The sequence below is a fragment of the Azospirillum brasilense genome, assembly GCF_022023855.1.
GTDB classification, from domain to species: domain Bacteria; phylum Pseudomonadota; class Alphaproteobacteria; order Azospirillales; family Azospirillaceae; genus Azospirillum; species Azospirillum brasilense_F.
Map to the genome: position 1 here is coordinate 937,672 of NZ_CP059450.1, position 115,343 is coordinate 1,053,014.

Below are 115,343 nucleotides of genomic sequence, written 5' to 3' on the forward strand. Positions count from 1 at the left end.
GGGTCTGATGGGACGGGTGGAGGAATCACTGCCGCTGCTCCAACGGGCTGTCCGGATCGACCCCGACGACCGCGACGCGCGCAGCCGATACCTGTGCGCCCTCCTCTACCGCAACGGTCAGGACGGTGCGGGCTTGCTGGAGGAATCACGGCGCTGGGCGGAGCGTTTCGCCGTGGCAGAGCCCCTGCCACGCCCAGCCAACGATGCCGACCCGGACCGCCGCCTGCGCGTCGGACTGGTGTCCGGCGACTTCCGCAACCACGCCTTCTCCTTCTACATGGAGCCGCTGTTCCGCGCCTTCGACCGGTCGGTGGTGGAGTTGTTCTTCTATTCGACCGCCACCGCCCCCGATGCCAAGACGGAGCGCTTCCGCGCCCTGGCCGACCGCTGGTGCGACGCGGCCGCCCTGACCGAGGAGGAGTTGGCCGTCCGGGTCCGGCAGGACGGGGTGGACGTTCTGGTGGATCTGGCCTCGCACACGGCGGGCAACCGGCTGGGCGTCTTCACCCGGCGCCCGGCGCCGGTGCAGGTGACCACGGCGGTGAATATCGTGACGACCGGCATGGACCGATTCGACGCCTGCATCACCGACGCCCTGCTCGCCCCGCCGGGGGAGGAGGCCCATTACGCCGAGCCGCTGCTGCGGCTGCCCCGCTTCTCCTGGGCCTATCAGGGACCGCCCGAAGCGCCGGAGGTCGGTCCGCTGCCGGCATCGCGCAACGGCTTCATCACCTTCGGCTCCTTCAACAACCTCAGCAAGATCACCGAGGAAACGGCAGCCCTGTGGGCGGGCGTGCTGAGGGCCGTCCCGAACTCCCGCCTGCTGCTGAAGTACAAGGCGATGCGCGATTCGGCCTCGCGCGCCCACCTGACGGCGCTGTTCGCCTGCCACGGCGTGGCCTCGGACCGGCTGGAGCTTCGCCGCCCGCCGGCTGGCATCCGCGCCAACCTCGCCGACTACAACGACGTGGACATCGGGCTGGACCCCTACCCCTACAACGGCCACACCACGACCTGCGAGGCGTTGTGGATGGGGGTGCCGGTGATCGTGCCGACGGGCCGCCGCCGGGATCTGGGAATCGCGCGGGTGGGGTCCGCCATCATGACCTCCGTCGGATTGCCGGACCTGATCGCTCCCGATGCCGATGCCTACGCCGCCCGCGCCGCGGTTTTGGCCGCCGACCTCGGCGCGCTGGCCACCTTGCGCGCGGGCTTGCGGAGCCGTGTCGCGTCATCCCCGCTCGGCGACGTTCCGGCGCTGGCCCGCGCCTACGAGGCCGCCTTCCGCACTCTCTGGCGGCGCTGGTGCGCGACGGCGGATTGACGCACGCCTATTCGGCGGCGAGCGCGTGGGCGAAGGTCTCCACACCCTGGACGCCGGCTTCGGTCAGTCCATAGGTGCCCTTGGCGATGCGCTCGAACCAGCCGTAGACGTTGCGTTGGAGGATGGCCGCGGCGTCCTTCGGCGCCCCGGCGGCGCGCAGCGCCTTCAGGGACAGCGGCCCGGCGGCCAGCAGCCGGGCGCAGCGCAGCGCGTCCTGGCGGTAGGCGGTGACGATGGGCACGCGGGTGGAGCCGCCGCGGTTGGGATCGCCGCGGCGCCGCGCGTGCTCCCCCAGCAGGCGGGCGGCGCGCGTCCTGTCCTTGCGCGGGCTGTAGGGAACGGGGTCGAGCAGAACCTCCACCTCATGCCCCGCGGCCCGGCCGAGGTCGACGATCAGCAAGCCGACGCCCAGGCGCCGGCACAGCTTGCGCACCCCGCTGTCGTGGGGCGAGGCGCCACTGGCCTTGCGCCCCGGCTGCGGCACAGCGAGATAGACGGTGTCGGTCAGGGCGAGCCGGTCAACCCCTTGAAGCAACAGGTCCAGCGTGAAGCGCTTCTTCAGCTCGACGATCAGCGGCGGCTCGGCCCCGCGCACCGCGACGAGGTCGCAGCCGTGGATCTCGGCCTTCACGTCGTAGCCCTGGGCTTCCAGGAAGGCTTTGACCGGGGCGTAGAGATCGGTTTCGGCGGTGATGGGCATGGGGGGGGTGACGTCCAACCGCTCACAAATCGCCGGTCAGCATGTCGATGGCGCGCCGGACATCATGGTGCCGACTGGACATGCTCATCACCACATCGCCGATGTCGGTCACTGGAATGCCCGCAATCTGCGACGTCATGGCAACCAGCCGTTCGCCCTGAATGTCGAACACCGGCATGATATCACGGATGGGCGTTCCCGCTTCCGACGCCCTAACGAGAGGGATGACGACGCGCGTGGAACGCACCACCACGTGATTTCCCTGAACGACAAGAAGAAATGGAACCGGGTGATCCGACCGGCCCGCGGCATTCGGATTCCGGCAGACATCCAGGAAACGCATCAGAACATCCGCTTCCCGGTGCTGAACACGCCGTGCTTTTCCACGTAGGAATCGTAGGAATCGAAGGCCGATCGGTTCTCTTCGATCCAGCGCTCCCGCTTCGCGTCCTTCACCGACTGCTCGACGGCGGCTTCGAAGACTTGCGACAGGTTGATGCCCAAGCTCTTCGCTTCGGCGATCAGATCGGGCCGGGCCGAGACGTTGGTGGGCTTCCTCTGGACTGATCCGCGCGCCATGGACACCCCTCAACGAAGAAACATGCGCAAACACTATGCGCATGTTTCCTCATGGCGTCCAGTCTCCGCTGGGAGAGAGCGAGGCCGGCTTCTCCGCTCCGCTTACGCCGCGGCCTTCTGCTTGCGCAGGATACCCAGGATGTCGGAGGCGGCCTTCGGGATGTTGGTGCCGGGGCCGTAGATGGCCGCGGCGCCCGCCTTGTAGAGGTAGTCGTAGTCCTGAGGCGGGATGACGCCGCCGCAGACGACCAGGATGTCCCCGGCGCCCTGGCGGCGCAGTTCCTCGACCAGCTGCGGGACCAACGTCTTGTGGCCGGCGGCCTGGGACGACACGCCGATGACGTGCACGTCGTTCTCCACCGCCTGACGGGCGGCCTCCTCCGGGGTCTGGAACAGCGGTCCGATGTCCACGTCGAAGCCGATGTCGGCGAAGCTGGTGGCGATCACCTTGGCGCCGCGGTCGTGACCGTCCTGGCCCATCTTCACGACGAGGATGCGCGGGCGGCGGCCCTCCTCGGCGGCGAAGGCGGATACCTCCTCCTGGATCCTCTTGAAGCCCTCGTCGCCCTCGTAGGCGGCGCCGTAGACGCCGGAAACCGAGCGGATGACCGCCACATGGCGGGTGAAGGCCTTCTCCAGCGCGTCGGAAATCTCGCCGACCGTCGCGCGGGCGCGGGTGGCCTCAACCGCCAGGGCCAGCAGGTTGCCGGACTTCTCCGTGGCGGCCTTGGTCAGCGCCTCCAGGGCGGCGCGGCACTTGGCGTCGTCGCGGTTGGCGCGGACCTGATTGAGGCGGGCGATCTGGGATTCGCGGACCGCCGTGTTGTCGATGTCGAGCACGTCGACCATTTCGGGATTTTCCGGACGGTACTTGTTGACACCGACGATCACCTCCTCGGCGCGGTCGACGCGGGCCTGCCGGCGGGCGGCGGCCTCCTCGATCAGCAGCTTGGGCATGCCGCTGTCCACCGCCTTGGTCATGCCGCCCAGATCCTCGACCTTGTTGATGAGGTCAAGCGCGGCGTTGGCGAGGCTGTGGGTCAGGTTCTCGATGTAGTAGGAACCGCCCAGCGGATCGACCACGTTGGTGACGCCCGACTCCTCGGCGATGATGAGCTGGGTGTTGCGGGCAATGCGGGCGGAGAATTTGGTCGGCAGGCCCAGCGCCTCGTCGAAGGCGTTGGTGTGCAGCGACTGGGTGCCGCCCAGCACCGCGGCCATCGCCTCGATGGTGGTGCGGATGACGTTGTTGTAGGGGTCCTGCTCGGTCAGCGAGACGCCGGAGGTCTGGCAGTGGGTGCGCAGCGCCAGCGAGCGGGCGTCCTTCGGGTCGAACTTCTGCTTCATCAGGGTCGACCACAGCAGGCGCGCGGCGCGCAGCTTGGCGATCTCCATGAAGAAGTTCATGCCGATGGAGAAGAAGAAGGACAGGCGCGGCGCGAACTTGTCGACCGGCAGCCCTTTGGACATGGCGGCGCGGACATATTCGAGGCCGTCGGCGATGGTGAAGGCCAGCTCCTGCACCGCCGTCGCCCCGGCTTCCTGCATGTGATAGCCGGAAATCGAGATCGAGTTGAACTTCGGCATGTTCAGCGCCGTGTACTCGATGATGTCCGCGATGATCCGCATCGAGGGTTCGGGCGGGTAGATATAGGTGTTGCGGACCATGAACTCCTTGAGGATGTCGTTCTGAATGGTCCCGCTCAGCTTGTCCTGGCTGACACCTTGCTCCTCCGCCGCGACGATGTAGCCGGCGAGGATCGGCAGCACCGCGCCGTTCATGGTCATCGACACCGACATCTTGTCGAGCGGGATGCCGTCGAAGAGGATCTTCATGTCCTCGACGCTGTCGATGGCGACGCCGGCCTTGCCCACGTCGCCGACCACGCGCGGGTGGTCGCTGTCATAGCCGCGGTGGGTGGCGAGGTCGAAGGCGACCGACAGGCCCATCTGCCCGGCCTTCAGGTTCGCCTTGTAGAAGGCATTGGAGTCCTCGGCGGTCGAGAAGCCGGCGTACTGGCGGATGGTCCAGGGCTTCACCGCGTACATCGTGGCGCGCGGGCCGCGGGTGAAGGGCGGGAAGCCGGGCAGGCTGTCCAGCTCCAGCCCTTCCAGATCGGCGGCGGTATAGAGCGCCTTGACGTCCAGACCCTCCGGAGTCTTCCAGACGAGGTCTTCGAGCGTCCCGTTGGCGCCCAGGTCCTTGGTGGCCAGGGTCTGCCAGTCGGCCTGGGTCTTCTTCGGGAACTCGCTCATGGGACGTCTCCTCGACACGGCTTCTTGGTTCGAATGATTTGAAACGATCAATGAAATGGGAGTGTCTTGCCCCCAACCCCGGCCCTCTCCCGCTTCGCAGGGGAGGGAGAACAGTCCCCTCCCCTGCGGAAGCGGGGGAGGGTTAGGGTGGGGGCAAGTACGAGCCCCTTACTCTCAGCCCTGCGACCGGCGGGCGACGATCTTCCAGGCGGCCTGCATGATCGCGGCACCCAGCGCGGTCTTCAGCACCGTGGCGGCGAGGAACGGCGTCAGGCCCAGCGCGACGGCCTTCTCGCCGCCGAACAGGACGGCCATCCAGGCCACGCCCGGAACGAACAGCAGGGCATGGCCGATCGCCAGGGCGCCGACGGCCTTGACCGGGCTGCGGTCCCAGCCGCGCTCGGCCAGCCAGCCGGTGACGCCGGCGGCCAGGACGAAGCCCAGCAGGTAGCCGGCGGTCGGGCCGGCCATGTAGGCCGGGCCGGCGCCCGGACCGGCGAAGACCGGCAGACCGGCGAGGCCTTCCAGCAGGTACAGCAGGACCGTCGCCGTGGCGAGGCGGCTGCCGTAGGCCATGCCGAGCAGGATGACGACCATGCTCTGCATCGTCATCGGAACCGGCCAGAAGGGCACCTGCACCTTGGCCGAGGCGGCCAGGAGCAGGCTGCCCAGAACCGCCGCGGTGGCGGCGGTGAGCAGGCCGCCCCGGGGGGCGACCGTCTCGAGAAGCGAAGCGGCACGCTGCGAAAGCGTGTTTGCGAAAGCCATCGTCCTTACCTTTCCCTATATGTCGGAGCCCGCTTGGCTCACGCGAACTCCAGGATCTTCTGATCGACCGCCAGGCTGGAGCCGGGCGTCGCGTGCACCTTGGACACCGTGCCATCCTGCGCCGCGCGCAGGATGTTTTCCATCTTCATCGCCTCGACCACGGCCAGCACCTCGCCGGCCTTGACCTCCTGCCCCTCGGTCACGGCGACCGAGACGAGCAGGCCGGGCATCGGAGACAACAGGAACTTCGACATGTCCGGCGGCGCCTTCACCGGCATCAGCGCGTCGAGCCGCGCGGCGTTCGGAGTCAGCACCTTGACCAGCGCTTGGCTGCCGGAGTGGGACAGGCGGTAGCCGACGCCGACGCGGTCCACCTGGACGCAGACATGCGCGCCATTCACCGTGCCGCGGAACAGGGGCTGGCCGAGCGTCCAGTCGCTCCACACCACATGGTGCTTGCCCTCGAAATCGACGGTGTAGCCGATGCGCTGCGGGCTGCCGTCCGTCGGGTGGACATGGACCGGATGCTGCGCACCGTCCATCACGACGACCCAGTCGTCGCGTACCCGGACCTTGTTGCCCGGCATCTTGCCGGAGATCTGGATGTCGCGGTCGTTCAGGCAGCGGTGGATCACCGCGGCGACGGCGATCAGGATCGCCGGGTCGTCCGGCGGCAGGTCGGAGGCGTGGAAGCCGGTCGGGTATTCCTCGGCGATGAAGTTGGTGGTCAGCCGACCTTCGACGAAGCGCTGGTTGGCCATCAGCGAGGCGAGGAACGGGATGTTGTGGCTGACGCCGCGGATGTAATACTGGTCCAGCGCCTCGCGCATGCGGGCGATGGCGGCGTCGCGCGTCGAACCCCAGCTGCACAGCTTGGCGATCATGGGGTCGTAGTACATGGAGATCTCGCCGCCCTCGTAGACGCCGGTGTCGACGCGGACATGCGGGTCCTCCGACGGCGGACGGTAGTGGGTCAGCCGGCCGGTGGAGGGCAGGAAGTTGCGGAAGGGGTCCTCGGCGTAGACGCGGGATTCGATGGCCCAGCCGTGCAGCTTGATGTCGTCCTGCTTCAGAGTGAGCTTCTCGCCCGCCGCGACGCGGATCATCAGCTCGACGAGGTCGAGGCCGGTGACCAGCTCGGTGACCGGATGCTCCACCTGGAGGCGGGTGTTCATCTCCAGGAAGTAGAAGTTGCGCTCTGCGTCGACGATGAACTCGACCGTGCCGGCGGACTTGTAGTCCACGGCGCGGGACAGGGCCACGGCCTGCTCGCCCATCGCCTTGCGGGTGGCGGCGTCGAGGAAGGGCGACGGCGCCTCTTCGATGACCTTCTGGTGGCGGCGCTGGATCGAGCATTCGCGCTCGCCCAGATAGAGCGCCGTGCCCTGCCCGTCCGCCAACACCTGGATCTCGATGTGGCGCGGCTGCTGGATGTACTTCTCGACGAAGACGCGGTCGTCGGCGAAGGAGGAGCGCGCCTCGTTCTGGGCCGAGCGGAAGCCTTCGCGGGCCTCCTCGTCGTTCCAGGCCACGCGCATGCCCTTGCCGCCGCCGCCGGCCGACGCCTTGATCATCACCGGGTAGCCGATGTCGCGGGCGATGGTCACCGCCTCGCTGTCGTCGGCGATGACGCCCAGATAGCCGGGCACCGTGCTGACGCCCGCGGCCTTGGCCAGCTTCTTGGACTCGATCTTGTCGCCCATGGCCTGGATGGCGTGGGCGTCCGGGCCGATGAAGGCGACACCGGCGGCGGCCAGCGCCTCCTGGAACTCGCGCTTCTCGGACAGGAAGCCGTAGCCGGGATGGACGGCCTGGGCGCCGGTCTTCTTGCAGGCGTCGACGATGCGGTCGATCAGCAGGTAGCTCTGCGCCGAGGGGGCGGCGCCGATGTGGACGGCCTCGTCGGCCATCTCGACGTGCAGGGCGTTCTTGTCGGCGTCCGAATAGACGGCGACCGTCTTGATGCCCAGGCGGCGCGCCGTGCGGATGACGCGGCAGGCGATCTCGCCGCGGTTCGCGATCAGGATCTTTGAGAACAGGGTCGTCATGGGGCGGCGCGCCTTCAGAGCGGGATGTTGTCGTGCTTGCGCCAGGGGTTCTGGAGCTGCTTGTTCTTCAGCATGGACAGCGCCTTGATGACGCGCCGGCGGGTGCCGTGCGGCATGATGACGTCATCGATGTAGCCGCGCGACGCCGCCACGAACGGGTTGGCGAACTTCTGCCGGTACTCCTCGGTGCGCGCCTCGATCTTGGCGGTGTCGCCGATGTCGCCGCGGAAGATGATCTCCACCGCGCCCTTCGGCCCCATCACCGCGATCTCCGCCGACGGCCACGCGTAGTTGATGTCGCCGCGCAGATGCTTGGACGCCATCACGTCATAGGCGCCGCCGTAGGCCTTGCGCGTGATGACGGTGATCTTCGGCACGGTGGCCTCGGCGTAGGCGAACAGCAGCTTGGCGCCGTGCTTGATGATGCCGCCGTACTCCTGCGAGGTGCCGGGCATGAAGCCGGGGACGTCCACCAGGGTCAGGATCGGAATCTCGAAGGCGTCGCAGAAGCGCACGAAGCGCGCGGCCTTCTTGGAGCTGTCGATGTCCAGGCAGCCGGCGAGCACCATCGGCTGGTTGGCGACGATGCCGACCGTGCTGCCGTTCATGCGGCCGAAGCCGATGATGATGTTCTTGGCATAGTCCGGCTGAAGCTCGAAGAAGTCGCCCTCGTCGACCGTCTTGAGGATCAGCTCCTTCATATCGTAGGGTTTGTTCGGGTTCTCCGGCACCAGCGTGTCGAGCGACAGGTCGTCGCGGTCGATCGGGTCGGTGCAGGGACGCTCCGGCGCCCGCTCGCGGTTGGAGGCCGGCAGGAAGTCGATGAAGCGGCGGAGCTGGAGCAGAGCCTCGACATCGTTCTCGAAGGCCATGTCGGCGACGCCGGACTTGCTGGAATGGGTGATCGCCCCGCCCAGCTCCTCCGCCGTCACCACCTCGTGCGTGACCGTCTTCACCACGTCGGGGCCGGTCACGAACATGTAGGAGCTGTCCTTCACCATGAAGATGAAGTCGGTCATGGCCGGCGAATAGACGGCACCGCCGGCGCACGGCCCCATGATCAGCGAGATCTGCGGGATGACGCCCGAGGCGTTGACGTTGCGCTGGAACACCTCGGCGTAGCCGCCGAGCGAGGCCACGCCCTCCTGGATGCGGGCGCCGCCGGAATCGTTCAGGCCGATGACCGGAGCCCCGACCTTCATCGCCTGATCCATGATCTTGCAGATCTTCTCGGCGTGGGCTTCCGACAGCGAGCCGCCGAAGACGGTGAAGTCCTGGCTGAAGACGAAGACGAGACGCCCGTTCACCGTGCCGTGACCGGTGACCACGCCGTCGCCGGGAACCTTCTGGCCTTCCATGCCGAAGTCGTTGCAGCGGTGCTGCACGAACATGTCGAACTCCTCGAACGAGCCTTCGTCGAGGAACAGTTCGATGCGCTCCCGCGCGGTCAGCTTGCCCTTGGCGTGCTGCGCGGCGACGCGCTTTTCGCCGCCGCCCAGCCGCGCACCGGAGCGCATGGCATCCAACTTGGCCAGAATTTCTTGCATCAGGCGTTTCCCACTTTGGCGAGCGGCGGAGGACCTTGCGAACCTTGTGGCAGCGGTCCCCTCACCGGAACGCCTGGATTATTCACAAGATTTGCAACAGGGCAATTGGCCGGGCGGGAAAAATGTGCGAAGTTGCGAACATCTTTGCAAACGCAGCGCGCGGTTTGCCAAGATTGCAAATATGCACTTCGGCATAATCTTCGGGTGATAGGCGGGTCCATGCAGAAGCTCTTCCTCGGCTACAAGCTCCGCCGCCTGCGCGAACAGCGCGGACTGACCCAGGCGGCGCTGGCCAAGACGCTGGACCTGTCGCCGAGCTACCTGAACCAGATCGAGAACAACCAGCGCCCGCTGACCCTGCCGGTGCTGCTGAAGATCTCCGCCGTGTTCGAGGTCGATCTGTCCAATTTCGTGGAGGACGAAGACAGCCGTCTCGTCGCCGACCTGCGCGAGGCCCTGGCCGACCCGCTGTTCGCCGGGGCACCGCTGACCAACGCCGAACTGCGCAGCGCCGTCGGCTCCAGCCCGGAGCTGGCCCGCCGCGTGCTGAGCCTGCATCAGGCCTATCAGAAGCTTCACGAGCGGGTGCAGTCGCTGGCCGACAGCCTGTCCAACCAGGAGCCGAGCGACGCCTTCGCCGGACCGCAGTTCCCCTACGAGGAGGTCCGCGACTACTTCCACTACTGCAACAACTACATCGGCCCGCTGGACGAGGCCGCGGAAAATCTTTGGAACACGGAGAAGATCCACTCCGGCGCCCTGCTGAACGAACTGGCCGCCTATCTGAAGCGGCGGCACGACGTGCGCGTGAAGATCGTCGCCGACGACGGCGAGACGGCCATGCGCAGCTACGACGGCAGCACCGGCACGCTGCGCCTGTCCGCCCTGCTGAACGGCCCCAGCCGCGCCTTCCACATGGCCCACCAGATCGCCCTTCTGGGCTTCGGCGACGTGATCGAGGAGCGGGTCGCCCAGGCGAAATTCTCCAGCGAGGACGCGCGGTCGATCTGCCGGGTCGGGCTCGCCAACTACTTCGCGGGGGCGCTGGTCCTGCCCTACCGCGCCTTCGCCGCCCAAGCCCGCGCGCTGCGCCACGACGTGGAGCAGTTGCAGAGCCGCTTCGGCGCCAGCTTCGAGCAGGTGTGCCACCGACTGTCCACCCTGCAGAGGCCGGGGGCGCGCGGCCTGCCCTTCTACTTCGTGCGGGTGGACATGGCCGGCAACATCACCAAGCGCCATTCGGCGACGCGCTTTCACTTCGCGCGCTTCGGCGGCGCCTGCCCGCTGTGGAACGTGCACGAGGCGTTCGCCCAGCCCGGCAAGATCCTGGTGCAGTTCGCCACCATGCCCGACCGCACCACCTACATCGGCATCGCCCGCACGGTGACCAAGCGCGGCGGCGCCTATCTGAAGCCGTCGCGCCAGTTCGCCGTCGGGCTCGGCTGCGAGGCGACCCACGCCAACGAGATCGTCTACGCCGCGGGTATCGACACCTCCAACGAGGCCGCCGCGGTGCCCATCGGGGTGAACTGCCGCATCTGCGAGCGCACCGACTGCCAGCAGCGCGCCTTCCCGCCCATCGGTAGCCAGCTGTCGGTGGACGAGCACCACCGCAGCTTCGTCCCCTACCTGTTCACCCAGGAGGGGCGGACCGTGGAAAAGGCTTGAACGGTTGGCGATCCGCGGCGGCCGCTCTATCATCCGCGGCCCAACCGATAGGATCACGACATGACGACGCCCACCGCCCGGCCCCTGCCCCAGAAGACCATCGGCGTCCTCGGCGGCATGAGCAACCAGGCCACCGCCGAGTACTACCGCCTGCTGAACGACGGGTTGAACGCCCGGCTCGGCGGCTGGGACAACGGCGAGATCGTCATCGTCAGCGTCAACTTCGGCAACATCGAGCATTTCGTCCGCCGGAACGAATGGGACGCCGCGCAGAGCTACCTGACCGGAAAGGTGGACGCGCTGGAACGTGCCGGGTCCGACGTGATCCTGTGCGTATCCAACACCTTGCACCGCGTGGTCGAGCCGATCATGGCGGAGCGCGCCACCCCTTTCATCCACATCGCCGACCCGACCGGTGCCGCGATGCGGGCCGCCGGCCTGTCGCGGGTCGCTCTGCTGGGCACCATGCCGACGATGCTCTCCGACGACCTGCGCCGCCGTTACGAGGAGCGCTTCGGCATCGAGATCATGGTGCCCTCCGACCCCGACAAGGCGACGGTCGACCGCATCATCTTCGACGAACTGGTGCGGCGCGATCTGCGCCCTGAATCCAAGGCCCAATACCTGGAAATCATCGACCGGCTGGCCGCCGACGGGGCGCAGGGGGTGATCCTCGGCTGCACGGAGATCTTCCTGCTGGTCGATCAGGCTGACCGGCCGGAATTCCCGATGTTCAACACGACGGCGCTCCACGCCACCGCCGCCGTGGCCTTCGCGCTGGGCGAATAAGGGCCACCGAGTGCTGGAAGCCCGGCGGCGACGCGCGCCCTGCGCACGGGCGATGAACAACGGCCCTGATCAGTCCTGCAACCTCGCGATGATCCTTGGAAGGATGGCGGTGAGGGCCAGGTGTTCGAAGGCCCAGTCCCGATGTGCCGAGCGCAGCCTTGCGCGGCGGTCGGCATCTCCGGCCAGTGCCGACAGGACCTGAAGCGCGTCCGCCTCGCCGGTGAAGGTCAGGTCATCCTCATGCGGGCCGAACAGCCGGTCCGTGTCCGTGTGCCGCCAGCTCACCAGCAACCCGTCCCGTTTGATGATTTCCAGCGTCCTTGGGAAGACCGCCGTATCATAGGCGAGGCTGCCGAAATCCAGGCAGGCTCCGGCGGCGTGATAGACGTTGCGTGGCGCGGATGATACCGGTTCGGAAGCGATCCCAAACCGTTCCCAGCCATTGCCCCAGAGCGAGAAAACCTCGCCGAAGCCGCGCCTGAGGGCGAGGGCGAAACGGCGGCGGTTCTCAACGGCGAAGGCGATGGTGAAGGCACGGTTGAAATCCAGCGTCCAGGCCGGGTCCGCCGACCATTCCGTCAGTCCGCACAGGTCCATGGCCTGCAGCCTGTGCAGCGTCGGCCGCTCCATCATCGCGGCGGACACGGCTTCCGCATGGCGGTGGATCGCCGGGGGAACCGGCTCGCGGCCGGATTCGATGTGGTCCGGCCAGCCTTGCCCCAGATAGAGGAAGCAGTCGCGCACCGAGGCCTCCGCCTCTCCCGTGTCGGACGGTCCCTTCATGGCGGCGTAGGGATGGCGTTGCAGGCCGGGTGTCCCGTGCGACATCCAACGCTTGTAGAGATCGACGGAACCGCCCTGCGCCGGGCTGGCGTAGATCCAGCGATGGACACCGAGCGGCTCGTGGAACACCCGCGTCAGGCCGAGCCGTGCGGACTGCTCCGCCGATCCCCGGCACATGCACCACATGGAAATGTTGTTTTCCGTCATCCACAGGTCGGTCTCGCGGATCTGTTCCGTCGAGCGTGCACCGATTTCCTCAAGCGGATGCTTCAGACAGATGTGGACGACGGCCGGCGGCACGCCGAGTCCGGCGATGTAGGCGCGCAGCATCTCTACCGTCGGGCGGGGAATGTCGAACAGGTTCAAAACGAACAGAACGTCGATCCGCCGGTCGATCAGGTCCTGCGAGATGTCGGGCAAGGCCAGTACGGACTCATGGCCGAGATCCACCAGAGCCGCGTGGATCGACCACAGGATTTCGGACGTGCCCTGGCCGCATAGAAGGAATCGCACGGCTTACTCCGGCTTCCTGAACAGTGCGACCGCCTCGGCCATATAGGCGGCGAGTTGCGGCAGATTGCTCCCCTCCTGCTCCACCACCGCGAAGCGGGCGCGGGCCTCGCCTCTCGCCGCGGCAAGCAGCGCCGGATCGGCCGCCAGAGCCGCGGCGCGGGCAACGAACGCCCCGTCATCCGCGACCAGGAAGGCGGGGCCGGCGACGCTGGCCACATCGCCGCCGGCATGCGACAGCACCGGCAATCCGGCGGCCAGCGCCTGTGCCGCCCCCGCTCCGCCGCCGGTGCGGCGCGGATTCAGGAAAAGGTCGCCGAGTTGGAGCAGAGCCTCCATGCGGTCGACATGGCCAAGGCAGCGCAGCCTCGCGGCGTGGCGGCGGCCGGACAGCCGGCCGGGCAAGGCCTCCGCTCCCCCGGCGAACAGCACCAGCGCCTGCGGCACCGCGTCCAAAATCCGCTCCAGCAATTCCAGGAAGTCGCCATCGACCTCCGCGTCCAGGCGGTTGCCGACGACGATGCAGGCAAACGCGGCATCCGGAATGGAAAACTCCGCGCGCGTGGCGGTGTCGCCGCTGCGGCGCAGCGACAGGCCGAAGCGGAAAGGCCGCCAGGAGCGGGCCAGCCGCCCCTCACCGGCGGGAGGCACTCGGCCTCCGAAGTCCAGCACGATGTCGGCGAGCGAGATGGTCTGGCCGGTCGTGGTGGGGATGCACAGCAGCGGGCGCACGCCCTCCAGAAGATCGGCGACGACGACCGAGCCGCCGAAGGCGATCACCAGATCCGGATCGAAGGCGTCCACGGCTGCCAGGAAGCCGTTCACCTTCTCCGCGGCGATGCCGGGTGCGGTGGAGGACAGCATGCGGACCGTCTCGTCCTCGAACCGGATCGTCTGCTCGCCGGACAGCCGTTCCTCGACGGCGGCGGCGAAGGGGGGAATGAACGGACTGTAATAGCGGTCCGGCATCATGTTGGTGTTGAGCACCAGAACCGTCCGGCCGAGGTCCCGTTGCAGCCGGACCGCAAGCAGCAGGAGGTCGCGCGATGGCTGGTGCTGGTCGGACAGGAACTGGTTGGTCACGATGACGACCTTACCCGTGTCCGGCCGTCCCGCCCGGCGCGGGGCCGCAGCCGTGCCCAGCCGCGAGGATAGCTGCCGCAGGAACCGCTCATAGAAGGGAAGCAGCCGGCCGGTCGTGAAGTCCGGAACCGACGCCATGTCCATCCGCATCAGGAAAAGTTGGCGCTGCATGGACCAGTAGATCTGGTTGATGCCGTCCAGCGGCGCCAGGTCCAGCACATGGTCCAGCATGTCCAGGATGTTCACGTATCGGCGAAGATCGCCCGAGACATGGGCCAGCGCCGATTCCCGAAGAATGGGGTCCAGACCGGCGGTCGCGGCGTCCAGCGTCTCCATCGCCGCGGCGTCGCTTCCCAAACCCGCCGCGCGTGCAGCGTCACAGCTTTCTGAAATTTCCCTCAGTGCCTCGCCGGTTCCAGCTGAGCCCTGCAGCCGAGCGATGAGGCTGGTCAGGACGGCGGCTCGGGAGCTGAGATCTTGCATGGGAAGACGGCCCCGGTTGAATCGAGAAGTGCTGGCCCAGCTCGACCCGAGAGATTTGGGCGAACGCGATTTTGCCACCTATAGGAGCGGTTTGAGTGGAAGTCAACGCGATCACCGTGCGCATCCTCAGCCGCAGCCGTCATCACCGCCACAGGGCGGTGATGACGGCGTCGATCTGTGGATAGGCGCCGGAGGAAATGCTCGTCGTGCCGGATGCCGGCGGGGTGAAGCCGGCCATGGCCTGAACCATCTGGTCCACCGACGACGCCTCCAGCACCGGACCGTCGGCGATCTCGATGCTGTCCAGGCGATGAGTGGTGCCGGAAAACCATCCGGCGACCGTCACCTTATCGGCGGTGCCCACGAGTTGCAGTTCCAGGTCCGTCCCGACCTTGCGGAACCACAGCTGGTGCGGATCGACGGCGCTGTCGAACACGAGACGGTCGGTGCCGGTGTCCGCGTCGTTTTCCACGATGCGGTCGTTGCCGCCGCCGGGCGCGAAGCGGTAGGTGTCGTTGCCCGGCCCGCCGGCCAGGGTGTCGTTGCCGGCCCCGCCGTAGAGGTCGTCGTCGCCGTCACCGCCCGAAAGCTGATCGTTTCCACCACCGCCGATCAGCGTGTCGTCGCCGGCCTCGCCGTACGCCACGTCGGAGGAACCCGCGTCGCCGCGGCAGTCCAGAAGGTCGCTGCCGCCGCCGCCGTGCAGTTCGTCCCAACCGGAGCCGCCGATCAGCGTGTCGTTCCCGCCCTCACCGAACAGCGTGTCGTTGCCCCCTCCGCCGTCGATCCAATCGTCCCCGGCATAGCCCCACAACGTCTCCGTCGTCTCGCCGCCGACCGTCAGCAGCGGCAGGTCCTGGGCCGACAGATCGACCTCGGTGCCGTCGGCGAAGCGGACGGTCTGGAGATAATTCGTCCCATTCCCCGTGCCGTTGAAGCGGTTGGCGATGACGATCTGCTCATCACGGTCGTGGAAGCGCAGCACGAGGAAGGTTCCGAACCGCGCGCAATGGAGTTGGTCCGCCGAGAAGCCTTCGCCCATCGACAGCACGTCGTTGCCGCCGCCGCCCAGGATCGTGTCCCGCCCGCCCTCATACAGGATCAGATCGTCCCCCAGGCCAGCGTCGATGCTGTCGTCGCCGGCACCGCCCGACAGCGTGTCGTCGCCGGCCTCGCCGAACAAGGCGTCGTTGCCGGCACCGCCATCGATGGCATCGTTTCCGCTGCCCCCGAAAAGCAGGTCGCTGCCGACGTCCCCGGACAGCGTGTCGGCTCCCGCCCCACCGTCCACGGAGTCGTTCCCGCCGCCGCCGTCGAGCCGATCGTCGCCGTCGCCGCCATACAGCGTGTCGTTGCCGCCACCGCCAAAGATGGTGTCCTGCCCGGCATCGCCGTAGAGCGTGTCGAAGCTCGCCCCATCGTCGCTGCTGTCGATGAGGTCGTCGCCGTCGCCGCCACGCACCAGATCCGCTCCCGCCCCGCCATGGAGGCTGTCGTCGCCGCCATAGCCATAGATCACGTCATCGCCGCCGTTGCCCCGGATCACGTCCGCAACCTTGTAGCCTTCCAAGGTGTGACGGGCGCTGTCGTCCCACGTGTCGATGACGAGGTCCTGACGGCTCAGGTCGTAGGTCGAGCCATCGGCGAAGCGCAGGGTCTTGAGATAGTTCGCCCCGTCGCCGGTCCCGTTGAAGCGGTTCACCACCACGATGCGGTCGGGTAGCCCGTCGAACAGAATGTGCAGGTCGGCGCCGAACCGCTCGAAACGCAGGCCGTCGGCGTCGAACCCCTCTCCAAAGGCCAGAGTGTCGTTCCCGCCTCCCCCGGTGATGGTGTCGCGGCCGCCCTGGTACAGGACGAGGTCGTCGCCGGCTCCGGTATTGATCGAGTCGTTGCCCAGCCCGCCGGCCAGCGTGTCGTCTCCATCCTCGCCGTAGAGGGTGTCGGCATCGTCGCCGCCATCGATCACGTCGTTTCCCGCACCGCCGTTGAGGATGTCGTTGCCCGTACCGCCGTTGAGGATATCGTTGCCCACACCGCCGTTGATGGTGTCGATGCCGGAACCGCCGTCCATACGGTCGTCACCGGCCCCGCCTTCCATGGAATCATTGCCGGCGCCACCGTCGATCCAATCGTCGCCATCACCGCCATAGAGAGCGTCGCCGCCCGTCCCGCCGAGCAACGTGTCGTTGCCGCCGTCACCGTAGGCGGCGTCGCCGACGGTGTCGTCACGGCCGTCGATCAGGTCGTCGCCGTCGCCGCCGTACAGCCTGTCGACACCGGCCCCGCCATACAGCGTGTCGTCGCCGCCATATCCGTAAATGGAGTCCGTGCCGCCGTTGCCCCGGATCACGTCACCGGCGTTGTAGCCTTCCAGCGTATGGCCGGCGTTGTCGTCGTTCGTCGTGACGACGATGTCCGAACGGGACAGGTCGATCTCCGTGCCGTCGACGAAGCGCAGGGTCTGCAGATAGTTGGCGCCGTCGCCAGCGCCGGTGGTGGTGAAGCGGTTGGCGATGACGATCCGCTGCGCCGTGGCGGCGAACACGAGATGGAGATCCTTGCCGTAACGCTCCAGACGCATGCCATCGGCGCCATAGCCTTCCCCGAAGACCAGCACGTCGTTGCCGCCGCCGCCGACGATGGTGTCGGTTCCGCCGCCATAAACCACGAGGTCGTCGCCGGCCCCTCCGTCGATGCCGTTGGCGCCCGTCCCGCCGTTCAGCGTGTCGTTTCCAAAACCACCGAACAGCGTGTCGCTCTCCGTGCCGCCGGAAAGGCTGTCGTTGCCGTCGCCGCCCTCCAGGTAATCGGCGCCGGCCCCGCCGTCCAGCACGTCGTCGCCGAGCCCACCATACAGCGCGTCGGCGCCGTCGCCACCCTTCAGCGTGTCGTCACCACCATAACCGAGGATCGAGTCGTTGCCGCCGCTGCCCTCGATGCGGTCGCCCATCCGGTAGCCGCGCAGCGTCTCCCCCGCCGCCAGACCGTAGGTTTCCAGCGCGACGTCCGGCGCGGTAAGGTCGACCACCGACCCGTCGGCGAAGCGCAGCGTCTGGACGTAGTTGACCCCATCCCCTTCCCCGGTGAAGCGGCCGACCACGGCAATGCGGTCGCCCGTGTCGCGGAAGGTGAGATACAGGTCGTCGCCGAAGCGCGAGAGATAAAGCTGCTCCGCCGCCAGCCCGGCACCGAGTTCCAGCACGTCGTTGCCACCGCCACCACGGACGGAATCTTGGCCCTGTCCGGAGCCGGCATAGAGGAACAGGTCATCCCCGGCGCCGCCATCAAGAGAGTCGTTGCCAGCCCCACCGTCGAGCGTGTCGTTGCCGTCCTGGCCGTAAAGCTGGTCGTTATCGGCGCCACCGCGGATGGAGTCGTTTCCGGCCTCCCCAAAAAGAGTGTCCTTTCCAGCTCCTCCGTCTATCAAGTCGTCGCCAGCGCCGCCATAAGACACGTCCGTCCCGCCGCCGCCGTAAATGGTGTCGCGCCCTGTGCCCCCATAGGACATGTCGTTGATGCCACCGGCGTTGGGGTCGTCACGGTTGTCGATCAGGTCGTCGCCTGCCCCACCATGCATTTCATCGGAACCGGCCCCTCCCCTGATGGTGTCGTTGCCGGCACCGCCCAGGATCGTATCGTTGCCGGTACCACCATCAAGCTCATCGTCACCGACACCGCCACCTATGCAATCATTGCCGTCACCGGCGCTGACGATGTCGTTTCCGGCCGCTTCGGTCGGGGATGGAGAAGGCAGTATGCTATCCAGCCCCCATGTGGATGTACCCCCTTCCCAGATGTACCAGCCACCAGAGAAAGGATAGCCTGCGACTTCGATACCAGCGATGTAGACGCCTGCCCGAGCCAGAGACGAGCCTTGATACTCGCTGACGACGTGGATCTGCAGCCGATCCGCTTCGCTGCGGTCGCGGACGGTGAACACGAAGTCCTGAGTGTTCCCTTTGTACGCGGTGCTGCTGCCGTCCTGTCCCAAATTCGAGTAATGGACGTCCACCCGCGCGTCCATCAGCACTGTCCCGTCAAGCGTAACAATCGTCCGCGGCCAGAACCATGTTATATGTCCGCCCATCCGGATTCGGATAACGATGACCTCATTGCCGGTCGTTGAGAAGCCGTCCCCCCACAGACGGTCCTCCCCGCTGCCGCCGACAATCGTATCGTCGCCGTCACCACCAAAGGCGATGTCGTTGCCAGCGCCCGCATCCAGGACATCGTCCCCCGTGCCACCCTGCAAACCGTCGCTGCCCGCGCTGCCATAGACGGTGTCGTCGCCCGCCTCGCCGTAGAGGCTCTCATTCTGGCCGGACCGGCCGTCGAGCAAATCGTTGCCGTCACCACCGTACAGTTGGTTGACGCCCCCCCCACCGATCAGCGTGTCGTCGCCGGAATAGCCGAGGATGGTGTCGTTGCCACCCTGGCCGTCGATGAAGTCCCCGACCCGGTAGCCTTCGAGCCTTTGCCCAGCGTTGCTATCGACGGTGCGGATCACCAGATCCTGCCGCGTCAGGTCCACCAGGGTCCCGTCGGCAAAGCGCAGCGTCTGGACGTAGCTCGCTCCGTCGCCACCACCGTTGAACCGGCTGGCGATGATGATCTGGTCGCTCACTCCCTGGAACCGCACGTAGAGATCGGCGCCATAGCGGACAAAGTAGTAGCTGCCTGATGCAAAAGCCGCGCCGAGGTCGACTACATCGTCGCCGCCGGTGTTGTGGATCGTGTCCTGGCCACTGTCGAACCGGATGAGATCGTTGCCGCCTCCGCTGTGGATCACATCGTTGCCGGCCCCACCGATCAGCGTGTCATCGCCGTCATCACCCAATAGCGTGTCGTTGCCGTTCCCTCCTTCGAGCGTGTCGATGCCGTCGCCGCCCTCCAGACTGTCGCTGCCATCCCCGCCAATCAGGCTGTCGTCGCCCGCTCCGCCGTAAAGCGTATCGGCGCCCAGCCCGCCGTCCAGCAGGTCGTCGCCGGCATACCCATAGATGGCGTCGTTTCCGCCCAGCCCCCGGATCGTGTCGTTGACGTTGTAACCCTGCAGCGTCTCCGTCGCGTCGGTCGCCACCGTCTCCAGCACCAGCGCCGGGTCGGTGATGTCCGCCAGCGCGCCGTCGGCGAAGCGCAGCGTCTGAACGTAGCTCGCCCCGTCCGCCGCGCCGCTGAAACGGCTCGTCAGCACGACCTCGTCCGCCGCGTTGCGGAAACGCAGATAGAGGTCGTTTCCGAAGCGCGCGTAGTAGAGGTCCGCCTTGGACAGGCCGGCGCGCATCTCCAGGACGTCCTGCCCCCCCTCGTTGGTGATGATGTCCCGCCCGCCGCTGTGGCGGATCAGGTCGTCGCCCAGGCCCGTCGAGATCGTGTTGGTTCCACTGCCGCCCAGCAGAGTGTCGTTGCCGTCACCGCCCTTGAGCGTGTCGTTGCCGGTCGCGCCCTCGACCCAGTCGTCGCCGGCGTTGCCTTCCAGCCAATCGTTCCCGGCGTTGCCCAGCAGGCTGTCGTCACCGTCGCCGCCGCCGAAGGTCTCGCCCCCGTCGCCGCCGATGATTGTGTCGTTGCCCGCCTCGCCATAGGCCACGTCGACCGAGGCCCCGGTTCCGCCATCGTCGCTGTTGTCGATCCAGTCGTTTCCGGCGCCGCCGTAATACTGGTCGGCGCCGAGTCCGCCGATCAGCGTGTCGTCGCCGTCACCGCCGTTCAGGCTGTCGTTGCCGTCACCGCCCAGCAGCAGGTCGTCGCCCGCGTCGCCGTACAGCTGGTCGGTCCCGGCGCCCCCGGTCAGCGTATCGTCGCCGGCTCCGCCATAGAGCAGGTCGTTGCCGGTCCCACCATCCAGAACATCGTCGCCGGCATAGCCGGAAATGGTGTCGTGACCGCCCAATCCCCGGATGGTGTCATTGACGTTGTAACCCTCCAGCCTTTCCGTCGCGTCGGTCGCCACCGTCTCCAGCACCAGCGCCGGGTCGGTGATGTCCGCCAGCGCGCCGTCGGCGAAGCGCAGCGTCTGGACGTAGCTCGCCCCGTCCGCCGCGCCGTTGAAACGGTTCCTCAGCACGATCTCGTCCGCCGCGTTGCGGAAACGCAGGTAAAGGTCGTTGCCGAAGCGCGCGTAGTAGAGGTCCGCCTTGGACAGGCCGGCGCGCATCTCCAGAACGTCCCGGCCGCCCTCGTTGGCGATGGTGTCCCGTCCGCCACTGTGGCGGATCAGATCGTCGCCCAGGCCGGTCGAAATCGTGTTCGTGCCGGCGCCGCCTTCCAGCGTGTCGTCGCCGGCCTCGCCATACAGGCTGTCGTTGCCGTCGTCGCCGCTCAGGCTGTCTTTGCCCGCCCCACCGAACACCGTATCCTCGCCCGCGCCGCCGCTGACCGTGTCATCCCCGGCGCCGCCCTCGACGTAATCGGTTCCGTTGCCCGCGGCGATGACGTCGTCGCCGGCCTCGCCGTAGTGCAGATCGTTGCCGTCGCCGCCTTCCAGCGTGTCGTTGCCGTCCCCGCCCTCCAGCCGGTCGTCGCCGATGTTGCCCAGCAACCGGTCGTCGCCCGCGCCGCCGTAGAGCAGGTCATTGCCGGCACCGCCGTCCAGCAGGTCGTCGCCGGCATAGCCATAGATGGTATCAACCCCACCCAGGCCCTGGATGGTGTCGTTGGCGTTGTAGCCCTCCAGCTTCTCGTACGCATCGGTCGCCACCGTGTCGAGCACCAGCATCGGGTTGGTGATGTCCACCAGCGTGCCGTCGGCGAAACGCAGCGTCTGGAGGTAGGACGCGCCGTCCCCCGCCCCGCTGAAGCGGTTGGCGAGGATCACCTCGTCGGACCGCCCGCGGAAGCGCAGATGGAGGTTGTCGGCGAAGCGCGCGAAATAGAGGTCCGACGCCGACAGGCCGACGCCGATCTCCAGAACGTCCTGCCCGCCGATGTTGCTGATCGTCTCGCGCCCGCCGTCGTAGCGGACGAGGTCGTCGCCAAGACCGGTGAACAGCGTGTCGGTGCCTTCCCCGCCGGTCAGGGTGTCGTTGCCGTCGCCTCCTTCCAGCGTGTCGTTTCCGGCATCGCCGTTCAGGATGTCGTCATCGGCGCCGCCATACAGGTAGTCGGCCCCGTCGCCGCCGGACAGCGTGTCGCGACCCGCCCCTCCGTAGAGGAAATCATTGCCGAGACCGCCGGACAGCGTGTCATCGCCCGTCTCGCCGTCGAGGGTGTCGCCGCCGTCGCCGCCCTCAAGGCTGTCGCCGCCGGTGCCACCGAGGATGGAATCGCTGCCGGCTCCGCCATCGAGGGTGTCGTTATCCGCGTAGCCATAGATGGTGTCGTTGCCGGCCATGCCGCGGATGACGTCGCGGACGTTGTAGCCCTCCAACACCTCGCTGGCGGGGTTCGCCACGGTCTCCAGCGCGATGTCCTTGCGGGTCACATCGAAGGTCGATCCATCGGCGAAGCGCAGGGTCTGCACGAAGCTGGTCCCGTCGCCCGCCCCGTTGAAACGCCCGGTCAGAACGATCTGCTCGCCCGAATTGCGGAACCGGACGTAAAGATCCTTCCCGAAGCGAGCGAAATACACCTCCTCCGGCGCGATGCCGGGGCCCAACTCCAGAACGTCGTTGCCGCCTTCGTTGGTGATGGTATCGCTGCCGCCGCCGTAGCGGATCAGGTCGTCCCCGGCGCCGGTGTAGAGGGTGTCGTTGCCGGCCCCGGCGGCCAGCGTGTCGTTGCCGGCCCGGCCATAGACGGTGTCGTGGCCGCTTCCGGCGATTAGCAGATCGTCGCCGTCCTCCCCGTCGATGGAGTTGTCGCCCTCCCCGCCGTCGATGCTGTCGCTCCCGGTGCCGCCGTACAGCAGATCGTTGCCGCCGCCGCCCAGGATGGTGTCATCGCCGTCGCGGCCATAGGCCACGTCGCGGGCGCCGTCCGTGCCCGGATCGTCGCGGCTGTCCAGCAGGTCGTTGCCGGCCCCGCCGTCGAGGGAGTCCGATCCCGTCCCGCCGATCAGCGTGTCGTCCCCGGCGTAGCCGAGGATGGAGTCGTTGCCCGCCTTGCCTTCGATCCGGTCCCCGACGTTGTAGCCGAAGAGCTGCTCGTTGGCGGCGGTCGCCACCGTCTCCAGCGCGATGTCGGTCCGCGTCAGGTCGAAACGGGTGCCGTCGGCGAAGTCGATCCACTCCACGTAGGACGCGCCGTCGCCCGCCAGATTGAACCGTCCGGTCACAATGATTTCGTCGGCCGGCCGGTCGCGGAAGCGGATGTGCAGGTCGTTGCCGAAGCGCGCGAAGTAGATCCCGCCGCGGGTGATCCCCGGCCCCATCTCGATGGCGTCGAACCCGCTGGTGTCCAGCAGCGTGTCGCGCCCGTCGCCGGGCCGGTACACGTAGGTGTCGTTGCCCGCACCGCCGTCCAGCGTGTCGTTGCCGATCCCGCCGACCAGCGTGTCGTTGCCGCCGCCGCCGCTCAGCCGGTCGTCGCCATCCTGGCCCAGCAGCACGTCGTCGGTCGCCGTGCCGGTCAGCAGGTCGCCCGTCGTCCCGCCCAGCATCGCCAGTTCGCCCAGCGGCAGGGTGGTGCCGTCGGCGAACTGGAGGCCGGCCAGCCCGGTGGTGCCGTCGCTGTAGGAGAAGTGGTTGACGATGCGGATCTGGCGGCCCGTCTCACGGATCACGACGACGAGGTCGCTGCCCGAGCGGGACAGCACCACGTCCTTCCAGTCCAGCCCCGGCGGCAGGCCGACCGTGTCGCCGCTGCCGGGGAAGACCGTCTGGTCCGACCCCAGATCGTCGAGCTGGAAGACCGAGGGCCCGTCGCCGCCGATCCACACATGCTCGACGCCGAGATTCCACGACGGTCCCGAGGGGAAGCTCACCTCGTCGAGACGGTTCTCGAAATGGTTGACCACCAGGATGTTGACCGTGCCGTCCGCCGAGATGATGCGCAGATCGTCGTGGATGCGCACCAGCCGCAGGTTGGCCGGCGGCACCCCGGCGGTGAAGCTGAGCCGGTTGAGGCCGCCGCCCGGATGGATCGTGGTCGGTCCGCTGTTGGCGCCGACGTTGAAGGTGCTGTTGCCCAGGCTGCCGATCAGGATGCCGTTGCCCCCGACCGTCCAGACCTGCCCGTTCCCGTAGGCCACGGTGCCCAGGCCGGAGCCGGACCCCGCGACCCCGTTCGGCCCGAAATGGTTGACGGCGATCAGGTCGATGCGCCCGTCGTCGGTGAAGATGCGGAGATCGACGCCGTCCCGCTCCATGCGGACGTCCGCCGGCGCGATGCCCGGCCCGAGGGTGAGGCGGTCGGTGCCGCCGCCGGGGAAGACGTAAAGCCGCCCCTGACCGGGCAGGATCGTGAAGTCGTCGGTGCCGGCGTCGCCGAACACGACATTCTCGCCCCACACGTTCACGGTCTTGCCGCCGGAGAAGGTCACCGCCTCCAGGCCCCGCGACATGCCCTCGGTCGGCGGAGCGAACTGGTTGACGACGCGCACCGTCCGTCCGCTTCCGATGAAGACCACCAGGAGATCGTTGCCGTCGCGGGCGAGCGTCACGTCGCCCGGACCGACGTCGGGGCCGAAGTTGATGGTGCCGCCGCCGCCGGAATGGATGACCTGCTGGGCGGGGCCGGTCTTGCCGATCTGGAAGACGTCTCCCCGGCCTCCCCCGATCAGCGTGTCGCGGGAGGAGAGGTCGAAGCTCCGCCCGTCAGGGAACGTCAGGTCCTTGATGGCGCCGTAGTAGTTCAGGACGGTGATGACCTGGCTGGTGCGATCGATGTGGATTTCGAGGTCCGAGCCGGTGCGGAACATCACGACCTCGGTGCTGTCGATGTCGCTGAACACCAGCGAATCGCCGCCTTCGGTGTAGATCGTCTGCGAACCGGTGTCCCGCCCGACCAGGAACTGGGTCGGCCCCTTCCCGCCGAACACCACCGTGTCGCCGGTCAGCGGCATCATGGTGCCGTCCGGTCGCTGGATCGCCTCCAGCGGCGCCCCCGCGAAGTGGTTGACGATGGTCAGGGAGTCCTTCGTGCCGTCCACGGTCACGCGCAAATCGTCGCCGAAGCGGGTCAGCCGGATCTTCGACCCGTCGACGCTGTCCACGATCCGCACCCGGTCGTCTCCGGAGGTGTCGGGGTAGAGGATGACGTCGCCCATGCCGGCCTGGATGACGAACTCGTCATGGCCGGAACCGCCGATCAGCACCTTGCCGCCCTGGATGTTCCAGGTGGTGCCGTTGTCGAAGACGAGGTCGCCGACGCCGTCCATCGCGAAATGGTTGACGACGACGATCTCGTCCTGCCGCCCCTCGATGGTGATGTGCAGATCCGCGCCGACGCGGACCACCCGCGTCTTGCCTGGGTCGGCGTCGATGCTCAGATGCTGGCCGGGGCCGCCGGGATAGATGATCGGGGCCGCCGGCAGGGTTTCCCGGCCACCTCCGCTGATGTGGACGGTGGATCCGGCAATCGGCCAGACCACGCCGTTGAGGAAGATGATCTCCGGGATCATCACCACCCCGCCCGACGCGAACTGATTGACGATGGTCATGCTGTCGGCGCCGAGCGTGACGCGCAGGTCGTTGCCGACGCGGGTCAGCCGCAGGTCCTTGGGATCGACGCCGGGGGCCGCGACGATCCGGTCGCCGTTGGCCTTGCCGCCGCCATACACGATGACGTTGCCCATGCCGGGCGTCAGCGTGAACACGTCGTCGCCGTCGGTGCCGACCTGGACGCCGTTCCCGCCGACCGTCCAGACCTTGCCGTCGCCGAAGGCGACGCTGCGGAGCGCGTTGCCGAGGAAATGATTCAGGATGGTGACGACATCGCCGCCGTCGCCCATGACGATCTCAAGGTCGCCACCGGAGCGGCGCAGCACCGTGCCGAGGCTGTCGATGCGCGGATCGAAGCGCAGGACATCGGTCCCGCCGCCGGGATAGATCGAGACGTGGCCGACGCCCGGCTTGGCCTCGAAGGTTTCGGTGCTGCTGCCGCCGAGCTGGATCTGGTGCCCCCAGATGTTCCAGATGTTGCCGTCCACGAACCGGATGGAATGGACGCCGCCGCTGGCCCCGCCCGCGAAGTGGTTGAGCACGGTCAGCGTGTCGCCGAGGCCGTAGACCGTCACCACCAGATCGTCGCCGACGCGCTGGAGCCGGACGTTGGCCGGGTCGATGCCCTGGCCGATGGTGATCTGGTCAGTACCGATGCCCGGCAGCACGATCCGCGAGCCGGTGCCGGGCGCCAGCGTGAAGCTGTCGTCCCCGGCGCTGCCGACCAGCACGTTGGGATCGGTCAGCCGCCATGTCCGCCCGCCGACGACCACATTCTCCAGCACCGACGCGCCCCATCCGGTCGCAAAGTGGTTCAGCACCGTGATCCGCTCGGCGCTGCCCTGCACGGCAATGACGAGGTTCTCGCCCTCCCGCACGAAGCTCAGCTTGTCGGTGGGGATGCCGGTGCCGAAGGTCAGCGTGTCGAAGCCCTTGCCGACGAACAGGGTCACCGCGCCGTCGCCGGGCTTCACCGTGAAGAGGTCCGCAGTGTCGCCGCCGATGCGGAAGCCTTCCGCCGCGCCGATGCTCCACACCGTGCCGTCGGCGAAGGTGATGGTGCGCAGCCCGCTGTTGCCGGCGGCCAGCCCGTCGAAATGGTTCAGCACGGTGACGCGGTCCGCGGTCCCGGCGATGCCGATGACCAGGGCGTTGCCGTCGCGGCTCAGCGCCACGTCCGTGGGACGGATCCCGACGCCGAGCACCAGCCCGTCCGTGCCGCCGCCGCCGGCCAGCACCCGCCCGCCCAGGCCCGCCGCGATGGTGAAGACCTCATCGCTGCCGGTGCCGACGATCAGGCGGGTGTTGTCGATGGCCCATGCCGTGCCGTCGCCGAAACGGATGGTCGAGACACCGTCCGGGTTGCCGTCGAAGTGGTTCTTGACGATCCAGGAGTCGGAGCTTCCGGTGTAGGCGATGCGCAGGTCGTCGCCCTCGCGCGTCAGCCGCATCCGGTCGGGGTCGATGGTCAGCGCGAAACTGATAGTGTCGGTGCCCTCGCTGCCGTAGAGCGTCACCTCCCCGCCGCCGAGGCCGAACACGGTGGTGTCGTTGCCGGTGGTGCTGATAACGATGTCGGCGCCGCTCACCCGCCAAACGGTGCCGTCGGCCAGTTCGATGGCCTGAATGCCGCCATTGCCGGCCCCGGCCAGAACGTCGGCGGAGAAGTGGTTGAAGGCGATCACCGAGCGGTCGGTCCCGGCGATGCGGATCTCCAGATCGTCGCCGCGGCGCGACAGGCGCAGGTCGGCGGCAGTCACGTCGCCGCCGAAGCGGATGACGTTCGTCCCGTCGTCGGCATGGACCGTGCGGCTCGTGAAGCCCGGCTCGATGGCGATGGTGTCGTCGCCCGTGCCGCCCATCAGCAGGATGTCGCCCCACACCGGCCAGACCACGCCGTCCGCGAAGACGAACTCCCGGATGCCGCCGATGCCCGCCCCCGCCGCGCCGTTGGCGGCGAAATGCTCCATGATGGTGACGCGGTCGCGGGCGTAGCCGTCCTCGCCCGCCGGGCCGCCGCCCGCGTCGAACAGGATGTGCAGGTCGTCGTCGATGCGCACCAGATGGGCGATCTCGTGCCGGAAGCCCGCCCCCAGCCGGACGATGTCGTTCCCGCCCTCGCCGAAGACGACGACATGGCCGGCGCCGGACGGGGCGGTGATCACGTCGTCGCCCGGCGTGCCGGTCAGCACGAGGTCGCCGAACATGCGGATGCCGTCCTGGACATTCACCACGCTGTCGCCGCGGCGGTAGCTGTTGTAGAGGACGCCATCCTCGATCAGCGTGCCAACCCGCCGCCAGCCCGACTCCTTGAAGGTCACGAAGTCATCGCGGTCGCCGGTGACGTAGAGCGGCGCGCCCGCCGCGTTGGCCCTGACGCCCTGCTCGTTGAAAATCAGCGTCTGATGCCCCTCGGCGGTCAGGTCGAACCGCTCGATCCTGTGAACGTTCACGGCGGTGCCCAGAAGCATCAGCCGGTTGCCCTCGAACCGCAGCGTGTCGTCGCCCGAACCGCCATCGACGGAGACAAAGCCCTCGTCCAGGACCCGCAGCGTGTCGTTGCCGGCCCCGCCCGCCAGCGCATCGGCCCCGCCGCGCCCGTCGAGGTAGTTGTCCTCGCCGTCGCCGGTCAGGCTGTCGGCCTGCCCGGTGGCGATCACCCTTTCCACCTCGGACAGGCGATCCCCTTCCGCGTCGCCACCGCTGCCGGTGCCCGCCGCGAGATCGACCGTCACCCCGGCGGCGGAGGCGGAATAGTCCGCGGTGTCGATGCCCGCCCCGCCGACCAGCGTGTCGGCTCCGGCCCCACCGATCAGCGTGTCGTCGCCCTCAGCACCGTCCAGCCGGTTGGCCCCGCCGTCGCCGATCAGAAGGTCGGCGTGGCCGGACCCCGACAAGTTCTCGATGCTGGTCAGGCGGTCGCCTTCGGCGTCGCCGCCCAGACCGGTCCCGGTGGTGAGATCGACCGTGACCCCCGCGTCCGATCCGGAATAGTCGGCGGTGTCGGCCCCGCCGCCGCCCTCCAGCGTGTCGGCGCCAGCCCCGCCCTTCAGGACGTTGTCCAGACCGTCGCCGGTCAACCGGTCGTCAAGGGCCGAGCCGATCAGGTTCTCGACCCCGTTCAACCGGTCGCCCTCGGCGGTGCCGCCGCTGCCGGTGCCGGCCGCGAGGTCCACGACCACCGCGTCGGCGGAGGCGGAATAATCGGCGGTGTCGGTGCCCGCCCCGCCGACCAGGGTGTCGGCACCCTCGCCGCCGATCAGCGTGTCGTCGCCCGCGGCGCCGTCGAGACGGTTGTCCCCGGCATCGCCGGTCAGGCGGTCGGCCTGGTTGGAGCCGGTCAGGTTCTCGATGTCGGTCAGACGGTCGCCTTCGGCGTCGCCGCCGGTCCCCAGGCCGGTCGACAGATCGACGGTGACCCCGTTGGCCGAGGCCAGATACTCCGCGGTGTCGGTGCCCTCGCCACCGATCAGCGTGTCCGCACCGCCCAGGCCGGCCAGCGTGTCGTTGCCGCCCTGCCCGTCCAGCCGGTTGCGGTTCGCGTCGCCGGTCAGCCGGTCGTTGCCGCCGGAGCCGAGCAGATTCTCGATCCCCGACAGCCGATCGCCCTGCGCATCGCCGCCGGTCCCCGTGCCGCTCGCCAGACTGACCGTCACGGCGGCGCCCGACGCCGTGTAGTCCGCCGTGTCGGTGCCCGCCCCGCCGACCAGGGTGTCGGCACCCGCGCCGCCGATCAGCGTGTCGTCGCCCGCAGCGCCGTCGAGCCGGTTGGCACCGCCGTCACCGGTCAGCCGGTCGTTGCGGCTGGAACCGGTGACGTTCTCAAGGCCGGCCAGAACATCCCCCTCCGCATCGCCGCCCAGACCCGTCCCGGTGGCGAGATCGACCGTCACCGCGGCGGTCGAGGCCGAGTAATCCGCGGTGTCGGTTCCGGCCCCGCCGATCAGCGTGTCGGCCCCGCCCAGGCCGGCCAGCGTGTCGTTGCCCGCCCGCCCGTCGATCCGGTTGCCTCCGGAGTCGCCCGTCAGCCGGTCGTTGCCGTCCGAGCCGAGCAGGTTTTCGATCCCGCTCAGCCGGTCGCCCTGCGCGTTGCCGCCGCTGCCGAGCCCGGTCGTCAGGTTGACGGTGACCGCCACCGCCGACGCCGAATAATCCGCGGTGTCGGTGCCCTCGCCGCCGACCAGCGTGTCCGGCCCGGCGCCACCGGCCAGCGTGTCGTCGCCGGCACCGCCGTCGAGCCGGTTGCCCCCGCCGTTGCCGGTCAGACGGTCGCCGAAGGCGGAGCCGATGACGTTCTCGATGCCGGTCAGGATGTCCCCCTCCGCATCGCCGCCATGGCCCGTTCCGGCGTCGAGATCGACGGTCACCGCCTCCGGAGAGGCCGAATAGTCCGCGGTGTCGGTGCCTTCGCCGCCGATCAGCGTGTCGGCCGCGGCCCCACCGATCAGCGTGTCGTCACCCGCCGCGCCGTCGATGCGGTTGGCGCCGCCGTCGCCCGTCAGGTGGTCGTCGTGGCTGGAGCCGGTGATGTCCTCGACTCCGCTGATCCGGTCGCCCTCGGCGTCGCCGCCGGCCCCGGTGCCCGCGACCAGATCGACCGTGACGCCGCCGGCCGATCCGCTGTAGGCGACGGTGTCGGTGCCCTCGCCGCCGATCAGCGTGTCGGCCCCGGCGCCGCCCTCCAGGCTGTCGTTCCCGGCGGCTCCGTCCAGACTGTCCTCACCGGCCCCGCCGGAGAACTGGTTGTCGCCCGCGTCGCCGATCAGCGTGTCGTTGCCGGCCCCACCCCGGACATTCTCGATCCCGGACAGGCTGTCGCTCATCCAGCCGCCGTGCTGCACGCCCCCGTTGGAGAGGTCCACGGCGATGGGGCCGGAGCCCGCCCCGAAATCGACGGTGTCGATGCCGTCGCCACCGATCAGGACGTTGTGCCCGCCGCCGCCGGACAGCACGTCGTCGCCGTCGCCGCCGATCAGCGTATCGTCGCCCATTCCGCCGACCAGCGTGTCGTCTCCGTCACCGCCGTCCAGAAGATCGCCGTTGTAGTCGTCGCCGACGCTGAGGCTGTCGTTGCCCGCCCCGCCGATCAGCGTGTCGCTGCCGAAGCCGCCCTCCAGCGTGTCGTCGCCGTCCCCGCCATCGTAGCGGTCGTTGCTCCAGTAGGAACCGCCCTCGCCCAGCCGGTCGTTCCCAGCGCCGCCCAGCAGCGTGTCGTCGCCCTCGCCGCCATACAGAACGTCGTTGCCGTCGCCGCCGTCCACATGGTCGGTGCCGCCGTCGCCATACACCGTGTCGTCGCCATCGCCCGCGGTGATGCGGTCCGCGCCACCGCCCGCAAGGACGACGTCGTTTCCGCTGCCCGCGTCGATGGTGTCGTCGTTCTCCCCGGCGTCGATCCAGTCGTTCCCGGCGCCGCCGCGGATGCTGTCGTTGCCGGTTCCCGCGACGATGCGGTCATCGCCGCTGCCGCCGTCCAGAAGGTCCTCGTTGCCGCCCCCCAGCAGCGTGTCGTCGCCCGCCCCGCCGTAGAGCGTGTTTGCGTTGGTGCCCCCGTCCAGGAGGTCGTCGCCCAACCCGCCGTACAGAACGTCTTCGTTGCTGCCGCCGATCAGCGTGTCGTTGCCGGACCCGCCATAGAGCGTGTCGTTCTCGCTGCCGCCGGACAGAACATCGTCTCCGGAGCCGCCGGACAGAACGTCGGCTTGGCTGCCGCCGGTCAGGGTATCGTTGCCGGACCCGCCGTCCAGGCTGTCGTCGCCCCAGTCGCCGGTCACCACGTCGTTGCCGGCGCCGCCATGCAGGGCGCCGCCCCCGCCGCCGCTGGACAGGGTGTCGTCCCCACCGCCGCCGGACACGGTCTCGGCCTGCCAGCTGCCGCCGATGGCGACGCCGCTGCCGTCCCGAACCTCCCCCGCCTCGGCGGCCAGTTCCACGGAGGCCGCGAGGCCGTTCTCGTCGGGCGCGCCGTCGTTGCGGCCGTCCGTCACGTCGATGTACAGCACCGTGTCCGTGCTGAGGCCGCCATCGTCGGTGACCCGCACCGTAACGGCGTGGGCGGGGGCCGCGCCGGCGTCGAGGCTGGCGCCCTCCGCCACGGCGATCCGCCCCGTGGCCGCGTCGATGGTGAAGCGGCCGCCGGCGTCGTCGAGCAGGCTGTAGGCGAGCGTCCCGCCCTCCGGATCGGCAGCCTGCACAGTGCCGACGACCGTGCCCGCGGGCGCATCCTCGTCCATGCGCCCGCCGGTCAGGGTCGCACTGGTCGGGGCATCGTTGACCTCGGCCAGGGTGATGGTGACGGTCTGGGTCGCCACGCCGCCTCGCCCGTCCGACACGGTGATGCGGAACAGGTCGGTGCCCGCGTAATTGGCGCCGGGCGTGTAGGTGAAGAGGCCCCCGGCGGTCAGGCTGAGGATGCCGTGGGCCGGCCCCTCGGTGACGGCGTAGCTCAGCGCGTCGTTGTCGGCGTCCACCGCGCCGACGCTGCCGGTCAGGACGGTGTCCTCCGTGCCGGCCAGGGTCTGGTCGCTCACCACCGGGGCGCTGTTGGCTCGGCTGGCTAGGCTGCCCACGTCGGCGGCCACGCCGTCCACCAGCACCTCCAGCGCGTTCCAGTTGCGGGCGGCGAGCTTGAGCGCGTCGCTGGTGAAGGTCTGGCCGTCGTCGCCATGCTGCCGGATGAAGTCGCGCAGGCGGACGAGTTCGCCCGCGACCGCTCCGGTGATCTGGGCCGAGGTCAGTTCGACCCGCAGCCGGTCGCTCCCCGCGCCGCCGTCCAGCGTGTCGGCGCGCGTCTGGGTGGACAGGCTCTGGATCGCCAGATCGTCGCCACCGCCGCCCTGGACAAGGTCGCCACCATCGCCGCCAATCAACGTGTCGGCGCCCATCCCACCGGTCAACGTATCGTCGCCCGCACCGCCGTCGAGCCGGTCACCGTTGTAATCGTTGCCGACGGTCAGGCTGTCGTTGCCGGCACCGCCCAGCAGCGTGTCGCTGCCGTAGCCGCCGTCCAGCGTGTCGTCGCCGTCACCGCCGTCGTAGAGATCGTTGTTCCAATAACCGCCGCCCTCGCCCATCCGGTCGTTTCCGGCTCCGCCCAGGATGCTGTCGTCGCCGTCGCCACCGTACAGAACGTCGTTGCCGTCACCGCCGTCCACCCGGTCGGCGCCGCCGTCGCCGTACACCGTGTCGTCGCCCTCGCCCGCGGTGATGCGGTCCATGCCGCCGCCGCCGTAGATGGTGTCGTCGCCGCTGCCCCCGTCGAGGGTGTCGTTGTTCTCCCCGCCGTCGATGCGGTCGTTTCCGGCTCCGCCCAGGATGCTGTCGTCCCCCCAGTTGCCCGTCAGAACGTCGTTCCCGGCCCCGCCGTCGATGAAGCCGCCACCGCCGCCGCTCGCTATCGTGTCGTGCCCGGCCCCGCCCAAAAGGGTTTCGGTCCGCCAGTCACCGTTGATGACTGCGTTGGCGACAGGGGTGGTCGTGTCGGTCATCAGCGTCCCCTTTCCGGGTGTTCGGCCCGGTTTGGTCGATTGGTTGGCAATGGGATCGGGCGGAGGGGCACGCCGTCATCGGCGGGCGCGAGCGAGGTTTGCCGACGGACGATGGGCCTGCGGCGGCGGGCTACCCGGATGGGGAAGCCGAGCGCCTCGCCTCACAAAAAGCCTACTTTTGCATGAAAAACTCAGGCAATACGTCATCATCCACCACGCTTATTAGATTTTTATGCGATAAATGCTTGCTTCAAGATATTTAAATTCTACTGATACGGGAATATCGTAACGCTTCCGTGAGCTGTTGTGTCGCATGACGGTGGTGGAGGCGGTCGGCACCGCCGGCGTGAAGTCGGCGACGCGGCTCTTCAGCGCTTTCTGCGCTCGACAATCCGCCGTATTCGCTGGAGCGAATTGGCTGAAACCTGATAAGTTGAGCGAGGCTTCAACCGGCGAAAGGGTGTCTTGGATGCCGCTGACGGAAAGGACCGCCCAGGGCGATCAGTATGTCCTTCCCGGTGCGGAGCGCCGGACCGAGCCCGGCCTTCCCTACGCCGCTGAACCCGACGGTCAGCTCGCCCTGCATTTCTACGAGCCTCCCCGCGCCGACGAGCGGGACCCCGGCAAGCCGCCTCCCTTGCCGCGTCCGCTCCCCCGTCCCATAACCATCAATGACGGTCCGCTTGCCGGCCGCGTTGCGTTCTTCCCGCAGGTCATGAATGATGTGACCGAGGCTTTCCGGGCTTTTTCCGGCCTGACGAAGGAACGCCAGGATTAGCATTCGGGAATGATCCTTCGCTTCCGATCGCGGTCCACCGACCACCCAAGGATCTACGTTCATGCCTTTCGACAATCCGGTGGGCGATCGAGCCCGTCGGCAGCCACGGTTCGGAAAAGCAGCCCAACGGCAAGCCACGCAGGGGGCCCCTGCGCGAGCACACCAGAAGGTCAACGGCTCCGCCGAGCAGAAGCACCAACAGTGGCTCGCCCGCGCCAGCGATGCCGAGCGATCCGGCGACTCCGTCGAAGCCGAAACCTGTCGCCAGCACGCGGAGCACTGGTTCCGTGTGGCCCACGGCCGCAACGATCCCTGAGGCTCCGCCGCCCCACCGATCACGATCGGTCCGTGGCGGCGTGGTTCAGGCCAAATGGCCTCCGGCAAGCCCGGAGCGGCTCGCTGCCCGCGCAACGGAACTCGGCACGCTCCGATCCCCGACCGCGGACAGCGGGGGAGCCCGCTACCTCAGCAGCGTCGCGGCCGGTCGAACGAAGCTCTTGCGGCCGCGCTTGAACCCCATGAGCGGCACGGCTATTCCGCCGAAGGCGTCGGCCTCGTCGTCGGCGTCGAGCACGACCATGTCCGCCTGTCCGCCGACCGCGACGCCATAGTCCGCGATCCGCATCAGCCGGGCGGCCCCGTTGGAGATCAAATCGAGGCAGCCGCCGAAGCTTTCAGGCCCCAGATGCATGAGGTTCGCATAGAGATTGCCCATCCGGATCAGCGAGCCATCGCCGAAGGGCGTGAAGGGGTTCAGGACATTGTTGGTCGCGACCGAGACGGCAACGCCGCCCTCCGCCAGCCGGTGAACCGGCGCCACCCCGCGCGGGGCGCGGTGGTTGGCATCCCGCCCGTTGAGGTAGAGATCCGTCGCGGGCAAGGCCGTCACCCCCACGCCGGCATCGGCCAGGAGCGCGATCATCCGCTCCAGCGCCGCATCATCGATGGCCGCGAGCTTGGTGGCATGACCAACGGCGACCCGCCCCTGCCAGCCCGCCGCCATCGTCCGCCGGCAGATTTCCTCGAGATGGGACCAACTGGGGTCGAGATCGAAATCCAGATGGAAATCGAGATCGACGTCGTGCGCCACCGCCAGGGCGAAGATCCGCTCCATGTGCAGGGAGGGATCGGCATCGGTGTAAGGACAGCCGCCCAGGAGATCGGCTCCCTCCGCCAGGGCCTGGGTCAGCAACCCTTCGACCGCCGGATCATGGGTCATCCCCTCCTGCGGAAAGACGCAGATCGACAGGTCGATGGCGAAGGCATAATCCCGCTTGAGCCGTTTCATGGCCTCGAAACTGCGCAGGCCGACCAGCGGATCGAGTTCCACGTGGGTCCGCATGAACATGGTGCCTTGCGTGATCGCGCGCTCCAGGGTGCGGGCACCGCGTTCGTAGACATCCTCGATCGTGAAATCCCTTTTCAGGCGGGACACCGCGGCGATTGCCCCCTTGAGTCCGCCGCCGGCATCGCGGCACCGGCAGAGCAGGCAGGACTTGTCGAGATGGATGTGCGTATCGACCAGCCCCGGCAGGACGAGACGCCCACCGGCATCCTCCTCGACGACGGCCTCGACGACGGCGGTACCGGCCAAGGCAGGGCCGATGGCGGCGATCCGTCCCTGCCTGACCGCGATATCCTGCAGTCCTTGCCCTCCCCTCAGGCGGGCGTTGCGCAAGAGAAGGTCGAAAATCTGGTTCTGCGTCATCTCAGATCCGGCGTGACATTTGCATGCATAAGCAGTATGCACTTTCGATGCCAGACCGAGCACACTTGTGGAGTTCCCAATGAGCGAGATGACCGAACGCGATCTGCAGGCCGTGAAGGATTATCTGGATGCCTCCATGGCCCCCGATCCCGTGCGCGCGGCGAAACATGTGGCCCCGGGTTTCATCTGCCGCTTCACCGGGCACCGCGTTTTCGATACGCCGAGCGGGCCGACCGGCTTCAACGCCGCCCGCTACAAATGGGTGAAGAAGCGGATCGAGCGCTACGACGTGGTGCCGGGCGAGACGGAAACCATCGTCTACAGCCTCGGTTGCCTGTACGGCGCCTGGCCGGACGGCACGCCCTTCGACAACAACCGCTATGTCGACCGCTTCGTGGTGCGGGACGGGCTGATCGTCGAAACCGATGTCTGGAACGATAGCGCCGAGTGGATTCTCGATCCCTCCTGCGCCCGCTGACCGGAATGCCCTGACCTGAATGCCTGGCGCCCTTATTCCGTGTAGGGCGCCAGGATATCCATGAGGTCGCGGCTCCTGGCGCCCGAGCTTTGCAGCAGCGCGCGGGCGGCCACGGCCTCCAAATGCTCGTCCATGAGGGCGCAGGCCTTGTCGGCGGGGCCGGTCCGGATCGCCTCGATCAGTTCCAGGTGCTCATTCACCGCGCATTCGGACGAATGGGGACGGCTGAAGACCGCCAGCGACAATCCCGCGCGGTAGCAGATCTCCGTCACGTAGCGGATCAGGACGGGCTTGCCGGTCATTTCCGCCAGCCGGACATGGAATTCCGTTGCCAGACGGATCGAAATCCCCTCGGCGCCATGCCGCGCCTGATGTTCGGCTTCGACGATGGCCTTCAATTGCTTCACTTGGGCCTCGGTCAACTTGCCGGCCAGATGCCGGACGACCTGACGCTCAAGATCGACCCGGATGTCGAAGATGTCTCGTGCATCCTCGAAGGACGGCACCGCGACCACGGCGATGCGGTTCCGGCGCAGATCGACAAGGCCTTCCGCCGCCAACTGCCCGAGCGCGCTGCGGGCGATGGTCCGGCTGACGCCGAAGCGTTCGCCCAGCGAATCCTCCGGCAGCCGGTCTCCCGGTGAGAGCGCCCGCTCGATGATCGCGCGCCGCAAGGCCGTGCAGATCACCGCGACACGGTCGCCTCCGGTTTTCCTCGAACGCTTTTCCTCGGCCATCACCGCCCTCTCCTGACCCACTCTGCATAAGGGAGCTCAGGCGGGAATTCAACTCGCCAAGTGCCGCATTTGAATGCAACAGCCTCCTCACCCTGCACAAATGAGTCGCATACAGTAATTGTACACACTTTCCTTCGCCAAAAGCTGGTCACTCCCGACATGGAGCGGGGGCCACCAGGGTGATTGGCGCACCTGTTGCATACAGATCATCAGTCCGTCACGAGGTGCGCCGCATGTCCCCATCCCAAGCCATCCAGCAAGGCCGTTCCGCCATTGCCGTCGAGCTTTCCCAGGCTGCCGTTTCGTTCGGCGCGCCGGGCAAGTCGTTCGCAGCCCTGCAGGAGACGAACCTTCGGATCGCCGATGGCGAATTTGTCGCCCTGGTCGGCCCGTCGGGCTGCGGGAAGTCGACGATCCTGCGGCTGACGGCCGGCCTGCTGCAGCCGACCCGGGGGGCCGTCCTCGTCGGCGGGCGCGAGGTGACGGCCAAGGCCCTGCGCATCGGCATGGCCTTCCAAAATCCGACCATGCTGCCCTGGCTGACCATCGAGCGGAACGTCATGCTGCCGCTGAAGATCGTGCGGCCCTTCCGCTCCGACTATCGCGCCAAGCGTAAGACGGAGTATCGCGACCGGGTGCACGCCCTGCTGGCCGATGTCGGGCTCGACAAGTTCGCCGGCCATTACCCCTGGCAGCTGTCGGGCGGGATGCTGCAGCGCGCGAACCTCTGCCGCGCCCTCATCCATGAACCGAGCCTGCTGCTGCTCGACGAACCGTTCGGCGCGCTCGACCAGTTCACGCGCGAGGAGCTGTGGGGGACGATGCAATCCCTATGGCTGAAGCGCAAACCCACCGTCCTGCTCATCACCCACGACCTGAAGGAAGCGGGGTTTCTCGCCTCGCGCGTCTGCGTGATGAGCGCCCGCCCCGGCCGCATCATCAATGACAGCGCCGTCGAATTCCCCCGCCCGCGCACGATCCAGATGACCTTCGACGCCGATTTCGTCGCCCTCAACCAGCGCCTGCGCGACCTCATCATCGACGCGCGCACCGACACCGCCATCCGCGGAGCCTGAGCCATGAGCTACGAACTGCGCCGCCGCCTCTGGGCCGCCATCCTCATCCTCGGCTTCTTCGCGACCTGGGAATTCCTCTGCCTCGCCCTTCAGGTTTCCGATCTGGTCCTCCCGCGCCCGACCCAGGTCTTCGCGACGCTGGTCTCCCGCCTCGGCATTCTCTGGCCCCATGTGCTGCAGACTCTCTGGACCACGATGATCGGCTTCATCCTGGGCGTCACCGTCGGGGTGATCATCGGGGCGGCCGTCGGCGTCTCCCGCACCGCCTACGACACGGTCTATCCCCTGCTGATCGGCTTTTCCTCGATCCCCAAGGTCGCGGTGGTGCCGATCTTCGTGCTGTGGTTCGGATCGGGCGCGACGCCGGCCATCCTCACCGCTCTGGCCATGTGCTTCTTCCCGATCGTCGTCAACATCGCGACCGGCCTCGCCACCACCGAGCCGGAACTGGAGGATGTCCTCAAGTCGCTCGGCGCCAGCAAGCTCGACATCCTGTGGAACGTCGGGCTGCCCCGCACCATGCCCTTTTTCTTCGCCTCGCTGAAGATCGCCGTCACCTTCGCCTTCGTCGGCAGCGTGCTGTCCGAAACCGTCGCCTCCAACAAGGGCATCGGCAACGTGATGATGACGGCCTCCTCGAACTTCGACGTACCGCTGGTCTTTGCCGGCCTCTTCCTGCTCGCCGCCCTCGGCATCCTGCTCTACATCGCCTTCTCGCTGGTCGAGGCGCGCGTCACCGGCTGGGCCACCCGTCGCCAGGGCTTTGCTTCCGCCTGAACCTTCATCCCGAAACGGAGCCTCCCATGTTGAAAAAGCTTCTCTCGACGCTTGCGCTCGGCCTTTGTCTGAGTGGGCCGGGCCTGAGCGCGCCGGCGTTGGCCGAAACCAACATCAAGTTCACGCTCGGCTGGAAGACCCAGGGCTCCGACGCTCCCTTCCTGCTGGCGCAGCAGAAGGGCTACTTCAAGGCCGAAGGGCTGAACGTCACCATCGACCAGGGCGAAGGGTCGGCGGCCACCGTGACCCGCATCATGTCGGGCGCCTATGACGCCGGCTTCGGCGACATCAACGCGATCATCCAGAACGCGGCGACCCGCCCCGGCGAGGTGCCGATCATGGTCTATCAGCTCTGGAACAAGCCGCCCTTCGCGATCGTGTCGAAGAAGACGACCAACATCACCAAGCCCGCCGATCTCGTCGGCAAGAAGCTGGGCGGCGCCCAGGGCACCCCGACCACCCGCCTCGTCACCGTGCTCGGCACGCTCAACAAGGTCGATATGACCAAGGTCGCCATCGAGAACATGGGGCCGAACCTGCAGGAGCCGATGCTGATCAAGGGCGACATCGACGGCGCCCTGGTCTTCAACATCACCAGCTGGTTCAACCTGATCAACAACCGCCAGGACCCCGCCAAGGACTACAACTGGCTGCTGTTCGGCGAGTTCGGCCTCGACCTCTATTCCAACGGCATGATGGTCTCCCAGAAGCTGATCAAGGAGAACCCGGACGCCGTGGCCGGCCTCGTCCGCGCGGTCAACAAGGCGGCGGTGGAGATCGGCGCGGACGCCGAGGCCGGGGTGAAGGCGGTCCTTGCCTACGACAATCTGGCCAAGGAAGAGCTTGAACGCGCCCGCATGAAGTTCTCCTACGAGCAACTCATCCTGTCGCCCGAAGTCGACCGGATCGGCCTTGGCGACGTGGACGACGCGCGCCTCGCCCGCTCGATCGGCATCATGGTCGAAGGCTACCAGCTGACCACCACGCCCAAGCCGGAGCAGGTCTTCACCCGCCAGTTCCTGCCGCCGGCGGCCGACCGCAAGCTCGCCTACAAGGCCGACTGATCGCAGGACGAAGCCCGGCCGGACCCGTGGCCGGGCTTCGCGCATGGGGAGCGAAGATGAACGTCGCCCGGCCGGGAATGGTCACCAGCCCGCACCCCCTGGCATCCGAGGCCGGGGCCGCCGTTTTGGCGAGGAGCGGCACCGCCATCGAAGCGGCGGTTGCCATCGCCGCCAGCCTGTCCGTCGTCATGCCGCATTTCTGCGGGATCGGCGGCGACGCCATCTGGCTAGTGGCGGACCGGCAGGGACGGCAACGCTGTTTCCTCGGCATCGGGCAGGCGGCGGGCCAGCTTCCAGCCTATGAGGCTGTGATCCCCCTGCGCGGCCCCGCCTCGACCGTCACCTCGGCCTGCGCGGTTGACAGCTGGGGGCGAGCGCTTGCCTACAGCGCCGAACAATGGGGCGGCACCCAACCCTTCGCCGACCTCCTCGCCCCCGCCGTTGCCCAGGCCCGGGACGGCTATGTCCCCAGCCGCTCGCAACATTTCTGGTTCGATTTCCGGCGCGACGAGATCCCGCACTGGGAAGGCTTCGCGGATCATTTCAGCGTCGTCCCCGGCGAGCTCTTCAAGCAGCCCGCTCTCGCCCGCAGCCTTTCCCTGCTGGCCGAGGATGGCTGCCGGTCCTTTTATGACGGGCGGCTCGGACGGCAACTGGCCGAGGGACTGGCCGCCGCGGGCTCCCCCCTCGGCGCCGCGGATCTGGCCACAACCCGGACGCGGGAGGAGGCCCCCGTCGCCCTGGACTATCGCGGGCTGACCCTGCTGGCCCCGCCGGCGCCGACGCAGGGGCTTTCCACGCTGGCGATCATGGGCGTTCTCTCCCACTTCGACCTGACGGCCCTGCCCCCCACCAGCCCGCTCCGCTACCACCTGCTGGTCGAGGCGGTGAAGCAGGCCTTTCTGGACCGGCCGCTCATCGCCGACCCCGACGGTTCCGAGCCACCGCCCTGGGACTTTCTCGACCCGCGGCGTCTGGCCGGCAAGGCCTCCGCCATCGAAACGGCGCGCGCCCTGCCCTGGCCGCAACCCTACCGCCATGGCGACACGGTCTTCTTCGCCGCAACCGACGAGCAGGGGCGCTGCGCAAGTGTTCTGCAGAGCACCTATTTCGACTGGGGCAGCGGCGTCCTGGTCGGTGATACCGGCGTCCTCTGGCAGAATCGCGGCGCGGCGTTCTCGACCGTTCCCGGCGACCGCAACGCGATCAAGCCCGGCAAACGGCCCTTCTACACCCTGAACCCCGGCATCGCCCTCAGGAACGGGGAGCCCCATCTTCTTTATGGCACCCAGGGTGCGGACGGCCAGCCGCAGACCCTTGCCGTGCTGCTCACCGGTTTGATCGACTACGGCATGACGCCTGAGGAGGCGCTTGCCCAGCCCCGCTTCCTTCTGGGAAGGACCTTCTCCGACAGCCGTGACAGCCTCAAGATCGAGGCGTCCCTCGGCGAGGCCGCGATCGGAAACCTTGCCGCCCTGGGGCATGAGGTGGCACCCCTTCCCGCCCTGTCGCCGATCTTCGGCCAAGCCGGGGTCCTCCGCCTCACCGATGGAGGCACCGTGTCCGGCGCCCATGATCCGCGCGGCGAAGGCAACGCGCTTCGAGCCCGAGAGCATTCGCCCTGCAACGCCGCGGTCATTTCATCGTCCAGGTCCGCTTGACCGATGGCGGACGGGACCGGCCCGGACCAGCCCATCCGGACAGTCAGCACCGTCCGGAACCGAACCGCACCGGGTTGTCAGCCGCACCGGCCGGGACGGGAAAGCCATGCTGCCGAGCCGCCCGCACCACCACCAGCGTCGCCGCCAGCAACACCAGCAGGGTTGGCGCGAACGCACCGACGCCCAGCCCTCCGAGCAACACGCCCCCAACGATGCCGCCACCGGCGATCGCCGTGTTCCAAGTGGTGACCAGCATGGACTGCGCGATGTCCGCGGCGTCTCCCGCCGTCTTTGCCAGCGCCGTCTGGAACAACGTCGCCGCACCGCCGAAGGCCGAGCCCCAGGCGGCCACCGCCACGAACACCACGGCCGGCACCTCACCCGCCGTCCCGAGCGCCAGCGCGGACAGGCCGAACACGGCCGTGCTGGCGAGCGTGAGCGCGCGCAGATGGCGGTCGATCAGCACGCCGATGATCCAGATGCCCAGGAGCGAGGCGACGCCGAACACCAGCAGCACCAGATCCGTGCGCCCGGCCATGCCCGCCGCCGCCAGGAACGGTGCGATGTAGGTGTAGAGGATGTTGTGCGCCAGAACGAAGGCCAGCACCGCGAACAGCACCGGACGCACGCCGGCCAGGGTGAAGACACGCCCCAGCGAAAGCCGCTCGCCCATCCTCTGCCCGGCAAAATCCGGCACCGTCACGCGCACCCACACCATGAGCAGCAGCGCCAGGGCGCTCATGAGGCCAAAGCACGTCCGCCATCCCAGCAGGCTGCCGAGGAAGGTGCCGGCCGGCACGCCCAGCGACAGCGCCAATGGCGTGCCGACCATCGCGATTGCGATGGCGCGTCCCTTCTGCCGCTCGGGCACCATGCGCGCGGCATAGCCGGCCAGCAGCGCCCACAGCAGCCCGGCCGACATCCCCGCCAGGAAGCGCGCCACCATCGTCAGCGCGTAGCTGCCGGAAAGCGTCGTGACGGTGTTGGCGACGACGAAGCCCGCGATGGCGGTCAACAGCAATGGGCGACGGCGCAGGCCCTGCGTGGCCACAGTCAGCGGAATCGCTGCCAACAGAGACCCGATGGCGTAGATCGTGACCGTCTGGCCGACCCAGGCCTCGGACACCGCCAGCCCCTGTGCCATCTGCGACAGCAGTCCGGCTGGCAGCGCTTCGGTCAGGATGGTGATGAAGGCCGCCATCGCCAGCGCCAGCAGGGACGCCAGCGGCAGGCGGTCGGTGCCGGCGGCCCTCATCGTCCAGCCCCCAGCATGAGGCGTTCCGCGTCCTCGACGGACCGCGCGACGATCTCCTTGCCGGTGATGCCGCCGCGAAACACGATGGCAGCCATCCTTGCGGATGTCGCCGTCATCACCGATCCTCCAGCGCGCCGTAGACCGCATCGCGCAGATCCGTGACGAAGCGGCCGGACATGCCTTCGTACAGCGTGTTGGTGAAGGCGACGACGCTCAGCCCGCGCGCCCGATCCACGAACCAAGCATGGCCGTAGGCGCCGCCCCACCGCCAAGTGCCCGGCGATTCCGGCGATGCGGCAAGCCGAGGGTCGCGCAGCACCGAAAAGCCCAAGCCGAAGCCGAAGCCCGGGGCATTGGGCAGCTCCATCCCGCCGGTCTGGTCTCGCCCCATTTCCCCGATCAGATCACCGGGCAGCAGCGCGCCGCCGCCCCGGCGCAAGGTTTCCAGCAGGCGCAGAAAGTCCCCGGCGGTGCCCGCCATGCCGGCGCCACCCGACGGGAAAGCCGACGTGTCGAAGATGCGGGCCGGGCTGTAGGCAATGCCGACGGCGCCGTCGAAAGGCGAAACCGTCTCGCCCTCGGCCAGCCGGTGCGGCTGCGGCGCATCGCTCACATAGGCGGTGGCCACACGACGGGGATCGCGGACGGTGAAGCCGGTTTCGGTCATGCCAAGCGGGCCGGTCACCAGCCGCGTCACGGCCTCGTCCAGCGGCGTGCCGCCGACGCGCGCGATCAGCGCGCCCAGCACATCGGTTGCCAGTGAATAGCCCCAAGCCTTGCCCGGCTCGTACAGCAGCGGCACGCTGGCGAGCCGACGCAGATTTTCCTCGAGGGTGATGCCGGACGCATCCATGCCATCCGACACGCCCGCCCGAGCATAGGGGCCGTTTTCGTCGGCTTCGAGGAAGCGGTAACCGAGACCGGCCGTGTGATTGAGCAACTGCCGCACCGTGATGCGCGCCGGGCGGCCATCGGCCAGCGCGGAGCGGAACTCGGGCAACCAAGTGTCGATGCCGGCGTCCAGGTCGAGCCGCCCCTGCGCCACCAGGACCAGCGCGGCGGTGGCGACGATGGGCTTGCTCACCGAAGCCAGCCGGAACACCGACCCGACGGTCAGCGGCCGCGCGCTTTCACGGTCGGCCAGTCCAGTGGCCTGCTGGTGGATCAGTTCGCCGTCACGGGCGACCAGAACGACGGCACCGACCAGTCGCCGGTCGTCCACGGCCTGCTGGACGACGGCATGGATGCGGGTGGAGAGATGGGTGGACGGAGCAGCGTGATGCAGAGGAGATGGCGAGTTCGTCATGGCTGGTGCCTCGATGCGATCGGCAATGCCCCGACGATAGAAATCTCTCGATTAAAGAAAAAGTAGGCTACATTTCCTTGTTGTGCGGAACAAACAGTCCGCAATCACCTAGGGGATGCCGATCATGGACAGCCTGAACGGCTTCATGGTGTTCGTGCAGGTCGCCGAGACCCGCAGCTTCGTCGCCGCCGGCCGGCTGCTGGGCGTGTCGGCCTCGGCTGTGGGCAAGAGCGTGGCGCGGCTGGAAGAGAAGCTGGGCGTGCGGCTGTTCCATCGCAGCACGCGCAGCGTCACGTTGACAGCCGAGGGGACGCTGTTCCTGGAGCGCAGTCGTCGCATCCTGGCCGAGATCGAAGCCGCGGAACTGGAGTTGTCGCAGCTCACGGCCGCGCCGCGCGGTCGCCTGCGGGTGAGCCTGCCGCTGGTCAGTTCGCTGATGCTGCCGGTGCTCGGCGAGTTCATGCGCGCCTATCCCGCGATAGAGTTGGACCTGGATTTCACCGACCGCATGGTCGATGTCATCGAGGAGGGCTTCGACGCCGTGGTGCGCACGGGCGAGCCGGCCGACTCACGGCTGTCGGCACGTCGGCTTGGCAGCTTCCAGATGCATCTGGTCGCCTCGCCGGATTACCTGGCGCGGCGGGGCGTACCGCAAACCCCCGCCGATCTTCTGCAGCAAACCTGCCTGCACTACCGCTTTCCCAACAGCGGCAAGCTGGAGGTCTGGGCGCTGCGGCAACCCCCCGGCGAGCCCGAACTGCAACTGCCCACCTCGATGATCTGCAACAACATCGAGACGCGCGTGTGCTTCGCGCTGCAAGGTCTGGGAATCGCCTTCCTGCCGGACTTCGCCATCCGCGAGCCCTTGGCCGATGGACGGCTGGTGCCGATCCTGACCGATTATGTGGAACGCACCGGCCTCTTCCACGTGCTGTGGCCGGCAAGCAAGCACCCCTCGCCAAAGGTCCGGGCGCTGGTCGACTTCCTCTGCGCCAGGGTGTTCCCAACAACGAAGAGCAAGGCGTCCAAGCCCGAAGACCAGCCCCGGAGGTGAGGGCCCGGCGCTGCCGAAGCAACCTCATGCGTGGCCTCGATCACCGAGGGCGGGCGGTCGATTCAGCTCGGAGCGTTACGGTTGGTCTCCGTACAGCCGATTGCTCGGGTAGCCGGGCACCGGTTCGGCCGCCAACCCGCGGCACAGGAGAGCCGCCGACGCCTGCGCGATCTCGTCGATGGTCCAGGCCCCCTCGGGCCGATGCCATTTCGTCACCCAGTTTGCGGCCCCCAGGACGGAGAAGACGGCGAATTTCGGATCGCAGCGCAGGATGCTGCCATCCGTCACCCCGGCGCGCACGACGTCCTGCAAGCGGCGCTCGAAGGCATCGCGCTTCTCGATCACCACCTGCAACTGTTCGTCGCTGAGCGACCGTTCCTCCAAGATGACGACGCTGAAGCTGTCCTCGCCGATGATCGAGATGACGTAAGCGACGAGGCTGCGCCGCAACCGCTCAAGACCGTTCAGTGACGGGTCGGTGCAGATGGTCTCCAGCGCTTGGTCGGCTGCGGCAAGATGGCATTGAAAAAGCAAATCCTGCTTGTTCTTGACGTAATAATAGAGCGTGGCCTTAGATACTCCGAGTATGTCGGCAATATCGACCAAAGATGTTCCATGATAGCCGTTTCGACGGAAGGCCGCGGCAGCAACTTTATAAAGCACCTCAAGCTTGAGGCTTCTTTGCTGCTCAGGGTTGAGGACAGATTTGTTCCAGCGTGCCATGTCGTCCGTTGCCTCAGCCTTCGCGATGTACCGTGCCCCGCTCCACCAGCGTCCTTCCGTTGGAACACAACCGGGCGTTCCGATCAAGCCCAGATCAACCCCCGGGGCGTCGATTTGACTTTCAAGTTGAAAAGCCGTCTTAAGAGTTGACACGTCGATCCGCGAATCTGATTATTGACTCAACAATCATGAATCGGGATTGGGGGGAGAGCATGGACAACGCGACGAACAGGTCGCCGCGTGCCGAGCGCGCGCGCTGGGCGCCGCCGGGATTCAAATACCCGTCGCGCAGCGTCGCCCATTCCGCGGCCTATCAGGCGGAACGCCTGACCGCAGCCGACGTCGATCCCGCCCTTTACGGCGACCGGTACGAAGCCGGCCTGTTCGGGCTGGACTGCTTCGACTCGATGGTCGCCAGCGGCCTCGACATCGACGGCTACGTGTTCTTTTCGCAGGTCTATCGCCAGATCCGGCCGTCCAGGGTCGGGGAACCGCTGGCCGTGACCGGCTGGGTCCGCGACCTGCACCGGGTGAAAAAGGGCCACAGCGTCACCGAACTCTACCACCTGACCGACGGCGAAGGCCGCGTCTGCATCGAGACCGAACTGACCGGCCTCCTCGCCGATCCGCCGGGACGGACGCCGCAGGCGTCCGGCGACGCGCCGCGAATGCCGCGACGGGCGGAGTTCCCGGCTGATGACTGGACCCTGCTGCGCGAGAAGCAGGTGACGCCCGACAAGGTCCGTGTCTTCTCCCAGGACGTCGGCAACGACATCCACTTCGACGAGGAGTTCGCGCGCCGTCACGGCTTCCGCGCGCCGCTGGCCCAGGGAATCATGACGGCGGTCTGGCTGTTGTCCGTTCTGGCGGACGAGCGTCCGCCGGCCGCCTTCGACGTCGAGGTGCGTTACCTGCGCCCGGTCTTCTGGGACTCCCACGCCAGCCTCTGGGTCCGCCGCTCCGCCGACGGTGCCCTCGAGATGGCGCAGAGCCGCAACGACGAGGGCAAGGTCACGGCCGACATGCGGGTGAGGTCGCTGTCCTACGACCCGGCGTCATCACAGACTGCGGCAGGGGGATGACGCCATGTCGGCCATCATCGTCCAGCTCGTGGTGTCCGGCCTCCTGCTCGGCGGCATTTACGCGCTGATCTCGATCGGTCTGACGCTGATCTTCGGCGTCTCCCGCATCAAGAACTTCGCCCATGGCGACTTCGTCATGGTCGGCATGTACCTGACCTATGTGCTGAACAGCTGGAGCGGTCTCGACTCCTACCTCGTCCTGCTGATCGTGACGCCGCTGATGTTCCTGTTCGGCCTTTTCCTGTCCTGGGCGATCATCCGGCCGATCCAGGGGGCGCCGCAGGTGGCGCAGATCTTCGCCACCGTCGGGCTGGGGCTGGTCCTGCAGAACGTCACGCTGATGATCTTCGGCGGCGATTTCCGCACCACCGCGTCGGTGTTCGCCGGCAAGGTGCTGCGGATCGGCGACATCGCCCTGCCGGCGCCGCTGCTGATCGCCTTCGCGGTCGCGATGGCGGTGGTCGCCGTCATCTATCTGTTCCTGAAGACGTCCTACACCGGCAAGGCGATGCGCGCGGTGGCGCAGGACCGGCGGTCGGCGTCGCTGATGAGCATCGACGTGAAGGGGATCGACCTGTTCACCTTCGGCCTCGGCACCGCCTGCGCCGGCCTGACCGGCGCCCTGCTGGCGCCGATGTTCCCGGTCTATCCGACGGTCGGCATCAACCTCGTGCTGATCGCCTTCGTGGTGGTCGTGCTCGGCGGTCTGGGCAGCATCGCGGGCGCCCTGATCGGCGGCCTGGCGATCGGCCTGATCGAGACACTGAGCGGTTTCTTCATCGGTTCCGAGATGCGCCAGATGGCTTACTTTCTCGTCTTCCTGGCCGTGCTTCTGCTCCGCCCCGCCGGGCTGTTCGGTCAGCGCGGCTCCGAAAAGCTGGGGGCCTGATCCATGACGCTGACGTCCCTCCTGGCTCCCTACCGGCCGACCCGCAAGGGCCTTCTGCTGTCCCTGGCGATGGTCGCGGTCCTGGTGGCGCTGCCGTTGATCGCCGCCGATTCCTACACGCTGCACTTCCTCTGGAAGGTCCTGTTCTGGGCGCTGGCCGCCGCCGCCTGGAACATCGCCGGCGGCTATGCCGGGCAGTTCTCGCTGGGCCATGCCGCGTTCTTCGGGCTTGGTGCCTACGGATCGACGCTGCTCTACATGCATTTCGGCCTGTCGCCCTGGATCGGCATGTTCGTCGGGGCGGCCGCGGCCGTGGCCTTCGCGACGCTGATCGGCGCGCTGACCCTGCGCCTTCAGGGGCCGTTCTTCGCGCTGGCCTCCATCGCCTTCGCCGAGGTGCTGCGCATCGCCATCGTCAACTGGCGTTCCTTCACCGGTGGGGCGGAAGGGCTGTCCCTGCCGTTCGACCCGAGCTTCGCCAACATGATGTTTTCCGACCGGCTCTGGTACGTCTACATCATGATGGCGGCGCTTCTGGTCGTGCTTCTCATCACCTACGTGCTGGAGCGCTCCTGGATCGGCTACGCCCTGGCGGCCATGCGCGAGAACGAGGAGGCGGCCGAGGCGCTGGGTATCGACACCGTGCGGACCAAGCTGTTCTCCATCGGCCTGTCGGCCTTCCTCAGCGCCATCGCCGGCACGCTCTACGCCAACTACATCCTGCTGATCGAGCCGTCCACCGTGCTCAGCATCGGCTTCTCGGTGGAGATCGCGCTGATCGCCATCATCGGCGGCATGGGCACGCCGCTCGGCCCCGTCCTGGGCGCGGTGCTCATCGTTCCGCTCAGCGAGTATCTCCGCGCGGAGTTCGCCGGCAGCCTTCAGGGCCTGTACCTGCTCGTCTACGGCGCGCTCCTCATCGTGATGGTCATCGTCCTGCCGCAGGGCCTGATGAGCGCCATCCGCGCGCCGCGCGCCACCGCCCGGCGCCTGCGCGGGGCGTTCGGCGGATCCACCCGTCGCCGTCCGGTCCGCGAGGAGAGCCGCCATGCTTGAAGTCCGGGGTATCAGCAAGCAGTTCGGCGGCCTCCGCGCCGTCAATGACGTCCATCTCCGCATTGGAGAGGGTGAGATCGTCGGCCTGATTGGTCCCAACGGGGCCGGCAAGACCACGCTGTTCAACTGCATCGCCGGGGCCTTTCCGCCGACAGAGGGGCAGGTGCTGCTGGAGGGCAGGAGCATCACCGGTCTGAAGGCGCACCAGGTCTGCCGCGCCGGGCTGGCCCGCACCTATCAGATCGTGAAGCCGTTCGGCGGGCTGTCGGTGCTCGACAACGTGGTGGTCGGCGCGATCAACCAGACGCACAACATCGCCGAGGCCCGCCGCATCGCCGAGGAGGCGCTGGTCCTGACCGGGCTGGCCGACCGCCGCGACATGCCGGCCGCGAGCCTGCCGCTGCCCGGCCGCAAGCGCCTGGAAATCTCCCGCGCGCTGGCGACCCGGCCGAAGGTGCTGCTGCTGGACGAGGTCATGGCGGGCCTCAATCCGTCGGAGGTGGAGAAGGCCATCGTGCTGATCGAGGCCATCCGCGCGCACGGCATCAGCATCCTGATCATCGAACATCTGATGCGCGTCATCACGGCGGTCAGCGACCGGATCGTGGTCATGAACCACGGCAGCAAGCTGGCCGAGGGGCTGCCGGCCGACGTGCTGAACGACAAGGCGGTGATCCAAGCCTATCTGGGGGAGGACTTTGGTGCTCACGGTTAGAAAGCTCGATGCCTTCTATGGCGAGATCCAAACCCTCCATGGAATCGATCTCGACGTCCGGGAAGGCGAGGTGGTCTCGGTCGTCGGCGCCAACGCAGCGGGAAAGACCACGCTGCTGAACGCCATTTCCGGGACGGTCGAACGGTACGGACGGGTGTCCTTCTTCGACCAGGACATCGGTGCCCTGCCGCCGCACGCGATCGCCCGGCGCGGACTGGTCCAGGTGCCGGAGGGCCGGCGTCTGTTCCCCTTCATGACGGTGCGGGAGAATCTGGAACTCGGCGCCTTCGCTCCGCACGCCCGCGCCCACCGCGCGGAAAGTCTGGAGAAGGTCTTCGACCTGATGCCCCGGCTGCGGGAGCGCTCGGGCCAGCTCGCCGGGTCGATGAGCGGCGGTGAGCAGCAGATGTGCGCCATCGGCCGAGCGCTGATGGCGAAGCCGCGCGCCATCATGTTCGACGAGCCGACGCTGGGGCTCGCCCCGATCATGGTCGACGTCGTCTTCAAGCTGGTCCGCAGTATCAAGGAGACCGGCATCACCATCCTGCTGGTCGAACAGAACGTGAAGCATTCGCTCGCCATGTCGGACCGGGGCTATGTGCTGGAAAACGGCCACATCGTCCTGTCCGGCCCGGCTGCCGACCTGCTGACCGACCCGCGCCTGAAGGAAGCCTATCTCGGCGGCTGATCCGCGGGCGGGCAACGGCGCGACGATACAAAACACAATGGGAGGAAAAACCATCATGAGCTTGAAATCCATCCTCGCCGCGGCGGCCATCGCCGCGGCGGCGGCCGGTGCCGCCGTCCCGTCCCAGGCCGCCGATCCGCTGAAGATCGGCGTCCTGTTCCCGCTGTCCGGCCCGATGGCGCTGATCGGCAACGAGGCCTATCAGGCCGCCGAGGTCGCCCGCGACATGATCAACAAGCGCGGCGGCGTGCTCGGCCGTCCGGTGACCTACGCCGTCGCCGACGCGCCGGCCCCGACCGCCGCCAACGCCGAGGCGACCCGGCTGATCGTGCGCGAGAAGGTTCCGGTGATCGCCGGCAGCTACGCCAGTTCGCTTGCCCTGGCCGCCAGCGAGGTGGCGGAGCGCGAAGGCGCCCTGTATTGGGAGACCATCGCCGTCGCCGACAAGATCACCCAGCGCAAGTACAAGAACACCATCCGCCTGACCTTCAACGCATCGATGATGGGCCAGACGGCGGCGGACTTCGCCAAGGACATCGCCGGCAAGCTGGGCAAGGAACCGAAGGATCTGCGGATCGCCGTGATCTCCGAGGATTCGGAGTTCGGCCAGTCGGTCGGCGACGCGGCGGCGAACCAGACGAAGACCCTGGGCATGCAGCTGGTCGCCAACGAACGCTACAGCCGCACCGTGAACGACCTGTCGTCCCTGGTGCTCAGCCTGAAGGCGGCCAAGCCCGACGCGGTCATCGCGACCTCCTACCTGAACGACGCCGCCCTGTTCTGGCGCCAGGTCCGCGAACTGGACCTCCACATTCCGGCCATGATCGGCATCGGCACCGGCTACGCCCTGCCCGACTTCCTCGCCGCGACGGGCGCCAGCGCCGACGGCATCTTCGACGTGGACGCCCCGGCCTCGCCGAACGTCTCCAACCTGCCGGAGGCGACGCAGAAGCTGTACGCGGAGTTCATCGAAGGCTTCCGCGCCAAGGAGAAGCGCGATCCGGGTCCGCTGGGCCTGATCGCCTTCGGCGGCTTCTGGACGCTGTTCACGGACGTCATCCCGCGCGCGGGCTCGACCGATCTGGCGGCGCTGCGCAAGGCCGCCTACGCCACCGACCTGCCGGACGGCAGCCTGCTGACCGGCGCCGGGGTGAAGCTGAACCAGATCGGCGAGAAGGAAGCGGGGCAGAACACCCGGGCGCTGATCTCGGTCATGCAGTGGCAGGACGGCAAGCTGCAGGTCGTCTGGCCGCAGAGCGCCGCCAATGCCGAGATGCGCAAGGTTCCCCTGCCCAAGTGGAGCGACCGGTAACGGCGCCGGGCCATCGGCCCGACGGGACGGCTCCCTCTCCCAAGCTTGGGGGAGGGGACGTCCTTCTTGATTCCTCTTTCCAACGGCTCATCGGATGACGACAGGACCGTGATGACGCACTTGGCTCCCCCCTTCACCGTCACCCCCATCGACCAGTTGCGCCACGCCGCCGCGACGGCGCCCGGCGCGCGCGTCCGATGGAACGAGCACTCCCTGTCCTACGGGGATCTGCTGGACCGCAGCCTGCGCTGCGCGTCGGCGCTCCGGGGGCTTGGCGTCGGTCCGGGCGACCGGGTCGCCTTCTGGCTACCGAACGGCATCCCGTATCTCGACCTGTTCTTCGCCTGCCTGCACATCGGCGCCATCGTCGTCTCGGTAAACACCCGCTTCCGCCGGGCCGAGGTCGAATCCATCGTCAGCCGCACCGGCGCGTCGGCCATCGTCGTCTGGCCGGGCTTCAAGAACATCCCGTTCCTGACCATGCTGGGCGAACTCGATCCGGCCGCGATGGCATCGCTGCGTTTGGCGGTCCTGTGCGAAGACGATGGCCGGTCCGGCTTCCCGCTGCCGGGCTTGCGGGTCGTTCATCACCGCGACCTGCTGGCCGAGGCGGCCGGCGAAAGCGCCGCCGCGCCGGAACTGCCCTGCATCATCTTCCCGACCTCGGGCACCACCGGCCTTCCCAAATTCGCCCTGCACCACCAGGGCGCCGTCGCCCACCACGCCGCGCAGGTGGCCGCCGCCTTCGGCTATGACGCCGCCGACGCCCATCTCCTGCAAGCCATCCCGTTCTGCGGCGTGTTCGGCTTCTCGCAATTCGCCGCCACCCTGGCCGGCGCCGCGTCCGTCACGCTGATGAACCTGTTCGAGCCGGTGGAGGCCCGCGACCTGATCCGGTCGCGGTCGATCACCCACCTGAACGGACCGGACGACCTCTTCAAGCGCCTGCTCGACGTCTGCCCGGAGGACAAGCCGTTTCCGTCCCTGCGCGACTGCCTGATCGCCTCCTTCAACCCGACCCTGGCCCTGTTCCCGGAAGAGGCGGAGCGGCGCGGCGTGCCAATGACCAACGGTTTCGGGATGAGCGAGATCTTTTCGTTCTTCTCACGACAGGCCCCGAACGCCCCGATCGGCCTGCGCAAGCTGTCTGGCGGCCATCCGGTCAATCCCAAGGCGCGGGTCCGGGTGCGCGACACCGCCACCGGGCGCGTCCTGCCGCCGGGCGGGATCGGCAGCCTGGAGATCGCGTCGGACACGCTGTTCTCCGCGTATTTCGGCAATCCCGAAGCAACCCGGGCCGCCTTCACCGAGGACGGCTTCTTCATCACCGGCGATCTGGCGACGATGCGGGTGGATGGCGGATTCATCTTCAAGGGCCGCAGCGGCGACGTCCTCCGCCTCGGCGGCTTCCTCGTCGATCCGGCGGAGATCGAGGCGGTGCTGCAACGCGACGGCAGCGTGGAAACCGCCGTGGTCGTCGAAGCGGCGACGGAGCGCGGCAACAAGCCGGTGGCCTTCCTGCGCCTGCGCGAGGGCGCCGTTCTCGACGAGGCCGCCCTGCGCGAGCGTGTCGGCGCGGCGCTGGCCGATTTCAAGATTCCGGCGCGTTTCGTCGTGGTGGACCAGTTCCCGACGGCGATGAGCCCCAACGGAGAGAAAATCCAGCGTGGCAAACTGAAGGAGCGGGCACAGCTGACGTTTTCCGCAGGCGGCTGACGCGCACCGCGCACTGCCTCCGGCATTCACCAATTCCCGCAACAATTCCTGTCGCCGCAAAACAAGGACCCAACCATGGCCGAAACTTTCAATGCCTTTGTGATCGAAGACGTGGACGGCAAGCCCAAGGGCGGCTTCAAGCAACTCACCCTCGCCGACCTGCCGGACAACAACGTGCTGGTCGAGGTCGCCTATTCCACCGTCAACTACAAGGATGGGCTCGCGGTCAGCGGCAAGGGGCGTATCGCCCGCAAGCTGCCGATGGTTGCCGGCATCGATCTGGCTGGCACGGTGGTCGAATCCCGCTCCTCCGCATGGAAGCCCGGCGACAAGGTGGTGACCAACGGCTGGGGCCTGTCGGAAACGCACTGGGGCGGCTACACCCGTTTCCAGCGTCTGAAACCCGAGTGGCTGACCCGCTTGCCGAACGCCTTCTCGCTGGAAGAGGCGATGGGCATCGGCACCGCCGGCTACACGGCGGCGCTCTGCGTCGATGCCCTGGAGGCATGGGGCGCGATCCAGCCGGGCGGCAAGGAGGTTCTGGTCACCGGGGCCGCCGGCGGTGTCGGTTCGGTCGCGGTGGCGCTGCTCGCCAAGCGCGGCTGCCCGGTGGTGGCCTCAACCGGCCGGCCGGAGACTCACGATTATCTGCGCAGCCTCGGCGCCAGCGGATTCATCGACCGCACCGCCCTCCAGGAGAAGGGCGCCCCCTTGCAGAAGGAGCGCTGGGCCGGCGGCGTCGACTCGGTGGGCGGGCAGACGCTGGTCAACGCGCTGTCGCAGACGATCTGGGGCGGTGCCATCGCCGCTTGCGGTTTGGCCGGCTCCTCCGATCTGCCGGGAACGGTCCTGCCGCACATCCTGCGCAGCGTGGCGCTGTTGGGAGTTGATTCCGTCATGGCCCCGCAAGACCGTCGGAACGCCGCCTGGACACGGCTGGCCCGCGATTTGGACTGTGGCCTGCTGAAGACGATGTATGAGGTGCAGCCATTCCAGGCGCTGCCGGATCTGGCAAGCCGGATCCTGGCCGGTCAAATTCGCGGCCGCGTCGTCATCGACGTTCGCGGCTGAGGAGGCAGCCCCTCCTCGTGGCGGCCACCCTTCCGCTCCGGGTGGCCGCCACCCACCGGCCAGAGACTCAGATCAGGCAACCCCTCGCGCTCGGCCATCAAGCGGCATGACATGAGAGAAATCGCCCATCGGATGCTGTTCTACAACCGCCCAGCATTCTGGTCGCCGATCCTGGCGCGCGGTTGCAGTGAACCATTCTAAGGTTCCGCGGAGTGCGGTTTACAGGTGCTTCCGTAACGGTTTATGGTTCCACCCCGGTTTGAGATGATGTGGTGGACGGCCCTTTCACCAAATGCCGGTGAGCAGCGTTGACCGTCGAAGAAACCACCTCATAGAAGCCGACCATGGGCGTGACGACAATCGGTCTGGATCTGGCGAAGAATGTTTTCCAGGTTCATGGCATCGACGGCGACGGGAAGGTTCTGGTCCGGCGGCAGTTACGACGGAGCGAGGTGCTAAAGTTCTTTCAAGGCCTGCCGGCGTGCCTGATGGGGATAGAGGCGTGTGGCACGGCGCACCATTGGGCGCGGGAAATTGCGGCACTGGGTCATACGATGAAGTTGATGCCACCCGCCTACGTCAAACCGTACGTGAAACGGGGAAAGACCGACGCGGCGGATGCCGAGGCGATCTGCGAGGCGGTGACCCGGCCGACGATGCGCTTCGTGGCGGTCAAGACCATCGATCAGCAGGCCGCCTTGATGCTCCACAAGACTCCGGACCTCTTGGTCCGGCAGCGAACGATGCTGATCAACGCCTTGCGCGGTCACCTCGCGGAATTCGGCATCATCGCGGCGAAAGGGCCAAGTGGGACAAAAGCCGCCATCGAGGCTTTGCACGAGGCGCAGGATCGTCTTCCGGAGTTGGCGCGACGGGCACTGCACGGCCTCGTCGAACAACGCCGCCTGCTCGGCGAGGAGATCGACCGGCTGGAGGCGCGCATTCTGGAGTGGCACCGTGCCAGCGACGCGAGCCGCCGTTTGGCGACGATCCCCGGCATTGGGCCGATCACCGCGAGCGCGATCGCCGCGGCGGTGCCGGACGGGACGTTGTTCCGGTCCGGCCGGCAGTTCGCCGCCTGGCTCGGCCTGACACCGAAAGCCCACAGCAGTGGCGGGAAGGAGCGGCAGACGGGGATCAGCAAGCAAGGCGATGGTTACCTCCGCCGCCTGCTGGTCGTGGGCGCCACGGCGGTCATGCGGTTGGCGCGCCAAGACAACGCGGCTCGATGCTGGGCGGCGAAGCTGCTGGAGCGCAAGCCCGCCAAGCTCGCCGCCGTCGCCCTGGCCAACAAAACGGCGCGCATTGCCCGGGCGGTGCTGACGCGCGGCGGGACCTATGCGGCGGCGACCGCCGCGTAGTCGAGGTTCGGCTCGGCAGCAGACCAAGGTCCTGCCGAGGCGGATGGCGTAAGGGTGGTGAGACGTGATGACGAACCGGTCAGACCGGAGATCGACCAAACCCACGGGGACCAAGCGCCCGAGAGCGCGCTGAGGTGATTTGGGCGTCGATCCGCGGACTTCATCAAGGCCAGCGACCAGAGGTCGCGACGACAGGCCGGACACATGGATGCACCCGACCAACCGTCAACACGAATTCGCCTCTTGCGCCGAGAGGGCCGTCCACCACAGCATCTCAGATGCCTCGCTTCTTCGCAGAAGGGATCTGACAGAACGGATACGAAGACCAGTTCTCCAATCTCGTCCGCCGCATGAAGCCAGGTGACCGGCTCGCTGTGAAGGCTTGCTTCGTGCGAAAGTACAGGCTTCCGTTCGACACTGGCGAGAAGTCGGTTTCGGCCATGCGGATCAAGGCGACCGGCACGATCACCGAGAATCTCGGCGATGGCCGGACGGTGAGAGTCGCCTGGGATCCGCCTTTCGAACCGCGCGACTGGTACTTCTACACCTACCACACGACCATCGTCGAAGCGGGCATGGAGAACGAGACCGCGCGCCACTTAGTCGATTTCGTCTTCCGGGGCGCGGCGCAGGACTACGCTTGGTGGCTGGCGCGGCCCTACTGGGCCGAGAAGTATGGTGTCCGGCCCGAGGCGGCCGCGACGGCGCCCCCGACGGAATCCCAAGCCATTGATGCCGATGAGGACGAAATCGCTGAGGTCGAGGAGGAGCCGACTTACACCATCGACGATATCATTGCCGACGGCTGCTTCCTGTCCCGCGAGGAGCTTGCCGGCATCCTCGAGTGCTGGCGCTCGAAGAAGAACCTTGTTCTCCAGGGACCTCCGGGCACAGGCAAGACCTGGATGGCGAAGCGCCTCGGCTTCGCGCTCGTCGGCTCGAAGGATCTGGAGACGTCCCGTTCCCGGCTGCGCGTCGTCCAGTTCCATCCCTCGCTCGCCTACGAGGACTTCGTACGCGGGTGGCGGCCCTCCGGCGACGGGCGGCTCTGCCTCGTCGACGGCATCCTGATGCAAGCAATCGAAGCCGCGGCGAGCGAACCGGACCGGCCGTTCGTGCTCGTTATCGAGGAGATCAACCGCGGGAACCCGGCACAGATCTTCGGCGAAATGCTGACGCTCTTGGAGAACACCAAGCGCCGTCCGTCAGAGGCGATCGAGCTCGCCTACCGCAAGGAGGCTGGCGAACGCGTCCATGTGCCGGAGAACCTCTTCGTGATCGGCACGATGAACGTCGCGGATCGTTCCCTCGCCATCGTCGATCTCGCGCTGCGTCGCCGCTTCGCCTTCGTCGACCTTGAACCGCGGCTCGGTGCGGCTTGGCGCGCGTGGTGCGCGACCCGCGGGCTCGACGAGGTGATGTGCGCGGAGATCGAAGCCCGGGTCGGCGCGCTCAACGACGACATCGCCGCCTCGGCATCGCTCGGACCACAATTCCGGATCGGGCATTCCTACGTGACGCCCGACATCGACGAGACGATCCGCGACGGCCGCTCGTGGTTCCGCGCGAAGGTCGAGACGGAAGTCGGTCCCCTCCTGGACGAGTACTGGTACGACGCCCCGGAGACGGCGAAGGCCGCGCGGGAGAAGCTGCTCGCTCGGCTCGTCTGATGCCGGCAACGAACGGCGCGGATCCACCTCGCGGGGAACGCCGGATCGGCCGCATCCCGGTCCGGAACCTCTGGCTGCTGATGCTCTATGCCTCGGAGCTGACGCGGACCCGGGAAGCCTTCGACGCCATGGTGGATGAGGATCCCGAGGATCTGCCCGACTTAGTGGCGCGCCTCCTCGCCGACGCCGTCGAGCGCCGGCTCCGGCGGAATCTCACCCGCGGCTACCACCGTCGCGAGATGGCGCTCGCGCGAGTCCGAGGGCGCATCGACGTCCTGACGACCGAATCGCGGCAGCTTCTCTCGAAAGGAGAGGTCTTCTGCCGCTTCGAGGATCTGTCGATGGACACGCCGCGGAACCGGCTCGTTCGCGCGGCGCTCGATCGGATGGCACGCCTCGTCCGCGACGCCGGCACGGCTCACCGTTGCCGTTCCCTGGCGACCGACCTATCCCAGGCGGGCGTGGGTGGAGTGCGGCCGTCGCGCGCCGACTTGGCCGCCGATCAGATTGGCCGGAACAACGCCGACGACCGCTTCATGGTCGCGCTCGCTCGGCTCGCCTTCGATCTGGCGCTTCCCACCGAGGAGGCGGGCCCGACGCCCTTCGCCGCTCCGGATCGCGAAGAGGCGTGGGCGCGCCGGCTGTTCGAGAAGGCCGTGCTCGGTTTCGCCCGGGTCGAACTGGAACCTCGGGGATGGCGTGTTCGTGGCAGCACCCCGCTCGAATGGCAGGTGTCGTCCGCTACGGCGGGGCTTCCTGCGATCCTGCCGTGCATGGTGACGGACATCGTGCTCGACCCGCCGAACTGCGGTCGACGCGTGGTAATCGATACGAAATTCACATCGATCCTGGCGAGCGGCCGTTTCTGCGGGGCGACGCTCAAGAGCGGGTACCTCTATCAGATGTACGCCTACCTGCGATCCCAGGAAGGCCCCGACCCGAGATGGGATGACGCGGCGGGCCTCTTCCTGCACCCGGCCATCGGCGCCGTGCTCCACGAGCGCGCCGTGATTCAGCGTCACGCGATCTCCTTCGCCACTATCGATCTCAGCGGGTCGGCAGTGGCCATCCGGGACGGGTTACGGAGTCTCCTCCGTGCCGGCCTTGACAGCGAACGATCCAAAGACGGGTCAAGTGCGTAGCTGTGTACACGGCGTAGTCAACTCCACGGCAACGATTTGCCCCGTGCCGGCATCGACGCCGACGTGGAATTTGCGCCGGGATCGGCGCGTCTTGGAGCGGTGCTTCTCGACCCGCCACTCGCCCGGGCCGCTGAGTTTCAGCCCCGTGCTGTCGACCAGCAGGTGCCATGGACCAGCGGTCTGCGGACGGATTTTCACGGCCAGGGTGCGGGCTCGGCGGCTCAGGGTTGTGTGATCGGGCACCGGCAGGTCGAGCTGGAGCAACTGCATCAGCGAGCCGATCAGCCCCTCGGTCTGGCGGAAGGCCATGTGGAAGAGCGCCCGCAACGTCAGGGCGGTTTCGATCGCCACGGCCGAGTACCGCGGTTGCCCGCCGCGCGTGGTCCGTGGGGCGGCGCGCCAAGGCTGGATGGTGTCCTCGCTGAACCACATGGTCAAACTGCCGCGCTGGCGTAGCCCTGCCTCATAAGCCGTTCAATTAGTCACGCGGTACTTGGCACGAGGAAACAGGTGGCGATGGGCGGCGCGGTGTTTGAACGGCATAGGGCGGCAGTGGTGGCGGGCATCAGCAGGGCCGGTCTTTACGCCAATTCGCAAACCGCGCCAATTCCGCATCCGCGCACCACGCTGGCTGGGCGACCGCATCATCATCTGCACCGCCGCCGGCCTCGTCGTCATCGACCGGGAAACCGGTGCGCCGGTCCCCGACGATGACGCGCCCGGCCATGACCCCGCCGCCGATTTCTGCCAGTTCTGCCTGCCCATCCTGCACGGCAAGGCCGCCACCCCGGTGGTGGCCGAACCGCCCCTTCCCGCCGTCGGCACCGCCCGGTGCGAGCCGCCACTCACCACCGAATCCTGGATGCCCGGACGCCGTTTCGGCGCCGCGTGGCCGGGCGGGCCGCCGCCGTCGCGTCCGCTCTGACCCGACCGTTCAGACCGCTTCGTTCCGACCGCCCGGGCGCCGGCTGCCCCGGCGGACGGACACGCCCTCCCCTCGACCCCGCCGCTTAGCCGAACCAGCCGGCGACGTTGCCGGTCTGGCCGAGGATGGTGATGCGGTTGCCCGAGCCGACGTCGAGGGTGGTGTTGCCGCCCTCCACCCGCGCCGAGCGGATCACCGCGCCGAGGTCCATGCCGGCGTCGTAGAGCGCCAAACGGTCCACACCCGCCTGGAAGTCCATCACCACCGATCCGCCCGATGCCCGACCGAAGGCGAAGACGTCCGCCCCGGCGCCGCCCCACAGCGTGTCCGCACCGCCGTCGGCGAACAGCACGTCGTTGCCAGCCCCGCCGTTCAGCAGGTCGTTGCCCGCCCCGCCGAACAGCGTGTCGGCGCCCTCCTCGCCGAACAGCGTGTCGTCGCCGCCGTCGCCGCTGGCCAGGTCGTCGCCCGCGCCGAGCCCGATCAGGTCGCGCCCCGCCCCGCCCAGCGCCACGTCGTTGCCCAACCCGCCGCTGATCGTGTCGTCGCCCGCGTCGCCGATCAGGAAGTCGTTGCCCACCCCGCCGAACAGCAGGTCGTTGCCAGCCCCGCCGGACAGCGTGTCGTCGCCCTCCTCGCCGGTCAGCGTGTCGTCGCCGTCCTCGCCGAACAGGATGTCGCGGCCCGTCCCGCCGAACAGCGCGTCGTTGCCGACGCCGCCGCCGACCAGGTCGTTGCCCTCGCCGCCGAACAGCCAGTCGTCGCCCTCGCCGCCCATCACCACGTCGTCGCCGTCGTCGCCGTACAGCGTGTCGTTGCCGCCGGCGCTGGCGATCGTGTCGTTGCCGCCGCCGCCGTGCAGGATGTCGTCGCCGGCCCCCAGGTACATGTACTGCTGGTGGTCGTCGCCGTAGACGATCTGCTCGCCGTCGCCGCCGACCAGCGTGGCGTTGCCGACCACCGCCGCGAATTCGACGTTGTCGAGCTGGATGGTCACCGGGCCCGCCGCCGCTGTGGTGTTGAGCACCACCGCGGTCGGCGCCGTGCTGGCGACGCCGGTGCCGCCCAACGTGTTGCCGGTCACCTTGGTCTGCACCGCCTGGCCGGCGGTCGCACCCGGGGTGCTGAAGTCGATGGCGCGCACCAGAAGCTGGGCCTGGGTGGAGAGCACCGAGAGGAAGCCCGAACCGCCGCCGGTCAGGTTGCCGCGCGAGGCCGTGCCGGCGTCGGTGCGTGCCTCGATGGCGGCGATCAGGCCGGCCAGCCCGGTCTGTGCCTCCGCGGCGGTCTGCCGCTCGGCGCTGCCCGAGGTGGTGACGGCCACGCCGTTGGAGACGCTGACCGTCAGGGTGGTGACGGTGGACACCGCACCGGTCTGCCGGTCGACCACCTGCTCGCGCACCACCGGCACGTCGGCCAGATCGGCGTTGGCGGTGCTGCTGTCCTCGACCCGGCCTTCATTGCTGGCCGCGATGGTCACGGTGGTGACGCGCTTCCCATCGCTGCCGGTGGTGATCGCGCCGTTGACGGTGGCGCCGTCCACGGTGGCCGTCGGCGGCGGGGCGACCGGGGCGGGCTTCTCCGCGGTGGCGGTGAGCTTCTGCGTCGCCGCGGTGAAGGGCGGCGAGGCGTTGCCCGCCGGGTCGGTCAGGCCGAGGGTCAGGGTGAGCGTGCCGTCGCCCAGGCCGGCGAGGTCCAGCCCGGTCACCCGCATGGTCGGGCCGCTCATCACGCCGCTGCCGGTGACTTGGCCGCCGCCGGCCGAGGTGATCGTCCAGGTGAAGCTGGTCCCGGCCTCGCCGCCGCTGATGGTGAAGGCGGCGCTGGACTGCTCGATGGCGTCGATGCTGTCGTCCTCGAACAGCACGCTGGCCGTCGGCGGGGTGGTGTCGACGGTCAGCGACTGCGTGCCGGGGACTGAGATGTTGCCGGCGGCATCCGTGGCAGTGGCCGAGACCGGATTGGCGCCGTTGGCGTTGAGGCTGAGCGTGCCGGTGACCGGTGTGGCGGTGGCGAGGTTGAGGCTCCAGGCGCCGCCGTTCGTGGCGGTGGTGATGTAGGTGGCGCCGCCGACGGTGACGGTGACGGTGCTGCCGGCCTCGGCCGAACCGGTGAGGGTCGGGGTCGTGCTGTTGCTCAGCGCCGTGGTGACGGTCGGCGCATCGGGCAGCGTGGTGTCGATGACCAACGACTGGGTGCCCGGCGCCGAGACGTTGCCCGAGGCATCGGTCGCCGTGGCCGAGACGGGGTTGGTGCCGTTCGGGTTGAGGCTGAGCGAACCGGCGGTCGGTGTGGCCGTGGCGAGGTCGACGGACCAGTTCCCGCCGGTTGCCGTGGTGGTGTAGGTGGCGCCGCCGACCGTGACCGTCACCGTGCTGCCGGCCTCCGCCGTGCCGGTGAGGGTCGGCGTGGTGCTGTTGGTCAGCGCTGTGGCGACGGTCGGCGCATCGGGCAGCGTGGTGTCGATGGTCAGCGACTGCGTGCCGGCCGAGGAGGTGTTGCCCGCCGCGTCGGTGGCGGTGGCCGAGACCGGGTTGGCGCCATTGGCGTTGAGGTTCAACGAACCGGTTACCGGCGTCGCGGTGGCGAGGTCGATGGACCAGTTTCCGCCGGTTGCCGTGGTGGTGTAGGTGGCACCGCCCACCGTGACGGTGACGGTGCTGCCGGCCTCGGCCGTGCCGGCCAGGGTTGGCGTCGTGCTGTTGCTCAGCGCCGTCGTGACGGTCGGGGCGTTGGGCGGGGTGGTGTCGATGGTCAGCGACTGCGTGCCCGGCGTGGACACGTTGCCCGCCGCGTCGGTGGCCGTGGCCGAGACCGGGTTGGCGCCGTTGGCGTTGAGGCCGAGCGTGCCGGTTACCGGCGTCTCCGTGGCGAGGTTGAGGCTCCAGGCGCCGCCGTTCGTGGCGGTGGTGGTGTAGGTGGCGCCGCCCACCGTGACGGTGACGGTGCTGCCGGCCTCGGCCGTGCCGGCGAGGGTGGGGGTCGTGTTGTTGCTCAGCGCGGCGCTGGTGACTGCCGGGGCGTTGGGCAGCGTGGTGTCGACAGTCAACGACTGCGTGCCGGCGGAGGAGACGTTGCCCGCCGCGTCGGTGGCGGTGGCCGAGACCGGGTTGGCACCGTTGGCGTCGAGGCTGAGCGAGCCGGCGGTCGGTGTCGCCGTGGCGAGGTTGAGGCTCCAGGTGCCGCCGTTCGTTGCGGTCGTGGTGTAGGTCGCCCCGCCGACCGTGACCGTCACCGTCGCACCGGCTTCCGCCGTGCCGGTCAGGGTCGGGGTGGTGCTGTTGGTCAGCGCCGTGGTGACGGTCGGAGCGTTGGGCGCCGTCGTGTCGATGGTCAGCGACTGCGTGCCGGGGCCGGACACGTTTCCGGCGGCGTCGGTGGCGGTGGCCGAGACCGGGTTGGCGCCGTTGGCGTTGAGGTTCAGCGACCCCGAGGTCGGCGTCGCGGTGGCAAGGTTGATGGACCAGTTCCCACCCGTCGCCGTGGTGGTGTAGGTGGCGCCGCCCACCGTGACGGTAACGGTGCTGCCGGCCTCGGCCGTGCCGGCGAGGGTGGGGGTCGTGTTGTTGCTCAGCGCGGCGCTGGTGACTGCCGGGGCGTTGGGCAGCGTGGTGTCGACAGTCAACGACTGCGTGCCGGCGGAGGAGACGTTGCCCGCCGCGTCGGTGGCGGTGGCCGAGACCGGGTTGGCACCGTTGGCGTCGAGGCTGAGCGAGCCGGCGGTCGGTGTCGCCGTGGCGAGGTTGAGGCTCCAGGTGCCGCCGTTCGTTGCGGTCGTGGTGTAGGTCGCCCCGCCGACCGTGACCGTCACCGTCGCACCGGCTTCCGCCGTGCCGGTCAGGGTCGGGGTGGTGCTGTTGGTCAGCGCCGTGGTGACGGTCGGAGCGTTGGGCGCCGTCGTGTCGATGGTCAGCGACTGCGTGCCCGGCGTGGAGACGTTGCCCGCGGCGTCGGTGGCGGTGGCCGAGACCGGGTTGGCGCCGTTGGCGTTGAGGCTCAGCGAGCCGGCGATCGGCGTCGCCGTGGCGAGGTCGATGGACCAGTTTCCACCCGTCGCGGTGGTGCTGTAGGTCGCCCCGCCCACCGTGACGGTCACCGTGCTGTCGGCTTCGGCGGTGCCGGCCAGGATCGGCGTCGTGCTGTTGCTCAGCGCCGTGGTGACGGTCGGAGCGTTGGGCGCCGTCGTGTCGATGACCAACGACTGCGTGCCCGGCGTGGAGACGTTGCCCGCGGCGTCGGTGGCGGTGGCCGAGACCGGGTTGGCACCGTTGGCGTTGAGGCTCAGCGAACCGGCGGTCGGCGTCGCCGTGGCGAGGTTGAGGCTCCAGGTCCCGTTGGTCGCCGTCGTGGTGTAGGTCGCCCCACCCACCGTGACGGTCACCGTGCTGTCGGCCTCCGCCGTGCCGGTCAGGGTCGGTGTCGTGCTGTTGCTCAGCGCGGCGCTGATCACCGTCGGAGCGCTGGGCGGCGTGGTGTCGATCACCAGCGACTGCGTTCCGGCGGTGGAGGTGTTGCCGGCGGCATCGATGGCGATTGCCGAGACGGCGTTCGTACCGTTGGCGTTGAGGCTCAGCACACCGGAGACCGGCGTGGCCGTGGCGAGGTTAAGGGACCAGTTCCCACCCGTCGCGGTGGTGGTGTAGGTCGCGCCGCCCACCGTGACGGTGACGGTGCTGTCCGCTTCCGCCGTGCCGGTCAGGGTCGGCGTCGTGCTGTTGCTCAGCGCCGTCGTGACGGTCGGGGTGTTCGGAGCCGCGCTGTCTATGGTCACCGTCAACGCGCTGGAGGCCGATGACGTGCCGGTGGCGTCGCTCGACACAGCGGTCAGGGAATGAGCGCCGTCACCCAGCGAAGCCGTCGTGACGGTCCACAGGCCGTTGGCATCGGCCGTCACCGTGCCCAGCGCCGTCGCACCCTCGTACAGAACCACGGTGGTGAAGGCCTTGGCTTGGCCGGTGATCGCCGGAGCCGTGACGTTGGTCAGCGTGTCCGTCGTCGAACCGCTGTTGGACGCGGTCGTCAACGCCAGGCTCGCCGGAGTCGGCGGAACGTTGCGGAACAGGGTGAGGCTGGTGAAGCTGCCGACCAAGGCGTCGAGGTCGCCGTCGCCATCAATGTCCACGATGCTCGGCGACCCCATCATCCCGGCATTGCTCAGCCCGAAGGGATTGGTACCGATCAGTGTGAAGCTGGGCGCCGTCGCCGTGCCGACGTTGCGGTAGACCACCGTGTCACCGGTGAGGTTGCCGACCAGGACGTCGAGGTCGCCGTCGCCGTCGATGTCCACCATGGTCGGCGACGCCTGCGCCCCGGAATTGCCGAGGCCGAAGGGATTGGTGCCGACCAGCGTGAAGCTGGGCGCCGTCGCCGTGCCGACGTTGCGGTAGAACAGCGTGTCGCCGCCCTGGCTGCCGACCAGGATGTCGAGATCGCCATCGCCGTCGAGGTCCGCGATGCTCGGCGACGCGAGGGGGATGAAATTGCTGAGCCCGAAGGGGTTGGTGGCCTCCAGGGTGAAGCTGGGCGCCGTCGCCGTTCCGACGTTGCGCAGGAACAGCAGGGAGCCGGAGTTGCTTCCGACCAGGACGTCGAGGTCGCCGTCGCCGTCGATGTCCGCGAAGGCCGGAGTGGCCATCGTCGCGCCGCTCAGCCCGAAGGGGACGGTGGCAGCGTCCAGGGTGAAGCTGGGCGCGGTCGCGCTGCCGACGTTGCGGTAGAATTGAAGATTGATGCCGATGTTTCCGACCAGCGCGTCGAGGTCGCCGTCGCCGTCGATGTCGACGAAGACCGGCTTGGCTTGGGGGAAGAGACCAGTGAGGCCGAAGGGGTTGGTGGCTTCCAGGACGAAGCTGGGGTCGCCCGCCACACGGACGGCCTGACCGGTCAGCGCGCCCGCGGCGTTGCCGGCCGCGTCCGCCGTCTTCGCGCCGGAGCCCGGCGGCGTGTAGTCCACCGTGACGCTCTGGTAGGCTGTAGCCCCGCCGTCGAGCGTCAGGGTCACCGTCTTGCCGCTGGTGGCGACCGCGGTGACCGTCCGCGCCACGCCGCCCACCATCACCGTGAAGGCGCCGGCCGGAGTCTGGGCACCGTCCAGCAGTTCCGAATAGGTCAGGGTCAGCTGCGTCCCGTTCAACGTCGCCGAAGCGAGCGTCGGCGCCTTGGTGTCGATGGTCAGCGTCAGGGCCGTCGAGGCCGACGAGGTGCCGTTGACGTTGCTCGACCTGACGGTCAGCGAGTGTGTGCCATCGCTCAGCGAGGCGGTGGTGAGCGTCCACAGGCCGGAGGAGGCGTCGGCCGTCACCGTGCCGATGGCCGTTGCGCCGTCGTACAGCACCACCGTCGACGAGGCGACCGCGGTTCCGACGATCGCCGGCGCCGTGACGTTGGTCAGCGTGTCGGTCGTCGATCCGCTGTTCGAACCCGCCGTCAGCGTCGGCGCCGTGGGGGTCGCGGGCGGCGGCGTGGTGTTCCGGAAGAGGACCGTCTTGCCATCGGCTCGGCCGAGCAGCGCGTCGAGGTCGCCGTCACCGTCGATGTCCGCGAAGGTCGGCTTGGCGTTGTCGGCAACGTTGCCCAGGCTGAAGGGGTTGGTGCCTTCCAGCGTGAAGCTGGGCGCCGTCGCCGTCCCGACGTTCCGATAGAGGACCGTGTCGCCATTCACGTTGCCGATCAGCGCGTCGAGATCGCCGTCCCCGTCGATGTCCACGAGGACCGGTGTGGCGTTGTTTCCGGCATTGCCGAGGCCGAAGGGATTGGTGCTCTCCAGCGCGAAGGTGGGCGCCGTCACCGTTCCGATGTTCCGATAGAAGAAAGTGTTGCCATCCGCGTTGCCGATCAGGGCATCGGGATCGCCGTCACCGTCGATGTCCACCAGGGACGGCGACGCGAAGCCCCCGGAATTGCTCAAGCCGAAGGGATTGGTGCCCACCAGGGTGAAGCTGGGCGCCGTCGCCGTCCCGTCGTTGCGGTAGACGACGATGCCGCCGCCCGCGTTTCCGGCCAGCAGGTCGAGGTCGCCGTCGCCGTCGATGTCCGCGAGGGCCAGCTTGGCAAAGGCGGGCATGCCGCCGCCGACGGTGTTCAGGCCGAAAGGATTGGTGCCCACCAGGGTGAAGCTGGGCGCCTCCGCAGTCCCGACATTGCGATAGACGACGATGTTGGCGTACCAATCGCCGACCACCGCGTCGAGATCGCCGTCGCCGTCGATGTCGGCGAAGACCGGGGCGGACTGACCGACGAAGGTGCCGAGGCCGAAGGGGTTGGTGGCTTCCAGGGTGAACTTGGGATCGCCGCTCACGCGGACCGGCTGGCCGTTCAGGGCGCCCGCGGCGTTTCCGGCGGCATCAACGGTCTTGGCGCCGGAGCCCGGCGGGGTGTAGCTGACCGTCGCGCCCTCATAGAGCGAGGAGGCTCCGGCATCCAGCGTCAGGGTGACCGTCCGGCCGGCGGTGGCGACCGCGGTGACCGTGCGCACCACCCCGCCCACCGTCACCGTGAAGGCTCCGGCCACCGGCGCCTGGGTGCCGTCCAGCGCCTCCGAATAGGTCAGGGTCAGCCGCTTCCCGCTCAGCACCGCCGAGGTCAGCGTCGGTGCCGTCGTGTCGATGGTCACGTTCAGCGTGGAGGACGGCAGCGACGCGTTGGTGCCGTTGCTCGCCACGGCGGTCAGGGAGTGCGCGCCTTCGCTCAGCGAGGCCGCGGTGACGGACCACAGGCCATTGGCGTCGGCCGTCGTCGTGCCAAGCGCCACTGCCCCATCATACAGCACCACGGTCGTGCCCGCCTTGGCTTGGCCGGTGATCGCCGTCGCCGTGACGTTGGTCAGCGTGTCCGTCGTGGAACCGCTGTTGGACGCGGCGGTCAGCGCGAGGTTCGCGGGCTGCAATGGCAGATTGCGGAAGAGGATGATGTTGTTGCCGGTGGTGTCACCGCCGGCCAGTACGTCGAGGTCGCCGTCCCCGTCGATGTCCACGAGGCTCGGGACGGACTTGAAGGTGACGTTGCCCAGCCCGAAGGGATTGGTGCCCTCCAGCGTGAAGCTGGGCGCCGTCGCCGATCCCACGTTCCGGAAGAACAGCATGTCGCCGGCGAAATTGCCGATCAGCGCGTCGAGGTCGCCGTCGCCGTCGATGTCCTGGAAGGTCGGCTGGGCGTAGCTGCCGATGTCGGCCAGCCCGAAGGGGTTGGTGGCTTCAAGGGCGAAGCTGGGCGCCGCCGCCGTGCCAATGTTCCGGAAGAACAGCGTGGCGCCGTCATGATTGCCGATCAGCGCGTCAAGATGGCCGTCGCCGTCGATGTCCACGAAGGAGGGGGTGTTGGCGGAGCCGACATCACCCAGCCCGAAGGGGTTGGTGCCCACCAGGGTGAAGCTGGGAGCCGCCGCCGTGCCGACGTTCCGGTAGACCACCGTGTTGCCGTTGAAGTCGCCGATCAGCGCGTCGAGCGTGCCGTTCCCGTCGATGTCCACGAAGGTCGGGGCGGCGTTCATATCGAGCTGGCTCAACCCGAAGGGGTTGGTGCCAGCCAGCGTGAAGCTGGGCGCCGTCGCCGTTCCATCGTTCCGGTAGAAACGGATGGTGCCGTCGCTCATGCCGACCAGCGCGTCGAGGTCGCCGTCGCCGTCGATGTCGGCGAAGGTCGGGATCGACCAGGGGCCAGTGGTGTCGAGGCCGAAGGGGTTGGTGCCTTCCAGGACGAAGGACGGGTCGGCCACCTCCCGCACCGGTTGGCCGGTCAGCGCGCCCGCGGCGTTGCCGGCCGCGTCCGCGGTCTTCGCGCCGGAGCCCGGCGGCGTGTAGTCCACCGTGACGGCTTGGTAGGCGGAGGTCGTTCCGGCATCCAGCGTCAGGATGACCGTCTTGCCGCTGGTGGCGACCGCCGTCACCGTCCGCGCCACGCCGCCCACCATCACCGTGAAGGCCCCGGCCGGAGCCTGGGCGCCGTTCAGCAGTTCCGAATAGGTCAGGGTCAGCTGCGTCCCGTTCAGCACAGCCGAGGTCAGCGCCGGCGGGGTGGTGTCGGGCGTGGTGTTGGTGACCGGCTGGGCGGTGAAGCTGGCGGCGTCGTCACCGCTGGTGGACTGGATGGCGTTGGCGTCGTTGCCCGCGGTGGGGTCGGTGTAGGCGACGGTGACCGTGTCCGTATCGGTGACCGGCTGGGCGAGCGTCAGAGTCACCGTCTTGTTGGTGCTGTCCACGGCGACGCCGCTGACCGTGACCGTGGTGCCGCCGACCTTGACCTCGAAGGCGCCGGCCGCCGGCGGGTTGGCCGCGTCCAGCGCGCTGTCGTAGGTGAGCACCAGCGTCGCGCCGTCCACCGACGCGCTCTGCAGAACCGGCGGGATGGCGACCGTCACCATGACGGAACTGGATACGACCGAACTGGTGAGGTCAATGCCGGTGGAAATCGCGTGGACGCTGATTGGGAACGCGCCGGACGTGTCCGTGCCGGAGGACGTCACGTCGAAGGTCAGCGTGAAGACGTCGCCTTGACTGATGATCGCAGCGATCGCGGGGGTGAGACTGACGTTTCCCACCGACCAGCCGCTCGGGGCATCGACACCGAACGTGATCGAGGAACCGATCAGTGTCCTCATCTGCGTGGCCGTCACGGTGAAGGACACCTGCTGCGGCGTTCCCGGCGTGAAGGCGATGGTCGGGTTCGTCGGTACGACCGTCAGGAATGGGGTGTAGGTGGCCGTGTTGGCGATCGTGACCGTGGCGACCTTATCGATCGCCGTGGAGTTGCTGGAGGCCCCGCTGTCGGTGATGGAGCGCAGAACGATCGAGCGGGTCTCGCTGCTGCCGTAGTTCGTGCTGGCCGCGTCCGTGTTCTTGTAGGCGATACCGTCGATCAGCGTGCCCATGCCGCCGTTGCTCAGCGCCATGCCGCTCAGCGTCACCGTGGCGACGCCGTTCGCCAGCGTGACCGCGTAGCTGCCGCTGGTGAAGCTGCCCGAGGTGCCGTTGCTCAGCGCGATGTCGGTGCCGCCGATGCTCAGGAACTCGGTGCTGCCGGTGCCGCCGACGTTGTGGACAGTCAGCACCATGCCGGTGAAGGTCTGACCATTGTCCACCGTCGAGGCGGTCACCCCGTCGAACAGGTCGGTGCCGCTGCTGCCTTGGCCGGATGAGAAGCCGCCGTTCTTTGTCGTCAGCGTCATCGTCGGCGGCACGCCGTTCGGGTCAGGCGTGGTGTTGGTGACCGACCGGCCGGTGAAGCCGGCGGCGTCGAGGCCGCCGCCGAAGGACTGGATGGCGTTGGCGTCGTCGCCCGCGGTGGGGTCGGCATAGGAAACGCTGACCGCGGCGCCGTGGGCGACCGGCTGGGCGAGCGTCAGCGTGACCGTCTTGTTCGCGGTGTTCACGGCAACGCCGCTGACGGTCACCGGGGAACCGCCGGCCAGGACGGTGAAGCTGCCCGCGGACGGAATGTTCACGGCGTCGAGCGCCGTGTCGTAGGTCAGCACCAGCGACGCGCCGTTGACCGCGGCGCTTTGCAGGACCGGCGTCGGGGGGACGCCGATGTTGACCACGGCGGAGATGCCGGTGAGGGTGCCGATGTTGTTGCTGCCGCCGCTGTCGGTAACGCTGGCGAGGGTGATGATGCGCTGGCCATCGGACGGTGTGCCGGCGCTGTTGTTGTAGTAGAAGCCGTCAAGGAGGGACTGCATTTCGTCAGCCGACAACCGCAGGCCGCTGACCGTCACCGTCAAGGTGCTGCCGCTGAGCGTGGCGCCGCCGGTGACCCCAGAGCTGCCGCTCATCAAGCTGGCACCGTCGGCCAAATTCATGATGGAGGACATGCCCCCGGGGACCATGAAGATCAGGTATTCCGACGCACCGTCCAAGACGCCGGTCACGGTGAAGGTCAGGCCGGTGAAGACCTGTCCCAGATCATTGGCGTTCGCCGTGACCGACGAGAACAGGTCCGCCGGGCTTGAGGAGTTGGTGAAGGTCGTCGCGTTGCCCGTCGCCGTCAGGCTCGGGGCGTTGACCGTGCGGGTGGCCGTGGCCAGGGTGGCGAAGCGGGTGTCGGGGAGATCCAGGCCCGACAGGTTCTGCAGGACGTTGGCGGTGTCGTTGCCGGCCGGATCGCTGTAGGTGAAGCGGACGTAGTCCCCCTGAGCGAACGGGCTCGCCGTGGTCAGAACCAACTTATTGCCGGAGATGACCGCCGAGCGCAGATCGACCTTCGTGCTGCCCACGAGAATAGCGTCGGTGCCCAGGTCCAGCGGAATATAGCTGTCGACGGCGCCGAAACTGGAAAGCAGCAACGGACTCTGGGCGTCCAGGGTCTGATCGAACGTGACGATGATGACGTTTTCGCCGACATAGGCATCGATGGCCGTGACGGACGGCGGCGTGGTGCTCGGATCGGGCGAATTGTTGGTGACCGACTGGCCGGTGAAGCTGGCGGCGTCGCGCCCGCTGGGGTCGGCCTGGATGGCGTGCGCGTCGTCGCCCGCGGTGGGATCGGTGTAGGAGACGGCGACCGTGTCGCCATAGGCGACCACCCGGCCGAGCGTCAGCGTGACCGTCTTGCCGGCGCCGTCCACGGCGACGCCGCTGACGGTGACCGGGGTACCGCCGACCGTGACGGTGAAGGCGCCCGCCGCCGGCGGGTTGGCGGAATCGAGCGCCACATCATAGGTGAGCACCAGCGAATCGCCGGTCACCGCGGCGCTTTGCAGGACGGGAGCCGGCGGCGCTGCGGCCACGGTGACGGTGGCGGAGACGCCGGTGAGGCTGGCGGTGTGGTTGTTGCCGCCGTCGTCGGTGACGCTGGTGACGGTGATGACGCGACTGCCGGCAGTCACGTTGCCGGACATGGGGGACCCGTTGAAGGTGCCGCCGGTGTAGTTGATGTAGGACAGGCCGTCGATCAGCGTCGCCAGTTGGGCGTTGGTGTGGTTCAGCCCGGTCAGGGTGACGGTCACCGTCGTGCCATTGACCGCCACGTTCGCGAAGACGCCCAGCCCGGACCCGGTGATTCCCGGCAAGGGCGTCGGGCCGCCGCCGGCGACCGACAGGGGAAGGGGATTGCTGCCGATGCCGAGCAGCGCCTCGGCGTCGCTGACGTTGGTGATCGTCAGGGTCAGGCCGGTGAAGACCTGCCCCGTGTCGTTGGTGTCCGCCGTCACCCCGGAGAACAGATCGACGCCCGAGGCCGATCCCTGGGTGAAGGTCGGCGTGCCGCCCGTCGCCGTCAGGGTGGGCAGGGTCGAAGCCGACGCACCGACATTGACGGTGCTGGAGACGCCGGAGATGCTGGCGGTGTTGTTGCTGCTGCCATCGTCCGTGACGCTGGTGACGGTGATGACGCGCTGGCCGTTGGACGGGGTGCCGGCAGTGTTGTTGTAGACGAGGTCGTTGAGGAGCCACCCCATGTCGGCATCCGACGCCTCCAGACCCGTGAGCGTTACGGTCGCCGTGCTGCCATTGACGATAACGGCCCCGGTAACAATGGCTCCGCCCGGCTGCATCGGATTCGCGGTGCCATTGCCGTTGATCAGGCTAAGCTGAAGGGGATTGGTCGCGCCGGGTATGTAGAAGGTCAAGGATTCCGCCGCACCGTCCTGGACACCCGTCACGGTCAGCGTCAGGCTTGTGAAGACCTGCCCCGTGTCGTTGGTGCTGGCCGTGATCGACGAGAACAGATCCACCGGGCTGGCGTTGAAGGTCGTCGTGCCGCCCGTCGCCGTCAGCGTCGGAGAGGTATCGGGACGGGATTGCGGGACGATATGGGCAGCGGTGAAAGTCGCGACATCGATTCCACTGGAGCTTTGCAAAACCCCGTTGACATCGTCGCCAGGCGGGTCGCCGTATACGAGACCGATGTCATCGCCTGGGGTAAGTGTGCGGTTGATCGCAAGCGTCAGCGTGTCACCGGTGATGGATGCCGACAATATTTGGTACGTGTTGCCATTGATTTCGATCGCTCCGTTACCGCCATTGTTCGGCTCAGAAAAATACGACAGCGACGGCAGGCTGCTGCTATCAAGATTTCCGTCAAATTTCAGCGTGACCGCCGTATCACCGGGGTAGGCGGTGACGCTTACGAGAGCGGGAGCGACCATCACCCCCCGGTAGGAATCGATCCGCAGCGGAGTGGTCCGCACCGCGCCGTGCACCCAGTCGAGGTCCCAGTCGCCGCCCCGGTCCGCAGCACCCGTGAGCGTCCGCGAGGCCGCGACGTTGGCCCCCGTCGCATCCGCCAGCGCGGTGAGGAAGTCGGCGCCCCGGCCCGACGCCACGTTGCAGCCGTAGAGCAGGATGTCGCCATCCGGGGCCAGGCTGGAGGCGATGGACGCCAGTTCCTCGACGCGCTGCGCCAGGGCCCCGGTATCGAACCGGCCGGAGCCGAGCTGGAAGCCACCTTCGAAGCCGTGGCTGAGCACATGAATGGCGTGAATGTCGCGGCGGCCATCCAGCGCCCGTGCCATCGCCGCCATGCCGTCGGCCCGGCTGTCGATCAGGAAGACCTCGATGCCGGACGGCATCTCGGCCTTCAGCGCCTGCCAGTCATCGAGCGCCATGTCGATGAACGCGATCTCAAGTCTCGACGTCGCGGGAACGCCCTCACAGCCCAGGAAAGCGGGGGCGGGCCGGGACACGGTCGAATGGAGCATGGCAAGCATTCCTCGAAGGGGTTAGGCGCTTTGAGACCTCCCTTCGGCCTATACACACACAAGTTGCTTTAGTAAAATGCAGGGTTCTGAAGACCGGAATTCACGCCATGAATTTGAACCGTATCGACTTGAATCTGCTGGTGGTTTTCGACGCGATCGCGCGCACCGGCTCCGTGAAGGATGCCGCTCCGCAACTGGCGCTAAGCCAACCGGCGGTCAGTCATGCGCTGAACAGGCTCCGGGTCCTGATGGACGACCCGCTGTTCGTGCGCGCCCGCAACCGGCTTGTGCCGACGGAGCGGGCGCAATCAATGATTGGCCCGGTGGCGGGGATCCTCCAATCCGTCCGCACCCTGATGAACACCGACGGATCGGACGCCGTCGAGGACAGCCGTCATTTCCGGATCGGCATCAGCGACTTCGCCGCCCTGACCATCGTGCCCAGGCTGACCCGGAAGCTTCAGCAGATCGCCCCCAACGTGACGCTGGAAATGATCAACGTCGGTGAGAACACCCTGAGTCAACTGGCCGGCGGTGAGCTCGATTGCACCTTCTGGGGGCTTCAGCCACCGGAATCACCCTACCTGTCACAATTCCTCTTTCATGACAGCTTCGTCGGGTTCTGTTGCGCGGACCACCCATTGATGGAGTTGATCGACGATGGTATTTCTCTTGATGAGTATTTGCGCTACCCACACGCGATCGCCCAGTTCCGCGCCTCGGGTTTGAGCCCGATCGATGTCTTTTTGAAGGGCATCGGACGTCACCGGAGCATCGCCCTGCGCTCTCCGAGCTTCATGAGCAACATCACCGCCATCGTCGGGACGAAGATGATCGCCACCCTGCCGTCACGCCTGGAATCGATCGCTCTGTCGCAAGGCCTGCTGTCGTTCCCGCTGCCGTTCCTGATTCCGAATTTCAATTACTCGCTGGTCTGGCACCGCCGCACGGAGGCCGACCCTTCCGGCACCTGGCTGCGGCGTCTGCTGATGGAGATGCGCTGAGCGGGGCGTTGCTCATCGGCGCCGGCACGGCCATGAGATCAACCGCAAGCGGGTTCGCCGCCTGATGGCGCGGATGGGCTTGCAGGCGGTCTACCAGCGTCCGAAGACGACGGTGCGGCACCCCGAGCACAAGATTTGGCCGTACTTGCTGCGCGACCTGACCATCGACCGACCCAACCAGGTCTGGTGCGCTGACATCACCTACCTTCCGATGCGCCGGGGCTTCCTGTCCCTGGTGGCGGTGATGGATTGGGCGACGCGCAAGGTCCTGAGCTGGCGGCTGTCGAACACCATGGACGTCGAGTTCTGCCTGGAGGCAGTGGAGGAGGCGATGGCGCGGCCGGTGGATCGACGACGACAACGCCGACCGGCCGCACTCCGCACTCGGTGGCAGAACCCCAGCGGAGGCCTGCGAGGGCACACCCAACCAGATCAGTTTGGCGGCATAACACAAACCTGAACCAAGCTTATCCCAGCCGCAATTCTGTCCGGGAAACGGGGACCAGCTCAATCCAGACCGCTCTCCAGGCATACCCTTGTTCATCTTGGAATCGCACCTCACTCCAGGCCAGAGACACGGTGCTACGACCTCTTGATCGTGGGCATCGACGGCACAGAGGTTGGGCATGAGCATAGCCGCCCTGCATCGAACCGATTGACCAGGGCAATTTCACAAGCCCCCATCCCCCGGCCTACCCTGGCGGCATGACGTAATGGCCGCTGAGGGAGGGTGTCATGAGCATCCTGCGTAGTTTCGCCCGCGATTGGGCACGCTGGTCGAGGGCCGAGCGCGAAGCCGCCGTGGTCTTCGTTGTCGTGGCGCTCGTGTCCCCCGCCACGTGGCTGCTGTGACGGCTCCGTAATTCCAAGGGAGAACGCTATGGAAGGCGATTTCGGGCTGGCCCTGCGCGGGCCGGCGACAGGAAAGCTGCGCCCGCTGGCCGGGCAGCGGGCGCTGGTCACCGGTGGGAATTCCGGCATCGGCCGGGCCATCGCACTGGCCCTGGGCGAGGCCGGGGCGGACGTCGTGGTCAATTACGTGTCGGGCGACGAAGCCGCCGGCATGGTGGCGGAGAGCATCCGCGATGCCGGCGCGCGCGCCCTACCGGTCAAGGCCGACGTGTCGCGCGAGAACCAGGTGGAGGCAATGTTCGCCCGCGCCGTCGAGGCCTTCGGCGGCCTGGACATCCTGGTCAACAACGCCGGCCTGCAGCGCGACGCGCCCTTGGAGGCGATGACGCTGGAGCAGTGGAGCACGGTGATCGGCGTCAACCTGACCGGCCAGTTCCTGTGCGCCCGCGCCGCCGTGCGCGCCTTCAAGCGCCAGGGCCTCCGCCCGGAGATTTCGCGGGCGCTCGGCAAGATCGTCTGCGTCAGCTCCGTCCACGAGGTCATTCCCTGGGCCGGGCACGTCAACTACGCTGCCAGCAAGGGCGGAGTGATGCTGATGATGAAGACCCTGGCGCAGGAGCTGGCGGCGGACCGTATCAGGGTCGTCGGCGTGGCGCCGGGCGCCGTCCGCACCCCCATCAACCGCGAAGCCTGGGAAACGCCGGAGGCTCACGCGGAATTGCTGAAGCTGATCCCCGCCAGGCGCATCGGGGAGCCGGAGGACATCGCCAACGCGGTGGTCTGGCTGGCCAGCGACGCCGCCGACTACATCACCGGCACGACGCTGTTCGTGGACGGCGGCATGACGCTCTACCCCGGTTTCGAAGCCGGAGGCTGAGCCATGGCCGGTCTGCTCCGAAACCACTGGCCGGAATACCTGATGGAGGCCGCGGGGCTCGGCCTGTTCATGATCTCCGCCGGGCTGTGCGCCACGCTGCTGGAACATCCGGGATCGCCCCTGCACCAGGCCCTGCCCTCGCCCGTGCTGCGGCGCGCGCTGATGGGTGCGGCCATGGGACTGACGGCGGTCGCCATCATCCACTCCCCCTGGGGGCGGAGGTCCGGCGCGCACATCAACCCGGCGGTGACGCTGGCCTTCCTGCGTCTGGGCAAGGTCCGGCCGGCGGACGCCGCCTTCTACATCGCCTTCCAATGCCTGGGCGGGCTGGGCGGCGCGCTTCTGGTCGCGGTACTGCTGGGGCGGCGCTTCACAAGCCCGCCCATCGCTGCCATCGCCACCGTGCCGGGCGCGGCCGGCACGGCCGCCGCCTTCGCCGCGGAGCTGACCATGGCCTTCCTGCTGATGGGCATGGTGCTGGTCACCACCAACCGCCCGGGGTGGGAACGCTTCACCGGCGCCGGTGCCGGTCTTCTGGTCGCGCTTTTCATCACCGCGGCGGCGCCGCTGTCGGGGATGAGCATCAACCCGGCCCGCACGCTGGCCTCCGCCGTCCCGAGCGGCCTGTGGACGGGGGCCTGGATCTACGCGATGGCGCCGCCGCTTGGGATGCTGCTGGCGGTGGAGGTGTACCGGCGCCTTCCGGGCCGGCGGCCGGTGCGCTGCGCCAAGCTGAACCACGACTCGCGCAGCCGCTGCATCTTCTGCGGCCAGCCCGCCCGCAGGGCGCCGCGATTGATCAATCAGGGAGGAGTCCATGCCCACGGACCGGTATGACGTGATCATCATCGGCTCGGGTGCCGGCGGCGGCACGCTGGCGTACCATCTGGCCCCGAGCGGCAAGCGCATCCTGCTGCTGGAGCGCGGCGAGCATTTGCCCCGCGAGCGCGAGAACTGGGATTCCCGCGCCGTTGTGGTGGAGGGCAAGTACAAGGCGGCGGAGACCTGGTACGACAAGGACGGCCGCGCCTTCCACCCCGGCACGCACTATTGCGTGGGCGGCAACACGAAGGTCTACGGCGCCGTGCTGTTCCGCCTGCGGGAGCGGGACTTCGCCCCGCTGCATCACCGGGCCGGCATCTCGCCGCCCTGGCCGATCTCATACGCCGACCTCGCCCCCTACTACACCCGGGCGGAACGGCTCTATTCCGTGCATGGGGAGCGGGGCAGCGACCCCACTGAGCCGCCCTGCGACGATCCCTACCCACACCCGCCGGTCAGCCACGAGCCGCGCATCCAGGCGCTGTTCGACGACCTGAAGCGCGCCGGCCAGCGCCCCTTTCCCCTGCCGGTCGGCATCCGGCTGGACGAATCCGCTCCCCACCGCAGCGCCTGCATCCGCTGTTCCACCTGCGACGGCTTCCCGTGCCTTATCCAGGCCAAGGCCGACGCGCACGTCACCTGCATCGCACCGACGCTGGAGCACCCGAACGTCACTCTGCTGACCGGCGCCTATGTGGACCGGCTGGAAACCACCCCGTCTGGCCGGGAGGTCACCGGCGTGGTGGTCCGCCGCAACGGCGTGGAGGAAACCCACCGGGCCGACATCGTCGTGGTGTCCTGCGGGGCCATCAACTCCGCGGCGCTCCTGCTGCGCTCCGCCAGCGACCGGCATCCGGGCGGGCTCGCCAACCGGTCGGGCGTGGTCGGGCGGCATTACATGTGCCACCTGAACTCCGCGCTGATCGCCGTGTCGCGGCGGCCAAACCCGACACGCTTCCAGAAGACGCTGGGGCTCAACGACTTCTACTTCGGGGCGGACGACTGGGACTTCCCGCTCGGCCACATCCAAATGCTAGGCAAGACCGACGCGGCGATGTTTTCCGCGGAGAGTCACGGCCTGCTGCCGGCCGGTGCGGCGGAACGCTTCGCCTCCCACGCGCTGGACTTCTGGCTGACGTCGGAGGATCTGCCCGACCCCGACAACCGGGTGGAGGTCGGCCGCGACGGGCGCATCACCCTGCGCTACACCCCCAACAATGTCGAGGCGCACGAGCGGCTGACCGCCAAGCTGAAGCAGCTGCTGCGCCACATCGGCTGCGAGCGCACGCTGATCCCGCGAGAGGCCTATTTCGGCAAGCGCATCCCCATCGCCGGCACCGGCCACCAGAACGGCACGATCCGCTTCGGCCATGACCCGGAAACGTCGGCGCTGGACGTCCACTGCAAAGCGCACGACCTCGACAACCTCTACGTCGTGGACGCGAGCTTCTTCCCGAGCAGCGCCGCGGTGAACCCGACGCTGACCATCATCGCCAACGCCATCCGCGTCGGCGTCCATCTGGCCGCGCGCTTGGGCGCGCAGGGGGGTGCGGCATGAAACGCTCGCCCCTCCCCATCCTCTTCCTCGTGGGCTTCGTCGTCCTGCTGTCGGCCGCGGCCGTCCGGGGGCAGACCGTTCGCGCGGTGGACTCGGTGGGCATCACCGTATCCGACATGGACCGCGCGCTGGCCTTCTATCGCGACGTCCTGACCTTCGAGCCGGTGGCCGACACCGAGGTCGCGGGCGACGCCTACGAGCGGCTGACCGGCGTCTTCGGCGCCCGCATCCGCATCGTGCGCCTGCGGCTTGGTTCGGAAGCCATCGAGTTGATCCAGTACCTCGCGCCGGAGGGCCGGCCGATCCCTGTGGATTCCCGCAGCAATGACCGCTGGTTCCAACACATCGCCATCATCACCGGCGACATGGACGCCGCCTACGCCCGGCTGCGCGCGGCCAAGGTGCGCCACGCCTCCACCGGGCCGCAGACCCTGCCGGCCTGGAACCCGAACGCCGGCGGCATCCGCGCCTTCTACTTCAAGGACCCGGACGGCAACCCGCTGGAGATCCTCCAGTTCCCACCGGGCAAGGGCAATCCGCGCTGGCAGGGGGCCGATGGCCGGCTGTTCCTCGGCATCGACCACACGGCCATCGTCGTCGCCGACACCGACGCCAGCCTCGCCCTCTACCGCGACCGGCTCGGCCTGCGCGTCGCCGGCACCAGCGAGAATTACGGCACGGAGCAGGAGCATCTGAACAACGTCTTCGGTGCCCGGCTGCGCATCACCACCCTGCGCGCCCCAAGCGGGCCGGGCATCGAGTTCCTGGAATACCTCGCCCCGCGCGACGGTCGCCCCGCCCCCGCCGACACACGCGCCAACGACCTGTGGCACGAGCAGGTGACCCTGCTGACCGACGACGATCCCGGCCCGGCCGCCGTGCTCCTGCCGGACCCGGCCCTCGGCCTCGCCCGCGCGGTGATGGCGCACGACCCGGACGGGCACGCCTACATCCTCGGCAATCCCCTCGGGAATTCCCGGCACACGGAGCTGAGCCATGAATGACCGCCTCCTCCGCACCGCCGTCGCCGCGCGCGACGCGCTGCCGCTCGCTCAAAAAGCAATCGGGCCGGCGCTGGACCTCGGCGTCCGCCTGTGGCTGGCCCAGGCCTTCTGGGTGTCGGGCATCGTCAAGCTGCACGACTGGGAGCAGGCGCTTTATCTCGCCCGGTACGAATACCCGGTGCCCTGGCTGAACCCGGTGCCCGCCGCCTGGATCGGCGCGGGGATCGAGCTGCTGTACCCGCCGCTGCTGGCGCTGGGCCTCGCCACGCGCCTCGCCGCGCTGCCCATGCTGGCGCTCGTGCTGGTCGCGCAGTTCGCCTACCGGCCGCTCGACGCGCACCTCGTGCAGGCCGCGCTGCTGGCGTGGCTGGTGGTCATGGGCGCCGGGCCGCTGTCGCTCGACCGGCGGCTGGCGCGCGGCCTGCCCGACAGCGCCCTGCCCTTCGCCAAGCCCGCGGCGCGCCTGCTGGAGGCCGTCACCCGCCGTGGCGGACCGGCCGTCCAAGTGGCGCTGCGGCTGCTGGTGGCGGGCATCGCCGCACGCTCCGGCGACCCGGCCGGCACCATCGGGGCCCTTCTGCTGACCCTGGGTCTGGGCTCCCGACTGGTGGCCCTGGCCTTGATTTGGCTGATGCCGGCCGGCGCAGCGCTCTCCTGGCCCCTTTTGCTGGGTGTGGTCGCGGTCTTCGGCCCGGGGCCGCTGTCGCTCGACAGGCATATCCGCCACACCATTGTCCGCCGCTGGCCGCGGCTGGCCGGCGTCACGCCACCGCTGCCAGACGACGCGCCGCATGTGGTCGTGGTCGGCGGCGGCTTCGGCGGGCTGGCGGCGGTGCGCGGGTTGGCGCAGGCGCCCTGCCGGGTGACGCTGATCGACCGGCGCAACCACCACCTGTTCCAGCCGCTGCTCTATCAGGTGGCGACCGCCAGCCTGTCGCCAGCGGACATCGCCACGCCGATCCGCAGCCTGCTGCGCGACCAGGCGAACGCCCGCGTGCTGCTCGGCCGCGTGGTCGGCGTGGACTCCGATGCCCGCGCGGTGCGGCTGGAGGACGGGCGCGCGGTGCCCTACGACCATCTCGTGCTCGCCACCGGCGCGCGGCACGGCTATTTCGGCCGCGAGGAGTGGGAGCCCGTCGCCCCCGGCCTGAAGAAGGTCGAGGACGCCACGGAGATCCGCCGCCGCCTGCTGCTCGCCTTCGAGGAGGCGGAGAACAGCGACGCCCCGGACGAGCAACGCGCTTTCCTGACCTTCGTCGTGGTTGGCGGCGGCCCTACGGGCGTAGAGTTGGCCGGCGCCATCGCCGAGCTGGCCCGCCACGGTCTGGAGGGCGAGTTCCGCGCCATCGACCCGGCCGAGGCCCGCGTCCTGCTGGTGCAGTCCGCCCCGCGCCTTCTGCCGACCTTCCCGGAGTCTCTGTCCGCCGAGGCCGCCGCGTCGCTGGAAGCGCTGGGCGTGACCGTCCTGACCGGAAGTGCTGTGGAGGCGGTGGAGGAGGGCGGCGTGACCGTCTCCGGCACGCGGATCGCGGCGCGCACCGTCTTCTGGGCGGCGGGGGTCGTCGCGTCGCCGGCGGCGCGCTGGCTGGGGGTGGCGGGTGATCGCGCCGGCCGGGTGCCCGTCGGCCCCGACCTGTCGGTGCCCGGCCTGCCGGAGGTCTTCGCCCTCGGCGACACGGCGCTGAGCCACGGCTGGGACGGCCAGCCGGTGCCCGGCCTCGCCCCGGCGGCCAAGCAGGGCGGCGCCCATGTCGCCCGCGTGATCCGCGCCCGGCTGGAGGGGCGGCCCGCCCCGGCACCCTTCCGCTACCGCCACGCCGGCAGCCTCGCCACCATCGGGCGCAAGGCGGCGGTCGCCGATTTCGGCCGGGTCCGCCTGACCGGCGCCGCCGCCTGGTGGCTGTGGGGCGTGGTGCACATTCTGTTCCTGTCGGGCATGCGCAACCGGCTGGGCGTGGCCGTGGAGTGGTTCTGGGCCTACCTGACCTTGCGCCAGGGGACCCGCCTGATCACCGGCCCGGCCGACCGCGCGCCCAAGCCGGCCTCCTTCGCCCCGCCCGCCCCCGCGCTGGAACGCGCCTCTTGAGAAAGGAGAAGGGCCATGACCCTGGTCATGACGCGTCCCCCATCCACCCTCACCGACGGCATGGATCTGATGCCGGTCCGCTTCGGCCGCGCGGTCTGCGGCGATCTGGCCCAGGCGGAGCGGCGGGAATGGTGGCTCGCCAACGGGCTTGGCGCCTACGCCGCCGGGACCATCGCGGGCAGCCTGACGCGGCGCTACCACGGCCTGCTGGTCGCCCCGGTGGAGCCGCCGCTCGGGCGCCGACTGGTCTTCGCCAAGGCCGACGCAACGCTGGTTGTCGACGGGCGGAACTGGCCGCTCTTCACCAACCGCTGGGCGAGCGGCGCCATCGCCCCCACCGGTCATGAGCATGCGGAGAGTTTCCAGCTCGACGGCCGCATCCCGGTCTGGACCTTCGCGGCCGCCGGCCGGCGGGTCGAGGCGCGGGTGTGGCTGGAGCAGGGCGCCAACACCGTCACCGCCGCGTGGCGCCTGCACGCCGACGCCGGGGATGGAGATGGCGTCGCCCTGCGCGTGTCCCTGCTGGTCAACGGCCGCGACCACCACGGCACCACGGACCGCCACGGCTTCACCCCGGACCTCCAGATGGACGGCCCCAACCGCCTGCGCGTGGTCGAGCCCAGCGGCTTCGCGCTGACGCTCCACGCCCCCTGCGGGCGGATCGAGCCCCGCCGCGACTGGCACGCCGACTTCCTGCTGCCCGTCGAGGAGGAGCGCGGCCTTCCGCCCGTGGACCATCACCTGTGCGTGGGCGAGGCGGTCTTCGACCTTCGCCCTGGCCGATGGGTGGGCGTGGTCGGCAGCCTGGAGGCCGAGGCCGACACGGACACCGCCGCCTCCCTCGCCCGCCGCCGCGCGCAGGAGGCCGCGGTTCTGGCGAAGGCCGACGACGCATTGCCAGAAATGGCTGGGGCCCCGGGCTGGGTGCGGCGACTGGTGCTGGCCTGCGACAGCTTCCTCTTCGCGCGGCCCCTGCCCGAAGTGCCGGACGGGCAATCGGTGATCGCGGGATACCCGTGGTTCGGCGACTGGGGCCGCGACACCATGATCGCCCTGCCCGGCCTGACGCTCGCCACCGGGCGGGCCGACAGCGCTCGGCGCATCCTGGAGACCTTCGCCCGCTTCGTGGACCGAGGCATGCTGCCCAACGTCTTCCCCGGGGCCGGGGAGCGGGCCGACTACAACACGGTGGACGCGGCGCTCTGGTATGTCGAGGCGTGGCGGGCCTACCTAGAAGCCACCGACGACGTGAAAGCGCTGGCGGGCGCCTTCCCGGTGCTGGCGGGCATCATCGACGAACACCGCCGCGGCACCCGCTACGGCATCGGGGAGGACCCGGCCGATGGCCTTCTGCGCGCCGGGGAGCCGGGGCTGCAGCTGACCTGGATGGACGCCAGGATCGGCGATTGGGTGGTGACGCCCCGGCACGGCAAGCCGGTGGAAATCAACGCGCTGTGGTTCAACGCGCTGTGCGCCATGGCCGGCTTCGCGGACCGGCTCGGCCAGACCTCCGCCCCATACCGCGAGACGGCGGAGCGGGTGCGGCGCTCCTTCGGGCGCTTCGTTCGGCCCGATGGCGGCCTGTACGACGTGATCGACGGCCCGGACGGCGACGACGCCTCCATCCGGCCAAACCAGATCTTCGCCGTCAGCTTGCCGCACTCTCCGCTGGAGCCCTTGGTCCAGGCCTGCGTGGTCGCCGAATGCCGACGGGCGCTGCTGACCAGCCACGGCCTGCGCTCCCTCGCCCCGGACCACCCCGACTACCGCGGCCACTACCGCGGCGGCGTATGGGAGCGCGACGGCGGCTACCATCAGGGACCGGTCTGGGCGTGGCTGCTCGGGCCCTTCGCGCTGGCGGTGCATCGGGTGACCGGCGACGCAAAGGCCGCGCAGCGGCTTCTGGAGCCCATCGCCGACCACCTGACCGACGCGGCCCTGGGCCAGGTCAGCGAAATCTTCGACGGCGACCCGCCGCACAGGCCGCGCGGCTGCCCCGTCCAGGCCTGGTCGGTCGCCTGCGTGCTGGAGGCGTGGTGGCGGCTGGAACAAGCAAAATCATCGAACGGGAGGACATGAACCATGCGAAACGTGGAACGGCAACGGCTTGAGGCCCAGCGCTCCGGCGCGGAGAACTGGCGGCTGTGGGGTCCGTACCTGTCGGAACGGGCCTGGGGAACGGTGCGCGAGGACTACAGCCCCCACGGCACGGCCTGGGAGGATTTCAGCCACGACCAGGCGCGCTCCCGCGCGTATCGCTGGAGCGAGGACGGGCTGGGCGGCATCAGCGACGACCGGCAGCGGCTGTGCTTCGCGCTGGCGCTGTGGAACGGCCGCGACCCGATCCTGAAGGAGCGCGCCTTTGGCCTGACCGGCAACGAGGGCAACCGCGGCGAGGACGTGAAGGAGTTCTATTTCCACCGCGACGCTACGCCGAGCCATTCCTGGCTGCGCTACCTCTACAAATACCCGCAGGCCGAATTCCCCTATGGACGCCTGCTCTTCGAGAACCGCATGCGCGGGCGAACCGACCCGCCCTTCGGCCTGCTCGACAGCGGCGTGTTCGACGATGGGCGCAGCTGGGACGTCGAGGTCACCTACGCCAAGGCGAGCCCGGAGGAGATTCACATCCGCATCGAGGCCGCCAACCGCGGCCCCGACCCGGCCGCGCTGCACCTGCTGCCCACCCTGTGGTTCCGCAACACGTGGAGTTGGTCGGGTGATGAAGCGCGTCCGATCCTGCGCGCTGTCGCCCCGCCGGCGGGCGCCGCCTGGGCGATCCGGACGGAGCATCCGGACCTCGGCGCTTACCACCTCTACGGCTCCGCCCCCGCCGAGCTGCTGTTCACCGAGAACGACAGCAACGCGGAGCGCTTGTGGGGCATCCCCAACGCCACCCCCTACATCAAGGACAGCTTCCACCGCCGCGTGATCCAGAACGAGACCGGCGCGGTCAACCCGGCGCTGGAGGGCACCAAGGCCGCCCCCTGGTATGTCCTCGACGTGCCGGCGGGGGAGGCGCGCGCCGTGGATCTCGTTCTTTCCGCCGTGCCCCTGGATCGGCCTTTCGCCCGCACCGCCGCCGTGTTCGCCGCACGCAGCCGCGAGGCCGACGCCTTCTACGACGCGCTGCTGCCCGACGCGGACGCGGAGGACAAGCGGGTGCTGCGGCAGGCGCTGGCCGGCATGATCTGGTGCAAGCAGTTCTTCCACTACGACGTGGCGCGCTGGCTGGACGGCGACCGGCTGCCGCCGCCGGACAGCCGCAAGGGGGGCCGCAACCGGTCCTGGAAGCACCTGACGTCGTCCGACATCATCTCCATGCCCGACACGTGGGAGTATCCGTGGTTCGCGGCCTGGGACCTCGCCTACCATTGCGCGGCGCTGGCACTGGTGGACGTGGACTTCGCCAAGGACCAGATCGAGGTTCTGCTCTCCGAACGCTTCCTGCACCCCAACGGCCAGATCCCGGCCTATGAGTGGGCCTTCGGCGACGTCAACCCGCCGGTGCACGCCATGGCCGCCTTGAAGGTCTTCCGGGCGGAGCGGGTGCAGCGCGGCGAGGGGGACACGCATTTCCTGCACCGCGTCTTCCACAAACTGCTGCTGAACTACGCCTGGTGGGTGAACCGCAAAGACGCCGACGGGCACAACGTGTTCGAGGGCGGCTTCCTCGGGCTCGACAACATCTCCGTCTTCGACCGCTCGCAGCCGCTTCCCCCCGGCTACAGCCTGAAGCAGGCCGACGCCACCGGCTGGATGGCCATGTTCGCGCTGAACATGGTCGTGATGGCGCTCGAACTGGCGGCGGAAGACCCGGACTACGAGGACATCGCCATCCAGGTTTACCAGCAGTTCCTCAGCATCGCGAACGCCATCGGCGGCCATGCGCCGGGGGCGGTGTCGCTGTGGGATGAGGCGGACGGTTTTTTCAAGGACCTGATCGTGTGCCCGGACGGCAAGGTCTCGCGCGTGAACGTCTATTCCATGGTCGGGCTGATCCCGCTGTTCGCGACGGAGGTGGTGGACCGCCGCCTGCTGGAGCGGGTGCCCCGCTTCCGCCGCATGCTCACCACCCACAAGGGCGGCAAGTTCCAGGGCAGCTATGTCTGCGCCTGCCCGGACTGGGAGAATGACCGGGGCGAGCATCTGCTGGCGCTGGTCGATCACACGATGCTGCCGCGCATCCTGCAGCGGCTTCTGGACCGCGACCAGTTCCTGTCCGACTACGGCATCCGCAGCGTCAGCCGCATCCACGCGGAGCACCGGCACCTGGGTGACCTGCCCGGCGTCGGCCAGGCGCTGATCGAGTATGTGCCGGGCGAGTCCACCTCCGGCCTGTTCGGAGGCAACTCCAACTGGCGCGGTCCGGTGTGGATGCCCGTGAACTACACGCTGGTGCAATCCATCGAAAAGTTTCACCGCTTCCTGGGCGACGCCTACCGCGTGCCGGTGCCCTGCCTGGGCGGCCGGGAGCTGACGCTGAAGGAGATCGCCACCCTGATCGCCGACCGGCTGGTGTCGCTCTACCGCCCGGACGAGTCCGGCCGGCGGCCGGTCTACTGCACGCAGCCGCACTTCCACGAGGACCCGCACTGGCGCGACCTGCTGCTGTTCTACGAATATTTCCACGCCGACACCGGCCAGGGCCTGGGCGCCGCCCACCAGACCGGCTGGACGGGCCTGCTCGCCAATCTCGTCCTGCGGCGCCACCGGACGGACATTCCGGACTATTGGAAAGCGCGCAGCCCCGGCGAGGTCGTGGACGCGTAGCGGAGCCGGTTGCCCCCATCCTTCCCACGCTGCCCCTGGGCCCCTTCCCTCCCTCCCCTCCGTCAACCGGGGAGGGTTAGGGAAGGGGCATTGCGCTCCCACCCACCTCCACGTCGCACCAGCCCACCGCGCCCGCCTTGCTTTCCGCGCCGTCCCAGCGGTGGGTCTGGGCGATGCGGATGGCGACCTGCTCCACCGGGGTGAAGCGGCGGCCGGCGATGGTGACCAGCGACACCGTCCGCGACACCTCCGGGTCGATGATCACGCGCGTCGATAGGCCCGGCAGGATGGCCAGATGCTCCGGCATCACCGCGCAGCCCATGCCGGCGGCGATCATCGCCTGGACCCAGTCTTCCCGCTCGCTGTGGTAGCGGACGTTCACGTTGTGGCGTTTCGGCTGCCCGAGCGCCTCGAAATGGTAGCGAAACTCGCAGTGAACGCGCTGCAGATAGTCCTCGCCGTTCAGTTCGGTCAAGGGAATGGCGTTCATGGCCTCGAACCGGTGCCCCTTCGGAAAGGCGATCAGGTAGCGCTCCGTGAACAGCGGCCGGACCGTGCAGCGCTCCGGGAAGGAGGGCAGCGCCACCAGCGCCACGTCCAGTTCGCCGGCCAGCAACGCCTCGACCAGCGGCTTGGCCGGCAGATCGCGAATCATCAGGTCCAGCATGGGAACGCGCGTCTTCAATTGCTCGAAAAAACCGACCAGCCGGGCCGGGCTGATCGTGCACATGACACCAAGCTTCAAGGGGGCGCGGTCCATGGAACGGTACTGCTTCGCCTCGGCCAGCACGGCGGCGTTGGCGCTGTAGATCGCTTCCAGATGCGGCTGGGCGAGCCGCCCGAGTTCGGTCAGGTGGGTGTTGTGATGCTCCCGGCTGAAGAGAAGGCCGCCCATCTCCTCCTCCAGCTTCTGGATGGCGCGGGTCAGCGACGGCTGGGTGACGTTGCACTGTTCCGCCGCACGCGTGAAGTTCAGCGTCTCCGCCACGGCGAGGAAGTAGCGGATCTGGTGCATCTCCATTGCAACCTCCCTGCGCAGGGGGCGCCCCATAGCCGGCGGCTATGCAGACAATAGGACCAAAGCATTTCAGATCGTTCCGGACAACGAATACTTTGGGTTTGTCAACCACTCCCCTTGGCGGGAGAGACAACCGAAGGAGATGACCGATGACTGAAACGACCAATGGCCTGACGATTGCTGCCGCTCTGGCCGGTGCCCTGTCGCTGGCGGCGCTCCTGCCGGCCACCACCGCCGCCGCGGCGGAGGCCGGCGGCCTGGAGAAGTGCTACGGCATTTCCAAGGCGGGGCAGAACAGCTGCGCCAACGAGGCCGGCACCCATTCCTGCGCCGGGCAGTCCACCAAGGACTATGACGGCGGCGAGTGGCGGGCGGTCCGGGCCGGCGTCTGCACCGAGATGGGCGGCAAGCTGGCGGCCTTCCAGGGCGTCGGCATGCCCAAGGACATGACCAAGGCCGACACGAACACCGGCAAGAAGAGCTGATCCGGGCCACAGCCCTGCCCCACCCGCCGATCGCCGGAGGTTCCCGCCATGCACGCCGCGCCCGACGCCCCCCGCACCGTTTCTCCCCTGCCGGCACGGGCCGGCGTCGGACTGCGGCACCGCCACGTCGCGGAGTTCCTGACCATGCGCCCCGCCGTGGCCTGGATCGAAGTGCACAGCGAAACCTATCTGGCGGCCGGCGGCCCCCGCCTGACGGCACTGGAGGCGATCCGCCGGGACTACCCGCTCAGCGGGCACGGGGTCGGCCTGTCGCTCGGCTCCGCCGACGGGGTCGATCCCGACCACCTCGACCGCCTGGCCGCCCTTTACGCCCGCATCCAGCCGGAGCTGGTTTCCGAGCACCTGGCGTGGAGCAGCGCCGGCGGCACCTACCTGAACGACCTGCTGCCCCTGCCCTACACCGAGGAAGCGCTTGACACCGTCCGCCGCAACGTCGAGCGCGTCCAGGAGAGGCTGAAGCGCCCGATCCTGGTGGAGAACCCGTCGCGCTACCTGACCTTCGACGCCTCCGCGATCCCGGAGGCGGAGTTCCTGGCAGAGCTGGCGCGCCGGACCGGCTGCGGCTTGCTGCTGGACGTCAACAACATCCACGTCAGCGCCCACAACGTCGGGCTCGACCCGCGCGCCTATCTCGACGCCATTCCGCCGGAGGCGGTGGGCGAGATCCATGTCGCCGGCCACGCGGTGCACGATACCGGCTGCGGCACGCTGCTGATCGACGACCACGGCAGCCCGGTCGCCGATCCCGTCTGGGACCTGCTGGACGAGGCGTTGCGCCGCACCGGCCCGCGGCCGGTGCTGGTCGAATGGGACACGCACGTGCCGGACCTGCCGGTCCTGCTGGCCGAGGCCGGGCGCGCCGACCGCAGCCTTCATGCCGTGACGGAGGGAGCCTGCCATGCTGCGTGACCTTCAGGCCGCCATGGGCCGCGATCTCCTGCGCGCCGGGAACAGCATCCCGCCGGGCATCGAGGACGGCGCCATTCCCGCCTCCATCCGCTTCGCCATCCACGCCAACAACGTCGTGGGCTCCCTGGCCGGGGCGCTGGAGGCCGCCTTCCCGGCAACCGCCCGGCTGCTCGGCGGCCCGGCCTTCCAAACGGAGGCCCTGGCCTTCGTGCGCCGGCACCCGCCGCGCGTGCCGCAGCTGCTGGCTTATGGCGACCAGTTCCCCGACCACCTCGCGCGCCAAATGGCCGACCGTCCCTGGGCCGCTGACCTCGCCCGCGTCGAGTGGGCCTGGAACGCCGCCTATTTCGCTGCGGACGCCCCGGTGCTGGACATCGCCGCGCTGCGCGCCCTGCCGGACGACCGCTATCCGGCGCTGCGGCTGGCGATGCACCCGTCGGCCCACCTGCTGACCTGCGCCTTCCCGGTCCTGGAGCTATGGGACGCGCTGCGCCGGGGCGGCGACGCACCCGCCGCCATCGCGGCCGGCACGCAGCACCTGCTGATCGTCCGCCCGCTGCTGGAGGTGCAGGCGGTCACGTTGGGGCCGGGCGAGGCGACCTTGCTGATGGCCCTGTCGGCGGGTGCCGACCTCGCGCACGCCGCCTTGGCGGCATCGGCGATCGAGCCCGGCTTCGGCCTTCAGCGCACGCTGCTGGCCCACCTGCAACTGGGCAGCTTCACCGCCTTCACGCTTCCCTCAAAGGAGGACTGATCCATGACTCACGCCGCCATCGGGTCCCGCCGCGGACACCGCGCGCTGCACGACCTGTCCGCCACCGTCTCCGCCGTCATCGCCGGCCTGGGGCGCTGGGGAGCGCCCCTGCTGCAACTGGCGATCCGGCTGTGGATCGCGCGGGTGTTCTTTTTGTCCGGCCTGACGAAGATCCAGGACTGGGACACCACCGTCCTGCTGTTCCAGGAGGAATACCGCGTGCCCCTGCTGTCGCCGGGGGTCGCCGCGCTGCTGGGGACGGCGTTCGAACTCGGCATGCCGGTCCTGCTGGCCGTGGGCTTGGCGAGCCGCCTCGCGGCGCTGCCCTTGCTCGGCATGGCGCTGGTGATCCAGTTCGTCCTGGGCTCCGCCAACCCGGCCTACGATTCCGTGGAGCATGTCTATTGGATGTTCCTGCTGCTGGCGATCCTGGTGCACGGCCCGGGCCCGCTGTCGCTCGACCGTATCGTCCAAAGCGCGCTCACCGGCGCGTCCCGCTGATCGAAACCCGATTGAACCCGGCAACGGTGACCCTGGATGTTTAGTCCCGACATTTGATGGTGCATTGTATCCGCAGGAATGGAAGGATGCATTATGGGCCACGTACTCCATGGGAGCGCCACGACGACAGAGGCATCCGTCATCTCGGCGTCGAGCATCCGCTTCGCGCCGGCGATCAGCTGCCCGACCTTCGCCATGCTCTGGTCGACGGGAGAAGGCGGCTTGGTCACAGGGGAACCCCGTCACGGCGCACGGACGAGCCCAGGACGGACCGCTCGAGCCCGCCCGGCGGCGGCAGCACCACATCCACGGACTCCCCGGCCTCGTCCATGAGTTGCGTCCCCACGTCGCCGGCGGCCGCGATGTCATCCCAGCCGCAGTGGCCGTCGTTCAGCAGCACTGCCACGTCCCAGTCGCTGTCCGGCCGGTGATTGCCGCGCGCCCGGCTGCCGAACATCCTCAGAGCAGCGCGCCTGGCCGCCCGGCGTGGTCCGCGGCGCGGCTCTGTTGCAAAGTTTGCCGGCAGGCGCGAGATGATGGTTACGGGCATCACCGCCGATGCTATGCGTCCTGGAGTTCGAGTTGCTGGCTGATGAACTGCACGGCCTCGGCGAGCACGCAGGGTCCGACGTTGAAGGCGCGTTCGACAAGGCCCGCCTCGCCCCGCATGTCGCGGGTGATGTTGAAGCTGGACGCTTGGCCTTTGCGGAGCGCCCGCATCACCTCAAAGCCCTTGACCGTTGCGTAGGCTGTCTTCAGGGTCTTGAAGCCCCGCACCGGGCGGATCAACTGCTTCAGCTTGCTCTGGTCGGCTTCCACCACATTGTTCAGGTATTTGACCTGCCGGTGCTCCGTGTCCTCCGGGCATTTGCCCTCGGCTTTCAGTTCCGCCAGGGCTGGCCCATAAGTTGCCGCCTTGTCGGTGTTGATGACCGTCGGCTTCTCACACGCCTTCAAGCCGTTCAACGCCTTGGACAGGAAGCGCTTGGCGGCGGCGGTGTTTCGCGTGGGAGAGAGATAGAGGTCGATGGTGGTGCCATGCTTGTCAACGGCACGGTACAGGTAAGAGGTTGTTGAGAAGAATAATAAGAAAATACAGCATCAATGCTGACTCGAAACGCGCGCCCCAAATGATCTGTTGATCAAGCATGCAGAGTCGGCGCCTTGGGAGGAGATCGCATGCCCCTGGACCGTTACCCGACAGACTTGACCGATGGCGAGTGGGCGGTCGTCTCGAAGCTCTTCACGAAGAGTGAGCATCGCGGAGCGCAGCGCAAACACGACCTGAGGCGCATCATAGACGGATGTTTGTATGTCCTGCGTGGCGGCATCGCTTGGCGCATGATGCCCCACGATCTGCCGCCTTGGACGGACATGTACGATCACTTCCGCCGCTGGCGGCAAAAGCGGGAAGTGGGAACAGGTCAATGCGGCGCTGCGCGCGCAGTATCGAACGCGGCGTGGCCGCAAAGCTCAACCCACGGCGGCGGCGATCGACAGTCAATCGGTGAAAACAACCGAATCCGGCGGCCCGCGCGGGTATGATGGTGGCAAGAAGATCAGTGGACGGAAACGGCAAGCTCTGGTCGACACCGAAGGCGACGTTCTGAAGGTGCGGGTGCATCCGGCGGATCTTCATGACAAGGCCGGAGGAATGCTCCTACTGGCGGGCTTGCACCTGTGGTTTCCCGCGATCCAGCTGGTCTGGGCCGACACGCATTATCAAGGCCTGAAGACCTGGGCCAAAGACCGGCTCGGCTGGACCATCGAAGTCGTCAAGCATTGGTGGACCGGTATTCAGGGCTTTTGGCTCGCCCCTGGCCAGGAACCTCCCGAAATTCCCAAAGGTTTCCATGTTCTGCCGCGCCGCTGGGTCGTGGAAAGGACATTCGCGTGGCTTGGCAGACATCGCCGTTTGTCAAAAGATTACGAGCGCCTTCCAGAGTCGGAGGAGACATTCATTTACATGGCGATGAGCCACATTCTCGTGAAGCGCCTCGCGCGTCCGCCATCGCATTTGCACTGAATTTCCTCGGACTTCTTCTCAACTGCCTCTCATACCAAGACTCACGGATCATGACCGATGAGCCCAGTCGCGCAGTCCGATGGACATGATGGTCCAGGGCTGCTCGACGAGGGCGTTCCAGGCGAAGCAGCAGTGATCGAGGATGTTCTGGTAGGAGGTGAAGATCCGGTTGGAGAGCCAGTTGTCGCGCATGTACTGCCAGATGTTCTCCACCGGGTTCAGCTCGGGCGATTTCGGCGGCACCGGCAGCAGGGTGAAGTTGCCGGGGACCGGCAGTTTGGCCGAGGTGTGCCAGCCGGCCTGATCGAGCAGGACGACGGCATGGGCCCCGGGCGCCACGGCGCGGGCGATCTCCTCCAGGTGCAGCGCCATCGCCTCGCTCGTGCAGCGCGGCAGCACCAGGGCCGCGCCTTTGCCCTGGGCCGGGCAGATCGCGCCGAACAGATAGGCCGAGCGCGTGCGCTGATCGTGCTGGGCCGCCGGTCGGGTGCCCGGCGTGCCCAGCGCGGGTGATTTTGTTCTTTCTGGCCGATGCGGGCTTCGTCCTGCCACCAGACCTCTATGGGCTTGCCGGCGGCCTCGTGCGCGGCGATCTGCGCCAGCAGGGCGGGGAAGTTTTTTTGAACGCCTCGGCCGCTTCGGGATCCTCGGCGTGGTGGCGGGGGCGGGCCGACAGCTTGCGCAAACCCAGAGCGCGCAGTTCCCGGCTCAGCGTCTGCTTGGAGACGGTTACACGGAACTCGTTCCAGAGCCAGTGCAGCAGGTCGGCAATCCGCCAACGTACGACCCCATGCACCGCCGGGATCGGTCCATCCTCGACGACCTGGCACAGGGCCGCCCGGTGATGGTCGGCCAAGCGCGGCTGCGGGCCCGGCGCCTTGCCGGTCAGCAAGCCCGCCGGTCCCGCGTCATTGAAACGCAGCACCCAGTCGCGCACCGTTTGCAAGCCGACCCCGCCGATCTGCGCCGCGGCCAAGCGCGGTTCTCCGTCGTAGATCGTCGCCAGGGCGAGCAGCCGACGGACTTGGCCGGGATCGTGAGAGGCACGGGCAAGCCGACGCAGAGCGGCGGCATCGTAATCGCTGCGTAGCGGAACCGGAGCGGCCATCGTGGACCTCGTCGCCATGGTCTCTCCGGTGAATCACGCGGCACGCTCCTCCGGGAATCACCGCATGAGGCGTACTCCACAGGACTTGGTATAAGCCCTACAGACGCAAGGTTCCATACCGGTTGCCGATCCACTGGCGCATTGAAGCGACCTTACCTAGACAGACCGGTGCCGCTGCCTGAGCAGGAACCCAGAGTAGAACGAAGGCACAGCTGAAGATGTGGTGGATATTTCCACTTCCTTTTGTAAGCTCCTGTCCTGTAGTTAAGACTTTCGGCAAACAATTCAACCTACTACGGTGTGATATGAATAAGGAAAAACCGCAGGCCATCGATCCTTCTACCAGCGCCTGCGTGATCCCTCCAGCCCTCCCGAAGGGCGACCTCCACAAGTTGATGTTCCGATATTCTGAGCAAGAGGCACAGGAGATTGGAGACTACGTCGAGTGGCAAGCGCATGGAGAAGAAACGGTTCTACACGCTGAAAAGGTGGCAAGCGAACGCGTGATGGGACACGATCACGACGTATGGGACATTCACACTGACAAGGGGCGCTGGTGGGTTATCACAAACCCAACAAACCTCTACTCTCAGGAACTAATGCCAAGCCTCGATTACACGCTCTCATTTCACATTGGCCTAATGGCTCGTGTCGCCGCCCGTCGAGAACTGGATGGCTCTGATGCCGAGCGAGAGTTCGTTTTAGTAACCTCTCGAAAGCTACTGCAAGCTGGCGAGGCACTTGATGCAGCCGATGAGGCCGAGGAGTTTCAAGCTGTCGGGATGCGCTGCCGCGAGTGTCTGATCACGTTTATTCGGGAGTTGGCTGATGGGTTCGACTTCGGTGCCGGCGACGATCCGCCGAAAGCAGCGGACTTCCCAGCTTGGAATGACCTGATCGCGAACACAGTCGCACCAGAGGCCTCGATGGAGTACGTCCGAGGGTACTTGAAGACCACAGGTGAGCGAGCCTGGAGGCTGGTCAATTGGCTGACCCACGCAGCCAACGCAACATCAGCGGACGCCCATCTGGCATGGGATGCTACAGCACACGTTGTCGCAAACTACACGAGGGCCGTCCTCAAGATGAAGGCGAAGGCGCCGGATCAGTGTGGGCGCTGCAAGTCGTTCCGGGTCCGGGTGGATTGGCGTCCCGACCTCGGAGACGAGGGCATGTATGTCGCGAGGTGCGAGGAGTGTGGGGCCCAGGAACACCCGGCGAGCGATCAAATCGCCGACGACAACTAACTCGAATACCTCCGCCCAGCACCCCAGTAGGAAGGCGCCCGACGTGCGCATGCCGCATTCTCATTTGCCGACCAGACAGTCGGTGACGCCGATACGGTCCCCAAGCGCGTCCTACGTGAGGCCCAACTGCCGGCGCCGGGCGATCAACTGCGGCAGCAGGTCGCCCGTCCACAGATCGTGACGCCCCGTCACGGCGAAACCCGCCCTTCGAGACGGGGGCCGTGGCTCCCGGCGCCGTCCTGCGGCCCATCGTGCAGCACAAAGGGACCCCGCCCGTAGCCGAGAACGATGTTGACGATCAGCACGCCATCGGAAGACGGCTGCTCCTTCGGCGGGATGTAGCCGGCCCGGTTCGCCAAGTCCTTGCTGGCCTCCAAGCGCACGTACTCCGACTTCGCCATGTCGCCCAGGAATTCGATGGTGGCGAGCGCCTTTACGCCCCTGCGCTTCATCGCGTCACGCACACGCCGGTCCAGTTCCTCCTGGACGTGTGGCTTCCGCAGCGCCAGCGAAAGGGCTTCCCGGCGCATTTCAGCGCTTTGGGCTGCATCGGTGATGGTACGGGCGCCGTGTACCAGGGCATCGAGTGCAGCGCTCAACTTGCGCGAAATCCCGCGGTGCCGGGGCCGTTCCGGTTCCACGTTCGCCGACCCGAAACTGGGCTTGGCGGGCAGCGTGCTCATGCGTTCCTCCGTCAGTTTCGACGCCCCGCACCAGATCGGGAGCAGACGGAATTATACCCGAAAACCATCCGATATCGGATGATTTCTGTTGGGTATGCTTCGGGAAAGTTGGAGGACACCGAACCTTTTGTGGAAATTTTACGTGAGCAGTCCCTCCCCCCGCGGCAGAGCCGCGGTTTTTGACCCCCACCCCCTCCAAGCCGAAGGGTAGGGGGGTGTCTTCTGCTGGACCAGCACACAGCGCGGATCGGAGCGGCGCGCCTGTCCTGCACCCCATCCCCTGACCGCAGGCCCGAGACGATGCGATGGTGCATTCGCATACCGGCATCCAACCTGTGGAAGCATGCCTCTGGCAGCCCGTTGGGAGTCCATGGAGTCGCCCCAGACGTTGGCCGCTGGGGCAGTAGCTCCCCGCCCCGCAGGCCGCAACCAGCAGCCCCCCGGCGCCGGCCTGATGAGGCGGCATCGCCTACCAGTTGATGAAGCCTCCGGCAAAGGGCGCTATGGGAAGTGACGATCCCGATTGCGCCGCGGGTTAAGGCTGCCTCCCTGCTCGTCACTTCGACCATCGCCCGCATGCCCCCGCCTCCACTCCACCTTTGCGTTTGAACAGAGCCGCGGGCGCGGCACGCTTGGTGCTTCCTCATGATGGAGGCACCCATGCTTCGGATCGCCGCGCTCTCCAGCCTTCTGGCCCTTGCCGTTCCAGCCGCCGCAACGGCGAACTGCTACCTCTCCCCGCTGGGTGACCCCGGCTCGCTGACCGGACAGAGCTACCGGTGCAGCGACGGGTCCAGCGGCACCTACCGCACGGACGGCACGAGGGGCGACAGCATCAGGCACCGGGACCAGGACGGTGGAACCACGACCTACCGCCCGAGCCCGCTCAGCCGACCCGACGATCTGATGGGGCAGACGTTCCGGCAATCCGGCCCGTCCACGAGCTTCGGCTTCGGCAGCAGCCCGCCGCCGTCATCGTTCCGTCTGCGGCAGTGGTGATCCCGGCGCAGGGCAAAGGCGTTCCCAGCGGAGCAGTGGACGCGGCCACGCCTCGCGGACAGGGACCGGTATGGCGAAGCCGCTTCCGCCGGACGAGCACCTCGATAAACCGCCCCTGAGAGCGGGTTCATGCCGATGAGGGGCCGCGCGGGCGGAAAAGCCGCGCATTTCAGGGGCTGGACTCTCGGTTTTGGCTGAAAAGGGCGGAAATATGCGGCGATTTTGGCGCTATACGGGCGCAGCTCGCCCCTCAAGCCAGATCAGGCGTCGGAAATTGTAAGCGAGGTTGGCGATGCCAATCTTCACCGTCGCGCGACCAAGGCCGATGGTGCGGATGAACAGCCCCATGCGCGCCTTCTGGTCGGCGAACACATGCTCGACGGCCGAGCGCACCGCCGAGCGGGCGCGGTTGGCACGCTGGTGGGGCTCCGGCATCGGCCGGCCCTTCGGCTTGCGGAAATGCACCATGCTGCGGCGCCCCGCCGCCGTGATGGCCGCTTCGTTGGTCTTCGAGCGGTAGGCGCTGTCCGCCCATACCCGGCTGTCGAAAGCGTCCGGGTTGAGCAGGCCCGGCAGTTGCGCGCCGTCGTGCCGCGCCGCGTCGGTGACGATGAAGCGCCGGATCAGACGGAACCGGCGGTCGATGGTGATGTGCGACTTGTAGCCGAACGCCGGGATCAGAAGTCCCTCCACCATGCGCGCCTCGGACCCGTCGAGCGTCGGCCCCGGCTTCGCCTTGACCCGTCCCCGCTTCACCGTCCAGCGCGCCTGTGTGTCCTTCTGGCGCGCCTTGGCCGGCGGCCAGGGCGGGTCTTCACCGTCACGGATCTGGCGCTTCTCCTCCCGGGTCAGCCGCTGCCGGGGCGCCTCCACGATGGAGGCGTCGATGATCTGGCCGCCCAGGGCGAAGTAGCCGCGCTCCTTCAATGCCGTGTCGAAGCGGGCGAACAGGCCTTCCATCGCTCCCGCCGTCACCAGCGCCTCGCGGAACAGCCAGATCGTCGTCCGGTCCGGAACCCGGTCGCCCAACCCCAGCCCGAGGAACCGCATGAACGACAGCCGGTCGCGCACCTGATACTCGGCTAGCTTGTCCGACAGCCCATACAGCGCCTGCAGCACCAGGATCTTGAACATCATCACCGCGTCCAGCGGCGGCCGGCCGCCCCTGGAGCGATCCTTGCGTCCCAGGGCCGCGTCAAGCGGCGGGCGGAACACTTCGAAGTCCACCACCGACGACAGACGTTCCAGTGGATCGCCGCTCTTGCTCAACTCCGCATAGCGGTCCTGAAGATCGAACAGCCCAGCTTGACCGGCCATGTCCCGTCCTCCTTCGCCCTCAAGCCAAGGGAATCACCAGAACGCCGGCCGCGCTAGGTTTTTCGAGGCTTCCGGACGGTGGTGACTCGCAGCAATCATGACCAGCCCATAAATGGGTCCCCTGGTTATGATCGTGCTCGACCGCCACTCACCTCGGATTGGCAATCGTCCGGCTTGCCCCGGCGTCGAGGCCGGGGCTCGCACCCCGGCAGTTCAGGCGTCCACACGCTCCAGCCACCGGGCTGCCGTCACGCACCCGCCGGGGGCTGCGCCGGTCGGCCAATCCGGGCGAGCTACGTTCCGCCATGCGACGTGTGATGCTCGGCGAGGGGTGAATGAAGATCGTTCCAGCCCTGCCGCGCGGCGCAGTGATGGGAAGGTGTGCTGGTGAACATGCTGGCGCTGGCCGTGAGGAAACTCGCGGGGAGCGGCTGTCCGATGCGGCGGCCCCGCCTTCTTCCCGACCGTCACCGGATGCTCCGGCTATTCACCACCGGATGCTCCGGCTATTCACCGTGCCAGCATCGGAAGCAGCGGCCTCCAGGCGCAGCAACACCCGGCCTGCCTACGATGCCTGCTTCCGGTCATCATCGCGACGGTGTGGGACAGAGCGTGGTACGCACAACTGGCGAACCAGCTTTTCCCGTTTTAAATCAACATGTTACGTTGGGGAAGTGGCGGAGGGGATGGGATTCGAACCCACGATAGGGGTTTGAGCCCCTATAACGGTTTAGCAAACCCGTTAACGCCACTTCCAGTCACCGCCAAAACCGGTGAAATTCCTTTGTTTCTGCGGCTTTGCTGTCGCGCAACACGCGCAACACGCGAGAACGAAAACGGTCCGCGAGGGCACGAAAGGTGTCATAGCACGAGGATCTGCGTTCTCATCACGTTCTCATGCAATTTTCACCATTCGGACGCGACCGTGATGTTTGGGATGGGCGTCGCTTTGCCGAAGCCTTACGGGCCGGCCTCACCGTGCACCAGCCGGTGGAGGTCTTCGATCGCCGACACGACGAGCTGGCAATCGCCCACAAGCGCCTCGCTGGTCTGCTTCCACACTTCGAGCTTGGCGAGAATGCCGGCGGGGGTGGCGGCAGGGGTGGAGCAGATGACGGACTCAGCCGCATCGACTTCCGCGCTCCAATGGTACGTCTCGTCCCACATGACGCGTTGGATCGGGTCGCGCTGGATCTCGTCGTGGGTCAGGCCGGCTTGCTCCAGCTCATTCCAATGGGCTTCCACCCGCTTGTTGGCGCCTTCGCATTTGGCGTCCACCTCCCACCAGTGAGCGCACAGGGAAAGGACCGGATCGGGCACGGCGGCCGGCGCACGCACGTCGAGCGAGGCGATTGCAGCCCCGAAGGGGTCCACGGCATCCGCCGGGCCGGGAACGGCCAGGACCACCGCCGACGCGCCGGCCAGGATGGAGCGGCGGGATAATGGCTCAAGCATGGGGCACCCCCTGCCCGGCCAGCCACGCCGCCAACTCGTTCCGCCGGGCGCCCACCCTCTTCGTCCCGACCTTGAACGTCGGAATCCGTCCCTTGTCGTGGAGGTTTCGGGCCTGCCGCTCCGTCAGGTTCAGAGTATGGGCGATGGCCTTGACCCCGTACAGCAGGTCGCCCGGCTCGGTCGCGCGGATGCGGACCTTGCTCCCGGTCAGCGCCTTCGGCTTCTCCTCGGCGATCTGGACGGGCTTGGCGGCACCCGCCACCAGCTCGCCCACCACCGCAGCCAGCCGGCCCACCTCAGCGGCCAGAGCAGCTATAGCGGCCCCCTCGGGTGAAGCGAGCTTGCCCCGCCTGTAAGCCAAGAACACCTCGATGATCTGCCGGCGCACCAGGGCGGCTTGCGGGGTGCGGGACAGGGCGCAGATGACCAGGGCTTGGCCTTCGTTCAGGTAGTAGGCTTTGCCGGGGCGGCCTCGGCCCATGGGATCGGTGTTTTCCGCCACGGCGGCGGAAATAACTCCGTAGCTCTCCAGCTCGGAGCGGTTCCGTTCGATCAGGGAGCGGACCTTGTGAACGTCGGAGAAGCCCAGACGCTCAGCAAGGGCGAGGTCGAGCACCCGCGGTTCACCGTCTTGGTCGTTCAGCTGGTCGGGTGTCAAAGGCGGCAGGTCGGCGGGCTTGGTCGGCACCAGGGCGCCCACCGATTTCCGGCGGCCAGCGCTGGGCAAGGGTGTGGTATTCTCGGAATCAGCCATGATCCGTAGCTCCATGCAGCTCGATTGTGGTTAGGCCGGGCGGGGTGTTCCCAGCACCCCGTTCGGCCACAACAGCGGTTGCGCCGTGCCTACACTCCGCCTACACGTCAATTCAGATTGTAGGCACGGTGATAACATGGCGCGCACAAACCCGCTTGGCGTCCGAGTGGAACCTGAGATCAAAGAAGCCCTGGAGCGCGCCGCAAAGGACGATGACCGGTCGGTGTCGTCGCTGGTCGAGCGGGTGTTGAAGGCATGGTTGGTCGAGCGGGGTTATCTGCCAAAGCCGGAGTAAGGGTGCTCTCAAACCCGTCAACGAACCTAGACAAAGTTAACGGCTCGCATCTACAGAAGCTGGGCTTTACTCCTCGCTTTTGAGGTCAATGCGAACAGACCGCACGCGTATCCACTTGCACACTCCCTTGCGTTCTGCAACTGTCAAAGCGCCCTTTCTGCTCAGAAACTCTACCCGCGCTATCTTCGGCTAGTTTTTTGCAATGCGGAAGGGCGCCAACTCGTCTGGTTGCCTGAATCACTCAGGGAAATGTCGTAGCTCTCGTGTCGTTAGAACGGAGTTCTGGAATCACTTCCTGACTGAGAAAAGCAACTCAATGATCAATTACAGATTAAAGTTATGCGGAGACAGTAATGCCGGTTTTCGAAACATTCTCTAAGCGCAGGGATAAAAAAATAAAAGCTGGTTCGGAGGACGTTTATATCTACGAGCCAATACCTAACCCACTCAGAGTACAAGTTATCCATATTCTAAAAGACGCCCTAACGTCTTATTACGGTTTTACATTTAATAGAGAACAGACAGATGAAGCATGGTCATTAATAAATGATACCCTAAAAAGAGAAAAAGGGGTTCTTGCGCTCACCAGAAAAGTCACAACAAGCCCGAGCGAGCATGTAACGGAATATATATTAAATGGAGAAACAGATGATTTTCTTGATGCCGTTGATCTTTCATTTAAGGTTGTTCATTTTTATTTACCACAAATAAACGAGTATGAAAAGAAGCGACTTGGAATTAAAATTGATGAAGTTGAGGCTGTGAAAGAATTGAATGCCAGATTTCGCGAACACGGAATTGGCTACGAGTTTGTCAATGGGCAGCTGATACAGATAAGCAACAGGCTTCTCCATGTGGAGACTGTTTTACCAGCCATCCGACTGTTGCACGAGGAGCAATTCGAAGGGGCAGATCAAGAAATAAGAAATGCTTTTGAACACTATAAAAGAGGAGAATTCTCGGACGCCATCGTGGATGCGCACAGCGCATTTGAGAGTGTACTCAAGTCGATTTGCGATGGGATGGGATGGGATTATCCAAAAAATGCACCTGGGGCCAATATTCTAAACATTGCGAAAAATAAGGGGTTGTTTCCGGATTACTTGGATAACTCATTTGACCAATTGATATCCGTTTTAAAATCAGGTCTGCCGAAAGTTCGTAATGAGGAAGGAGGACATGGGCAGGGCAAAGAAATCAAAGAAACTCCTAGGCATGTGGCCTCCTTTGCCTTGCACTTAGCGGCTACAAAAATAGTGTTTTTAGTAGATGCTTACCGTGAAATGAAGATTAGCAAGGGTCGTGACTGATGCGACCGCTTTCCGCTTGGCGAGATAACACTTTAATGTGCCACTGAAACCATCAGCATATCTTTCCCCGTAGTTGTCGTCGCAGATCAATAGCAACTGCGGCGACACCTCACGTCGCAGGGCCAGACGCTCCAGGGCGCGCTCCATCGGGCAGCCACCAGCCGGCCGCTGGTCGAGGCGCCCCCCAGCGCCAGAGGGGCGGAGCACCGCCCCCTCCCCGCCCGGCTGGTGAGCTGCGTGGCGATCAGCACCATGCAAGGGCAGCAACTCCAGGCCGGCGGGTGAGTGCCCCGATGGGATCGGGGTGCCCGGCGACGGCCCCCTGCCCTACAGGCTGGCGCGCGGTTGGACGGTGAGTCAGCAGGTGCCGAGCGGGGCATGTCTACAGTTGGGGATATCCCAGGGCACCAGTAAGAGCCCAGCAAGATCGGCAGTCGGCGCTGGCCGGCTTGGGGATCGCCAGACCACCCGCAAGCTGCCTGACGCCGACCGCCACCGCCTGCGTAAGGGAGGATGCGGAAAACTAATTAAAGTTCTTAGCCAGCCTAACTCTGAGCGCACCTACAAAGATAGGAGGCATCAACAACACTCACTCTGGAAATACGCTCATCGTTCGGCAATGAAATTAGTTTTTAGGCAGAGATTCAACAAAAATTTTGAAACTTATATTTGCCTCTACATAACGCATTAAGTCTTTTTTTCTTCTATATTCCTTTGAAAAGGATATATATGAATAGTAATTCTTAACATACTTTATCTTTTTGCTACCCAGAGACCGCCTTAACTGGTCCTCGCATTCCACGAGTTTTTCTTTAGCTGATTTCGTATGCCCATGCGCCGTAAGTAGCCAGCACTCTAATGAATGCACAGCTATAGCAAAGATAAATTTATCTTTGTTTTTTTCATATACTTCTGGATCGATTTTGCTGACCAATTTTTCTTTTACTGCTTCAATAAGCTCGTGCGTCGTTCGTTCTCTTCCATCATAACGATACGAAACGTTGAAGTTTACCTCCTCACAAACGTCTGTATCAACCTGAATGATCAGATAATCATTGAGGCTAATTGCATCAGATACCACTTCTTTTATCGAGCACTGCTCTAGGACGTTTTCCCAACCGCCATGACCGCCTTCAGCTTGCCTTGACTCATCAGTTGCATCACGAGGCGGCTCCAAAGGCGTGACATCGATCTCCTCATCATCTCCATAATATGCTTCTAAAATGACCTGTAAAAAGGCTTGGTCAGTTATCCCTTCGGTAATCAGAGCAAACGTTTTCATGTCAAAAGCTCCGCGGCAATCCGCCAAGAGAGCCCCTTAGGAAAGCTTCTGACAACTTCACCTTTTCGACACCGTCAGCTTTTGGCTTGTTCTCAATTCGCCTGACCCTAGTTTCACCTTTGGTGTTTCTTGACACAACAAAAAGCCTCTGATCTGGGTCGTCAAGATTGATTCCATCAAGCACTGCCGGATTATGTGTGGTTAGAAGCGCTTGCTTATCATGCTTCTTCGACAACGCAACCAATTCTCTTATAAGTTTTTGGCAAAGCTTAGGATTGAGCGAAGCATCAATGTTATCAATGGCAAAAAATCTCGGTGTTAGTTCCGTTGAAAACAGCGCAAAGTAGAACACCAAAAACAAGAAGCCTTCATTTGCACTCCTCTGATCAAAAACGTTCATAGTTTCAGACAAAAACCTGTCCTGGATAGCCAAACTTCCAGTCTCTCCAGAGTTACCTGAAACCAAATTAAACCCGTTGAACCATCCAAATAGATTGAGCTTTTTATTAATATCCTTTACCACCTGTGAATTTGGACCAGAGTCCAGAACTGACAGCAATTTAAACAATCCCTCACCATTAATTCCCAAAGGTTCTATCTGCCCCTCGGGATCCAAACGGCGCAAAGCCGTATTTTCTGGCGAGTAAACAATAAAGTCTTTCAGTATTTGCTTATACAAGCCACTCCCCGACTCTGACGATATATACTCGTAAACAATCTCCGCAAAGATATTTTTATTACCAATCTCGAAAGCCTTCGAACCCCCACCATCTACAGTATTACTCTTCATTGATTTCGCATGCCGAGATGCCTCAATGAGCGCCTTGGAGAATACAGAAGCATGCTCAATGACAATATCAATATCCAGGTCACGCTCTTTAATAATCTTGTCAATAAAGTCCCTTGCCCTTCCTTTGTTAATACCAGTCGTTACCTTCACGCCTTCCTTTATCTCAACATCCTCCCGCGCACCCAATGTCCCGATCTCAACCGAGTATGACCAATTTGCATATGGTTCATTCCCATTTTCAATGATGTATTTTACATGCGAAAGATTTTCGTTTGATACTGTGATCTCAATGGGGTCTTTGTTGCATTCGGGTGTGAATGCCGATCGCATGAAATTCGGCGCCGTCACACGAATTCCGCGTGATGCAAGAAATTCATTGTCCAGCTTACCTGCAGAAGCGGCACCAACAAGCGCAAATGCTTCGAGAATGTTACTTTTTCCAGCACCATTCTCACCTATGAATACATTAATACGACCAAGGGACATCTCGGCCTTTAAAATAGACTTGTAGTTTTTGATCGTGACATTCTCAATCAACGGATTTTCCCCGAGGCTGCTGAAGCACAGAACGTTCTAACGATACAGTAAGATAGGCTGACGCAGGCTGAATTGCACCATTAGCATGCCATAGAGCGGCTTTCTAGATCTGCAATCTGTCGGAAACACAGACCTCCCCTCACACCACCACGCCCCCCTCCGGCCTCTCGTCGGCGCTGTAGACGCTCGGGCCGGTCTCGCCGGCCAGGGCAGCCGCTACAGCGCCCGAGAGGTGCCCCACGGGTCCGCCCCGGTCGCCAACCGGTACTCCGCCAGCACCGCTTCGCGCAGCTCCAGAAACACCGGCTCATCGAGGCAGACGGCCGGTTTCAGGCGCTTCTTCATGAGGGTGCCCGGCAACCGAACGAACAGGCGCCCGTCCCGGTCGGTCACCCGCACGTTACGGATCTCCACCGGCCCCACCTGAACGACGGCAACGGCCAGCGTCTGCCCGGTCCCTTCTGACAGGCGAAGGTCCAGCACCTCGACGGCCGGGCACGACGATTCGGGCTTGCTCATGGTCACCTCGCATAGAAAAGCCGGCCGGGCATGACGCGCCGGCCAGCTCATGGATCGGGCGTGTCCGCCCAGGTCAGGCCGCCGCGGTGCTCACGCCGTCCAGCCGCACCGTGACGGTGCCAGCCCCGTTGCCGGCCGCCTCCACCGCCACGCCCACCGGGTACAGCCCGGCGCCGGGCGCGTCGCACTGGTGCGCGGTGTTGTCCCAGTTCACCCGGCCGCCCGCGGCGATCGCGACGGCCGGCTTCTTCGGCAGGATGAACACGCCCTCGGTGACACCCACCAGGGCGCCACCGCTGGCCGCGTCGGTGCTGGCGATGGCGAGAACAGGCTCCCGACGATGAAGCCCTCCTCCGATGCCAAGGCGCGCGGGATGGTCAGGTTGGGGCGAGGTCGTCCCCCTCCCCATCGCGTCGTGAGGTGTATGAAGGGCCCGACTCCGTAGGCGTAGTTCGCCGATCAACCACTGATCGATCCGGGCATCACCCCACGGAATTAGAACCGAAGATTATGTTCGACCGCGCGAACGCCAAGCGTCGGTTATCAATGCCAGGGTTCCCAGCTCAGGAAGGAGGAGCACCATGGCAATTATTCTCGGAACACCCGGAAATGATACCCGCTACGGCACTGACGGCGCCGATACCATCGAATTATATGCCGGGAACGATACCGGCTATGGTCGGGCTGGCAATGATCGCGTCCTGGCGGGTGACGGTAACGACCGCATTTTCGCAGATTGGGGCACCGGCTGGGGCAACGATACCGTCTACGGAGGCAACGGCAATGACACGCTGTCAGGCGGTGAAGGCAACGATCAAGTCTACGGCGAGCAAGGCGCTGATCGCCTCTATGGAGACGGTGGCTCCGATACTCTTTATGGCGGGAGCGAAGCCGACAGCCTTTGGGGTGGCGATGGCAACGATCGCATCTTTTCCGACTGGGGCCCTGGTTGGGGGAACGACCGCGCTTACGGCGGCAATGGTAACGACACCATATCGGGCGGGGATGGCAACGACGAGCTGCATGGTGAAGCGGGCAATGACCGGCTGTATGGCGACGCCGGTGACGACACTCTGAACGGAGGCAGCGGCAACGACATGCTGCACGCTGGCGACGGTTACAACGAGTTGGCGGGCGGCGACGGGGTCGACACCTTGTACGGCGGCGATATCGGCGGCACACGCTTTGTCGGTGGCGCCGGAGCCGACTTCCTATATGGCGGCGCCTCCGACGATCAGTTCTCCATCGATTCCAAGAATGGTGTTGACCAAATGTGGGGCGGCGGCGGCCAAGACCTGTTCGGCGTCGATTATGTGTATGCCTATTCGATAGCCGAAGACGGCGTCGCCGACCAGCTGTCGGCAACCATCAAGGATTTCCAGATGGGTGTTGACTACGTTTTCAAGAACGAATGGCTCCTAAAGGGCGTCAACTCGGTTGATGGCGGTTCGAGCGTCGAGTTTGTGTTTACTCACTTCGAGAACACGACCCATTTTAAGCTCGAAGGTCTCGCCTATGGTGTTGCACAGAACTACGCCATGTCTATGAGCAAGGACGGAGTGACGGCGAACTGGGACGATGCGTTCACTACCATATGATGGCGAACTGCACTCTCCAAAATTGCGTGTCGTTGTTGAACGGCTCCACCAGGAGCGCGTCCGCCGCCCCGGCCCAGTCCATTATGGGCCGGGACGGCATGATGACTGAAGGCGAAGTAACGACGGTAGTGAAGATCGGTGCTTCACTCCGCCTCTGCACCGATCCTCAATGCGTCTGCCGGTACCGGCTGACCATGCTGTCGCTGACGTCCTTTGGGAAGCAAAGCGGTGACCGACCACCCGGCCGGCTGTAGGCGCTGTTTCCACCACACCGCCGCCCGTTCCGCATCGTATTGTATGGGCACGGGCAGTTCCCTGGGTATGAAGCGATCGATTCCTGAATGATCCGCTCCCTCACCTCTTCGTCGGTGAGCGCTGGGCCGCGGGCCGTCGCAGGTGAACCGGATATTGCGATGATGAGCCCAATCAAGGGCAGAAGGAGCGAGCGCCGCATCGTTCTCACCAACTGGAAGGCGAACCACACCATATCCTGATGAGAGATCCTTAAGGCTTCATTGCAACTACCTCAAACCGGGCGGCATACTCCGGCCCCGCCGCCATGCAAGAGGAGCCGCCCTATGTTCGGACGCCACATTGCCGCCGTTCTTGCCTTCGGCGCCCTCGCGCTTGCTGGGCCCCTCCAGAGCGCCGCGGCGGCGGCGACCGATTGCCCACAGCACTTCCTCGATGGACAGGCTCCGGACTTGGTCCGCCAAGCCCTCTCGGCGAAGACCCGGCCGATCTGCTACAGCGCTTACGCCCTGCTCCACTCCGGGGTGAGCCGCACCTCCCTCTGGTCAGCCGAACACCTGACGGCCGACCGGTTGGCCGCCGCACGGGAGATGAAGCGGAAGAACACGTTCCATCCCGATCCCAACCTGCCGCCTGATGAGCGCGCGGAACTGGACGATTACAAGGGGTCCGGCTTCGACCGCGGGCACATGAGCCCCAGCGGAGACATGCCGAATGCCCAGGCTCAGCACGAGAGCTTCAGCCTCGCCAACATGATCCCCCAGAACCGTAGGATGAACCAGATCATCTGGGAGCAGATCGAGTCGGCGACACGAGATTACGCTGTGCGGAGCGGTGAGCTGTACGTCGTGACCGGGCCGATCTACCAGCGCGGCGCGACCTTCGAGCGGATCAACGGGCGCGTCATCGTGCCGACGCATGCGTTCAAGGCGGTATACGACCCGGCCAAGCGCACCGCCGGTGCCTACGTGGTCGAGAATATCGACACCAAATCCTTCAAGGTCATGTCCATCGCTGAACTGGAACAGCTCACTGGCATCTCCGTTTTTCCAGCACTTCCGCCCGAAGCGAAGGCGACCGCAATGGCGTTGCCCACGCCGAAGCCGCGCAGGTGATGATGGCGGCCAGCCGTGACCGCCTTACATTCACACCAATGCCGTTCCTGCCCCTCGAGAGGTGACCATGCCGTCGCAGATCAAGCCCTTCGCAAGCGAGGCCGAATCGCTTCAAGTCGACGAACTCACCGTCGAGAACCAGACCGACCGGGTGTCGATCTATGGCAGCCTAATCGTCACGAAGGACAAGAAGGGCCTCCAGCATGCTCGCGAGCTGAAGGCTATCCTGGATGATGTCGTCGCTGCGCTGGAGGATGAACAGGGTCTGCCAGACCAAGTAGCGACCAAGCCAACTGATAAGGTGGAAGATCCTTGGGGGTGAGGGGAAAATACGCACCAGATGCGTTGAACTGACCTCGATAGCAGGCGGGGCCTGTTAGGCAATCAGGCCCCTCTCCTCGCTGGCCTGCTGCCCAGGGTGCTCCGGCAGTTCCACATCTTCCATCTTCGGCGCCGCAACCAGCGCGATCGCCTCCACAGGATCTCCGCATCCATGCCCGGCCAAGCGGTGCCCTTCTTCAGTGGCTGCGGCCCGGTAGTAATCGGCGACGAAGGTCCGGACCGACGAGGTGAGATTGGAGCAGCTCCCCGTCAACGCAATAACCTTCCGCTCCACCAAGCTCACTACTTGGCTCACCCTCAGTCCTTCCCGCCGGCCGATATCGTTCAGCGATTCCCACATTGAGGGCTCCAGTCGCATCGACGTACGGCGCCCGTTCACGAAAACATTCTTCACAACGAGCATGATCACCCTCCAACGCGTGCACGCCAAGGTATGATTTGCAACCTAAAAAATCAACTATGCTAATCTCACACCTAATATGATGCAGAAAATGGGTTACCTCTCCCGTGGCGCTGCAGTCGCCGGGCAGCCTTCCAAAATGCGAGATTCAGAATCGCTCACGACCGGACGCCCGTAAGTACGTCGATCGAGAACTGTGCGAAACCACTGCCAGACATTGATGTTGGTGAAGCAGAGGCTGATTCAGGCCCTCATCGGTCCATCAGATCGACGGAGCGCCTGAATGGCTTCCAACAGTCAACAATTTACCTGACAGAGGCTGGAACGTCATGGTCGATCAGAGGACGCCCCCTACTCGGACCGCCACGCAGGCCCGCCAAGGCAGCATCAAACACGTCGGTCGGTATGTTCTTGGAATAAGTTTGCCGCTCGCAATCGTTGCGATGATTGCTGTTTACATTCTCGTCTTCTAACCCGAGCGGATACTCACTTCCATATCCTTAATTTACCGGCGAGAGACCTTGAGCATTCAGTGCCGTTGCCTCCTCATCCGTGAAGGTGAGACACCCATCTGGAGCGAGAAGGCGTTCCGCTTGCCACCGAGTAGTGGCGACGGCGTTCAGTTTGAGGATAATGGAACGCCATTCACGTTCCAGGTCACCGAGATCCTGCACACGCTATCTCTGGATGGCGTGGATTTCGCGCTGATCCTCACGGAGGTGCCTGGGTCACGGGGCAAGCCATTCAGGGTGTTGTTCGAAGATCAAGCCCGGACCACCGGTACGTCGTCCAGCTCCGTCGTGTAGCTGGGCGACCTGCTTTCCTGGCGCATCCGCCACGCCCGGCCGATGGTGGCCGCAGGCACCAGCGTGTCGCGGCCCATCCGGCTGTTGATCGCGTCCATCGCCGCCATGAGCCGCGCGCCGCGCGCCCGGTCGGCGGCGGCCAGCAGGTCCGGCTGCACCTTGGACACGGGCACGAGCCCGGTCAGGATCACCCCGGCCTTGCTGAACTGAACCCCGTCACGCCAGATCTTGCGAGCGCCGGCCGTCGCCGCGGCGATCAGCGCGAAGGTGTCGTCGGTCGCTGGCCGCAGCTCGACCGTGGCGGCGTTGCTGTAGGCCGGGCCGGGCCGGAAGGGCGACGTGTGCATGAAGACCTGGAGGGCCTCCGCAGCCAGCCCCTCGGCGCGCAGCTTCTCCCCGGCCCGAGTCGCATAGGCCGCCACCGCCTCCCGCATCGGCTCCCATTCCGTGACCGGCGTCCCGAAGCTTCGGGTGACCGCCGTCGTCTTCCGTGGCGCCGGCGCTTGATCGAGCGGCAGGCAGGACAGCCCGCGCAGTTCGTAGACGATTCGCTCCCCCACCACGGTCAGCATCTGCCGGGCGCGCCGGGGCTCCATGTCGCGCAGATCCGCCGCGGTCTTCACCCCGAGCATGCCAAGCTTCTCGGCGCTGCGCCGGCCGATGCCCCAGACGTCCTCGACCGGAACGACGCGCAGCACATGCTCGCGCTCCGATTCGCCGCCCAGGTCGCAAACCCCGCTGTCGTCCAGCAGCGTCTTCTTGGCCGCGTGGTTCGCCAGCTTGGCCAGCGTCTTCGTCACGGCGATCCCGACGCAGGTCGGAATGCCGGTCCACCGGCGAACCGTCGCCCGGATCTCTGCGGCGTAGGCCAGCAGGTCCCGGCCCTCGAAGCCGCTTAGGTCGAGAAACGACTCGTCGATGCTGTAGACCTCCAGGCGCGGGGTGAAGCCGCGCAGGCAGTCCGTCACCCGGGCCGACAGGTCGCCGTATAGGGAATAGTTCGAGGACAGCACCCTCACCCGATGCTGGCGGACCAGGTCGCGCACTTCGAACAGCGGCTGGCCCATCTTCACACCCAGAGCCTTCAGCTCGGCAGACCGGGCGACGAAGCAGCCGTCGTTGTTTGAAAGCACGCCGACGGGCACGCCCTCCAGCCGGGGGTCAAAGACCCGCTCGCATGAGACGTAGAAGTTATTGCAGTCCACCAGCCCATAGACCCGCGGCGGCACCATGGCCATCAGCGCCGATGCAGGCGCACAGTGCTGGTGACCACGCCCCACACCTCGAAGCCGGACCGGTCGGTGACCTCAGTAGGGCGGTAGCTGGGATCGTCGGTCTCCGGGATTAGGTAGATCCGCCGGCCCCGGATCAGCAGCCGCTTGCAGACCAGCTCGCCGTCCAGCACCGCCACCACGACGTCGTCATGCCGGGCGGTCAGGCTGCGATCCACGATGGCCAAGTCGCCGTCATGGATGCCCGCCCGCGTCATGCTGTGGCCGGCAACGCGCAGGGTGAAGGTGGCGGAGGGGTGCGGAACCAGCACTTCGGCGAGATCGATTCGGCCCTCGACATAGTCCGCCGCTGGGCTGGGAAAGCCCGCCGACACCACCGCCTCGACCGCCACCACCGGACACGACGTCATCAACACCGGAACCGGCGTCTCCATGCCCACCTCCCCCATCTGGACCCCTCAGGCGAGGATGGCGCGGAATGAGAACTTTTCAAGAACTAAAAGCGGTTGACGCCGACGCTGGAGAGCGCGGAGCAGCGGTCAAAATGGGAATATCGTCCCGGTTTATCAGCCGCAGGATGGTGGAGGTTTCACCCTGCCCGGCCTACACCTCCCGCCCCGGGCCGGCTCTCGGCGGCAGGCAACACCAGAGGCATCCACTTGGACTACCAAGAAATTATCAAGGTCATCAACACACATCATTGTGCGGGCAAGGCAGGGCACACCCCAGTTGTCGAGATGTTCCCTGCCGTAGATGAAACTGACAAGCGAATGTTCGACGTTAAATTCCTTACTGCATTGCCGCCGCCTTGATAGCATCAAGCTGAGAATCGCAACGCGCAAAAATATCAGTAAGATTTTGGTCGAAATAAATTGCTTGTCTTCCGCTCCTCTTACTAATGTAGTACCATTGATCGATTGCAGGTGGCTGCGCTGCCACGGAAAAGACCAATACATCGTACTCATCCGAAGGCTGAATACCAGATGCATCCCTCACATATGAATAAGACACCCTTGGAAAGATACCTTTCTTTTCAATTCGCTTCCATAAATTTGAAGATTCATCGTAACTATTTGTAACAACATAATCATTTTCCAAATCAGCCATTGTGGCCGCTGAATAACCCACCTTTACATAATTAAGTTTTGTATTCATAAAATAACTTCTTTCAGGAACAAATATCCTCAGTTCTCTTGCAGTAACCGGCCTTTGCAAAGGCTTGAGTTGATTAAGATAAGATTCATTCATATAGGCCATGTCGCGCTTCAGTAACTCTTTATCCTCATACCTCTTTCCATTATAAACCCATGCTTGCTGCGCGCATGCACCAAGCATCATTAAACATGCAAAAGCAGCGGCGATTGATCGTGACTTCATAGCACCTTTCCCTCAGCGTTTAAGCATTCTTCAAGACTTACCGCCACAATAGCAGATGGGCCAACTTTGCAGCGAACCACACCACCTTGCGGCAGAAGCGAATCATCATGGGATATTTTGCTTTTCCTGCTCTTTGTTTTTGGAACGAGATCGGCCGCACGGGTGCCTTTATCATTTTCCTTCAATAAGTAACGGGCGCGGAATGACCCAACATCAACGTCACAGATGCTTTGCGTCTCCAAAGACAGAGAAGGTATGGAAATGCAAACACCCATGGGCTGGCGGAACGACTGCCCCTCAACTCTATCTATCTGCTTTACCGACCCTGATAGATCCCGAACCGTATATCGGAACCGAAATTGTTTGACCGGCGGCGCATCCATCGCGCTACCAATAAGTGCACCAAGAAGAGCCGCACCAACATGATCGGTGGCCGAATAACTTGGTCGAGACCCTTTGAACGCATTATCGACATATAGTGCCGAACCGTATGCTTGACCGATTGCAGCGCCGCCTGTCGTCCCTGGTGTAGATTCGTCCAATGCTTGAGCATCGATGATGACGCCGTAGCGATTGCTATCTGCTACGTCCACCACGTACTTTGCCTGCAAGCTGGCTTTCTCGGACTCACTCAGAGCCGACCAAACCTGTTCGTTGGTCCTTAGCAACTCTGCCGTCGCCCACGCGTCTGTTATACAGCACAGGAACACGATCAGTGCTGCACGCCTCATGGATTGCTCCGCCACGAATATGCGATTATTAAGCGCCTTGAGCGACTTTTAGGAGTATGGAATCCGGATGATCGCGAGTCCAGTGCGTTCCACACGGAGATTGATCGCCCGCGTCGGGGTCTGATAGCCCTTCCCCACCTGCAACGGTGGAAGCCTCCCAACATGCCCCGCCCCACGATCACCGGCGCCCTGTGGGTCATCGCGTCAGCGCTCGCCTTCATGGCCGCCAACATCGCGATCCGGCACTTGGGCGCCAAGCTGCCGCCACTGGAGATGGCCATGTTCCGGTCGGCCGGCGGCCTAATCATGGTGCTGGTCGCGTGGCATGCCTTCCTCCACCTTCGCCAGCTCCGGGACCCGCACATCCACCTCGTCCGGGCTGTTGTGGGCGCAGTATCGCTGATGGCTCTGGTCCACTCCTACGCCACCCTTCCCGTCGCCCTGGTCACCGCCTTCATGTATGTCCGAGCCGCTTTGGTGGTGCCCATGGCTTGGCTGTTCCTGAAGGAGCGGGTTGGTCCCGACGTGTGGGCAGCGGTCGGCCTCGGCATCGCTGGGGGCGTCGTCTCGCTCTGGCCTCGCCTCTCTGCCATTGGAACGCCGACGGCGGTTTGGGATGGTTGGGAAGCGCTGATCCTGCCACTCGCCGCCCTCGCCGGAGCCGGGAGCCACATCTGCATGCGCAGGCTGGCCCTGACCAACCCGCCGAGCGTCGTGGTGGCCGTCTCCGCGATCCTGGTGACCGCCGTGGTGGCGGTTCCCGCGTCCAGCGTGGCGATCGGGCCGCCGGCCGCCGATATCCCGCTGCTGGCCGGCATGGCCCTGCTAAGCGGGCTGGCGCAGTGGTTCACCGTCAAGAGCTACAGCTACGCCTCCCCTGCCCGGCTGGCACCTTTGTCGCTGATCGACGTGCCGATTGCCCTGGTGGCAGGCTACCTGTTGTTCGGCGAGGTTCCGGGCGGCATGCAGATGGTTGGATCGGCGATGATCATCGGAGCAGCACTTTATGTGTTTCGGGCCGAACGATCCGATTCGCGCTCAAACTCGTCCGAGTCGCCACGGTGATTCGAGGAAATTGCGAAACTTTATTATCTTAGAGGGCAATTATCTGAACCACTTACACATGCTAGTATGCACACGCTCTACTGCAACTAAAAAATTACATGACCGGCTCAGATGCGCTACATGCGCAATGAAATTCCCGGCAAGGCTTACGAATCAAGTACCTGACGCCAATTTGACCGCGTCCAACCCCACAGAATCACTCATAGATTTCGAGCGCCGATCCATCATACCCCCCATGTGGGTGGTAGTGGCGAGCAAGAGCACTTTGTTACGTTCAGACGAAAGGAAAACCGCAACCATCGAATAGCGCAAACGATGACGATGCCACCGCTCCCTTGGGACATCCCCGGCCCGTTCGCCGACATGGCCGTGACGGCATCACGGCTGCGTGCATCACTCGTCATCATCGATCCAAACGACAACGTCGTATATGCCAGCCAAGATAAAAAGCGCCTGTATCCGTTTATCGATTTTTCTGCCCCACTGACCTTTGAATCAATGCTGCGCTCTTCATGGAAACATGGCGCGGATAATGGAATCATCAGTCAACCAGACTTAGAGGCTCAGCTTGCTGATGCACAGAGCGCTCGCCGAAGCCCTCGCCTTGAGTTCACCCGCCGATTTCCAACCGAATTGATCTGCGCACATATCCGTCTCGACAACGGGTGGAATGCCCAGTTGCGCGTTGAGCCGGATCGCGCCGGCCTTCGGCAATACTTCTCAGGCGACATTCCGACCTTTGGACTTTTCGAAGCGATCCGGCAGAGGGAAGCTGCCGAGCAATGCGCTGCCGCACTCGACTGCTTGGCATTCGGCATCGCAGTCCTGGGACCGGATCGACGGATCAAGCACAAGAACGCCGCCATGACCGATCTCATCAGCCGGTCCGATGGCTTGCTGGTGGACGAGCACGGGCGCCTATCAGCGCTTCATGGTGATGACACCGCAGAACTGTCGCGCCTCGTGGCGCTTGCCAGTCTTGGCCGCCTCTTGGCGCCGACCGCGGCCACCATCATTCGAGCTGCAGCAGGAAGGTCGCACATCGTGTCGGTGTCGCGGAGCGGCGACGCCCCCGGCTCAGCGGTCGTGGTAGTCGCGCCGGCCCGCCTCGATGTCGCAACGGTTTCGGACGTACTGCACCGGGATTTCAAGCTGACCCCCGCAGAGGCTGAGCTTGCAGCCATGATCGGCAACGGCTTCACCAACGACGACGCGGCAAAGGAACTCGGAAAAGCGCCCGGCACCGGGCGCGAACAGGTCAAAAACATCCTGAAGAAACTGGATGTTGGGGCACTCGCCAACCGCGGCCAGACGGGCCTTGCCCGCTGGGTAGCCGTATTGGGGGCGATCACCGGAGCCGCCCGGTTTCGCGGCAAATCATGACAAAGGAGACGACATGGACATGCTGAACAAGGTCCAGGCGATCAACGCCATGAACCTGGACATCCTGGTCGAAGATCTCATGCGCGGCGGCATGCAAAAGGAAGAGGCTGCGGTGGCGGTTGAGCGCTATCGGTCCTTCCTTACCGCTGTGGCCGCCTACCCGACGGAAACCCTCGTCCCGTCGAAGTTGGTGGACAAGGTGTGGCACGCCCACATGCTGCGGCCGCGGGTGTACTTCGAAGACTGCATGGTCGCGCTCGGCCAGATCGTGGACCACACGCCGGGTGTCTACGGCACGCCGGCCTATGACGCCGCCTACGCCATGACGCGCAAGCTCGTCAGCTACGGCCACACGATGCCGGTCGATCCCTATGCGGATCATCCGATGGCCGGTGCCGAATGCTACCGCGAGCCGGGCGAAGGCGACGAGTGGCCGCTGGTGCGAAACCGTGTCCATGCGGCCTGAATGTGGCGGTAGCCCAGACCGCAGGCAGGCGGCCTGGGCGCCTTACCACAGAGCATGATGATGAAGCTGGTGAGCGGGGTGTGGTTGGCGCCGCCCCCGTTCACCGGCTTATTCACTCACTGATGGAGCGAGTGATGCAAACAATCTGCATCCAAAGTCGGATGTTCACAAGGGCGCTCAGGCTTTAGGACGCTTGCGCGCGCCAGGGGCGTCGCCATTCAGCAATTCGATGTCGTTTTCGTGGAAGGTCTTTATGACCGCCTCGACACGATCAACTGAAGCTTTGATTGGCCCGTCAATGGCCTCCCACGCTTTGATCGTGTCCGGAGACACAGGGTAATGCTTGCTGGCGGCTGCGGCCAACTCCGGTTGCTTCCAACGCAATAGTGCGCGCCCGGCGCGGACGTGCTCGCCAAAGAGCCGAAACACCCCATCCCCCATCACTCTACCGAATTAGGTAGAAGGATGCGCGGATAGGTGTTGCCGGTCAACACCCAATGTGTTACCTAATTCGGTATCGACACCTCTAAAACGCCATTAATCAATGCAACTAGGTATCTGCTATGGCGTCAACAAAAGTATGAGTGCCCGATCGCGTCCAACGACCGGGCACTCGACAGCGAAGCCGCTACCAACAGCTTCGCCATGGTCCACACCTTGCCTTGGAAAGCCAATGAAGACCGACCCGGAAAATACCATGATACTCGGAAGCACGCTCGGAGAAAGTGCGCCTGGGGCGCAGCCCCGCGACGTGCACATCCTGAGGGTGTCGCGATCCCCCGCCGATGTTCTTGATCTGCAAGGCCGCTGCGCCATGTTGGCCGAAGCGGGCGGCGACGGGGCTGTCGAGGCCGGTGCGATCAACGACACCTTCGACTGGCTGTTCGGCAGCACCGATATGGACCCGCTGGCCGCCTACGGCGAATCGAGCGTGGAAGGGGAAAGCGAACAATCTGTCGAACAGGCCGTCGCGTCCTTTTCGAACGTGGCGTCCACCAGAGACGTCACCGGCCGGCTGAAGCTTCTGGAAGACGCCTTCGCCACCACCGTCATGACCGGCAACGGGATGATCGCACTGGCGAAGTCGCTGGGCACCAGCCTGAAGCGGGCCGAGACCGAACGGGACGCCTTGCGCAATGAAGCGATG

The 115,343-nt window shown here is 66.5% G+C and carries 80 protein-coding genes and 4 pseudogenes (2 of these 84 only partly in view); 48 read left to right on the forward strand and 36 right to left on the reverse strand.

The window, feature by feature from the left end; all coding sequences use genetic code 11:
• On the forward strand, nucleotides 1-1,324 hold the 3' portion of the coding sequence (locus tag H1Q64_RS17645) for a tetratricopeptide repeat protein (protein WP_237906414.1). The gene continues 839 nt to the left of window position 1, outside the view; only the last 1,324 of its 2,163 coding nucleotides appear in the window; its start codon lies off the left edge, out of view; the stop codon is at nucleotides 1,322-1,324.
• Nucleotides 1,325-1,331: 7 nt separating this feature from the next.
• Here the strand turns inward: H1Q64_RS17645 and H1Q64_RS17650 are convergent, their stop codons facing one another.
• The 7 genes from H1Q64_RS17650 to H1Q64_RS17680 all read right to left on the reverse strand — a co-directional run bounded on the left by H1Q64_RS17650 (nucleotide 1,332) and on the right by H1Q64_RS17680 (nucleotide 9,222).
• Nucleotides 1,332-2,024 carry a DUF2161 domain-containing phosphodiesterase gene (locus H1Q64_RS17650; RefSeq protein ID WP_237906415.1) on the reverse strand — a complete coding sequence of 231 codons (693 nt, stop codon included), beginning with the start codon at nucleotides 2,022-2,024 and terminating at the stop codon, nucleotides 1,332-1,334.
• Nucleotides 2,025-2,046: 22 nt separating this feature from the next.
• Complete coding sequence (locus tag H1Q64_RS17655; RefSeq protein ID WP_237906416.1) at nucleotides 2,047-2,367, reverse strand: CcdB family protein; 321 nt, start codon at nucleotides 2,365-2,367, stop codon at nucleotides 2,047-2,049.
• Nucleotides 2,367-2,603, reverse strand: a complete 237-nt coding sequence (locus tag H1Q64_RS17660; protein WP_175429741.1) for a type II toxin-antitoxin system CcdA family antitoxin — start codon at nucleotides 2,601-2,603, stop codon at nucleotides 2,367-2,369. Before H1Q64_RS17660 ends, H1Q64_RS17655 begins: the two co-directional genes overlap by 1 nt.
• A 102-nt stretch (nucleotides 2,604-2,705) precedes the next feature.
• On the reverse strand, nucleotides 2,706-4,859 hold the full coding sequence (gene scpA / locus H1Q64_RS17665; protein WP_237906417.1) for a methylmalonyl-CoA mutase: 2,154 nt from the start codon (nucleotides 4,857-4,859) through the stop codon (nucleotides 2,706-2,708).
• Nucleotides 4,860-5,033: 174 nt separating this feature from the next.
• Complete coding sequence (locus H1Q64_RS17670; RefSeq protein ID WP_237906418.1) at nucleotides 5,034-5,627, reverse strand: biotin transporter BioY; 594 nt, start codon at nucleotides 5,625-5,627, stop codon at nucleotides 5,034-5,036.
• 38 nt (nucleotides 5,628-5,665) lie between these two features.
• A complete protein-coding gene (locus H1Q64_RS17675) occupies nucleotides 5,666-7,666 on the reverse strand; it encodes an acetyl-CoA carboxylase biotin carboxylase subunit (protein ID WP_237906456.1) in 2,001 nt (666 codons plus the stop codon).
• Nucleotides 7,667-7,689: 23 nt separating this feature from the next.
• Nucleotides 7,690-9,222 (reverse strand): acyl-CoA carboxylase subunit beta, encoded by a 1,533-nt coding sequence (locus tag H1Q64_RS17680; protein WP_035678801.1) that lies wholly within the window; start codon nucleotides 9,220-9,222, stop codon nucleotides 7,690-7,692.
• Between the two features lie 219 nt (nucleotides 9,223-9,441).
• On the opposite strand from H1Q64_RS17680, the gene H1Q64_RS17685 reads away from it, so the two are divergent.
• Nucleotides 9,442-10,890, forward strand: a complete 1,449-nt coding sequence (locus tag H1Q64_RS17685) for a helix-turn-helix domain-containing protein (RefSeq protein WP_145679376.1) — start codon at nucleotides 9,442-9,444, stop codon at nucleotides 10,888-10,890.
• Between the two features lie 60 nt (nucleotides 10,891-10,950).
• Nucleotides 10,951-11,679: an aspartate/glutamate racemase family protein gene (locus tag H1Q64_RS17690; RefSeq protein WP_237906419.1), complete on the forward strand. Its 729-nt coding sequence runs from the start codon at nucleotides 10,951-10,953 to the stop codon at nucleotides 11,677-11,679.
• A 69-nt stretch (nucleotides 11,680-11,748) separates the two neighbouring features.
• On the opposite strand, the gene H1Q64_RS17695 is transcribed toward H1Q64_RS17690, so the two are convergent.
• The 3 genes from H1Q64_RS17695 to H1Q64_RS17705 form a co-directional block, all read right to left on the reverse strand.
• Nucleotides 11,749-12,975, reverse strand: coding sequence for a glycosyltransferase family protein (locus tag H1Q64_RS17695; protein WP_237906420.1), 1,227 nt, complete (start codon nucleotides 12,973-12,975; stop codon nucleotides 11,749-11,751).
• Nucleotides 12,976-12,978: 3 nt separating this feature from the next.
• Complete coding sequence (locus tag H1Q64_RS17700; protein ID WP_237906421.1) at nucleotides 12,979-14,391, reverse strand: glycosyltransferase; 1,413 nt, start codon at nucleotides 14,389-14,391, stop codon at nucleotides 12,979-12,981.
• Nucleotides 14,392-14,680: 289 nt separating this feature from the next.
• Entirely contained in the window at nucleotides 14,681-32,569 is a 17,889-nt protein-coding gene (locus H1Q64_RS17705; RefSeq protein ID WP_237906422.1) for a calcium-binding protein, read from the reverse strand.
• Between the two features lie 313 nt (nucleotides 32,570-32,882).
• Here H1Q64_RS17705 and H1Q64_RS17710 point away from each other — a divergent pair, with 313 nt between their 5' ends.
• Together H1Q64_RS17710 and H1Q64_RS17715 are read left to right on the forward strand one after the other, a co-directional pair.
• A complete protein-coding gene (locus tag H1Q64_RS17710; protein ID WP_237906423.1) occupies nucleotides 32,883-33,347 on the forward strand; it encodes a hypothetical protein in 465 nt (154 codons plus the stop codon).
• A gap of 61 nt (nucleotides 33,348-33,408) precedes the next feature.
• The gene (locus tag H1Q64_RS17715; protein WP_237906424.1) at nucleotides 33,409-33,663 is read left to right on the forward strand and encodes a DUF4167 domain-containing protein; all 255 of its coding nucleotides are present in this window, start codon (nucleotides 33,409-33,411) and stop codon (nucleotides 33,661-33,663) included.
• Between the two features lie 144 nt (nucleotides 33,664-33,807).
• Here H1Q64_RS17715 and H1Q64_RS17720 read toward each other — a convergent pair whose 3' ends face one another.
• The gene (locus H1Q64_RS17720; RefSeq protein WP_237906457.1) at nucleotides 33,808-35,055 is read right to left on the reverse strand and encodes an amidohydrolase family protein; all 1,248 of its coding nucleotides are present in this window, start codon (nucleotides 35,053-35,055) and stop codon (nucleotides 33,808-33,810) included.
• A gap of 79 nt (nucleotides 35,056-35,134) precedes the next feature.
• Between H1Q64_RS17720 and H1Q64_RS17725 the strand changes: the two genes are divergently transcribed.
• Nucleotides 35,135-35,533, forward strand: coding sequence for a nuclear transport factor 2 family protein (locus H1Q64_RS17725; protein WP_237906425.1), 399 nt, complete (start codon nucleotides 35,135-35,137; stop codon nucleotides 35,531-35,533).
• A gap of 32 nt (nucleotides 35,534-35,565) precedes the next feature.
• Here the strand turns inward: H1Q64_RS17725 and H1Q64_RS17730 are convergent, their stop codons facing one another.
• On the reverse strand, nucleotides 35,566-36,270 hold the full coding sequence (locus H1Q64_RS17730) for a GntR family transcriptional regulator (RefSeq protein ID WP_237906426.1): 705 nt from the start codon (nucleotides 36,268-36,270) through the stop codon (nucleotides 35,566-35,568).
• A gap of 233 nt (nucleotides 36,271-36,503) precedes the next feature.
• Between H1Q64_RS17730 and H1Q64_RS17735 the strand changes: the two genes are divergently transcribed.
• The 4 genes from H1Q64_RS17735 to H1Q64_RS17750 are packed head-to-tail and all read left to right on the forward strand — an operon-like array spanning nucleotide 36,504 to nucleotide 40,848.
• Nucleotides 36,504-37,346, forward strand: a complete 843-nt coding sequence (locus H1Q64_RS17735) for an ABC transporter ATP-binding protein (RefSeq protein ID WP_237906427.1) — start codon at nucleotides 36,504-36,506, stop codon at nucleotides 37,344-37,346.
• A gap of 3 nt (nucleotides 37,347-37,349) precedes the next feature.
• Entirely contained in the window at nucleotides 37,350-38,123 is a 774-nt protein-coding gene (locus tag H1Q64_RS17740) for an ABC transporter permease (protein ID WP_237906428.1), read from the forward strand.
• A gap of 26 nt (nucleotides 38,124-38,149) precedes the next feature.
• On the forward strand, nucleotides 38,150-39,187 hold the full coding sequence (locus tag H1Q64_RS17745) for an ABC transporter substrate-binding protein (RefSeq protein WP_237906429.1): 1,038 nt from the start codon (nucleotides 38,150-38,152) through the stop codon (nucleotides 39,185-39,187).
• Between the two features lie 56 nt (nucleotides 39,188-39,243).
• A complete protein-coding gene (locus tag H1Q64_RS17750; protein WP_237906430.1) occupies nucleotides 39,244-40,848 on the forward strand; it encodes a gamma-glutamyltransferase family protein in 1,605 nt (534 codons plus the stop codon).
• Nucleotides 40,849-40,891: 43 nt separating this feature from the next.
• On the opposite strand, the gene H1Q64_RS17755 is transcribed toward H1Q64_RS17750, so the two are convergent.
• On the reverse strand, nucleotides 40,892-42,103 hold the full coding sequence (locus H1Q64_RS17755) for an MFS transporter (protein WP_237906431.1): 1,212 nt from the start codon (nucleotides 42,101-42,103) through the stop codon (nucleotides 40,892-40,894).
• 115 nt (nucleotides 42,104-42,218) lie between these two features.
• Nucleotides 42,219-43,409, reverse strand: a complete 1,191-nt coding sequence (locus H1Q64_RS17760) for a serine hydrolase domain-containing protein (protein WP_237906432.1) — start codon at nucleotides 43,407-43,409, stop codon at nucleotides 42,219-42,221.
• Nucleotides 43,410-43,533: 124 nt separating this feature from the next.
• Between H1Q64_RS17760 and H1Q64_RS17765 the strand changes: the two genes are divergently transcribed.
• The gene (locus H1Q64_RS17765) at nucleotides 43,534-44,463 is read left to right on the forward strand and encodes a LysR family transcriptional regulator (protein WP_237906433.1); all 930 of its coding nucleotides are present in this window, start codon (nucleotides 43,534-43,536) and stop codon (nucleotides 44,461-44,463) included.
• A 75-nt stretch (nucleotides 44,464-44,538) separates the two neighbouring features.
• Here H1Q64_RS17765 and H1Q64_RS17770 read toward each other — a convergent pair whose 3' ends face one another.
• A complete protein-coding gene (locus tag H1Q64_RS17770) occupies nucleotides 44,539-45,186 on the reverse strand; it encodes a TetR/AcrR family transcriptional regulator (RefSeq protein ID WP_237906434.1) in 648 nt (215 codons plus the stop codon).
• 212 nt (nucleotides 45,187-45,398) lie between these two features.
• On the opposite strand from H1Q64_RS17770, the gene H1Q64_RS17775 reads away from it, so the two are divergent.
• The 11 genes from H1Q64_RS17775 (at nucleotide 45,399) to mcrC (ending at nucleotide 57,888) form a co-directional block, all read left to right on the forward strand.
• Entirely contained in the window at nucleotides 45,399-46,268 is an 870-nt protein-coding gene (locus H1Q64_RS17775; protein ID WP_237906435.1) for a MaoC family dehydratase, read from the forward strand.
• A 4-nt stretch (nucleotides 46,269-46,272) separates the two neighbouring features.
• On the forward strand, nucleotides 46,273-47,157 hold the full coding sequence (locus H1Q64_RS17780; RefSeq protein WP_014198513.1) for a branched-chain amino acid ABC transporter permease: 885 nt from the start codon (nucleotides 46,273-46,275) through the stop codon (nucleotides 47,155-47,157).
• Between the two features lie 3 nt (nucleotides 47,158-47,160).
• Nucleotides 47,161-48,213: a branched-chain amino acid ABC transporter permease gene (locus tag H1Q64_RS17785; protein WP_149167729.1), complete on the forward strand. Its 1,053-nt coding sequence runs from the start codon at nucleotides 47,161-47,163 to the stop codon at nucleotides 48,211-48,213.
• Entirely contained in the window at nucleotides 48,206-48,928 is a 723-nt protein-coding gene (locus H1Q64_RS17790; RefSeq protein ID WP_237906436.1) for an ABC transporter ATP-binding protein, read from the forward strand. The genes H1Q64_RS17785 and H1Q64_RS17790 overlap by 8 nt, the downstream gene beginning before the upstream one ends.
• The gene (locus H1Q64_RS17795) at nucleotides 48,915-49,616 is read left to right on the forward strand and encodes an ABC transporter ATP-binding protein (protein ID WP_237906437.1); all 702 of its coding nucleotides are present in this window, start codon (nucleotides 48,915-48,917) and stop codon (nucleotides 49,614-49,616) included. Before H1Q64_RS17790 ends, H1Q64_RS17795 begins: the two co-directional genes overlap by 14 nt.
• A gap of 55 nt (nucleotides 49,617-49,671) precedes the next feature.
• On the forward strand, nucleotides 49,672-50,928 hold the full coding sequence (locus H1Q64_RS17800; protein ID WP_237906438.1) for an ABC transporter substrate-binding protein: 1,257 nt from the start codon (nucleotides 49,672-49,674) through the stop codon (nucleotides 50,926-50,928).
• A gap of 111 nt (nucleotides 50,929-51,039) precedes the next feature.
• Nucleotides 51,040-52,644, forward strand: a complete 1,605-nt coding sequence (locus H1Q64_RS17805) for an AMP-binding protein (RefSeq protein ID WP_237906439.1) — start codon at nucleotides 51,040-51,042, stop codon at nucleotides 52,642-52,644.
• Nucleotides 52,645-52,719: 75 nt separating this feature from the next.
• Entirely contained in the window at nucleotides 52,720-53,715 is a 996-nt protein-coding gene (locus H1Q64_RS17810; protein ID WP_237906440.1) for an MDR family oxidoreductase, read from the forward strand.
• A 344-nt stretch (nucleotides 53,716-54,059) separates the two neighbouring features.
• A complete protein-coding gene (locus tag H1Q64_RS17815) occupies nucleotides 54,060-55,076 on the forward strand; it encodes an IS110 family transposase (RefSeq protein WP_237906441.1) in 1,017 nt (338 codons plus the stop codon).
• A 440-nt stretch (nucleotides 55,077-55,516) separates the two neighbouring features.
• Nucleotides 55,517-56,746 (forward strand): McrB family protein, encoded by a 1,230-nt coding sequence (locus tag H1Q64_RS17820; protein ID WP_237906442.1) that lies wholly within the window; start codon nucleotides 55,517-55,519, stop codon nucleotides 56,744-56,746.
• On the forward strand, nucleotides 56,746-57,888 hold the full coding sequence (gene mcrC, locus H1Q64_RS17825; RefSeq protein WP_237906443.1) for a 5-methylcytosine-specific restriction endonuclease system specificity protein McrC: 1,143 nt from the start codon (nucleotides 56,746-56,748) through the stop codon (nucleotides 57,886-57,888). The genes H1Q64_RS17820 and mcrC overlap by 1 nt, the downstream gene beginning before the upstream one ends.
• Here the strand turns inward: mcrC and H1Q64_RS17830 are convergent.
• A pseudogene (locus tag H1Q64_RS17830) lies at nucleotides 57,877-58,347 on the reverse strand (IS5 family transposase); the annotation flags it as partial. The gene mcrC and the pseudogene H1Q64_RS17830 overlap by 12 nt on opposite strands.
• Nucleotides 58,348-58,420: 73 nt before the next feature.
• Here H1Q64_RS17830 and H1Q64_RS17835 point away from each other — a divergent pair.
• Nucleotides 58,421-58,813: a hypothetical protein gene (locus H1Q64_RS17835; RefSeq protein ID WP_237906445.1), complete on the forward strand. Its 393-nt coding sequence runs from the start codon at nucleotides 58,421-58,423 to the stop codon at nucleotides 58,811-58,813.
• An 85-nt stretch (nucleotides 58,814-58,898) separates the two neighbouring features.
• On the opposite strand, the gene H1Q64_RS17840 is transcribed toward H1Q64_RS17835, so the two are convergent.
• On the reverse strand, nucleotides 58,899-72,443 hold the full coding sequence (locus H1Q64_RS17840) for an Ig-like domain-containing protein (RefSeq protein ID WP_237906446.1): 13,545 nt from the start codon (nucleotides 72,441-72,443) through the stop codon (nucleotides 58,899-58,901).
• 107 nt (nucleotides 72,444-72,550) lie between these two features.
• On the opposite strand from H1Q64_RS17840, the gene H1Q64_RS17845 reads away from it, so the two are divergent.
• The 9 genes and pseudogenes from H1Q64_RS17845 (at nucleotide 72,551) to H1Q64_RS17885 (ending at nucleotide 85,419) form a co-directional block, all read left to right on the forward strand.
• Complete coding sequence (locus H1Q64_RS17845) at nucleotides 72,551-73,447, forward strand: LysR family transcriptional regulator (protein ID WP_237906447.1); 897 nt, start codon at nucleotides 72,551-72,553, stop codon at nucleotides 73,445-73,447.
• A 13-nt stretch (nucleotides 73,448-73,460) separates the two neighbouring features.
• Nucleotides 73,461-73,896 (forward strand): annotated as a pseudogene (locus H1Q64_RS17850) (DDE-type integrase/transposase/recombinase); the annotation flags it as partial.
• A 431-nt stretch (nucleotides 73,897-74,327) separates the two neighbouring features.
• Nucleotides 74,328-75,176 carry an SDR family oxidoreductase gene (locus tag H1Q64_RS17855; protein ID WP_237906448.1) on the forward strand — a complete coding sequence of 283 codons (849 nt, stop codon included), beginning with the start codon at nucleotides 74,328-74,330 and terminating at the stop codon, nucleotides 75,174-75,176.
• 3 nt (nucleotides 75,177-75,179) lie between these two features.
• Nucleotides 75,180-76,013, forward strand: a complete 834-nt coding sequence (locus H1Q64_RS17860) for an MIP/aquaporin family protein (protein ID WP_237906449.1) — start codon at nucleotides 75,180-75,182, stop codon at nucleotides 76,011-76,013.
• Nucleotides 75,994-77,556, forward strand: coding sequence for a GMC oxidoreductase (locus H1Q64_RS17865; RefSeq protein ID WP_237906450.1), 1,563 nt, complete (start codon nucleotides 75,994-75,996; stop codon nucleotides 77,554-77,556). The genes H1Q64_RS17860 and H1Q64_RS17865 overlap by 20 nt, the downstream gene beginning before the upstream one ends.
• Nucleotides 77,553-78,560: a VOC family protein gene (locus H1Q64_RS17870; protein ID WP_237906451.1), complete on the forward strand. Its 1,008-nt coding sequence runs from the start codon at nucleotides 77,553-77,555 to the stop codon at nucleotides 78,558-78,560. The genes H1Q64_RS17865 and H1Q64_RS17870 overlap by 4 nt, the downstream gene beginning before the upstream one ends.
• Entirely contained in the window at nucleotides 78,553-80,646 is a 2,094-nt protein-coding gene (locus H1Q64_RS17875) for an FAD-dependent oxidoreductase (protein ID WP_237906452.1), read from the forward strand. The genes H1Q64_RS17870 and H1Q64_RS17875 overlap by 8 nt, the downstream gene beginning before the upstream one ends.
• A 15-nt stretch (nucleotides 80,647-80,661) precedes the next feature.
• A complete protein-coding gene (locus H1Q64_RS17880) occupies nucleotides 80,662-82,725 on the forward strand; it encodes an amylo-alpha-1,6-glucosidase (protein ID WP_237906453.1) in 2,064 nt (687 codons plus the stop codon).
• Nucleotides 82,726-82,728: 3 nt separating this feature from the next.
• Entirely contained in the window at nucleotides 82,729-85,419 is a 2,691-nt protein-coding gene (locus H1Q64_RS17885; protein WP_237906454.1) for an MGH1-like glycoside hydrolase domain-containing protein, read from the forward strand.
• Between the two features lie 76 nt (nucleotides 85,420-85,495).
• On the opposite strand, the gene H1Q64_RS17890 is transcribed toward H1Q64_RS17885, so the two are convergent.
• On the reverse strand, nucleotides 85,496-86,440 hold the full coding sequence (locus tag H1Q64_RS17890; protein ID WP_237906455.1) for a LysR family transcriptional regulator: 945 nt from the start codon (nucleotides 86,438-86,440) through the stop codon (nucleotides 85,496-85,498).
• Nucleotides 86,441-86,586: 146 nt separating this feature from the next.
• Between H1Q64_RS17890 and H1Q64_RS17895 the strand changes: the two genes are divergently transcribed.
• Genes H1Q64_RS17895 through H1Q64_RS17910 form a run of 4 tightly spaced genes read left to right on the forward strand, consistent with a single transcriptional unit; the run spans nucleotide 86,587 to nucleotide 89,107 of the window.
• Complete coding sequence (locus H1Q64_RS17895; protein ID WP_237904945.1) at nucleotides 86,587-86,922, forward strand: DUF2282 domain-containing protein; 336 nt, start codon at nucleotides 86,587-86,589, stop codon at nucleotides 86,920-86,922.
• A gap of 48 nt (nucleotides 86,923-86,970) precedes the next feature.
• Nucleotides 86,971-87,852 carry a DUF692 domain-containing protein gene (locus tag H1Q64_RS17900; protein WP_237904946.1) on the forward strand — a complete coding sequence of 294 codons (882 nt, stop codon included), beginning with the start codon at nucleotides 86,971-86,973 and terminating at the stop codon, nucleotides 87,850-87,852.
• Entirely contained in the window at nucleotides 87,842-88,606 is a 765-nt protein-coding gene (locus tag H1Q64_RS17905; RefSeq protein ID WP_237904947.1) for a DNA-binding domain-containing protein, read from the forward strand. Before H1Q64_RS17900 ends, H1Q64_RS17905 begins: the two co-directional genes overlap by 11 nt.
• Before the next feature lie 3 nt (nucleotides 88,607-88,609).
• The gene (locus tag H1Q64_RS17910) at nucleotides 88,610-89,107 is read left to right on the forward strand and encodes a DoxX family protein (protein ID WP_237904948.1); all 498 of its coding nucleotides are present in this window, start codon (nucleotides 88,610-88,612) and stop codon (nucleotides 89,105-89,107) included.
• 226 nt (nucleotides 89,108-89,333) lie between these two features.
• Here the strand turns inward: H1Q64_RS17910 and H1Q64_RS17915 are convergent, their stop codons facing one another.
• Nucleotides 89,334-89,657: a nucleotidyltransferase family protein gene (locus tag H1Q64_RS17915; protein ID WP_269145371.1), complete on the reverse strand. Its 324-nt coding sequence runs from the start codon at nucleotides 89,655-89,657 to the stop codon at nucleotides 89,334-89,336.
• Nucleotides 89,658-89,668: 11 nt separating this feature from the next.
• Nucleotides 89,669-90,175: pseudogene (locus H1Q64_RS17920) on the reverse strand (IS6 family transposase); the annotation flags it as partial.
• Nucleotides 90,176-90,286: 111 nt separating this feature from the next.
• On the opposite strand from H1Q64_RS17920, the gene H1Q64_RS17925 reads away from it, so the two are divergent.
• Nucleotides 90,287-91,133 (forward strand): IS5 family transposase gene (locus H1Q64_RS17925; RefSeq protein WP_237904950.1). Its coding sequence is split into 2 segments (ribosomal slippage): nucleotides 90,287-90,508 and nucleotides 90,510-91,133, totalling 846 coding nucleotides; the frame shifts between segments, so codons are not numbered across the junction.
• Nucleotides 91,134-91,181: 48 nt separating this feature from the next.
• On the opposite strand, the pseudogene H1Q64_RS17930 reads toward H1Q64_RS17925, so the two are convergent.
• A pseudogene (locus tag H1Q64_RS17930) lies at nucleotides 91,182-92,241 on the reverse strand (IS630 family transposase).
• A 218-nt stretch (nucleotides 92,242-92,459) separates the two neighbouring features.
• Between H1Q64_RS17930 and H1Q64_RS17935 the strand changes: the two are divergent.
• Nucleotides 92,460-93,488 carry a hypothetical protein gene (locus tag H1Q64_RS17935; RefSeq protein WP_237904951.1) on the forward strand — a complete coding sequence of 343 codons (1,029 nt, stop codon included), beginning with the start codon at nucleotides 92,460-92,462 and terminating at the stop codon, nucleotides 93,486-93,488.
• 188 nt (nucleotides 93,489-93,676) lie between these two features.
• Here H1Q64_RS17935 and H1Q64_RS17940 read toward each other — a convergent pair whose 3' ends face one another.
• Nucleotides 93,677-94,171, reverse strand: coding sequence for a hypothetical protein (locus H1Q64_RS17940; RefSeq protein ID WP_237904952.1), 495 nt, complete (start codon nucleotides 94,169-94,171; stop codon nucleotides 93,677-93,679).
• 660 nt (nucleotides 94,172-94,831) lie between these two features.
• Between H1Q64_RS17940 and H1Q64_RS17945 the strand changes: the two genes are divergently transcribed.
• A complete protein-coding gene (locus tag H1Q64_RS17945; protein ID WP_237904953.1) occupies nucleotides 94,832-95,170 on the forward strand; it encodes a hypothetical protein in 339 nt (112 codons plus the stop codon).
• Nucleotides 95,171-95,398: 228 nt separating this feature from the next.
• On the opposite strand, the gene H1Q64_RS17950 is transcribed toward H1Q64_RS17945, so the two are convergent.
• From H1Q64_RS17950 to H1Q64_RS17960, 3 genes are all read right to left on the reverse strand, one after another.
• On the reverse strand, nucleotides 95,399-96,487 hold the full coding sequence (locus tag H1Q64_RS17950) for a transposase (protein ID WP_237904954.1): 1,089 nt from the start codon (nucleotides 96,485-96,487) through the stop codon (nucleotides 95,399-95,401).
• A gap of 960 nt (nucleotides 96,488-97,447) precedes the next feature.
• Nucleotides 97,448-97,942 carry a hypothetical protein gene (locus tag H1Q64_RS17955; protein WP_237904955.1) on the reverse strand — a complete coding sequence of 165 codons (495 nt, stop codon included), beginning with the start codon at nucleotides 97,940-97,942 and terminating at the stop codon, nucleotides 97,448-97,450.
• On the reverse strand, nucleotides 97,935-98,696 hold the full coding sequence (locus tag H1Q64_RS17960; RefSeq protein ID WP_237904956.1) for a helix-turn-helix transcriptional regulator: 762 nt from the start codon (nucleotides 98,694-98,696) through the stop codon (nucleotides 97,935-97,937). The genes H1Q64_RS17955 and H1Q64_RS17960 overlap by 8 nt, the downstream gene beginning before the upstream one ends.
• Nucleotides 98,697-98,832: 136 nt before the next feature.
• On the opposite strand from H1Q64_RS17960, the gene H1Q64_RS17965 reads away from it, so the two are divergent.
• Both H1Q64_RS17965 and H1Q64_RS17970 read left to right on the forward strand, forming a co-directional pair.
• On the forward strand, nucleotides 98,833-98,991 hold the full coding sequence (locus tag H1Q64_RS17965) for a ribbon-helix-helix protein, CopG family (RefSeq protein WP_237904957.1): 159 nt from the start codon (nucleotides 98,833-98,835) through the stop codon (nucleotides 98,989-98,991).
• 353 nt (nucleotides 98,992-99,344) lie between these two features.
• Nucleotides 99,345-100,301 (forward strand): STM4504/CBY_0614 family protein, encoded by a 957-nt coding sequence (locus H1Q64_RS17970; RefSeq protein WP_237904958.1) that lies wholly within the window; start codon nucleotides 99,345-99,347, stop codon nucleotides 100,299-100,301.
• A 625-nt stretch (nucleotides 100,302-100,926) separates the two neighbouring features.
• Here H1Q64_RS17970 and H1Q64_RS17975 read toward each other — a convergent pair.
• From H1Q64_RS17975 to H1Q64_RS17990, 4 genes are all read right to left on the reverse strand, one after another.
• The gene (locus tag H1Q64_RS17975; protein WP_237904959.1) at nucleotides 100,927-101,583 is read right to left on the reverse strand and encodes a hypothetical protein; all 657 of its coding nucleotides are present in this window, start codon (nucleotides 101,581-101,583) and stop codon (nucleotides 100,927-100,929) included.
• A 1-nt stretch (nucleotide 101,584) separates the two neighbouring features.
• Entirely contained in the window at nucleotides 101,585-102,910 is a 1,326-nt protein-coding gene (locus H1Q64_RS17980; protein ID WP_237904960.1) for an AAA family ATPase, read from the reverse strand.
• Nucleotides 102,911-103,126: 216 nt separating this feature from the next.
• Nucleotides 103,127-103,429, reverse strand: a complete 303-nt coding sequence (locus tag H1Q64_RS17985) for a hypothetical protein (protein ID WP_237904961.1) — start codon at nucleotides 103,427-103,429, stop codon at nucleotides 103,127-103,129.
• 73 nt (nucleotides 103,430-103,502) lie between these two features.
• Nucleotides 103,503-103,712: a DUF2190 family protein gene (locus tag H1Q64_RS17990; protein WP_237904962.1), complete on the reverse strand. Its 210-nt coding sequence runs from the start codon at nucleotides 103,710-103,712 to the stop codon at nucleotides 103,503-103,505.
• A gap of 298 nt (nucleotides 103,713-104,010) precedes the next feature.
• Between H1Q64_RS17990 and H1Q64_RS17995 the strand changes: the two genes are divergently transcribed.
• Complete coding sequence (locus H1Q64_RS17995) at nucleotides 104,011-105,027, forward strand: calcium-binding protein (protein ID WP_237904963.1); 1,017 nt, start codon at nucleotides 104,011-104,013, stop codon at nucleotides 105,025-105,027.
• A gap of 166 nt (nucleotides 105,028-105,193) precedes the next feature.
• Here H1Q64_RS17995 and H1Q64_RS18000 read toward each other — a convergent pair whose 3' ends face one another.
• Nucleotides 105,194-105,481 (reverse strand): hypothetical protein, encoded by a 288-nt coding sequence (locus tag H1Q64_RS18000; RefSeq protein WP_237906458.1) that lies wholly within the window; start codon nucleotides 105,479-105,481, stop codon nucleotides 105,194-105,196.
• Between the two features lie 124 nt (nucleotides 105,482-105,605).
• Between H1Q64_RS18000 and H1Q64_RS18005 the strand changes: the two genes are divergently transcribed.
• Together H1Q64_RS18005 and H1Q64_RS18010 are read left to right on the forward strand one after the other, a co-directional pair.
• Nucleotides 105,606-106,394 carry a DNA/RNA non-specific endonuclease gene (locus H1Q64_RS18005; RefSeq protein WP_237904964.1) on the forward strand — a complete coding sequence of 263 codons (789 nt, stop codon included), beginning with the start codon at nucleotides 105,606-105,608 and terminating at the stop codon, nucleotides 106,392-106,394.
• A 67-nt stretch (nucleotides 106,395-106,461) separates the two neighbouring features.
• Nucleotides 106,462-106,716: a hypothetical protein gene (locus tag H1Q64_RS18010; RefSeq protein WP_237904965.1), complete on the forward strand. Its 255-nt coding sequence runs from the start codon at nucleotides 106,462-106,464 to the stop codon at nucleotides 106,714-106,716.
• 54 nt (nucleotides 106,717-106,770) lie between these two features.
• Here the strand turns inward: H1Q64_RS18010 and H1Q64_RS18015 are convergent, their stop codons facing one another.
• The 5 genes from H1Q64_RS18015 to H1Q64_RS18035 form a co-directional block, all read right to left on the reverse strand.
• Entirely contained in the window at nucleotides 106,771-107,139 is a 369-nt protein-coding gene (locus H1Q64_RS18015; RefSeq protein WP_237904966.1) for a ribbon-helix-helix domain-containing protein, read from the reverse strand.
• A 760-nt stretch (nucleotides 107,140-107,899) separates the two neighbouring features.
• Nucleotides 107,900-109,180, reverse strand: coding sequence for a Y-family DNA polymerase (locus H1Q64_RS18020; protein WP_237904967.1), 1,281 nt, complete (start codon nucleotides 109,178-109,180; stop codon nucleotides 107,900-107,902).
• Nucleotides 109,180-109,608 carry a LexA family protein gene (locus H1Q64_RS18025; RefSeq protein WP_237904968.1) on the reverse strand — a complete coding sequence of 143 codons (429 nt, stop codon included), beginning with the start codon at nucleotides 109,606-109,608 and terminating at the stop codon, nucleotides 109,180-109,182. The genes H1Q64_RS18020 and H1Q64_RS18025 overlap by 1 nt, the downstream gene beginning before the upstream one ends.
• A gap of 355 nt (nucleotides 109,609-109,963) precedes the next feature.
• Nucleotides 109,964-110,551, reverse strand: a complete 588-nt coding sequence (locus H1Q64_RS18030) for a hypothetical protein (protein WP_237904969.1) — start codon at nucleotides 110,549-110,551, stop codon at nucleotides 109,964-109,966.
• Nucleotides 110,548-111,282, reverse strand: coding sequence for a hypothetical protein (locus H1Q64_RS18035; protein WP_237904970.1), 735 nt, complete (start codon nucleotides 111,280-111,282; stop codon nucleotides 110,548-110,550). The genes H1Q64_RS18030 and H1Q64_RS18035 overlap by 4 nt, the downstream gene beginning before the upstream one ends.
• A gap of 162 nt (nucleotides 111,283-111,444) precedes the next feature.
• On the opposite strand from H1Q64_RS18035, the gene H1Q64_RS18040 reads away from it, so the two are divergent.
• The 3 genes from H1Q64_RS18040 (at nucleotide 111,445) to H1Q64_RS18050 (ending at nucleotide 114,196) form a co-directional block, all read left to right on the forward strand.
• On the forward strand, nucleotides 111,445-112,347 hold the full coding sequence (locus H1Q64_RS18040) for a DMT family transporter (RefSeq protein WP_237904971.1): 903 nt from the start codon (nucleotides 111,445-111,447) through the stop codon (nucleotides 112,345-112,347).
• A gap of 315 nt (nucleotides 112,348-112,662) precedes the next feature.
• On the forward strand, nucleotides 112,663-113,730 hold the full coding sequence (locus H1Q64_RS18045; protein ID WP_237904972.1) for a helix-turn-helix transcriptional regulator: 1,068 nt from the start codon (nucleotides 112,663-112,665) through the stop codon (nucleotides 113,728-113,730).
• 13 nt (nucleotides 113,731-113,743) lie between these two features.
• Complete coding sequence (locus H1Q64_RS18050; protein ID WP_237904973.1) at nucleotides 113,744-114,196, forward strand: glycine-rich domain-containing protein-like; 453 nt, start codon at nucleotides 113,744-113,746, stop codon at nucleotides 114,194-114,196.
• A gap of 177 nt (nucleotides 114,197-114,373) precedes the next feature.
• Here the strand turns inward: H1Q64_RS18050 and H1Q64_RS18055 are convergent, their stop codons facing one another.
• Complete coding sequence (locus tag H1Q64_RS18055) at nucleotides 114,374-114,559, reverse strand: hypothetical protein (RefSeq protein ID WP_237904974.1); 186 nt, start codon at nucleotides 114,557-114,559, stop codon at nucleotides 114,374-114,376.
• Nucleotides 114,560-114,869: 310 nt separating this feature from the next.
• Here H1Q64_RS18055 and H1Q64_RS18060 point away from each other — a divergent pair, with 310 nt between their 5' ends.
• Nucleotides 114,870-115,343, forward strand: partial view of a hypothetical protein gene (locus H1Q64_RS18060; RefSeq protein ID WP_237904975.1) — the 5' portion only. The gene runs 600 nt beyond the window's last position; only the first 474 of its 1,074 coding nucleotides appear in the window; the start codon lies at nucleotides 114,870-114,872; its stop codon lies beyond the right edge, outside the window.

What these genes read in the sequence shown, in the direction of transcription:
- H1Q64_RS17965 (WP_237904957.1), top strand. Translation starts at nt 98,833, where the DNA reads ATGGCGCGCACAAACCCGCTTGGCGTCCGAGTGGAACCTGAGATCAAA.
- H1Q64_RS17650 (WP_237906415.1), bottom strand. Translation starts at nt 2,024, where the DNA reads ATGCCCATCACCGCCGAAACCGATCTCTACGCCCCGGTCAAAGCCTTC.
- H1Q64_RS18000 (WP_237906458.1), bottom strand. Translation starts at nt 105,481, where the DNA reads ATGCGGCGCTCGCTCCTTCTGCCCTTGATTGGGCTCATCATCGCAATA.
- H1Q64_RS18010 (WP_237904965.1), top strand. Translation starts at nt 106,462, where the DNA reads ATGCCGTCGCAGATCAAGCCCTTCGCAAGCGAGGCCGAATCGCTTCAA.
- H1Q64_RS17970 (WP_237904958.1), top strand. Translation starts at nt 99,345, where the DNA reads ATGCCGGTTTTCGAAACATTCTCTAAGCGCAGGGATAAAAAAATAAAA.
- H1Q64_RS17785 (WP_149167729.1), top strand. Translation starts at nt 47,161, where the DNA reads ATGACGCTGACGTCCCTCCTGGCTCCCTACCGGCCGACCCGCAAGGGC.
- H1Q64_RS17935 (WP_237904951.1), top strand. Translation starts at nt 92,460, where the DNA reads ATGTGGTGGATATTTCCACTTCCTTTTGTAAGCTCCTGTCCTGTAGTT.
- H1Q64_RS17725 (WP_237906425.1), top strand. Translation starts at nt 35,135, where the DNA reads ATGAGCGAGATGACCGAACGCGATCTGCAGGCCGTGAAGGATTATCTG.
- H1Q64_RS17745 (WP_237906429.1), top strand. Translation starts at nt 38,150, where the DNA reads ATGTTGAAAAAGCTTCTCTCGACGCTTGCGCTCGGCCTTTGTCTGAGT.
- H1Q64_RS17950 (WP_237904954.1), bottom strand. Translation starts at nt 96,487, where the DNA reads ATGGCCGGTCAAGCTGGGCTGTTCGATCTTCAGGACCGCTATGCGGAG.
- H1Q64_RS17800 (WP_237906438.1), top strand. Translation starts at nt 49,672, where the DNA reads ATGAGCTTGAAATCCATCCTCGCCGCGGCGGCCATCGCCGCGGCGGCG.
- H1Q64_RS17750 (WP_237906430.1), top strand. Translation starts at nt 39,244, where the DNA reads ATGAACGTCGCCCGGCCGGGAATGGTCACCAGCCCGCACCCCCTGGCA.
- scpA (WP_237906417.1), bottom strand. Translation starts at nt 4,859, where the DNA reads ATGAGCGAGTTCCCGAAGAAGACCCAGGCCGACTGGCAGACCCTGGCC.
- H1Q64_RS17890 (WP_237906455.1), bottom strand. Translation starts at nt 86,440, where the DNA reads ATGGAGATGCACCAGATCCGCTACTTCCTCGCCGTGGCGGAGACGCTG.
- H1Q64_RS17780 (WP_014198513.1), top strand. Translation starts at nt 46,273, where the DNA reads ATGTCGGCCATCATCGTCCAGCTCGTGGTGTCCGGCCTCCTGCTCGGC.
- H1Q64_RS17810 (WP_237906440.1), top strand. Translation starts at nt 52,720, where the DNA reads ATGGCCGAAACTTTCAATGCCTTTGTGATCGAAGACGTGGACGGCAAG.
- H1Q64_RS18040 (WP_237904971.1), top strand. Translation starts at nt 111,445, where the DNA reads ATGCCCCGCCCCACGATCACCGGCGCCCTGTGGGTCATCGCGTCAGCG.
- H1Q64_RS17775 (WP_237906435.1), top strand. Translation starts at nt 45,399, where the DNA reads ATGGACAACGCGACGAACAGGTCGCCGCGTGCCGAGCGCGCGCGCTGG.
- H1Q64_RS17855 (WP_237906448.1), top strand. Translation starts at nt 74,328, where the DNA reads ATGGAAGGCGATTTCGGGCTGGCCCTGCGCGGGCCGGCGACAGGAAAG.
- H1Q64_RS17815 (WP_237906441.1), top strand. Translation starts at nt 54,060, where the DNA reads ATGGGCGTGACGACAATCGGTCTGGATCTGGCGAAGAATGTTTTCCAG.
- H1Q64_RS17875 (WP_237906452.1), top strand. Translation starts at nt 78,553, where the DNA reads ATGAATGACCGCCTCCTCCGCACCGCCGTCGCCGCGCGCGACGCGCTG.
- H1Q64_RS17840 (WP_237906446.1), bottom strand. Translation starts at nt 72,443, where the DNA reads ATGCTCCATTCGACCGTGTCCCGGCCCGCCCCCGCTTTCCTGGGCTGT.
- H1Q64_RS17940 (WP_237904952.1), bottom strand. Translation starts at nt 94,171, where the DNA reads ATGAGCACGCTGCCCGCCAAGCCCAGTTTCGGGTCGGCGAACGTGGAA.
- H1Q64_RS17905 (WP_237904947.1), top strand. Translation starts at nt 87,842, where the DNA reads ATGCTGCGTGACCTTCAGGCCGCCATGGGCCGCGATCTCCTGCGCGCC.
- H1Q64_RS17660 (WP_175429741.1), bottom strand. Translation starts at nt 2,603, where the DNA reads ATGGCGCGCGGATCAGTCCAGAGGAAGCCCACCAACGTCTCGGCCCGG.
- H1Q64_RS17735 (WP_237906427.1), top strand. Translation starts at nt 36,504, where the DNA reads ATGTCCCCATCCCAAGCCATCCAGCAAGGCCGTTCCGCCATTGCCGTC.
- H1Q64_RS17685 (WP_145679376.1), top strand. Translation starts at nt 9,442, where the DNA reads ATGCAGAAGCTCTTCCTCGGCTACAAGCTCCGCCGCCTGCGCGAACAG.
- H1Q64_RS17910 (WP_237904948.1), top strand. Translation starts at nt 88,610, where the DNA reads ATGACTCACGCCGCCATCGGGTCCCGCCGCGGACACCGCGCGCTGCAC.
- H1Q64_RS17900 (WP_237904946.1), top strand. Translation starts at nt 86,971, where the DNA reads ATGCACGCCGCGCCCGACGCCCCCCGCACCGTTTCTCCCCTGCCGGCA.
- H1Q64_RS17880 (WP_237906453.1), top strand. Translation starts at nt 80,662, where the DNA reads ATGACCCTGGTCATGACGCGTCCCCCATCCACCCTCACCGACGGCATG.
- H1Q64_RS18035 (WP_237904970.1), bottom strand. Translation starts at nt 111,282, where the DNA reads ATGAGGCGTGCAGCACTGATCGTGTTCCTGTGCTGTATAACAGACGCG.
- H1Q64_RS18015 (WP_237904966.1), bottom strand. Translation starts at nt 107,139, where the DNA reads ATGCTCGTTGTGAAGAATGTTTTCGTGAACGGGCGCCGTACGTCGATG.
- H1Q64_RS17765 (WP_237906433.1), top strand. Translation starts at nt 43,534, where the DNA reads ATGGACAGCCTGAACGGCTTCATGGTGTTCGTGCAGGTCGCCGAGACC.
- H1Q64_RS17945 (WP_237904953.1), top strand. Translation starts at nt 94,832, where the DNA reads ATGCTTCGGATCGCCGCGCTCTCCAGCCTTCTGGCCCTTGCCGTTCCA.
- H1Q64_RS17655 (WP_237906416.1), bottom strand. Translation starts at nt 2,367, where the DNA reads ATGCGTTTCCTGGATGTCTGCCGGAATCCGAATGCCGCGGGCCGGTCG.
- H1Q64_RS18025 (WP_237904968.1), bottom strand. Translation starts at nt 109,608, where the DNA reads ATGGAGACGCCGGTTCCGGTGTTGATGACGTCGTGTCCGGTGGTGGCG.
- H1Q64_RS17710 (WP_237906423.1), top strand. Translation starts at nt 32,883, where the DNA reads ATGACGGTGGTGGAGGCGGTCGGCACCGCCGGCGTGAAGTCGGCGACG.
- H1Q64_RS17715 (WP_237906424.1), top strand. Translation starts at nt 33,409, where the DNA reads ATGCCTTTCGACAATCCGGTGGGCGATCGAGCCCGTCGGCAGCCACGG.
- H1Q64_RS18050 (WP_237904973.1), top strand. Translation starts at nt 113,744, where the DNA reads ATGGACATGCTGAACAAGGTCCAGGCGATCAACGCCATGAACCTGGAC.
- mcrC (WP_237906443.1), top strand. Translation starts at nt 56,746, where the DNA reads ATGCCGGCAACGAACGGCGCGGATCCACCTCGCGGGGAACGCCGGATC.
- H1Q64_RS17730 (WP_237906426.1), bottom strand. Translation starts at nt 36,270, where the DNA reads ATGGCCGAGGAAAAGCGTTCGAGGAAAACCGGAGGCGACCGTGTCGCG.
- H1Q64_RS17885 (WP_237906454.1), top strand. Translation starts at nt 82,729, where the DNA reads ATGCGAAACGTGGAACGGCAACGGCTTGAGGCCCAGCGCTCCGGCGCG.
- H1Q64_RS17820 (WP_237906442.1), top strand. Translation starts at nt 55,517, where the DNA reads ATGCGGATCAAGGCGACCGGCACGATCACCGAGAATCTCGGCGATGGC.
- H1Q64_RS18030 (WP_237904969.1), bottom strand. Translation starts at nt 110,551, where the DNA reads ATGAAGTCACGATCAATCGCCGCTGCTTTTGCATGTTTAATGATGCTT.
- H1Q64_RS17770 (WP_237906434.1), bottom strand. Translation starts at nt 45,186, where the DNA reads ATGGCACGCTGGAACAAATCTGTCCTCAACCCTGAGCAGCAAAGAAGC.
- H1Q64_RS17845 (WP_237906447.1), top strand. Translation starts at nt 72,551, where the DNA reads ATGAATTTGAACCGTATCGACTTGAATCTGCTGGTGGTTTTCGACGCG.
- H1Q64_RS17680 (WP_035678801.1), bottom strand. Translation starts at nt 9,222, where the DNA reads ATGCAAGAAATTCTGGCCAAGTTGGATGCCATGCGCTCCGGTGCGCGG.
- H1Q64_RS17995 (WP_237904963.1), top strand. Translation starts at nt 104,011, where the DNA reads ATGGCAATTATTCTCGGAACACCCGGAAATGATACCCGCTACGGCACT.
- H1Q64_RS17895 (WP_237904945.1), top strand. Translation starts at nt 86,587, where the DNA reads ATGACTGAAACGACCAATGGCCTGACGATTGCTGCCGCTCTGGCCGGT.
- H1Q64_RS17705 (WP_237906422.1), bottom strand. Translation starts at nt 32,569, where the DNA reads ATGACCGACACGACCACCCCTGTCGCCAACGCAGTCATCAACGGTGAC.
- H1Q64_RS17985 (WP_237904961.1), bottom strand. Translation starts at nt 103,429, where the DNA reads ATGAGCAAGCCCGAATCGTCGTGCCCGGCCGTCGAGGTGCTGGACCTT.
- H1Q64_RS17790 (WP_237906436.1), top strand. Translation starts at nt 48,206, where the DNA reads ATGCTTGAAGTCCGGGGTATCAGCAAGCAGTTCGGCGGCCTCCGCGCC.
- H1Q64_RS17975 (WP_237904959.1), bottom strand. Translation starts at nt 101,583, where the DNA reads ATGAAAACGTTTGCTCTGATTACCGAAGGGATAACTGACCAAGCCTTT.
- H1Q64_RS17865 (WP_237906450.1), top strand. Translation starts at nt 75,994, where the DNA reads ATGCCCACGGACCGGTATGACGTGATCATCATCGGCTCGGGTGCCGGC.
- H1Q64_RS18005 (WP_237904964.1), top strand. Translation starts at nt 105,606, where the DNA reads ATGTTCGGACGCCACATTGCCGCCGTTCTTGCCTTCGGCGCCCTCGCG.
- H1Q64_RS17670 (WP_237906418.1), bottom strand. Translation starts at nt 5,627, where the DNA reads ATGGCTTTCGCAAACACGCTTTCGCAGCGTGCCGCTTCGCTTCTCGAG.
- H1Q64_RS17740 (WP_237906428.1), top strand. Translation starts at nt 37,350, where the DNA reads ATGAGCTACGAACTGCGCCGCCGCCTCTGGGCCGCCATCCTCATCCTC.
- H1Q64_RS17760 (WP_237906432.1), bottom strand. Translation starts at nt 43,409, where the DNA reads ATGACGAACTCGCCATCTCCTCTGCATCACGCTGCTCCGTCCACCCAT.
- H1Q64_RS17755 (WP_237906431.1), bottom strand. Translation starts at nt 42,103, where the DNA reads ATGAGGGCCGCCGGCACCGACCGCCTGCCGCTGGCGTCCCTGCTGGCG.
- H1Q64_RS17690 (WP_237906419.1), top strand. Translation starts at nt 10,951, where the DNA reads ATGACGACGCCCACCGCCCGGCCCCTGCCCCAGAAGACCATCGGCGTC.
- H1Q64_RS17955 (WP_237904955.1), bottom strand. Translation starts at nt 97,942, where the DNA reads ATGCTTGAGCCATTATCCCGCCGCTCCATCCTGGCCGGCGCGTCGGCG.
- H1Q64_RS17915 (WP_269145371.1), bottom strand. Translation starts at nt 89,657, where the DNA reads ATGCCCGTAACCATCATCTCGCGCCTGCCGGCAAACTTTGCAACAGAG.
- H1Q64_RS17700 (WP_237906421.1), bottom strand. Translation starts at nt 14,391, where the DNA reads ATGGAGACGCTGGACGCCGCGACCGCCGGTCTGGACCCCATTCTTCGG.
- H1Q64_RS17805 (WP_237906439.1), top strand. Translation starts at nt 51,040, where the DNA reads ATGACGCACTTGGCTCCCCCCTTCACCGTCACCCCCATCGACCAGTTG.
- H1Q64_RS18020 (WP_237904967.1), bottom strand. Translation starts at nt 109,180, where the DNA reads ATGGCCATGGTGCCGCCGCGGGTCTATGGGCTGGTGGACTGCAATAAC.
- H1Q64_RS17720 (WP_237906457.1), bottom strand. Translation starts at nt 35,055, where the DNA reads ATGACGCAGAACCAGATTTTCGACCTTCTCTTGCGCAACGCCCGCCTG.
- H1Q64_RS17860 (WP_237906449.1), top strand. Translation starts at nt 75,180, where the DNA reads ATGGCCGGTCTGCTCCGAAACCACTGGCCGGAATACCTGATGGAGGCC.
- H1Q64_RS17870 (WP_237906451.1), top strand. Translation starts at nt 77,553, where the DNA reads ATGAAACGCTCGCCCCTCCCCATCCTCTTCCTCGTGGGCTTCGTCGTC.
- H1Q64_RS17960 (WP_237904956.1), bottom strand. Translation starts at nt 98,696, where the DNA reads ATGGCTGATTCCGAGAATACCACACCCTTGCCCAGCGCTGGCCGCCGG.
- H1Q64_RS18045 (WP_237904972.1), top strand. Translation starts at nt 112,663, where the DNA reads ATGACGATGCCACCGCTCCCTTGGGACATCCCCGGCCCGTTCGCCGAC.